General features: G+C 37.8%; 110 protein-coding genes and 1 pseudogene (1 of these 111 running past the window's edge). 49 read left to right on the top strand and 62 right to left on the bottom strand.

Annotated elements, in window-relative coordinates:
* Positions 1-11: 11 nt before the first annotated feature.
* Positions 12-722: an ABC transporter ATP-binding protein gene (locus tag AXA65_RS08215; RefSeq protein ID WP_063969638.1), complete on the bottom strand. Its 711-nt coding sequence runs from the start codon at positions 720-722 to the stop codon at positions 12-14.
* 205 nt (positions 723-927) lie between these two features.
* Positions 928-2391, bottom strand: coding sequence for a DUF5687 family protein (locus AXA65_RS08220; RefSeq protein ID WP_063969639.1), 1464 nt, complete (start codon positions 2389-2391; stop codon positions 928-930).
* Positions 2392-2574: 183 nt separating this feature from the next.
* On the opposite strand from AXA65_RS08220, the gene dnaB reads away from it, so the two are divergent.
* Both dnaB and rnhA read left to right on the top strand, forming a co-directional pair.
* The gene (gene dnaB / locus AXA65_RS08225) at positions 2575-4146 is read left to right on the top strand and encodes a replicative DNA helicase (RefSeq protein ID WP_063969640.1); all 1572 of its coding nucleotides are present in this window, start codon (positions 2575-2577) and stop codon (positions 4144-4146) included.
* Positions 4147-4155: 9 nt separating this feature from the next.
* Positions 4156-4638 (top strand): ribonuclease HI, encoded by a 483-nt coding sequence (gene rnhA / locus AXA65_RS08230; protein ID WP_063969641.1) that lies wholly within the window; start codon positions 4156-4158, stop codon positions 4636-4638.
* Positions 4639-4802: 164 nt separating this feature from the next.
* Here the strand turns inward: rnhA and AXA65_RS08235 are convergent, their stop codons facing one another.
* The 4 genes from AXA65_RS08235 to AXA65_RS08250 form a co-directional block, all read right to left on the bottom strand.
* Entirely contained in the window at positions 4803-5189 is a 387-nt protein-coding gene (locus AXA65_RS08235; RefSeq protein ID WP_063969642.1) for an HU family DNA-binding protein, read from the bottom strand.
* A 36-nt stretch (positions 5190-5225) separates the two neighbouring features.
* The gene (locus tag AXA65_RS08240) at positions 5226-6758 is read right to left on the bottom strand and encodes a YifB family Mg chelatase-like AAA ATPase (RefSeq protein WP_063969643.1); all 1533 of its coding nucleotides are present in this window, start codon (positions 6756-6758) and stop codon (positions 5226-5228) included.
* A gap of 82 nt (positions 6759-6840) precedes the next feature.
* The gene (locus tag AXA65_RS08245) at positions 6841-7920 is read right to left on the bottom strand and encodes a mannose-1-phosphate guanylyltransferase (RefSeq protein WP_228391649.1); all 1080 of its coding nucleotides are present in this window, start codon (positions 7918-7920) and stop codon (positions 6841-6843) included.
* Entirely contained in the window at positions 7910-8512 is a 603-nt protein-coding gene (locus AXA65_RS08250; protein ID WP_063969644.1) for a SprT-like domain-containing protein, read from the bottom strand. The genes AXA65_RS08245 and AXA65_RS08250 overlap by 11 nt, the downstream gene beginning before the upstream one ends.
* A 136-nt stretch (positions 8513-8648) precedes the next feature.
* Here AXA65_RS08250 and AXA65_RS08255 point away from each other — a divergent pair, with 136 nt between their 5' ends.
* Positions 8649-10286: a tetratricopeptide repeat-containing sensor histidine kinase gene (locus tag AXA65_RS08255; protein ID WP_063969645.1), complete on the top strand. Its 1638-nt coding sequence runs from the start codon at positions 8649-8651 to the stop codon at positions 10284-10286.
* 3 nt (positions 10287-10289) lie between these two features.
* Entirely contained in the window at positions 10290-10952 is a 663-nt protein-coding gene (locus AXA65_RS08260; RefSeq protein ID WP_063969646.1) for a response regulator transcription factor, read from the top strand.
* Between the two features lie 146 nt (positions 10953-11098).
* Here the strand turns inward: AXA65_RS08260 and AXA65_RS08265 are convergent, their stop codons facing one another.
* The 5 genes from AXA65_RS08265 to AXA65_RS08285 form a co-directional block, all read right to left on the bottom strand.
* A complete protein-coding gene (locus AXA65_RS08265; RefSeq protein ID WP_063969647.1) occupies positions 11099-11548 on the bottom strand; it encodes a GNAT family N-acetyltransferase in 450 nt (149 codons plus the stop codon).
* The gene (gene yihA / locus AXA65_RS08270; protein ID WP_063969648.1) at positions 11541-12164 is read right to left on the bottom strand and encodes a ribosome biogenesis GTP-binding protein YihA/YsxC; all 624 of its coding nucleotides are present in this window, start codon (positions 12162-12164) and stop codon (positions 11541-11543) included. Before yihA ends, AXA65_RS08265 begins: the two co-directional genes overlap by 8 nt.
* A 93-nt stretch (positions 12165-12257) precedes the next feature.
* Positions 12258-13019, bottom strand: coding sequence for an alpha/beta fold hydrolase (locus AXA65_RS08275; RefSeq protein WP_063969649.1), 762 nt, complete (start codon positions 13017-13019; stop codon positions 12258-12260).
* A gap of 82 nt (positions 13020-13101) precedes the next feature.
* Positions 13102-13494: a hypothetical protein gene (locus AXA65_RS08280; protein ID WP_063969650.1), complete on the bottom strand. Its 393-nt coding sequence runs from the start codon at positions 13492-13494 to the stop codon at positions 13102-13104.
* A 45-nt stretch (positions 13495-13539) separates the two neighbouring features.
* Positions 13540-14940, bottom strand: a complete 1401-nt coding sequence (locus AXA65_RS08285) for a nucleoside recognition domain-containing protein (RefSeq protein WP_063969651.1) — start codon at positions 14938-14940, stop codon at positions 13540-13542.
* Between the two features lie 440 nt (positions 14941-15380).
* Here AXA65_RS08285 and AXA65_RS08290 point away from each other — a divergent pair, with 440 nt between their 5' ends.
* The 4 genes from AXA65_RS08290 (at position 15381) to AXA65_RS08305 (ending at position 19166) form a co-directional block, all read left to right on the top strand.
* Positions 15381-16409, top strand: coding sequence for a methionine ABC transporter ATP-binding protein (locus AXA65_RS08290; protein WP_063969652.1), 1029 nt, complete (start codon positions 15381-15383; stop codon positions 16407-16409).
* Complete coding sequence (gene metI, locus AXA65_RS08295) at positions 16399-17052, top strand: methionine ABC transporter permease MetI (RefSeq protein ID WP_063969653.1); 654 nt, start codon at positions 16399-16401, stop codon at positions 17050-17052. The genes AXA65_RS08290 and metI overlap by 11 nt, the downstream gene beginning before the upstream one ends.
* A gap of 10 nt (positions 17053-17062) precedes the next feature.
* Complete coding sequence (metQ, locus tag AXA65_RS08300) at positions 17063-17866, top strand: methionine ABC transporter substrate-binding lipoprotein MetQ (RefSeq protein WP_063969654.1); 804 nt, start codon at positions 17063-17065, stop codon at positions 17864-17866.
* 235 nt (positions 17867-18101) lie between these two features.
* On the top strand, positions 18102-19166 hold the full coding sequence (locus AXA65_RS08305) for a T9SS type A sorting domain-containing protein (RefSeq protein ID WP_063969655.1): 1065 nt from the start codon (positions 18102-18104) through the stop codon (positions 19164-19166).
* 51 nt (positions 19167-19217) lie between these two features.
* Here AXA65_RS08305 and AXA65_RS08310 read toward each other — a convergent pair whose 3' ends face one another.
* The 7 genes from AXA65_RS08310 to AXA65_RS08340 form a co-directional block, all read right to left on the bottom strand.
* Complete coding sequence (locus AXA65_RS08310) at positions 19218-19727, bottom strand: DUF6973 domain-containing protein (RefSeq protein WP_063969656.1); 510 nt, start codon at positions 19725-19727, stop codon at positions 19218-19220.
* Positions 19728-19781: 54 nt separating this feature from the next.
* Positions 19782-20639, bottom strand: a complete 858-nt coding sequence (gene accD / locus AXA65_RS08315) for an acetyl-CoA carboxylase, carboxyltransferase subunit beta (protein WP_063969657.1) — start codon at positions 20637-20639, stop codon at positions 19782-19784.
* Between the two features lie 93 nt (positions 20640-20732).
* Positions 20733-21800: a class II fructose-bisphosphate aldolase gene (fbaA, locus tag AXA65_RS08320; protein WP_063969658.1), complete on the bottom strand. Its 1068-nt coding sequence runs from the start codon at positions 21798-21800 to the stop codon at positions 20733-20735.
* Between the two features lie 103 nt (positions 21801-21903).
* Positions 21904-22776, bottom strand: coding sequence for an NAD kinase (locus AXA65_RS08325; protein ID WP_063969659.1), 873 nt, complete (start codon positions 22774-22776; stop codon positions 21904-21906).
* 3 nt (positions 22777-22779) lie between these two features.
* Entirely contained in the window at positions 22780-23433 is a 654-nt protein-coding gene (locus AXA65_RS08330; protein ID WP_063969660.1) for a CBS domain-containing protein, read from the bottom strand.
* 171 nt (positions 23434-23604) lie between these two features.
* A complete protein-coding gene (locus AXA65_RS08335) occupies positions 23605-24144 on the bottom strand; it encodes an RNA methyltransferase (protein ID WP_063969661.1) in 540 nt (179 codons plus the stop codon).
* A 4-nt stretch (positions 24145-24148) separates the two neighbouring features.
* Positions 24149-25030 carry a bestrophin family protein gene (locus AXA65_RS08340; RefSeq protein ID WP_063969662.1) on the bottom strand — a complete coding sequence of 294 codons (882 nt, stop codon included), beginning with the start codon at positions 25028-25030 and terminating at the stop codon, positions 24149-24151.
* Between the two features lie 127 nt (positions 25031-25157).
* On the opposite strand from AXA65_RS08340, the gene AXA65_RS08345 reads away from it, so the two are divergent.
* From AXA65_RS08345 to AXA65_RS08370, 6 genes are all read left to right on the top strand, one after another.
* On the top strand, positions 25158-26690 hold the full coding sequence (locus tag AXA65_RS08345) for a helicase HerA-like domain-containing protein (RefSeq protein ID WP_063969663.1): 1533 nt from the start codon (positions 25158-25160) through the stop codon (positions 26688-26690).
* 10 nt (positions 26691-26700) lie between these two features.
* Positions 26701-27321 (top strand): hypothetical protein, encoded by a 621-nt coding sequence (locus AXA65_RS08350; protein ID WP_063969664.1) that lies wholly within the window; start codon positions 26701-26703, stop codon positions 27319-27321.
* Between the two features lie 49 nt (positions 27322-27370).
* Positions 27371-28600 (top strand): PolC-type DNA polymerase III, encoded by a 1230-nt coding sequence (locus AXA65_RS08355; protein WP_063969665.1) that lies wholly within the window; start codon positions 27371-27373, stop codon positions 28598-28600.
* Between the two features lie 17 nt (positions 28601-28617).
* Positions 28618-29088, top strand: coding sequence for a hypothetical protein (locus tag AXA65_RS08360; protein ID WP_131797792.1), 471 nt, complete (start codon positions 28618-28620; stop codon positions 29086-29088).
* 363 nt (positions 29089-29451) lie between these two features.
* Positions 29452-30651, top strand: a complete 1200-nt coding sequence (gene lysA / locus AXA65_RS08365; protein ID WP_185114319.1) for a diaminopimelate decarboxylase — start codon at positions 29452-29454, stop codon at positions 30649-30651.
* A 63-nt stretch (positions 30652-30714) separates the two neighbouring features.
* Positions 30715-31221: a hypothetical protein gene (locus AXA65_RS08370; RefSeq protein ID WP_063969668.1), complete on the top strand. Its 507-nt coding sequence runs from the start codon at positions 30715-30717 to the stop codon at positions 31219-31221.
* A gap of 75 nt (positions 31222-31296) precedes the next feature.
* Here the strand turns inward: AXA65_RS08370 and AXA65_RS08375 are convergent, their stop codons facing one another.
* The 3 genes from AXA65_RS08375 to surE all read right to left on the bottom strand — a co-directional run bounded on the left by AXA65_RS08375 (position 31297) and on the right by surE (position 33476).
* A complete protein-coding gene (locus tag AXA65_RS08375) occupies positions 31297-31986 on the bottom strand; it encodes a class I SAM-dependent methyltransferase (protein WP_063969669.1) in 690 nt (229 codons plus the stop codon).
* 143 nt (positions 31987-32129) lie between these two features.
* A complete protein-coding gene (locus AXA65_RS08380; RefSeq protein WP_063969670.1) occupies positions 32130-32699 on the bottom strand; it encodes a Crp/Fnr family transcriptional regulator in 570 nt (189 codons plus the stop codon).
* A 12-nt stretch (positions 32700-32711) separates the two neighbouring features.
* Positions 32712-33476, bottom strand: coding sequence for a 5'/3'-nucleotidase SurE (surE, locus tag AXA65_RS08385; RefSeq protein WP_063969671.1), 765 nt, complete (start codon positions 33474-33476; stop codon positions 32712-32714).
* 170 nt (positions 33477-33646) lie between these two features.
* Here surE and AXA65_RS08390 point away from each other — a divergent pair, with 170 nt between their 5' ends.
* Positions 33647-35767, top strand: a complete 2121-nt coding sequence (locus AXA65_RS08390) for a carboxy terminal-processing peptidase (protein ID WP_063969672.1) — start codon at positions 33647-33649, stop codon at positions 35765-35767.
* A gap of 57 nt (positions 35768-35824) precedes the next feature.
* On the opposite strand, the gene htpG is transcribed toward AXA65_RS08390, so the two are convergent.
* Positions 35825-37714: a molecular chaperone HtpG gene (gene htpG, locus AXA65_RS08395; RefSeq protein WP_063969673.1), complete on the bottom strand. Its 1890-nt coding sequence runs from the start codon at positions 37712-37714 to the stop codon at positions 35825-35827.
* Positions 37715-38227: 513 nt separating this feature from the next.
* Between htpG and scpA the strand changes: the two genes are divergently transcribed.
* The 3 genes from scpA to AXA65_RS08415 all read left to right on the top strand — a co-directional run bounded on the left by scpA (position 38228) and on the right by AXA65_RS08415 (position 41791).
* Positions 38228-40351 (top strand): methylmalonyl-CoA mutase, encoded by a 2124-nt coding sequence (scpA, locus tag AXA65_RS08405; RefSeq protein ID WP_063969762.1) that lies wholly within the window; start codon positions 38228-38230, stop codon positions 40349-40351.
* Between the two features lie 52 nt (positions 40352-40403).
* Entirely contained in the window at positions 40404-40970 is a 567-nt protein-coding gene (locus AXA65_RS08410; protein ID WP_063969675.1) for a Crp/Fnr family transcriptional regulator, read from the top strand.
* An 83-nt stretch (positions 40971-41053) separates the two neighbouring features.
* A complete protein-coding gene (locus tag AXA65_RS08415; RefSeq protein WP_063969763.1) occupies positions 41054-41791 on the top strand; it encodes an SDR family oxidoreductase in 738 nt (245 codons plus the stop codon).
* 57 nt (positions 41792-41848) lie between these two features.
* Here AXA65_RS08415 and AXA65_RS08420 read toward each other — a convergent pair whose 3' ends face one another.
* Positions 41849-42163: a hypothetical protein gene (locus AXA65_RS08420; RefSeq protein ID WP_063969676.1), complete on the bottom strand. Its 315-nt coding sequence runs from the start codon at positions 42161-42163 to the stop codon at positions 41849-41851.
* Between the two features lie 84 nt (positions 42164-42247).
* On the opposite strand from AXA65_RS08420, the gene meaB reads away from it, so the two are divergent.
* Positions 42248-43234, top strand: a complete 987-nt coding sequence (meaB, locus tag AXA65_RS08425) for a methylmalonyl Co-A mutase-associated GTPase MeaB (RefSeq protein ID WP_063969677.1) — start codon at positions 42248-42250, stop codon at positions 43232-43234.
* Here the strand turns inward: meaB and AXA65_RS08430 are convergent.
* The 3 genes from AXA65_RS08430 to AXA65_RS08440 form a co-directional block, all read right to left on the bottom strand.
* Positions 43231-43749: a DUF4251 domain-containing protein gene (locus AXA65_RS08430; RefSeq protein ID WP_165596583.1), complete on the bottom strand. Its 519-nt coding sequence runs from the start codon at positions 43747-43749 to the stop codon at positions 43231-43233. The genes meaB and AXA65_RS08430 overlap by 4 nt on opposite strands.
* Before the next feature lie 66 nt (positions 43750-43815).
* Positions 43816-44922, bottom strand: a complete 1107-nt coding sequence (locus AXA65_RS08435; protein ID WP_063969679.1) for a glycosyltransferase — start codon at positions 44920-44922, stop codon at positions 43816-43818.
* Between the two features lies 1 nt (position 44923).
* Positions 44924-45139: a hypothetical protein gene (locus AXA65_RS08440; RefSeq protein ID WP_063969680.1), complete on the bottom strand. Its 216-nt coding sequence runs from the start codon at positions 45137-45139 to the stop codon at positions 44924-44926.
* A 167-nt stretch (positions 45140-45306) separates the two neighbouring features.
* Here AXA65_RS08440 and AXA65_RS08445 point away from each other — a divergent pair, with 167 nt between their 5' ends.
* From AXA65_RS08445 to AXA65_RS08455, 3 genes are all read left to right on the top strand, one after another.
* On the top strand, positions 45307-47829 hold the full coding sequence (locus AXA65_RS08445) for an ATP-dependent Clp protease ATP-binding subunit (RefSeq protein ID WP_063969681.1): 2523 nt from the start codon (positions 45307-45309) through the stop codon (positions 47827-47829).
* Between the two features lie 50 nt (positions 47830-47879).
* Positions 47880-48200 (top strand): Crp/Fnr family transcriptional regulator, encoded by a 321-nt coding sequence (locus AXA65_RS08450; protein WP_063969682.1) that lies wholly within the window; start codon positions 47880-47882, stop codon positions 48198-48200.
* A 74-nt stretch (positions 48201-48274) separates the two neighbouring features.
* Positions 48275-48463: a hypothetical protein gene (locus AXA65_RS08455; protein WP_131797793.1), complete on the top strand. Its 189-nt coding sequence runs from the start codon at positions 48275-48277 to the stop codon at positions 48461-48463.
* Positions 48464-48573: 110 nt separating this feature from the next.
* Here AXA65_RS08455 and AXA65_RS08460 read toward each other — a convergent pair whose 3' ends face one another.
* Positions 48574-49098 (bottom strand): hypothetical protein, encoded by a 525-nt coding sequence (locus AXA65_RS08460; protein ID WP_063969684.1) that lies wholly within the window; start codon positions 49096-49098, stop codon positions 48574-48576.
* Positions 49099-49361: 263 nt separating this feature from the next.
* On the opposite strand from AXA65_RS08460, the gene mnmA reads away from it, so the two are divergent.
* Together mnmA and AXA65_RS08470 are read left to right on the top strand one after the other, a co-directional pair.
* A complete protein-coding gene (gene mnmA / locus AXA65_RS08465; protein WP_063969685.1) occupies positions 49362-50549 on the top strand; it encodes a tRNA 2-thiouridine(34) synthase MnmA in 1188 nt (395 codons plus the stop codon).
* A gap of 190 nt (positions 50550-50739) precedes the next feature.
* Complete coding sequence (locus AXA65_RS08470; protein WP_063969686.1) at positions 50740-51132, top strand: hypothetical protein; 393 nt, start codon at positions 50740-50742, stop codon at positions 51130-51132.
* Positions 51133-51221: 89 nt separating this feature from the next.
* Here the strand turns inward: AXA65_RS08470 and AXA65_RS08475 are convergent, their stop codons facing one another.
* From AXA65_RS08475 to AXA65_RS08495, 5 genes are read right to left on the bottom strand one after another with little or no spacing between them, the layout of a single operon-like run.
* Positions 51222-51968 carry a LytR/AlgR family response regulator transcription factor gene (locus tag AXA65_RS08475; RefSeq protein ID WP_086048132.1) on the bottom strand — a complete coding sequence of 249 codons (747 nt, stop codon included), beginning with the start codon at positions 51966-51968 and terminating at the stop codon, positions 51222-51224.
* Between the two features lie 41 nt (positions 51969-52009).
* Positions 52010-52309 carry a 2TM domain-containing protein gene (locus AXA65_RS08480; protein WP_063969765.1) on the bottom strand — a complete coding sequence of 100 codons (300 nt, stop codon included), beginning with the start codon at positions 52307-52309 and terminating at the stop codon, positions 52010-52012.
* 17 nt (positions 52310-52326) lie between these two features.
* Complete coding sequence (locus AXA65_RS08485; RefSeq protein ID WP_063969687.1) at positions 52327-52629, bottom strand: 2TM domain-containing protein; 303 nt, start codon at positions 52627-52629, stop codon at positions 52327-52329.
* The gene (locus AXA65_RS08490; RefSeq protein WP_063969688.1) at positions 52616-52912 is read right to left on the bottom strand and encodes a 2TM domain-containing protein; all 297 of its coding nucleotides are present in this window, start codon (positions 52910-52912) and stop codon (positions 52616-52618) included. The genes AXA65_RS08485 and AXA65_RS08490 overlap by 14 nt, the downstream gene beginning before the upstream one ends.
* A gap of 5 nt (positions 52913-52917) precedes the next feature.
* Entirely contained in the window at positions 52918-54249 is a 1332-nt protein-coding gene (locus tag AXA65_RS08495) for a 2TM domain-containing protein (protein WP_063969689.1), read from the bottom strand.
* Between the two features lie 189 nt (positions 54250-54438).
* On the opposite strand from AXA65_RS08495, the gene AXA65_RS08500 reads away from it, so the two are divergent.
* From AXA65_RS08500 to menD, 3 genes are all read left to right on the top strand, one after another.
* Positions 54439-54636, top strand: coding sequence for a hypothetical protein (locus AXA65_RS08500; RefSeq protein ID WP_063969690.1), 198 nt, complete (start codon positions 54439-54441; stop codon positions 54634-54636).
* Between the two features lie 247 nt (positions 54637-54883).
* Complete coding sequence (locus AXA65_RS08505) at positions 54884-55924, top strand: PA0069 family radical SAM protein (protein WP_063969691.1); 1041 nt, start codon at positions 54884-54886, stop codon at positions 55922-55924.
* 199 nt (positions 55925-56123) lie between these two features.
* On the top strand, positions 56124-57788 hold the full coding sequence (gene menD, locus AXA65_RS08510; protein WP_063969692.1) for a 2-succinyl-5-enolpyruvyl-6-hydroxy-3-cyclohexene-1-carboxylic-acid synthase: 1665 nt from the start codon (positions 56124-56126) through the stop codon (positions 57786-57788).
* 105 nt (positions 57789-57893) lie between these two features.
* On the opposite strand, the gene AXA65_RS08515 is transcribed toward menD, so the two are convergent.
* Both AXA65_RS08515 and AXA65_RS08520 read right to left on the bottom strand, forming a co-directional pair.
* Positions 57894-58520, bottom strand: coding sequence for an aminotransferase class IV (locus AXA65_RS08515; RefSeq protein ID WP_063969693.1), 627 nt, complete (start codon positions 58518-58520; stop codon positions 57894-57896).
* Positions 58504-59475: an aminodeoxychorismate synthase component I gene (locus AXA65_RS08520; RefSeq protein ID WP_063969694.1), complete on the bottom strand. Its 972-nt coding sequence runs from the start codon at positions 59473-59475 to the stop codon at positions 58504-58506. The genes AXA65_RS08515 and AXA65_RS08520 overlap by 17 nt, the downstream gene beginning before the upstream one ends.
* Positions 59476-59731: 256 nt before the next feature.
* Between AXA65_RS08520 and AXA65_RS08525 the strand changes: the two genes are divergently transcribed.
* The 6 genes from AXA65_RS08525 (at position 59732) to AXA65_RS08550 (ending at position 64613) form a co-directional block, all read left to right on the top strand.
* Positions 59732-60439: a hypothetical protein gene (locus AXA65_RS08525; protein ID WP_063969695.1), complete on the top strand. Its 708-nt coding sequence runs from the start codon at positions 59732-59734 to the stop codon at positions 60437-60439.
* Between the two features lie 70 nt (positions 60440-60509).
* Positions 60510-61259: a hypothetical protein gene (locus AXA65_RS08530; RefSeq protein ID WP_063969696.1), complete on the top strand. Its 750-nt coding sequence runs from the start codon at positions 60510-60512 to the stop codon at positions 61257-61259.
* A gap of 15 nt (positions 61260-61274) precedes the next feature.
* On the top strand, positions 61275-62366 hold the full coding sequence (locus AXA65_RS08535; RefSeq protein WP_063969697.1) for an AI-2E family transporter: 1092 nt from the start codon (positions 61275-61277) through the stop codon (positions 62364-62366).
* Position 62367: 1 nt separating this feature from the next.
* A complete protein-coding gene (locus AXA65_RS08540; RefSeq protein ID WP_063969698.1) occupies positions 62368-62628 on the top strand; it encodes a DUF3820 family protein in 261 nt (86 codons plus the stop codon).
* A gap of 146 nt (positions 62629-62774) precedes the next feature.
* On the top strand, positions 62775-63815 hold the full coding sequence (locus AXA65_RS08545; RefSeq protein ID WP_063969699.1) for a glycosyltransferase family 9 protein: 1041 nt from the start codon (positions 62775-62777) through the stop codon (positions 63813-63815).
* Positions 63816-63848: 33 nt separating this feature from the next.
* On the top strand, positions 63849-64613 hold the full coding sequence (locus AXA65_RS08550) for a lipopolysaccharide kinase InaA family protein (protein WP_063969700.1): 765 nt from the start codon (positions 63849-63851) through the stop codon (positions 64611-64613).
* Here AXA65_RS08550 and uvrB read toward each other — a convergent pair.
* The 4 genes from uvrB to AXA65_RS08570 form a co-directional block, all read right to left on the bottom strand.
* The gene (uvrB, locus tag AXA65_RS08555; RefSeq protein ID WP_063969701.1) at positions 64610-66601 is read right to left on the bottom strand and encodes an excinuclease ABC subunit UvrB; all 1992 of its coding nucleotides are present in this window, start codon (positions 66599-66601) and stop codon (positions 64610-64612) included. The genes AXA65_RS08550 and uvrB overlap by 4 nt on opposite strands.
* Before the next feature lie 65 nt (positions 66602-66666).
* Complete coding sequence (locus tag AXA65_RS08560; RefSeq protein WP_063969702.1) at positions 66667-68076, bottom strand: M56 family metallopeptidase; 1410 nt, start codon at positions 68074-68076, stop codon at positions 66667-66669.
* Positions 68076-68447, bottom strand: a complete 372-nt coding sequence (locus AXA65_RS08565) for a BlaI/MecI/CopY family transcriptional regulator (RefSeq protein WP_063969703.1) — start codon at positions 68445-68447, stop codon at positions 68076-68078. Before AXA65_RS08565 ends, AXA65_RS08560 begins: the two co-directional genes overlap by 1 nt.
* Positions 68448-68565: 118 nt before the next feature.
* Positions 68566-71004: a TonB-dependent receptor plug domain-containing protein gene (locus AXA65_RS08570; protein WP_063969704.1), complete on the bottom strand. Its 2439-nt coding sequence runs from the start codon at positions 71002-71004 to the stop codon at positions 68566-68568.
* A gap of 223 nt (positions 71005-71227) precedes the next feature.
* Between AXA65_RS08570 and AXA65_RS08575 the strand changes: the two genes are divergently transcribed.
* A complete protein-coding gene (locus AXA65_RS08575) occupies positions 71228-72427 on the top strand; it encodes a PQQ-dependent sugar dehydrogenase (RefSeq protein WP_063969705.1) in 1200 nt (399 codons plus the stop codon).
* A 34-nt stretch (positions 72428-72461) separates the two neighbouring features.
* Here AXA65_RS08575 and tsaB read toward each other — a convergent pair whose 3' ends face one another.
* The 6 genes from tsaB to AXA65_RS08605 all read right to left on the bottom strand — a co-directional run bounded on the left by tsaB (position 72462) and on the right by AXA65_RS08605 (position 77668).
* Positions 72462-73148, bottom strand: a complete 687-nt coding sequence (tsaB, locus tag AXA65_RS08580; protein WP_063969706.1) for a tRNA (adenosine(37)-N6)-threonylcarbamoyltransferase complex dimerization subunit type 1 TsaB — start codon at positions 73146-73148, stop codon at positions 72462-72464.
* A 108-nt stretch (positions 73149-73256) separates the two neighbouring features.
* Complete coding sequence (locus AXA65_RS08585; RefSeq protein WP_218281614.1) at positions 73257-74369, bottom strand: Fic family protein; 1113 nt, start codon at positions 74367-74369, stop codon at positions 73257-73259.
* Positions 74370-74398: 29 nt separating this feature from the next.
* On the bottom strand, positions 74399-74830 hold the full coding sequence (locus tag AXA65_RS08590) for a nuclear transport factor 2 family protein (protein WP_063969708.1): 432 nt from the start codon (positions 74828-74830) through the stop codon (positions 74399-74401).
* The gene (locus AXA65_RS08595) at positions 74830-75579 is read right to left on the bottom strand and encodes an SDR family NAD(P)-dependent oxidoreductase (protein WP_063969709.1); all 750 of its coding nucleotides are present in this window, start codon (positions 75577-75579) and stop codon (positions 74830-74832) included. Before AXA65_RS08595 ends, AXA65_RS08590 begins: the two co-directional genes overlap by 1 nt.
* 138 nt (positions 75580-75717) lie before the next feature.
* Positions 75718-76260: a peptide-methionine (R)-S-oxide reductase MsrB gene (gene msrB / locus AXA65_RS08600; RefSeq protein WP_063969766.1), complete on the bottom strand. Its 543-nt coding sequence runs from the start codon at positions 76258-76260 to the stop codon at positions 75718-75720.
* Between the two features lie 49 nt (positions 76261-76309).
* Positions 76310-77668 carry an acyl-CoA dehydrogenase family protein gene (locus AXA65_RS08605; protein ID WP_063969710.1) on the bottom strand — a complete coding sequence of 453 codons (1359 nt, stop codon included), beginning with the start codon at positions 77666-77668 and terminating at the stop codon, positions 76310-76312.
* 417 nt (positions 77669-78085) lie between these two features.
* Here AXA65_RS08605 and AXA65_RS08610 point away from each other — a divergent pair, with 417 nt between their 5' ends.
* The 5 genes from AXA65_RS08610 to AXA65_RS08630 all read left to right on the top strand — a co-directional run bounded on the left by AXA65_RS08610 (position 78086) and on the right by AXA65_RS08630 (position 82872).
* Positions 78086-78955: a DUF4349 domain-containing protein gene (locus AXA65_RS08610; protein WP_063969711.1), complete on the top strand. Its 870-nt coding sequence runs from the start codon at positions 78086-78088 to the stop codon at positions 78953-78955.
* A gap of 143 nt (positions 78956-79098) precedes the next feature.
* On the top strand, positions 79099-79470 hold the full coding sequence (locus tag AXA65_RS08615; RefSeq protein WP_063969712.1) for a hypothetical protein: 372 nt from the start codon (positions 79099-79101) through the stop codon (positions 79468-79470).
* Between the two features lie 72 nt (positions 79471-79542).
* Positions 79543-79935 (top strand): heavy-metal-associated domain-containing protein, encoded by a 393-nt coding sequence (locus tag AXA65_RS08620; protein ID WP_063969713.1) that lies wholly within the window; start codon positions 79543-79545, stop codon positions 79933-79935.
* Positions 79936-79955: 20 nt separating this feature from the next.
* Positions 79956-82280, top strand: coding sequence for a TonB-dependent receptor domain-containing protein (locus AXA65_RS08625; RefSeq protein ID WP_063969714.1), 2325 nt, complete (start codon positions 79956-79958; stop codon positions 82278-82280).
* Between the two features lie 163 nt (positions 82281-82443).
* Entirely contained in the window at positions 82444-82872 is a 429-nt protein-coding gene (locus AXA65_RS08630) for a hypothetical protein (protein ID WP_131797794.1), read from the top strand.
* Between the two features lie 78 nt (positions 82873-82950).
* Here the strand turns inward: AXA65_RS08630 and AXA65_RS08635 are convergent, their stop codons facing one another.
* The 3 genes from AXA65_RS08635 to AXA65_RS08645 form a co-directional block, all read right to left on the bottom strand.
* A complete protein-coding gene (locus AXA65_RS08635; RefSeq protein WP_165596585.1) occupies positions 82951-83175 on the bottom strand; it encodes a putative signal transducing protein in 225 nt (74 codons plus the stop codon).
* Between the two features lie 19 nt (positions 83176-83194).
* Positions 83195-85516 (bottom strand): outer membrane beta-barrel family protein, encoded by a 2322-nt coding sequence (locus AXA65_RS08640; RefSeq protein WP_165596586.1) that lies wholly within the window; start codon positions 85514-85516, stop codon positions 83195-83197.
* 228 nt (positions 85517-85744) lie between these two features.
* Entirely contained in the window at positions 85745-86752 is a 1008-nt protein-coding gene (locus AXA65_RS08645; RefSeq protein WP_063969718.1) for a quinone-dependent dihydroorotate dehydrogenase, read from the bottom strand.
* A gap of 125 nt (positions 86753-86877) precedes the next feature.
* On the opposite strand from AXA65_RS08645, the gene AXA65_RS08650 reads away from it, so the two are divergent.
* The 4 genes from AXA65_RS08650 to AXA65_RS08660 all read left to right on the top strand — a co-directional run bounded on the left by AXA65_RS08650 (position 86878) and on the right by AXA65_RS08660 (position 90933).
* Complete coding sequence (locus AXA65_RS08650; protein ID WP_063969719.1) at positions 86878-87597, top strand: tetratricopeptide repeat protein; 720 nt, start codon at positions 86878-86880, stop codon at positions 87595-87597.
* A 9-nt stretch (positions 87598-87606) separates the two neighbouring features.
* The gene (locus AXA65_RS20395; protein ID WP_256333781.1) at positions 87607-87741 is read left to right on the top strand and encodes a hypothetical protein; all 135 of its coding nucleotides are present in this window, start codon (positions 87607-87609) and stop codon (positions 87739-87741) included.
* Positions 87742-87750: 9 nt separating this feature from the next.
* Positions 87751-88536, top strand: coding sequence for a helix-turn-helix transcriptional regulator (locus tag AXA65_RS08655; RefSeq protein ID WP_063969720.1), 786 nt, complete (start codon positions 87751-87753; stop codon positions 88534-88536).
* Between the two features lie 102 nt (positions 88537-88638).
* The gene (locus AXA65_RS08660; protein ID WP_063969721.1) at positions 88639-90933 is read left to right on the top strand and encodes a T9SS type A sorting domain-containing protein; all 2295 of its coding nucleotides are present in this window, start codon (positions 88639-88641) and stop codon (positions 90931-90933) included.
* Between the two features lie 86 nt (positions 90934-91019).
* Here AXA65_RS08660 and AXA65_RS08665 read toward each other — a convergent pair whose 3' ends face one another.
* The gene (locus tag AXA65_RS08665; RefSeq protein ID WP_063969722.1) at positions 91020-91721 is read right to left on the bottom strand and encodes a pseudouridine synthase; all 702 of its coding nucleotides are present in this window, start codon (positions 91719-91721) and stop codon (positions 91020-91022) included.
* 179 nt (positions 91722-91900) lie between these two features.
* On the opposite strand from AXA65_RS08665, the pseudogene AXA65_RS20030 reads away from it, so the two are divergent.
* The 4 genes and pseudogenes from AXA65_RS20030 (at position 91901) to AXA65_RS08685 (ending at position 95272) form a co-directional block, all read left to right on the top strand.
* Positions 91901-92332: pseudogene (locus AXA65_RS20030) on the top strand (RNA polymerase sigma factor).
* Positions 92319-92918, top strand: a complete 600-nt coding sequence (locus tag AXA65_RS08675; protein WP_063969723.1) for a hypothetical protein — start codon at positions 92319-92321, stop codon at positions 92916-92918. Before AXA65_RS20030 ends, AXA65_RS08675 begins: the two are co-directional and overlap by 14 nt.
* A 44-nt stretch (positions 92919-92962) precedes the next feature.
* Entirely contained in the window at positions 92963-93448 is a 486-nt protein-coding gene (locus AXA65_RS08680) for a hypothetical protein (protein ID WP_063969724.1), read from the top strand.
* 282 nt (positions 93449-93730) lie between these two features.
* Complete coding sequence (locus AXA65_RS08685) at positions 93731-95272, top strand: glycine--tRNA ligase (RefSeq protein ID WP_063969725.1); 1542 nt, start codon at positions 93731-93733, stop codon at positions 95270-95272.
* 71 nt (positions 95273-95343) lie between these two features.
* Here the strand turns inward: AXA65_RS08685 and AXA65_RS08690 are convergent, their stop codons facing one another.
* The 4 genes from AXA65_RS08690 to AXA65_RS08705 form a co-directional block, all read right to left on the bottom strand.
* Positions 95344-95772, bottom strand: coding sequence for a hypothetical protein (locus AXA65_RS08690; RefSeq protein WP_063969726.1), 429 nt, complete (start codon positions 95770-95772; stop codon positions 95344-95346).
* A 105-nt stretch (positions 95773-95877) separates the two neighbouring features.
* Positions 95878-97998 carry a prolyl oligopeptidase family serine peptidase gene (locus tag AXA65_RS08695; protein ID WP_063969767.1) on the bottom strand — a complete coding sequence of 707 codons (2121 nt, stop codon included), beginning with the start codon at positions 97996-97998 and terminating at the stop codon, positions 95878-95880.
* A 418-nt stretch (positions 97999-98416) separates the two neighbouring features.
* Positions 98417-99058, bottom strand: coding sequence for a hypothetical protein (locus tag AXA65_RS08700; RefSeq protein WP_063969727.1), 642 nt, complete (start codon positions 99056-99058; stop codon positions 98417-98419).
* Positions 99059-99166: 108 nt separating this feature from the next.
* On the bottom strand, positions 99167-101398 hold the full coding sequence (locus tag AXA65_RS08705) for a TonB-dependent receptor (RefSeq protein ID WP_063969728.1): 2232 nt from the start codon (positions 101396-101398) through the stop codon (positions 99167-99169).
* A 254-nt stretch (positions 101399-101652) separates the two neighbouring features.
* On the opposite strand from AXA65_RS08705, the gene AXA65_RS08710 reads away from it, so the two are divergent.
* On the top strand, positions 101653-102153 hold the full coding sequence (locus tag AXA65_RS08710) for a superoxide dismutase family protein (protein WP_063969729.1): 501 nt from the start codon (positions 101653-101655) through the stop codon (positions 102151-102153).
* 76 nt (positions 102154-102229) lie between these two features.
* On the opposite strand, the gene AXA65_RS08715 is transcribed toward AXA65_RS08710, so the two are convergent.
* The 6 genes from AXA65_RS08715 to rpiB all read right to left on the bottom strand — a co-directional run bounded on the left by AXA65_RS08715 (position 102230) and on the right by rpiB (position 108800).
* The gene (locus tag AXA65_RS08715) at positions 102230-102598 is read right to left on the bottom strand and encodes a YraN family protein (RefSeq protein ID WP_063969730.1); all 369 of its coding nucleotides are present in this window, start codon (positions 102596-102598) and stop codon (positions 102230-102232) included.
* A gap of 36 nt (positions 102599-102634) precedes the next feature.
* Positions 102635-103564 carry an LD-carboxypeptidase gene (locus AXA65_RS08720; protein WP_063969731.1) on the bottom strand — a complete coding sequence of 310 codons (930 nt, stop codon included), beginning with the start codon at positions 103562-103564 and terminating at the stop codon, positions 102635-102637.
* A 368-nt stretch (positions 103565-103932) separates the two neighbouring features.
* Positions 103933-104610, bottom strand: a complete 678-nt coding sequence (locus AXA65_RS08725; RefSeq protein WP_063969732.1) for a LysE family translocator — start codon at positions 104608-104610, stop codon at positions 103933-103935.
* A gap of 275 nt (positions 104611-104885) precedes the next feature.
* Positions 104886-107036 carry a ribonuclease R gene (gene rnr, locus AXA65_RS08730; protein ID WP_063969733.1) on the bottom strand — a complete coding sequence of 717 codons (2151 nt, stop codon included), beginning with the start codon at positions 107034-107036 and terminating at the stop codon, positions 104886-104888.
* A 36-nt stretch (positions 107037-107072) separates the two neighbouring features.
* A complete protein-coding gene (locus tag AXA65_RS08735) occupies positions 107073-108185 on the bottom strand; it encodes a YhcG family protein (RefSeq protein WP_063969734.1) in 1113 nt (370 codons plus the stop codon).
* Between the two features lie 183 nt (positions 108186-108368).
* A complete protein-coding gene (gene rpiB / locus AXA65_RS08740) occupies positions 108369-108800 on the bottom strand; it encodes a ribose 5-phosphate isomerase B (RefSeq protein ID WP_063969735.1) in 432 nt (143 codons plus the stop codon).
* A gap of 766 nt (positions 108801-109566) precedes the next feature.
* On the opposite strand from rpiB, the gene AXA65_RS08745 reads away from it, so the two are divergent.
* Positions 109567-110757: a phosphoglycerate kinase gene (locus tag AXA65_RS08745; protein ID WP_063969736.1), complete on the top strand. Its 1191-nt coding sequence runs from the start codon at positions 109567-109569 to the stop codon at positions 110755-110757.
* Between the two features lie 221 nt (positions 110758-110978).
* Here AXA65_RS08745 and AXA65_RS08750 read toward each other — a convergent pair whose 3' ends face one another.
* From AXA65_RS08750 to AXA65_RS08765, 4 genes are all read right to left on the bottom strand, one after another.
* The gene (locus tag AXA65_RS08750; RefSeq protein ID WP_063969737.1) at positions 110979-111800 is read right to left on the bottom strand and encodes a class I SAM-dependent methyltransferase; all 822 of its coding nucleotides are present in this window, start codon (positions 111798-111800) and stop codon (positions 110979-110981) included.
* A gap of 79 nt (positions 111801-111879) precedes the next feature.
* Positions 111880-113742 carry a tRNA uridine-5-carboxymethylaminomethyl(34) synthesis enzyme MnmG gene (gene mnmG / locus AXA65_RS08755; RefSeq protein WP_063969738.1) on the bottom strand — a complete coding sequence of 621 codons (1863 nt, stop codon included), beginning with the start codon at positions 113740-113742 and terminating at the stop codon, positions 111880-111882.
* A 208-nt stretch (positions 113743-113950) separates the two neighbouring features.
* Entirely contained in the window at positions 113951-114367 is a 417-nt protein-coding gene (ybeY, locus tag AXA65_RS08760) for an rRNA maturation RNase YbeY (RefSeq protein WP_063969739.1), read from the bottom strand.
* Between the two features lie 3 nt (positions 114368-114370).
* Positions 114371-115343, bottom strand: the 3' portion of a protein-coding gene (locus AXA65_RS08765; RefSeq protein WP_063969768.1) for a patatin-like phospholipase family protein. The gene runs 1181 nt beyond the window's last position; only the last 973 of its 2154 coding nucleotides appear in the window; the start codon falls outside the window, past its right edge; it ends in the stop codon at positions 114371-114373.

The raw sequence follows: 115343 nt of genomic DNA on the forward strand, positions 1-115343 counted from the left end.
CCGAACTCAGGTTAATTAATAGAAACTTGATCGGCAAAATACTGCTCCAGATCTCTCAAAGTCTCCGGAGAAGTCTGGATATCACGTACCAATTCGCCTTTGTTGATGACCACAATTCTTTCGCAAACTTCAGTCGTATGGGCTAAATCATGACTGGAAATTAAGAATGTGGAATCCGAATTCTTTGACCAATCTCTAATTAAGTTTTTGAGTTTGATCTGAGTCGATGGATCCAGGTTGGCAAATGGCTCGTCAAGAATAATTATCGCTGGTGTTCCGATCAACGCGCCGATGATTCCCACTTTTTTCATATTTCCTTTGGAAAGGTCACGGATGTATTTTTTTGCATTCAGGATTTCGCCGTTGAAGAAATCGTTGAAGTTCTTCAGGAACTCGTCAACCTGGATCTTGGTTTGACCTCTGAGTTCGCCGAGGAAATAGAAATACTCTTCAGGCGTGAGATATCCAATTAAAAAAGTTTCATCTATGAAAGCGCCGACTTTGTTTTTCCAGTTTTCGGACTCGTTGACTTTTTCCTGGTCGATGGCAACAAAACCGGAAGTAGGTTCGATTAAGTCAAGAATCAAACTGAACAAGGTTGTTTTTCCAGCACCGTTGTTCCCCACGAGACCAATGGTTTGGCCTTTTTGGAAATCGAGGGATTCTATGCTTAGGACTTTTTTGTTTTCGTAAACTTTGGAGAGGTTATTTATTGTGATCATATTATTTAGAGATTAGAAGTGAGATGTTAGATGTTAGATTTTGATAGACACGGAATGGCTCGCAGCCCGAATTATCTCTGACTTTTTATTTTTTATTTGAATCGATGAACCGCTTCGCTAGGTTTGAGTGGAAATCCTTTTTTGTGGCTGGAAAAGCCAAGGCAAAAAGATTGGGAACGGAAGGCGGATAAAGCTGCCCCAAATTTTAATTTCCTTTGAAGGCTTTGATGGTGGAATATTTTTCCTTTTTGTAAAGTTTGACAATGAAGTCGAAGAATTTTTCTCTGAAAAGAAATCCGATCAAACCGAGAAAACCCAAACTGGCAACCGCCGCTGTAGTTCCGAACAGATATTTGGTTCCCGCAAAAACGGCCATTGGTAAAACCATTTGAGGCAAAATCATTAAAATACTTTTGAAACTGAAATTATTTTTCTTTCCGAAAGATTTCCCTCTGGCATTCAGGTCAATCGGATTTTTATTGTAAGCTCCCGTGAGCAAAACGATCTGTGAATTGACACCGATATTATAAAGTCCACCCGCAAGAAATGTGAAATACAATTCCCAACTCACAAACGCATAAGCAATCGCCAAAACCATACTAACGCCCACTGCGCTCACGATGAGCCACCATTTGGCCTTCAGATATTCTTTGTAAGGCACATTCAAAGTCATCATCAATGGATAATAGGAGCTGTCGAATGATGGCACTCTTTGTCCGAACATAAATAGAAATCCACCAGTTACGAATAATCCCATAAACAATTGCATGTAAGCTGTTTTGTAAGTCGGAGAACTGAATAGGAGCAATCCGTAGAATAAGAACAAGAAGCTTCCTATGGCTATGGATTTTGCAGCTTTGCTCCGTTTGATCATTCTAATGTCATTATTGATGAATGTTCCGAGAACGCCATATTTATTAAGAAATTGAATGCTTTCTGTTTTCCCGACTTCCTGTTTCATTTCCAAACCTTTGTCCAGATAGAAATTGTCTTTGATGAATTTCTTAACGATGAAAAACCCGACCAGCATCAATACAATTGGAACAATGATTGTCCACCAATGAATGTAAAACTTCGTGAAAATCAATTCCGAAAATGAGGATAAGGAAATAATCTTGTAATAGTCCAAGCCTGCAAACGCAACCAAAATGATTCCGATGATCCAGACAACAGCGTCTTTCCCATTCAACAGGATATTAAGGAAATTGCTGCAGAAACTTAGAATGATGATGGCGAATATCCAAGCGAAACTTCCCAAAACCGAATGTCCATTGTAAAGCAAGATCACCAAAAGTGGAATGTAAATAAAAAGTCCACCCCAACTGAAGAATGACGAAAAGGTTTTGCCGATCATATAATTGACCAGCGTACTTTTCTTGATGTTCATCGTCAGAAATGGTTTGATGTTTTGCGTTGGCATCTGCTGGAAAAAGTATCTCAGAAAAAGATCAGCGACCAACCAATAGATCAAAAATCGGCTGATGACCAACACTGGGTCGATGTGCATTTCCTTTTTCGGAAAATAATAAGCGCCGAAAGCAATGAAGACGAACATCGCCAACATGTATAACATTCCCAAAAGCTGGAAAATCTTGACAATGACATTGGCTGCCAAAGAGCTGGACCGAAAAAAACTTTTGAATTCTAATTTGATAAACCGCTGGAGCATGAGAGAATTAATTTGGTTAAATTTAATGAATTTAGAATTTGCTAATGTTTCTACTTATTAAGTTCACTTTTACTTGGAAATGTTACAAAATATTTTGATTTATTAACATTGGATCACGAAAATTGTTAGTTGTTTGCATATAACTAAAATTGATAGAACTTTCAAAAATTATATCTTTGTACAATGGCACAGAAGGATACATTATCGAGTTTGATTCACGGTAATTTTGCAAAGGAACTCTCTATTTCGGATGGCAAAATGCCGCCCAATGCATTGGATTTTGAAAAAATTGTGATCGGAACTTTTCTTATTGACAGAAAGGGACTCGACCATTCTATAGACTTATTGACAGCGGACGTTTTCTACGACCCGAGACACCAGACCATTTTTGCGGCAATCTTGAAATTGTACGAAAGCAACTCACCCATCGATCTGATGACTGTGATCCAGGAACTTAAAAGAACCGAAAAACTAAGTCTTGGCGGTGGCGACCATTACATCATTGATTTGACGATGGGCGTAAGTTCATCTGCCCACATCGAATATCACGTGCGTGTGATCTTGGAAAAATTTATCTTAAGGTCATTGATCAATGTTTCCGCCAATGTGATCGACAGTTCCTACAAAGAAACCACCGATGTTTTCGAATTGCTCGATAAAGCCGAACAATCTTTCTTCGAGATCACCAATGGAACCATCAAAAAAGGGTTCGACACGGCCAATTCATTGGTAAAAGAAGCGATTGAGAAGATCAAATCTTTGAAAGACAAAGAAGGACTATCTGGAGTACCATCAGGATTCACTGCATTGGATAAAGAAACTGGAGGTTGGCAAAACTCCGACCTTATCATCATTGCGGCAAGACCGGCGATGGGAAAAACGGCTTTCATCCTTTCGATGGCAAGAAATATCTGCGTCGATCATAACATTCCGATGGCGCTATTCTCTCTGGAGATGGCATCAGTCCAGTTGATCACAAGGATGATTTCCTCCGAAACCGGGATCTCTTCTGAGAAACTGAGAAAAGGACAAATGGCAGATGAAGAGTGGCAAAGATTGTTCACCAACGTTTCTGCTTTGGAAAATGCACCACTTTATATTGACGAAACACCTTCACTTTCTATATTTGATTTCCGTGCGAAATGCCGACGACTGGTAATGCAACACGGCGTGAAGATCATTATGGTCGATTACCTTCAGCTAATGACGGCGAGTTCCGGAAAAGGCGCTGGAAACCGTGAGCAGGAGATTGCAATGATCTCCCGATCTCTAAAAGCCATCGCAAAAGAATTGAACGTTCCGGTAATTGCACTTTCACAGCTTTCCAGAAGTGTGGAGACACGCCCAGGAAAACGACCGATGCTTTCTGACCTCCGTGAATCTGGAGCGATCGAGCAGGATGCGGATATTGTTTCGTTCATCTTCCGACCGGAATATTATAAGATTGCGGTTTGGGATAATGATGAAGAAGGCGCAGAATCCAGCACGGAAAACCAAGCTGAGATCATCATCGCAAAACACAGAAATGGTGCGACTGCAGATGTCCGATTGGCATTCCACAAGAACATTGGTAAGTTTGCCGATCTTGGGACGAATTATGAATACACGCCTTCCAACTTCGGGCAGAAAGACGAGCCTTCTGGGTTTGATAGAATCACGATTACGAGCGATCCACATTCTGCATTCGGACTTCCGAATAACAATCAGGTCTCTGGCTCTGCGATGAATGATGATGACGATGATTTTGCTTTTTAACTTTCTGGTTTGAGTTTAAGAATCGAAATCTATACAGACGGCGCCTGCAGTGGAAATCCCGGCCCAGGTGGTTACGGCATCTTGATGCGCGTCCCAGAAAAAAAATACCAAAAGACCTATTCCAAAGGCTTCCGAAAAACGACCAACAACCGAATGGAATTGATGGCCGTCCTCGTTGCATTAGGAAAACTAAAAAGCCCAGACAACGATGTCCACGTCTTTACGGACAGTAAATATGTAGCAGATGCCATTAATCAAAAATGGATCTACGGCTGGATCAAACGCGGCTGGAAGAATGTCAAAAACCCGGATCTTTGGAAAGAATTTTACAAGTTGTATCAGCTTCATGAACCCAAATTCCATTGGATCAAAGGCCATGCAGGACATCCGGAGAATGAGATCTGTGACCAATTGGCTGTTGCAGCCGCAAAATCAGGGAAATTGCAAATTGATGCTTATTTTGAGAATCCAACTGAAAGTGGATTGTTTTAAATCGTTCACGCTTCATTATAAGAGCAGCGTTTCCAAATTGTGTCTTGATGAACGGTAAGCCTTCCAATCATTCATGAAAAGCTAGTCAATGACAAACGAGAAGCTTCTCACCACTCATCGAGAAGCTTCTCGTTCATAGATAGCAAAGGTGGTTTTGAGCTGGGTCAGACTTTCTTTTTCAGATCGGCCTGCGCAAGAGCATCTATTATACGTTTCCCCGGACGGTAACTCACCTTTACACTTCTGATATTCGAAGCGGTAAAATCTTCCTCCTTATCCACGCCATCCGTGGACAATGTCGGGTAAAAACTGCCCAGCACATCCAATCTTATGATTTTGCCGTTGACAATCTCTTCCTTGATGACATGCTCCATAGCGAACATGACTCCGCGGATGTCAGCTTCCGTAAATGAAGAAAACTTCTCAATGTTCTTTACGAGATCATCCACCGATAACTCTTGATCTAAAACAGCATTGCCATACCACTTTTTGATACCGCCTCCAGCAACACCCGGCTGAGGTTTTTCATATAACTTATAATAAATCGACACAGAAAAGAGTTTAAAATAAAGTTTAAAGTACCAAGATCATACATTCCAAAAATCCCGATCCAGACTTCTATACTGTATTGCTTCTGAGATATGATCTCCTTGGATATTTTCAGAACCTTCAAGATCAGCGATGGTTCTTGCAACTTTCAGGATACGACTGTATGCTCTTGCCGAAAGATTAAGTTTCAGCATTGCTGCTTTTATGAGCAATTGAGAATATTCATCCAGTTCACAATGCTTTTCAATTTCCTTTGAACCCATTTGTGCATTGTAATTGATGTCGGAATCTTTGTACCGTTCATTTTGAATATCTCTGGCTTTATTGACTCTCGCCCTGATGCTTGCGCTACTTTCGCCTTTCCTTTTTTCGGTCAATTGTTCATATTCCACCTTCGAAACTTCGATATGGATGTCAATTCTGTCCAAGAGTGGTCCGGACAATTTGTTCATATACCGCTGCATTTCGCTGGTTGATGAAGTATTATTTGGGTCATCGGGAAAATAGCCGCTTGGACTTGGATTCATACTGGCGACGAGCATGAAGCTTGCTGGATATTCGATGGTGAATTTGGCTCGTGAAATGGTCACGACTCTATCTTCCAACGGTTGTCGCATCACTTCCAAGACGGTTCGTTTGAATTCCGGCATTTCATCAAGAAATAAAACACCATTGTGAGCTAAGGAAATTTCGCCAGGCTGAGGATAACTTCCGCCGCCGACCAAAGCGACGTCCGAAATTGTATGGTGTGGTGCTCTGAAGGGTCGAATTGTTATCAATGAAGTCTCGGCTCCCATTTTCCCTGCAACGGAATGGATCTTTGTGGTCTCCAGCGATTCTTTGAGACTGAGTGCGGGTAGAATACTTGGCAATCGCTTTGCAAGCATTGTCTTTCCACTTCCCGGGGAACCAATCAAAATGATGTTGTGGCCGCCAGCTGCTGCAACTTCCATCGCCCGTTTGGCCGCCTCCTGTCCTTTCACCTCATCAAAGTCGAAAGGAAAATGGTCGATCTTATCCTGAAACTCTTTTCTGGTATCGATCTCAAACTTCTCCAATTCAATATCATCATTAAAAAAATCAATGATCTCTTTAATATTATCAATCCCATAAACATCCAACTGATTGACGATTGCCGCTTCTCTTGCGTTTTTCTTTGGGAGAATGATACCTTTGAAGCCACCTTCTCTAGCCTTGATCGCAATTGGCAAAACACCACGAATTGGTTGTAAACTACCATCCAAGGACAGCTCGCCCATGATGATATATTCGCTAAGTGTATCGTATTTGATCAAATCCGAAGCCGCTAAAATCCCCAAAGCAATACTCAAGTCATAGGATGAACCTTCTTTCCGAAGATCAGCTGGCGCCATATTAATGGTGATCTTTTTACCTGGAATCTTGAAGCCAGAGTTCTTCAATGCGGCAGAGATCCTATAGCTGCTTTCTTTGATGGCATTATCCGGAAGCCCAACCAAATGGTAACCTACGCCTTGATCGACATTGACTTCTATCGTAATGATCTGTGCAGAAACGCCGTGAATGGCAGCACCGTAAATTTTGACAAGCATTTGTGTTTTGTTTTACCAAAAATAAAAAACTCTCTGATGAAAACCAAAGAGTTAAATATTTTTTTTTGATAAATCAATTGAATTACATGAATCGTTCTCCCTTCTTAAGGTTCTTAAGATCAAGTACGTAATCTTTTATCAACTGATCATTGTCTCTGGGACAAATAAGCAAAGCTTTCTCAGTATCTACGACGATGTAGTTTTTAAGCCCGTCGATCACTGCGGCCTTGTTTTGATTTTTTATTCTGATGACATTACCTTTGGAGTTGTAAGTCAGAACATTTTTGGAACTGATTGCATTATTGTCATCATTCTTGTCGGCGTTTGCATAAACCGAAGTCCAGGTTCCAAGATCGCTCCAGCCAAGGTTTGCGGGAATGACATATACATTGTTAGCTTTTTCCAGGATCCCGTTATCGATAGAAATCTTGCTAACTGTTGGGTAGATCAAACCAATACACTCATTTTCAGACTCACAGTTATATTCGCAACTGTTGAATTGATTTGTCATTTCTGGAAGATGCTTTTTGAATGCTTTCAAGATACTTTTCACGTTCCAAAGAAAAATTCCTGCATTCCAAAGGAAATCACCAGACTCCATAAAGCTTTTCGCAATATCAAGATCCGGTTTTTCTGTAAAAGTTTTCACTTTGGAATAATTTTCATTATTCTCCTGTATGAACTGGATATAACCATAGCCTGTGTCTGGTCTCGTGGGCGTGATTCCCAATGTGATTAAATAATCATTTTCGGCCGTCAACTTGAATCCCAACTCTACTTTTTCAAGAAAAGCTCTTTCTTTTAGGATCAGATGATCAGCAGGCATCACGATGATATTTGCGTTTGGATTAACTGCTTCTATTTTTTTCGCCATGTAGAGGTTACAGGCAGATGTATTTTTCATCGCCGGTTCTCCTACGATATTCTCAACTGGGATATCTGGCAACTGTTGCTGTGTAAGCTCTACATATTCCTGATTTGTAATGACATAGATATTTTCCTTTACGATTAGTTGATTGATCCTGTCAAAAGTTTGCTGGATCATTGTTCTTCCCGTTCCTAAAATATCGTGAAACTGTTTTGGAAATTTCTGGGTACTCATCGGCCAAAATCGGCTTCCAATTCCACCAGCCATTATTACACAGTAATTGTTATTGCTCATGTTTAGTTAATTTTTCGACCTTTGCCAAAGGGCGGAATAAATATTTTTTCTCGTTGTTTAAATTGACGCAAAGATATAACTTTTTCTTTTTTTCCAATAATCTGTAAACATCACCTTTATACTGAAACTCATCATTTATTAATAGATTCTCAACAAAAATAAAATTATCCTCAGGATCTTCTATATGAAAATAACGGACTAATTCCGGACTTGCCATGAAGTTCGCTTTTGGATTTTTTGAAAAAGTAGAGATAATAGGCTTCAAATCATCTGTATAGATATCAATACTTTCCAAAAGCATGTCGCGGAAAGTCTCTTTCCATTCTCTGCCATGCGCACTGATCCTGAAATTAAACCTTTCAAATGCGAGAAGATGAGCCAGCTCGTGCGTCAAAACAAAAAAGAAAAGCTGTTTGTCCAAGGTAGAATTGACGGTGATCTGATGTGACTTATCCGGTAATCTTCTGTAATCGCCAAGCTTACTGTTTCTATTTTTGGTGATCTTGATATGAATATAATAATCCGCAAACCACTTTTTCAGAAAAGGAAAAGTGTTATCTGGCAGATACTGTTCTAAAGTTTTGATTGACATTTATTACATTCAAATAGTCAACAAAAATAAGGATTAACAGCGATTTTAGAATTAATTATTATTCAATTGCAGTTATTTTTCCTTAAATTTCGGATAAATTGAAAAATTGCTCAGATCGGTCTCATTTTTTTTGATATTGTTCTTAATCGGATGTTCTAAAAAAGAAGTTCCGAAAAGTTCGACATCTTCAAAAGAGCAGATCAATCCATATTATGAGAAAGCATTTGTCTTCATGGACAAAGATTCTGACAGTTCTTTTTATTACCTCAACAAGGCAAGAGAGCTTTTCCAAAAAAGGAATGACAGTTTTGGACTCGGAAAAAGCTTTGTGAATATGGCGATCATCCAAGAAAAAGAAGGTGACAATTTTGGAAGTATAGAAACCAGCCTTGTTGCAAGCCAATTTTTCAAGGGAAAAGATACTGCGCATTACGGATTTTTATTCTGTAATTACAACAATCTTGGAATTGCTTCTGCCAATCTCAAGAATTATAAAGATGCCAAAAAATTCTACGATAAAGCCTTTCTATTCACCAAAGACCCGATAGACAAAATGGCTTTGGCAAATAATCTGGCCATTGTTTTTCATAACGAAAGTAATTACAAAAAAGCAGTCGCTATCTATTCCAAACTATTGGATAGCGTAGGTCTGAAAAGCGAATTCTATCCAAAACTATTATTGAATTTCACCAGATCCAAATGGTTTGATGATAGAAACTATGATCCCGTTCACAACTATCTCCTCGCAGAAAAACTAAGTGAAAACCTAGATGACGACTGGACAAAAGATGCTGCATACGCCTACCTGTCAAGTTATTACCTTAATAACAATATCGATTCTGCCCGGATGTATTCGAACAAAATGCTAGATCTGGCTCAAAAGTTAAAATATCCAGCCGATCAGCTCGAGGCCTTACAAAATCTCATCAAAATATCAGACGGCACTAAAGCACAAAAATACTTCGAAGATTACTCCAGGATACAAGATAGTTTGATCAATGCACAGAATAAGGCCAAAAATCAATTTGCGCTGATCCGTTTTGAAAGTGAAAAGGCAAAAGCCGACAATCTCAAATTACAGAAAGAACATGATGCACACGAATATCAAGTAGAACGACAAAAATTGATCATCGGTCTTCTACTCCTGTTTTTCATATTAACTTCAATCATTTCCTACATTTGGATCAAAAAAAGACGTGAAAAACAAGCTTTGGAGGCAAATAATATGTTACAAGAGCAGCGGTTGGATTTCTCCAAAAAAGTCCATGATGTGGTTGCCAACGGAATCTATGAAGTGATGACAACAATTGAAAATCAAAGTAATATCCCAAAAGAGAAAATACTAGACAAGCTGGAATTGATGTACGAAAAATCACGAGATCTTTCCTATGACGATGCATTGCAGCAGGATTTCAATCAAAGGATTCTAGGATTGGTAAGCTCTTTTGATAATGATAGGACAAAGATCATCCTTATAGGTAATGATTGTAGTTTTTGGACAAGCATTGATGGTAGCACCAGAGAAGAACTTTTTCAAATCATTAGAGAATTGCTCGTAAATATGAAAAAACACAGCCAAGCGACGCAGGTCATTCTGAGGTTCATTAATGAAAATAATTTCCGTGAGATCAAGTATATCGACAACGGAGTTGGGCTTTCAGAGAGTTTTGTGGAGAAAAACGGATTCACAAATATGAGATCAAGGCTTGAGGGAAATGCTAAACTTGAAATTGAGGAAAGCATTTCAGGGTTAAAACTATCAATAAAATTTTAAAGCATGTTTAGGAAGATATTAATCGCTGAAGACCATGAGAGCAGTAATTTTTCTGTCCAAAAGGTTTCTGAAGAATTGCAAATCCCAAAGGTAGATCATGTTTATTACTGCGATGATGCGTTTGCCAAACTCAAAATATCTTTGGAGTCCGAACCATATGAATTGCTCATTACCGACTTTTCGTTTGAGGAAGACCACAGAAAGCAACTGATCAAAAACGGCAGTGAGTTGATAAGATCTTGTCGCGAAATCTATCCCGAACTAAAAGTGATCGTTTTTTCCGCAGAACACAGATTGGGTGTGATCGACCTACTTTTCAGCGAATTAAAAATAAATGGCTTTGTAAGAAAAGCACGCCATGATTCTCGGGAACTCAAAAAAGCCATAGAAATGGTTGAAAATAATGTAAACTATATTTCGCACAATCTGAAACTTCCCGTAAAAAGCATGAACACTTTGGAGTTCAGTAATTACGATATTATTTTGCTTCAGCTATTATCGGAAGGGGTCTTGCAGAAAAACGTACCTAAGGTCCTTCAGGAAAGAGATATTTTCCCAAATAGCTTGAGCAGTGTGGAAAAAAGAATGAATGCCATGAAGCTAGCATTGACGGTGAAAAACAACGAACAACTGATCGCTTATTGTAAAGATCTGGGAATAATTTGATTTTTTTTCAATTATTTTCCCATTTTACGGTTTCCCGTAAGGAAATACGAATTTATCTATCTAATTTTGTCCCAGATTAATAACCGTAAAAACACAAAAAACAATAATCATTTCCAAAATAGTCTGAAGATTTTCTTTAGGCTATTTTATTTTCTAAACATCTCCGTGTGCGGAATGTTATCTTCCAAATATTTTTTCCCGGTATCCTGGAATCCAAAATCCGAATAGAACCTTAGCAAATAATCTTGCGCAGAAATCCTGACTTCCGAAGTTCCCAATCGGTTTTCTATGATCTCGAGAGCATATTTTATCAGTTGCTTTCCAAGTCCTGTTCCTCTGCCATTTTCAGTTGTCACTACTCTTCCGATAGAGGTTTCCGGATACTTGATGCCTTTGTCAAAAATCCTGCAATAGGCTAGAACCTCACCATTATTTTCCGCCCAAAGATGGATTGCTTTTTGATCATTGTCATCCAGGTCGGGATAAGGACAATCTTGTTCAACAACAAAAACATTGACTCTGGCCTTGATAATTTCGTAAAGTTCAGGTGTTGTAAGTTCAGAAAATGTTTTGATTTTCCAATCTATATTAGTCATCGAATCGTACTTTATTTTTTATAAGAAATTGATTGGTCTCTGAGATGAATTTCAGGATATTGTCTGTTCCCGTTTTTTTCTCAGCCGAGGTCACATAGATCTCCGGCAGGTCTTCCCAAGTATTCAGCAATTCCTTTTTGTAAGCTTCCACATTTCGGTCCGCGGCGCCAGCTTTCAATTTATCCACTTTTGTAAAAACGATGGAAAACGGAACATTGCTTTCGCCACACCATTGCATAAACTCCAGATCGATCTTCTGAGGTGCCAGACGCGAATCTATCAAAACAAATAGATTCACCAGATTTTGTCTGTTGAGGATGTAATTGGTAATCAGTTTTTCAAAATCCTTTCTAAGACTTTTGGAAACTTTCGCGTAACCGTAACCTGGAAGATCGGTAAGAAACCAATTTTCATTAACCAAAAAATGATTGATGAGCTGTGTTTTACCCGGTGTTTGTGATGTTTTAGCCAAATCTTTGTGATTCATCATCGCGTTGATGAGAGACGATTTGCCTACGTTGGAACGTCCGATGAAAGCATATTCTGCCATTGTTGGCTCGGGACAATCCTGCCATTTCTGACTGCTTTTTACAAATTCTGCGGTTTTGATTACCATATTTTTATATTTAAAAACCACTAAGAATCAATTTATTTAAAATTAAAAAAATCAAATTCTTAATGGTCTGAAAAGTTTTTATTGATTATTGACTTACATCACTCTCTGTAGCCAAGCGTAAAGAATCTCATTGAATTCGTCCGGTTTTTCCATCATCGCAGCGTGACCACATTTGTCGATCCAGTGCAATTCGGAATTTGGGATGAATTTGTGCATATCTTCTGCCACTTCCGGCGGCGTCACATTATCTTGTTTCCCCCAGATGATGCACGTTGGGCAAGTGATCTTCGGAAGGTCGTTCAGCATATTGTGTTTGATGGCACTTCTGGCCAACATCACCGTTTTGATACCTTTCATCCTGTCGTTTACCACCGCGAAAACCTCATCTACCAACTCATCTGTTGCTACAATAGGGTCGTAGAAAACATCCTGCGTTTTTTTCTTGATATAGTCTTTATCACTTTTTCTCGGGAAACTATCGCCAAAAGTTCTTTCGTACAACCCAGAACTTCCTGTTAAAACTAAATTCTTTACCAATTCCGGACGGGAAGTTGTTAAGATCAATCCGATATGTCCGCCCATGGAGTTACCTACGATGGTCACCGGTTTTCCGATAACATCTGTAATGAACTTGGCCACAAACTTTGAGATTGAGGTCAAATTGGTATTCAAGATCGGGAGATCATAGATCGGCAATTGTGGGACGAAGACCTTGTAGCCCTTGTCCGAATAAAAGTTGATCATCTTATCGAAGTTGCTCAAGCCTCCCATCAAACCATGCAAAAGCACCAGAGGATGACCTTCCCCTGCTTCTACATAAGTATATTTCGTGTCTTTTTTAGTTTTAAAAATCATAATGCTCTCTCGATAACGCGCCAAAAATACAAATAAAAGAATAATTTTTTATTTTAATCCTACTAATACGGTCAAATTTAATTTATTTTAACACTGATGTCAATTCATTAATACGGTTTACTATCGGCAGTGCGAAAATTCCGCTGGTTGTGAGATAAAGTTCGTAAAAAGATTTCGCTTTTTCTGAAAAATCCAGCTGACCTTCTGTCCGGAAATGAAACATAAAAACATTGCCGAGCATCTCATAATAATCGGCGTGGTCTTTTGATTCCCGAAGTTTGACCATTTCTATGATCTCCTCTTTTGACTTTAATGACAATTCAGCAAAATCCATTTTGAAAATATCCTTCATCAAGGAATCGAAATCCAATTCTTTCTGCATCAAACTTTCTTCTGGTTTTCCGAGAAGTAATTTTTCTAATGCCTGACTAAGTTGTCTTATTAATCTAAGTGTAAAATCTTTATCTTGAATCATTAATTAGGTTTTAGTTATTAAGATTTATTTCTCAGTTTCAAATTATTATCCAAAAAACAAATACGCCAAAATTACCGAAACCGTAACTCCAACCAAATCTGCCAAAAGCATCGACCCAACTGTATATCTTGTATTCTTGATTCCGACCGAGCCAAAATAAACAGCAATCACATAAAAAGTAGTGTCCGAACTTCCTTGTAAAATGGCAGATAATTTTCCGGCAAAACTGTCCGCGCCAAAGGTTTTCATCGTATCCACCATCATTCCTCTTGCTCCGGAACCAGACAATGGTTTGATAAGAGCGGTTGGCAATCCGTCCACAAATCTTGTATCTAGATGCGAAGCGCTGGCAATCCATTTCATACCATCGATGATGACCTCAAAAACGCCACTAGTTCTCAGGAGAGAGATTGCAATCAACATACCAACCAGGTACGGAATGATCTTCACACAAACCGTAAAACCTTCTTTCGCTCCATCGATGAACGCATCGAAAACGTTGATCTTTTTATAAACTGCACCCAAAACGATGGCTAGGAAAATCAATAATATAATGCCGTTGCTCATCACTTTGCTGAAAGAATCCAACTCGTCCTTACTCAATTGAACCAAGTAGATCACAAGCAAACCGATAATCGCAGATATCCCACCCACGTAAGCTAAAACAATCGGTTGAAACAGATTGATTTTTTGCCTGATAGAAACAATAGTCATCGCTGCCAAAGTTGCGCAGAATGTGGCGATCATACACGGTAGAAAAATATCGGTCGGTGTCACAGAACCCATTGATGAACGAATTGCAATGATGGAAACCGGAATCAAGGTCAAACCGCTGGCGTGCAGGCAGAGGAACATAATCTGGGCATTGCTGGCTTTGTCTTTATCGGGATTCAAGGTTTGGAGACTTTCCATGGCTTTGAGTCCGAACGGTGTGGCAGCGTTGTCCAATCCTAATAAATTGGCACTGAAGTTAAGCATCATATGTCCGAATGACGGATGGTTTTTCGGGATGTCCGGAAATAATTTGGAGAAGAATGGCTGGATCATTCGGCTAAGGAAATTGATACCGCCCGCTTTTTCGGCGATACTCATAAATCCCATAAAAAGTGCCATAATTCCAATCAGTTTCAAGCAGATGTTTACGGCTGTCTCGCTGGTTCCAATGACGCCATCGGTCGCTGCAACCCTGTAAGTATTCACGTTTTGAAGCGAATCCATTTTGTAATGGATGTGATTTTCTTCGAGTTCCGGCGTGGTTTTCAAAGACCTCTGAATATCAGGAGAAAACTGGACCAATGGTTTTTGCGAGATTTTTATCGTGTCGCCGCCCTTCCCGACTACCATGTCGTTGAAGATCTGACTGTAATTCTCTGAACTGAAATATTTTATGGAGGCCACCGCAATTGCAATGATGATGAAGGCTGACCAAATCCTGCTTAGAACCATTCTGGAAATTAATTTCAGTAAATGTAAGAAAAATGATAATAGATTTTGGAAACTGGGATTTAGAAATTAAAATTTTAATAGAAAACCGAATCCCGCAGCCCGGCCTGAGTGGAGCTCATTTTTGTGCATTGGGAAAAGTTGGGCAAAAAATAGCGGGAACGGAGGACGGAAAAAGCTGCCCAAATTTTTAAACTTTTGAAATTAAAGAGACATTTTCAAAACTGATTTATGTCATAAATCCAAATTATACTTGTTTAGTATGAATTGAATTAATACCTTTGCCTCGGCTTTTTTTAAACACTATCCATGTTGAAATTCTGTTTTGTTTGTTGCAGTAATATATTTCAGTGATATAGAATGAAGAAGAGAATAGTGTGTTTATTTCGAAAACCTTTCATACTCTCATTTGAAAGGTTTTTTATTTTAATTAATTCGTAAAAATGATTGAACTTTTAAACGTTACCAAAAGTTTTAAAACCAAAAATAAGACGATCCAAGCTTTGGCAGACGTTTCATTGACGGTGGAAAAAGGCGAGATCTTTGGCGTCATCGGAACTTCCGGCGCCGGGAAAAGTACGCTCATCCGCTGTGTGAACCTTCTCGAAAAACCAAATGCAGGGAAAGTGATAGTCGATAATATTGAACTGACAAAATTGTCTGATGCTCAACTGACCTTGGAAAGACGGAAAATCGCGATGATTTTCCAACATTTCAACTTGTTGTCTTCTCGAACGGTCTTTGACAATATTGCATTTCCGTTGGAATTGGAAGGACAATCGAAATCCGAGATCAAGGAAAAAGTAAATGGCCTTTTAGAACTTGTTGGACTGAATGAAAAGGCAAAGGATTATCCAGCCAATCTATCCGGCGGACAAAAACAAAGAGTGGCGATTGCCAGAGCTTTGGCGAACGACCCGAAAGTTTTGCTTTGCGACGAGGCGACCAGTGCGCTAGATCCAGCAACCACGAAATCGATTCTGAAATTGCTAAAATCCATCAACCAAAAACTGAACTTAACGATTCTTCTAATCACGCACGAAATGGAAGTGATCAAAACGATCTGCGACAAAGTGGCAGTAATCGATCACGGAAAATTGGCGGAACAAGGCAACGTGGAACAAATCTTTACCAACCCGCAACAGGAAATCACGAAAGGATTTATCCAGTCTTCTCTTAATATAGAATTGCCTTTGGTCTATCAAAACTCATTGAGCAATATTGATCATGGAAATAGTAATCCGTTGGTGAAATTTATGCTAACCGGAAATAATGACCAGAGTTTTGTCATCAGTAATTTGTTTGAGAAATTCCAGGTTAAAGCGAAAGTGATCAGTGCGCAACTGGAATACGTTGGCAATCTGAGTTTTGGTGTTTTGCTTGTGGAATTGCAAGGCAAAAATATCAACGAGGCTTTGGCTTATTTGGAAAATGAATATTCTAACACAGAAATTTTAGGTTATGTCGGATAGTATTATCAATTTGTTATTTCAAGGGACGATAGAAACGATTGTGATGACCTTGGTTTCTGGATTTTTCGGATTTCTTTTGGGATTACCGACGGGAATTTTTCTTTTTTTGACAAGAAAAGGACAATTGTTGGAGAACAAAGTTTCCCATCAAGTTGTCTCTGTCATCGTAAATATTTTCCGCTCTATTCCATTCATCATCTTAATTGTTTGGATGATCCCCTTCACAAGAACGATTGTAGGAACATCGATCGGCGTTGCGGCGGCTTTGGTTCCACTAAGTGTTGGTTCGGCTCCATTTATTGCAAGATTAGTAGAGAATAGTTTGTTGGAAATCCCTTCCGGTTTGATAGAAGCGGCAAGATCGATGGGCGCAAAACCATTGCAAATCATCCGAAAAGTACTTTTGCCGGAAGCTTTGCCTTCACTTATCAATAATGTCAGTATCACTTTGGTCACGCTTGTAGGTTATTCCGCAATGGGCGGCGCTGTGGGTGCTGGTGGATTGGGACAAGTTGGTTATCAATATGGCTACATCGGTTATGATTTTGCGGTGATGAATTCAGTATTGATATTACTGATCATTCTGGTGTTCATCATTCAAATAGCGGGAGATTTCCTTTCGAAAAAATTCAATCACAGATAAAAAATTAAAAATGAATAAATTAAAAATAATTGCTTTAGCATTTGCTGTCATCATATTATCAGCTTGCAGTAAAAAAGACTCAAACCCAAATGTTTTAAAAGTTGGCATCGCATCCGGACCTGAACAAGGTTTGGCAGAAGAAGCCAAAAAAGTCGCCAAAGCAAAATATGGTTTGGATGTAGAATTAGTAAGTTTCAACGATTATGTAGTTCCAAATGAAGCTTTGAGCCAAGGCGATGTGGATGTGAATGCGTTTCAACATTTGCCTTATCTGGAAGAACAATCAAGACAACGAGGTTACAAATTGGCTGTTGTGGGGAAAACTTTCGTCTATCCAATTGTTGCTTATTCAAAGAAGATCAAATCAATCTCAGAATTGAAGCCTGGACAAACCATCGTCATCCCAAATGATCCTACAAATGGCGGAAGATCATTATTGTTACTTCAAAAACAAGGTTTGATCAAACTAAAAGAAGGAATCGGACTATTACCAAAAGTAGCTGACATCACAGAAAATCCGAAAAATTTCAGAATCCTGGAATTGGAAGCGCCACAGATACCAAGGGTTTTGGAAGACAAAGAAGTTGTGCTGGCGATCATCAATAACAATTTTGCGGCTCAGGCAGGCTTGGATCCAGAAAAAGAAGGCTTATTCACAGAAGACAAGGATTCGCCTTATGCCAATTTAATCGTTTCAAGAGAAGACAACAAGAATGACGAGAAAATCAAAAATTTCGTCAAAGCCTATCAATCTCCGGAAGTAGAGGCCGTTGCCAAGCAGACCTTCAAAGGAGGCGCTGTGAAAGCGTGGTAAAACTTCTATTTTATATCTAGTTTTTTAAGTTGGCGGTTCAGATTGAATCGCCAATTTTTCTATTAATTAAAGAAATATCGATTATGCTTTCAAAATTATCAAAACTAAAAAACAAGTAAAAGAAACTATAAATCAATCCTATAAAGAAAAACTCTCCAATTGTTCGATTATGATTTAAATCATCTGTCTATTTTTATTTGTTCTAAATAAACACGTTTGCAGAAAATTAAATTATATGCTTAATAAATATCTTTGTTTAGGATTGTTTGCAGCTTTTGTAAACACTAATGCGCAAAACTGTACGCCTCAAGCTGCAGGTAATAATATTGGTGACAATGGTTGCGTAAGCCTCACTTATCAAAACCAAACCGTTTCCTACAAAACTGTAAGAGCTGCCGACTGTTACGAGTGGCTTCAGCAAAACCTTGGAAGTTCAAACGTTGCGACAAGCATTGCCGACGAAGGTGCAAGAGGAGACTATTTCCAATACGGCCGTTGGGATGACGGACACCAATTGAAAACTTCCCAAACAACGGATGTTTATCCAACTCCTAACAATCCTGTTGGCCTTGGAAATGGAACACCTCAATTCTACATTGGCGGAGGAACACCTTGGAATTCCGATTATAAAGGCTGGTTTGCAAATCCTGATCAAAATGACACTTGGTCTGCAAAGAACCTTTCCGAAGTGACAGAACACAACGGCATCGACCCTTGTAAAGCCATTGGAGACAACTGGGAAATGCCTTCAGAAGCTGATTGGGATGTTGTAATGCAAAAGGAAAATATCTTCCCCAGACCAGTCGGCGCTACAAATGGCGGAATCGTAAGAGGTTTTGAAAGCAACCTTAAAATCGCTGGCGCAGGTTCTCGCAAGGACTTGGGATGGGCTTTCGAAGGGACTCGTGCTTACATCTGGACAAAATCTGCCAGTACCAATCCAAACTTTTATCGTTTCGTTTATCTAGGAGCTGCAGCATCCAGCACAACAGGTTTTGGCGGTGATGCAAAAAGTTTCGGCTACTCAATAAGATGTGTGAACAAGTCTAACAATACTTTGGCTGTGAACGATTTCGGAAAAACTGATTTTTCATTTGGACCAAATCCAGCTGACAAATTCATCAAAATCAACACAGAAGACGCTTTGAAGTCTGTTGAAGTTCTATCCACCACAGGACAGAAGATCTCTGAAACCAAAGAAAATACAGTTGATGTTTCTGGTTTGACAAAAGGCAATTACTTCATCAAGATCACTTTTGAGAACGGAAAAACGACGACTAAGAAATTCATCAAGAAATAAACTTTCCACTAAATTAATAATTGAAAAAGAACGCCTTTTGAGCGTTCTTTTTTATTCTAAATAGATCAGGATATCTCTGTCAATCTCTTCATCAACAGAAGTTATTAGAACCGCATCTTTTGTCTTTTCCTGAAGCTCCTTAATAAAAAAACTACTCTCGAAAAACTGTCGGTGAACGCCTGGCAAAAGGCTCATAAAGTAATCCATTCCCAATTGATTGTTATGCAGATCCATTTTGGTTTCCAAGGGTTTGTTCGGGAACAGGTCTTCGTGCATATCTGTCAGTCTTTTACACCATTTCAAGGACTTCTCAGGCGAGGAGACCTTGCAGAAATACATCATAATGATACAGCACCAATATGCGTGTCGGAAAGCATTCCCAATCCCGCTATTGGAATTGGTCTTGGGATACAATTCCTTTGCTATCTTGAAAGCTTTAAGGCTCGCATAGGTGTATAGAAAAGCGAACAACGGATGCATGATGCCAATGGAAAAAACCTTTAATAGTTTACTAAAGGTCAATGACTTCAATGCTCGAAAAAAAATGCCTATAAATCTCATCAATAAAAAACTCTCCCAGATTTGAGAGAGTATATTTTTAGTTCAATAATTTGATCAATGATATTCGTGGATCAAAAGCTTTACCGCTCTGGAAACCTGTTGTTTGATCTCTGTTCTCCTAACGATGAAGTCCACAAAACCTTTTTCCTGCAAAAACTCAGAGGTTTGGAAACCTTCTGGTAAATCTTTACCAATGGTTTCACGAATAACTCTTGGTCCAGCGAAGCCGATCAAAGCACTTGGTTCTGCGATGATCAAATCAGCCGTCATTGCAAAAGAAGCGGTGATTCCACCAAAAGTTGGATCGGTCAAATAAGCGATGTAAGGCAGACCAGCATCAGAAAGCTGAACCAATTTTGCCTGAACTTTCGCCAACTGCATCAAAGAGTAAGCTGCTTCCTGCATTCTCGCGCCACCAGATTGGCAGATGATCATGTAAGGCAATTTGTGTTTGATACAATAGTCAATTGCTCTACGGATCTTCTCTCCCATCACAGAACCCAAAGATCCACCGATGAAAGCGAAATCCATACAAGAGATCACCATTTCTACACCGTTCACTTTTCCAGTCGCGTTACGGATGGAATCAGTCAATTTGGTTTTAGCCTTTACTTCTTTCAGACGGTCTGTGTAAGATTTTGTATCCTTGAATTTAAGAATATCGACACTTTCCACATCAGCATCCAATTCTTTGAATTTCTGATCATCAAAAAGCATATCAAAGTATTCTCTACTTCCGATCCTTACGTGGAAACCATCTTCCGGAGACACAAAATTGTTAGCTCTGAGTTCTTCAGCCTCTATTATTTTGCCAGTTGGCGTCTTGTGCCAAAGTCCTTTCGGAACGTCCTTTTTGTCTTCTGTAGAAGTGGTAATATTTTGCCCTTTCCTTTTAAACCAATCAAATGCCATTATACCTGTATTTATGTATCAACGTAAAATGTATTAATGTAAAAGTTCAGCATCGTGAATACTTTTTACATTAATACATTTAGAGTTTATATTTTAAAGTGTATTAATATTGTTCAGATCTTCGAAAGCCTGAGTCAATCTTTTAATATAAGTTTCTTCTCCTTTTCTTACCCAAACTCTTGGATCGTAGAATTTCTTGTTCGGTGCTTCTGCTCCATCTGGATTTCCGATTTGATGACGTAGATATTCGATTTTCTCAGTCATATAATCTCTGATTCCTTCTGTGTAACCGAATTGAAGATCTGTATCGATGTTCATTTTCACAACACCATAACCGATAGCTTCTCTTATCTCTTCCAAAGTAGAACCTGATCCACCGTGGAATACGAAATTCACTGGTTTATCTCCTGTTCCAAATTTTTGCTGAACATATTTCTGAGAATTGTCAAGAATTTTCGGAGTCAATTTTACGTTTCCTGGTTTGTAAACACCATGTACGTTTCCAAATGCTGCTGCAATGGTGAAGTTATCAGAAACTGCTTTTAGAACTTCGTAAGCGTGCGCTACTTCTTCTGGTTGTGTGTACAGTTTTGAGCTATCAACGTCAGAGTTATCAACGCCGTCTTCTTCTCCTCCAGTTACACCCAATTCGATTTCAAGGGTCATTCCCATTTTGTTCATTCTCTCAAAATATTTTGCTGAAACTTCTAGATTTTCTTCAATTGGTTCCTCAGAGAAATCCAACATATGAGAAGAGTAAAGAGATTTTCCGTTTTGTTTGTAGAACTCTTCACTTGCGTCCAAAAGACCGTCTACCCAAGGTAACAATTTTTTAGCACAGTGATCGGTGTGAAGAATTACAGTTGCACCATAAGCTTCTGCCAAAGTGTGGATATGTTTAGCTCCAGCAACAGCTCCAAGAACTGCAGCTCTTTGATTTTCATTACTCAATCCTTTTCCAGCGTTGAAGATCGATCCACCATTTGAGAACTGGATGATCACTGGCGCGTTAAGTTTCGCAGCAGTTTCCAAAGTTGCATTGATATTACTAGACCCAATTACGTTAGCTGCCGGAAGTGCAAATTGCTTCTCTTTGGCATAATCGAATATTTCTGTTACTAAAGAACCAGTGGCAACTCCTGCCGGAAATTTTCTGCTCATTTTGAATATATTTTTAAGATTTTTTTTGAACGGTAAAGTTACGAAATTATTAATAATTTAAAATTTCATTTTTACGGTCTTATGTTGCGACCAATATTTTTTATTAATTCCTTTTATCATTCCCCCAAAGCAATTTTTGGCGAATGGTCTCATAGAAACTGAATTTTTTCGGTTTGATTAGAAATAGAGAGAAATCAGCTTTTTCAATGGTTATCTCACTCCCTATCTCCATATGATAAAGACGTGAATCCAATGCCAGCGTATATTCTTCAACACGGCTTTCTACGATGAGCCTGATCTTGGCATCATCTTTTACAATGAGTGGACGAACATTCAAATTATGTGGTGCAATGGGCGTGATGACAAAATTGTCATTCGCAGGAGAAATGATAGGCCCGCCACAACTTAAAGAATAAGCCGTAGAACCCGTTGGTGTAGAAACGATCAATCCATCGCCCCAGAAAACATTGAGGAAATCGTCATTGATGTAAGATTCCACCGTGATCATCGATGTTGTTTCTTTTCGTGAAAGACTCACGTCATTCAGCGCAAACGGGAAATCAATATTATTTTCTCTGTTTGTACTGATCTTGATGACCGACCTTTCACTGATGTTGTAATTTTTTTCGAGAATGATAGAATCCAACTCGTCAAAGATCTGGTCCTTTCTGAAATTTGCCAAGAATCCTAATCGACCCGTATTGACACCGATAATTGGAATCTCCAAATCCTGGATGAAGGTCAAAGCGTTGAGTATCGTCCCATCGCCCCCAAAACTGAAAACGATATTGACGTTTTTGTCTTTAAGTTCCTCTTTGCAAGAAAACGTTTCAAATTCCTTAGAGAAATTAAGTCTTTCCGCCATTTCCGCGTGAAGCACCACAGACACATCCCTAAGTGCCAATTCGGAAATGAACTTGTTGAGATACAAAAATGTATCGAGGTCTTTTTTTTGAGAGTAGATCGCTGCCTTCATAAATTATATCTCCAAAAATTTCTGAAAAAACCCAAAACGGTCTTTCAACAGTTCTTCTTTCTCGTCGTCGTAATGTTTGGTAACCACCGTATAACCATATCTTTCGAAGGTTTCATCTATAGAGCTTAGATTTTCATTACTTATTTTAAGTGTAATTTCTATGCTGTCTTCTTTGATCGCACTGATGAACGTGCCGTAAATCTTCGCATTGTTGCTTTCAACGATCTGAGTGATCTCTGTCATCGAATAATGCAAACCTGTGGTCTGGATCGTCAGAATTGCGCCATTCTCAGAAAACAATGGATATTTTGAAAACTCGTTGAAGATGTCATCACAGGAAATGTAACCCAAATATTTCTCCTCTTTGGAAATCACTGGGATCACATTCGCATTGAAAGTATGGAAAAGCTTGATGCTGTCGAGGATACTGCTGTCCTCTATGATGGCAAAACGCTCGTAGTGAATATTGAGACTATCCAAATTCCCTTCCGGACTATCTTCCAAAAATGGCTGACTGAGTCCACCAAGGAAAACACCTTTGCTCACAATGAAAACGTGGGAATAGCCAAAGTCTTTAGCAACCTCAGAAGCTTCTTCGATAGAATCCTTTCTGCTGAATGCGGGGTAATCTTTGGAAATGTAGTCTTTTATAAACATTATGCTAATTTACAAAAAATCCTTAGCCACAAAAGATTTTAAAAATTTTTATGAAATTTTATACAAAGTATTGCTTTGTATTGAACAAAAAATATATCTTTGTCGCCTTTCATTTTTACTTTTTATTAGATTTATTTCAAACTGCAACACTTCATTGTGTCTGCAGTTTTTTTATTTTCTAATTCCAAGATGCTTTGCAAACTCCCAGATCACGATGCCTCCACAGACACTTACGTTCAAAGAATGTTTGGTTCCCAACTGCGGAATTTCCAAGAAAACATCAACATTTGGCAAAGCTTCATCACTGATCCCATCGACTTCATTTCCTAAGATCAAAGCGTACTTTTCATTAGATTTAATTTCAAAATCAGTGATCATTTGGCTGTCGGAAGTTTGTTCGATCCCAATAATATTGAAGTTTTCTTTCTTAAGATTTTCAATAGCAATATTAATATCCTGTTCATAGATCCAATCCACGCTTTCGGTCGCACCAAGCGCCGCTTTGTGAATTTCCCTGTGAGGCGGTTGAGGCGTGATCCCGCAAAGCACCACTTTCTCGATCAAGAAAGCGTCGCCAGTCCGGAAGATCGCTCCAACGTTGTGCATACTTCTCACACTATCCAGAATAATCACTAAAGGAATCTTCTGTGTGTTTTTGAAGGTTTCTACATCAATTCTTCCAAGTTCTTCGAGTTTCAGTTTCTTCGTCACAGTTTTAGGCTTTATTTATAATTAAATCAATATTTCTTTCAATATTTTGCGCAATGGATTCCATTGGAATATCATTTTCATCGTTGTTGAACGGGTCTTCTATTTCTTCCGCGATCAGCTCCAAACTCATCAGCACATAATAGACAAACATCGTGATCGGAATCATAAAGACACCCAGATTCACCACATTGGCAACCGGCAATGCCAGGACAAAGAAAACAATGAATTTTTTGATAAATGAGGAGTATGAATAAGGGATCGGCGTATTCTTGATCCTTTCGCATCCGCCACAAACATCCAAAAAACCTGATAATTGAGAATCAAGGAAAAGCATTTCTGTTTCCGAGATCTTACCTTCCTTTTTCAAATGAAATAGTTTCTTCATCAATAGGTAGATCAGTTCTGCGGGCGGATGGTGTTTTAGCTCTTTTTTCAGATCGGTAAAATCTTCATCCAAAACCAATCTTGTAGATTCCTTTGAAAGGTGAGTGGCCAAAAGATGTGGAAAGAACTTGAGATATCTTGCGATCTGGCTTTTCGTTTTTACATCTTTCTCATCGAGGATACCAGTCATCTTAATCATGAAGTTGCGGCTGTCGTTCATGAGTTTACCCCAAAGTTTCCGGCCTTCCCACCAGCGGTCGTAAGCTGTATTTGTGCGGAAAACCAAAAGCAGAGATAAGACAAAACCAAGCAGAGAATGCAACATTCCAATATGGCTAACGGTAGATTTGGAAGTGAGGTGAAGATATTCTATTTCCAGATAATACATGCCGTAAGAATAAAGACCCACCAGAAGCATTGTCGGGAAAAGAATACTCAGCGTATCAGTTTTATGCAGACTGACGAGGATCTTCAGAAAGTTTTTTGTGTTGTAAGCGCGCATACAATTGCATTTGAGCACAAAGATAATTGATATGGAATAAAAACTTGTGATCGCCCAACTATTTAGTTCAAGTTTTGAAACCGTTTCTGAAAATTATTTTTAAATTTAAGGATTGAAAAACCAAAAGATGGCTAATAAAGAACAATTCATAACCGATCTCAACTCAAAATACACTCCAAAAGGCGACCACATCATCCTGGGAAAAGGAATGCTGGACGGCGAAATCGTCACAGAAGTGAATGTTTCGATTCCTCTGAAAACCGTTAACCGACACGGCTTGATCGCGGGTGCAACAGGAACCGGAAAAACCAAAACGCTTCAGGTTTTCGTAGAGCAATTGTCTCACGCAGGAATCCCAACCTTGGTAATGGACATCAAGGGTGACCTTTCCGGAATTGCTGAATCTGGCGTTGAAAATGATAATATTAAAGAAAGATATTCAAAAACAGGTTTGCCTTATTCTCCACAGAATTTCCCGGTAGAATTGATGACCATTTCCGGCGCAAAAGGTGTAAAATTGAGAGCAACGGTTTTGGAATTCGGACCAATTTTATTGAGCAAAATTCTTGGTCTGAATGATACTCAGCAAAGCATCATGTCCATCGTTTTCAAATATTCTGATGACAAAGCCTTGCCTTTGGTTGATTTGAGTGACTTGAAAAAAGTCCTTCAATATGTGACAGATAATCCAATTGGTAAAAAGGAATTGGCTGACAATTACGGCTCAATTGCACCGGCATCTTTGGGCGCGATTCTACGTTCAATAGTTGCGATGGAACAACAAGGAGCTGCCACTTTTTTTGGCGAACCAAGTTTCGATGTTGAAGACCTTTTGCAGACGAGAGATGGAAAAGGTGTGGTGAATATCTTCCGTGTGGATGACATACAAAGCAAGCCGAATCTTTTTTCGACCTTCATTTTATCATTGTTTGCGGAAATCTACATGACTTTTCCTGAGGAAGGTGACAGCGGAAAACCAAAGTTAGTTTTGTTCATCGATGAAGCACATTTGCTTTTCAATGAAGCATCAAAAACTTTGCTTTCGCAGATTGAAACGATGGTAAAATTGATCAGATCAAAAGGGATTGGAATTTATTTCATCACGCAAATCCCTGGTGATGTTCCGGAAAATATTTTGAGTCAATTAGGCTTGAAAATCCAGCACGCCTTGAGAGGTTTCACTGGAAAGGACAAAAAGGAAATCGATAAAGCGGTTGAAAATTATCCAACGACCGAATATTATAATGCCAGCGAACTCATCCAAAATCTTGGAATTGGGGAAGCCTTCGTGACTGCTCTTAATGAGAAAGGAATTCCTACACCGTTGGTCCACACCTATTTGATCTCTCCCGAAAGTAGAATGGATATTTTGACCTCATCAGAAATTGATGATTTGACCAGAAGTTCTGACCTCGTTAGGAAATATGAGGAAAACATCGACAAAGAAAGTGCTTACGAAATCCTCAACAAAAGAATCGAAGAACATACGCAAATCGTGATTCCAACGCCAACGCGAGGCAGAACAGCCCAACCAAAAGAAGAAGTTGGAATGTTTGAACAAGTGATACAAAGTCGCGCTGGAAAAACCTTTATGACGACCCTTGCAAGAGAAGGCGCGAAGTTTATTTTGGGAATGTTTAGTATGAAGAAGAGAAGATAATACACTGCCGATGGATTATAAACTGATAGAAAAATTACAGACACTTTTGCCGCTAGGCTATTTATATCTTATCATTTTAGGAATATTGAGAGACGGCGTATTTTTCTATATGCTGGGAATTAATTTCATCAAATTTTCTTCGATTACAGATGTTTTGATGAGTCCTATTGCGGATTTAACACGTTACCCAATTTTATTAATTGCTGTTGTGGCAATCAATTATGCGCTATTTCTTTATAATAGATTTCACGTGAGGAGCAGTCACAAAAATTGGGTTCGCAGTTCTATTGTGTACAAGAAATTTTGGATTAAGAATGGAAATGCAACAGAGCAAGATTTCAAAAATCATATTAAAAATCAATTTCTAAATTCTCTTTTAGTGATGATTGCAAGTTTTTTCTTAGGCGGAGGAATTGGATTTGGAATCACCGCAAGAGACAGAATTGAAAATAATAACATGACATTCAATCATAAAATCACTTACGATCCCGGGAAATCTGCTGAAGCTTATATGATTGATTCTAACAGCGTCTATTACTTCTTTGTCGAAAAAGGACAGAAAAATATATCTATTTCTTCAACTGGTTCTATAGAGAAAGTAGAATTGATAAATAATCGTATGCTAAGATGAAATGTTGGATTACAAGAATAAAATTAACTTTGTAGAACGAAAAATGTAGATGTACTCAGTAATAGATATAGAAAGTAACGGCGCACCATTTCGGAAGGAAAGCATCATAGAGATCGCAATCTACCGATATGACGGTCACGAGATCACAGACCAATTTATCTCGCTCGTGAATCCCGAAGATGAGATCTCTTCTTTTGTTCAAAAGTTGACAGGAATCTCGTCCAAAATGGTTTTGACTGCTCCGAAATTTCACGAGATTGCAAAACGTGTGGTAGAGATCACGCAGGATTCCACCTTGGTTGGACATAACATCGATTTTGATTATCGGATGCTTCGCCAATCGTTCAAACGGCTTGGTTATGATTTCAATATCAATACTTTAGACACAATCCCATTAGCTAAAAAACTAATTCCGGAAGAGAAAAGTTATTCACTCAGTAAGCTTTGCAAATCAATCGGAATTCCTTTGACAGAAGCGCACCGAGCAAGTGGTGATGCTAGAGCGACTTTGGACCTTTTCAAATTGTTGATGATAAAGGATAAATCCAATGAAATCATCCAATCTCAACAGGAAGAAAACCACGCTAAAGGTTATCTCAACAAAATCCAACTGCTGACAGAAGACCTTCCAAACGAACGAGGAATCTTGTATTTCCAAAATTCTGACGGGAAAATCATCTATTCTGATGTTGTAGAAGATTTATATAAGTCAGCTAAAAAAATCCTTGAATCAGATTCCAGAAAATACAAGAACATTCAGGAAGATGCAGTTCTGACTTCTTATGAATTGACCGGAACCGACCTGATTGCCAAACTGATGATGAAGAATAAAGGCATCAGCAAAACGCAACCTTTACCTTTCGGATTATTTCACAGGAATAATAAATTTATTCTTGAGAAGATCAAAAAGGAGCAGGAAGAGAAACCTTATTTACGATTCAAAAGTTTTACGCAAGGTTTGAAAGCCATCAATTACATCAAATCCAAACCTGAGCTGAAAGACAATTTTGAGGAATTCACGCAGAAAATCAATCTTAAAAAAAGAAACGAAATCTGGACTTCATCCGGAAGAACTTTGGGCGAAAAGTCTTTCCTTATTTTAGAAAACGGAAAACTGACAGGTTTTGGATTTTACGATTTGTATCATCAGATCCAGTCTTTGGAGAAAATTAAAAAGCTGATGTTGCCTGTTTCAAGATTCTCTCAGGATTTGCAGAATGATTTGCAATTGTCGCTTTTGAGGAATGAGTTTGAGGTTTTGGAGTTGCCGAAAGCTTGATTTCTAAAGGATATATTATGCGTACAGTTTTCCACTTAATGTTTCTTCTAAGTTTAGCTATTAGCTGCTCAAAAGTTGAAGAAAACAAATTTAAAAAGAAGACTAGTTTTTTGCGTGATTGGAAAGTTTTAAGATATCCTTATTCAAATGCGGTTTTAACTTTATTTGAAAACAATGAATTTAAATATTCTGAAACTGGTCATACTTCTGAATTATATTCTGAAGGTTTATGGTCAATGAAAAACGATACGCTTATATTAAATTCTCTCAGACCTAATGAATGCTTATATATTGACGATTTTTCTTTAAATGAAAAAGAGACTTTCGAATCAATGAAAACCACTTTGAAAAATTGTAATCCAAAACCTAATTCTAAATTTTTCACAGAATTTAATAATTCGAAATTCATAGTAAAAACTGATTCTTTGATTTATTTGAACTTGAATAGTGAGTATAAAAAAGAATACGGGAACTATAAAATTTATTGACAACATTTTATATTGTCACGAATCCCGCAGCCCGACTTGAGTGGAAATCCTTTTTTGTGGCTGGAAAAGCGAAGGCAAAAAGATTGGGAACCCTTCGACGCCGCTCAGGATAAACTATAGGCGGATAAAGCTGCCCAAAATAAAAATCAACCCAAAAATTGCGAGATTTATAGATAAACTCTAATTTTGCGGAAAATTTTAACAACAAGCAATGCAATATTTTAAACAAAGCAAAATCGGAAAAAAGGGAGCTGTAAGGTTCTCTAAGGTTTGGAATGTATAATGAGTTGCGTGCATAAGATATCTATTGCGGCAGACTCTTTATATAAGAATCTGCCTTTTTATTTTTAAAAATCTACGATTATGACCAATCAGGACTTGCTAAGTATAGCAAAAGAATTCGGGACGCCCGTGTATGTTTATGACGTTAATTCCATCAGCGAGCAGTATAAAAAGCTGACGTCTTCTTTCTCGAAGACCACGCGTTTTTTCTATGCTGCAAAGGCTTTGACCAACATCAATATCCTGAAGTACGTAGAAAAACTGGGCGCATCTTTGGATTGCGTTTCTATCAACGAGGTAAAATTGGGTCTGAAAGCTGGTTTCTCCAACGACAGAATTCTATTCACGCCAAACTGTGTGGATTTGGCTGAGATTGAGGAAGCAATGTCTCATAAAGTTCATATCAACATCGATAACATTTCGATTCTTGAACAATTTGGGAATAAATTCGGTGGTTCTTATCCGATTTTTGTGAGAATCAATCCACACATTTATGCTGGTGGAAATCATAAAATTTCGACTGGACATATCGATTCTAAATTCGGGATTTCGATTCACCAAATGCGTCACATCGAACGTGTTATGAAGTCAACAAACCTAAATGTTGAAGGTCTTCATATGCATACAGGAAGTGAAATCAAAGACCCAGATGTTTTCCTTCAAGGCCTGGAAATTATGTTTGAATTGGCAGAGCATTTCCCAAATCTGAAATATCTGGATATGGGAAGCGGTTTCAAAGTGCCTTACCAGGACGGCGAAATCGAAACCGACGTTAAAGCGCTTGGAAAAAAAGTAGGAAACGCAATCAAAAAATACGAGGAAGAATCTGGGAAAAAATTCCAGCTTTGGTTTGAGCCAGGGAAATTCCTTGTGAGTGACAGTGGACATTTCTTAGTAAAATCGAATGTCATCAAACAAACAACTGCAACGGTTTTTGTAGGCGTAAATTCTGGTTTCAATCATTTGATCCGTCCGATGTTCTACGATTCCTATCACATTATTGAAAACTTATCCAATCCAAAAGGACCTGAAAGAATTTACACGGTTGTCGGAAACATTTGTGAAACAGACACTTTTGCTTGGGACAGAAAAATAAATGAGGTGAGAGAAGGCGATATCATCGTGTTCAGAAATGCGGGCGCTTATGGTTTTGAGATGAGTTCCAATTTCAATTCGAGACTCAAACCTGCAGAAGTGATGTTCCTGGACGGAAAAGCGCACCTCATCAGAAAAAGAGATGAGTTTGAAGATCTTTTGAAAAATCAGATCGAAGTTTTGTAATTTGTTGCTAATCAGAAACATTTTGGCATAAATTTTCTTTCATCCATTTCAAAATCAAATTCTATGAAAACATTATTACTTTCATTAAGCATATTGGTAAGTTCATTCGCTTTGGCTCAGAATAATGATGTCGAAGAATCACTGAACATCGATATCCCGATGATGGATGCGACTGTAAGTTCTGTTGGATACAGCGTGAGAGGAATTTATCAGATCAAGGATAATACTTGTGACCCTGCGAAATTCCAAAGTCTCCGGTATCCTGGCGGCTCTGATACTTACATCAAAGAGCTGAAAGAAAAGTTGCAACAGAATGTCAATTGGAATAGCTACGTTGTAAATGGCCTATTCTTCGTAAAACTGGATATTACGAAAGATGGTATGCTATCAAAACTGGAGGCTGGTCCTAAAGTTGATAAAAGCGAACCATTCCTGAATGACCTGAAAGAAGTGGCAAAAAAGGTGAATAAAACCTGGACACCAGCGAAATGCAACGGAACGCCGATTGATTCCAAAGCCATCCTGAAAATCGATTTTTCATCGATGACCTATGATAATGCATTTAACTAGATGTTAGAAATTGGACTTTAGATATTAGATTTAATTCTATATCAATACTAAAACCGCCTTTGGTTGGCGGTTTTTTTATTTCTTGGATAATTTGACGAGATATTGGTCATTCTCATCTTCATAGATCAATTCTGATTTCCAGCCTTCTTCGGAAGTGATTTTTTCTAAAGTTTTAAAATCCAGATAAAGCCAGTTGAACCAATCTGTGACTTCTTTTTGGTATTCGTACCTACAAGTTACTTCGCCGTAATATCTATCGGTTGGAAATATTTCATCTTCATACATATAATCAATATCCGAAGAATCGAAAATCAAAATCCCATTTTCATTTAGCAAAGTCTCCGCTTTTCTAAGGAATTTTCTGAATCCATCCAAATCACCACACAATCCGATCCCGTTCATCAACAGCAAAAGCGTATCGAATTTTTCATCTTTAAATTTAAAGATATCTTCACATACTACTTTTTTCAAACCTCGGTTTTTCATCACCTCACAAGCGGCGGGAGAAATTTCTAATCCAACGACATCGAAATTCTTTTTTTGAAGGATCAAAGCGTGACTTCCTGCGCCGGCACCAACATCCAAGACCTTTCCTTGACAAAGCTTCAAAGCCTTTTTCTCAAGTTTTGGCAATTGTTTTTCGGTTCGGAAATAGAGGGAAATTGGCATTTCTACCTTCGGACCAAACGTATCGTGGACATAGAGTTTTGCCCTGCTTGTTTTTTCGTGAAAATTCTTGATAGCAATTCCGGGAAGATCAATCATATTAACAGTAATTGATGCAAAGATAAAATTAATAAAAAAAAGCATCCAGATCTCTCTGAACACTTTTCTTCCTCATTCGGATCGCTAGATCTGAATCAATCACAAATATAAATTTTATTTGTTACAAATAAAATGAACCTCGGTTAAGAAATTCGCCTTCTTATTCGACTCAATGCTTGTGGTGTGATGCCCAAATACGTTGCAATGTGCTTCAGCGGCACCAGCTGGAAAAGTTCGGGATGGTCTTTCATCAATTTCAGGTACCGTTCTTCCGCAGACTCGCTCAGATAGGAGAATTCCTTATTTGATTTAGCCAAATAGATCTGCTCTACAGTCACTCGGCCAATTAGATTGCCTACTGGAGAGCTATTGTAAACCTCCTGCAGATCATTGTAATGGATCTGCCACACGACCATATCTGTGAGCGCTTCCACAGTACATCGGGAAGGCGACCTTTGCAAAAAAGAATCATAAGAAGTCAGGTATTGATGCCTAAAAACAAATCTTGTCGTAAGTTCCCTACCATCTTTTATAAAAAACAATCTCGCTGTACCTTCTTCTACAAAAGACAGATAATTATCTACTTCTCCCTTTTCTAGGATCACATCTTTTTTCTTGTATTCTTTTCGAACGTTCTTACCACTGTAGATCTTCCAGTTATCGTCTGAGATAGGAATATTATTCGCGATAAGGAATTGTTTCATAAACTCCATCCACCATTGTTTTTATTGATAGATAGAATTCAGTTCGTTCATATATTCGTAAGCCGTCAAATCGAATTTCACAGGAACGATGCTAATGAAGCCATTTGCTAAAGCCGTTTCGTCTGCATCTTCTGACTCGTCCATATTATTGAAATAGCCTGTTAACCAGTAATATTTTTTACCGTGTGGATTGGTTCTCTCGTCAAAGCTTTCTTCCCATTTTGCATTGGCCTGTTTGCAAACTTTAACGCCTTTGATCTCCTCTTTTTTAAGGTTCGGAATATTGACATTCAGCACAACACCTTTTGGCATTGGGTTTTCCAAAGTTTTCAGAATGATGTCTTTAATAAAATCCTCAGCCTGGTCAAAATCCGCTTCCCATTTCAAATCTGAAAGAGAAAATCCAATGGCAGGCAAGCCTTCTACTCCAGCTTCCACAGCGGCAGACATGGTTCCAGAATAAATGACATTAATGGAAGAATTAGAACCGTGGTTGATGCCTGAAACTACGATATCCGGTCTTCTTGGAAGGATCTTGTCCAAAGCCATTTTCACGCAATCAACAGGTGTTCCAGAGCAGGAAAAATCTTTCTGTGGACCGTCCAGATTCAATTCTTCAAAACTTAAAGTCGAGTTGATCGTGATCGCGTGCCCTTTTCCACTTTGAGGAGAATTGGGAGCGACTACTATAACGTCCCCGATCTGATTTACTATACTTATTAATTTTCTTATTCCCGGTGCTGTGATCCCATCATCATTGGTTACCAGTATCAATGGTTTATTCATAAAATTTTCTTAATATTATTTCGCTTATTGCGAGTTTCTCAAAATTATCTCAAAAATAACCAATTTATAATGAGTAAAATAAAATAAGGTGTTAAATTTGGTTTCGTTTTTGAATACCAACGTAACATTCAAAAGAAAATTTTGACTAATATAAGTACAGATTAAAATTTATGTTCAAAAAAATCAAGTTCAAGAAACTGCTGATGTTTGCGCCGCTAATGACGCTGATGTTCTGTTTCAACTCTCCACAAAATGACGATGAAAAAATGCAGACCATCATGGTAAGCGTTAAAAACACACTATCATATCTTCATTATAGCCCGAAACCAATTAACGATGCTTATTCACAAGATGTTTATGACAAATATCTTGAAGACATTGATGCTTCGAAGAGATATTTTCTTCAAGCCGACATTGATGAGTTCAAAAAGCACAATACAAAGCTGGATGATTATCTCAACAATGGTAATCTTGTTTTCTACAAGTTAACTATTGACCGCCTTTATCAGCGTGTGGATGAGATCGATAAAATGACTCAGGACATTCTTTCCAAACCGATCAGTCTGGATGAAGACGAAGAGTTGATCCTAGAGCCTAAAAAAAGAGTGAATCCTGCTGATGCCAAACAACAGCGTGAGGAATGGAAGAAGTACATCAAGTACAACATCCTTCAGGAAATGGAAACACTGACCAGCAAAGAAGAAGCTCAGAAAAAGAAGAAAGATTCTGTTGTCAACAACAAACTTCCGGATACGATCAAATATGCGCCACTTTCTATGGAAAAGAAGCGTGAAAAAGCGACCACAGAAGTTAAGGATTTGATTACCGATTCTTTCAGACGATTCAAGAAAAGAAAGAAGATGGATTGGTTCTCGGTTTACATGAATGCTTACACCGAAGTTTTTGATCCACACACCAACTATTTCTCTCCGAAAAGCAAAGAGGAATTCGATATGAATTTCACTGGAAAAGTGATTGGAATTGGTGCAATCATTCAGGAAAAAAGAGGTTATCTTTATTTGGGAGCGCTTACAATTGGTGCACCAGCCTGGAAATCTAAACAATTATCCGAAGGTGATAAGATCCTGAAAGTGAAATCAAAACCAGGTGAAGAACCCGTAAACGTTGTCGGAATGTTGTCTGACGAAGCGGTGAGACTGATCCGTGGTGAAAAAGGTACTCCTGTCACTTTGACGGTTGAGAAAAAAGACAAAACCATCAAAGAAGTGACCATGATCCGCGAAGAAGTGGCGATAGAAGATACTTTCGCAAGAAGTATTTCGGTGACTGCAAAAAATGGAAAAAAATACGGTTTCATCTACCTTCCAAGTTTCAATGTTGACTTTGAAGATCCAAAAGGCAGAAATGCTTCCGACGATATCAAAGCAGAATTGATCAAACTTAAAAAAGAAAATGTAGAAGGAATCATCTTAGACCTTAGAAGCAACGGCGGAGGTTCTTTGACTGAAGTTGGAGATATCATGGGCTTGTTTATGAATGCCGGTCCTTATGTTCAGGTAAAAGACAGCCGTGGAAAAGTTCAAGTTCTAAGCAACAAATCCAATGAACCGATCTGGACAGGTCCGCTTGTCGTAATGCAAAACGAATTGTCAGCTTCGGCTTCTGAGATTCTTGCAGGGGCTTTCCAGGATTATGGAAGAGCTGCTATTATCGGCTCACCAAGTTCTTTCGGAAAAGGAACAGTTCAGACTTTTGTAGAGCTAAACAGATTCTTGAATACGAACGACGACTTCGGATCTTTGAAACTGACCATCCAGAAATTCTATAGGATCAGCGGAGAGTCAACGCAAAGAAAAGGGGTTGAGTCTGACCTTAAAATGAAAGATTTCTTCTCATACGCAGAAGTAGGAGAACGCTTTGACCAGTTTGCATTGCCTTGGGACAAAATAGAAACCACTTCTTTCAAGAAATTGACTGGACTCAATACACCACAATTGCAGGCAGAGCTAGACAAACAGTTGGCCAACAACAGCAATTATAAGATGTTGCAGGAATCAGCAGAATGGAAAGAAGCCTTGGATAAAGAAGAGACGATCACACTGAATCAAGCGAAATTCAACGAACTGATGAAAACGCGAAAAGCACAGATCGACAAGTTCAAAGGTTTGGACAAATTCAATAACGGCTTGAAATTCATCATTCATCCGGACGAAGCGGAAAGGATTAAAAAAGATGAAGCATTTGCCAAGAAAACAGAAAACTGGAGAAAAAATCTCGAAAGAGATTTCTATCTGGAAGAAACGGTAGATGTTCTTTCGAAGATCAAATAACAAAAAAGCGTCCCGAAGTTTTCGGGACGCTTTTTTTATGTTTAATGAAATGCTTTATTATTTCAAACTCTCAAAACTACGCTTGATAAAATCTGTCAGCTCTTTTCCTTTCAAAAGGTTTTGAGACAATTTTGCAAGGTCCAAAGCTTGATTGATCATCGCACTTTTCTCTTCCGCATTATCTTTTTTCAATAATTCTCCCGCAAAGTCTGAGTTAGAATTCACCACAAGATTATACATTTCCGGGAAACCGCCCATTCCGAACATTCCGCCACCGCCAGTTGCCTGCATATCCTTCATTCTTCTGATAAATTCCGGCTGAGTCAATGTGAACGGCGCATCTGTAGAATCCAGGTCTTCCAACTGAACGGTGAATTTCTGATCATTGATAGATTCCTCGATGTTTTTCTTCAAAGATTCCTTGTCAGAATCATTCAATTTAGAAATAACAGGTTCATCTTTTTTGATCAGATTATTGATGTGGTCCGCATCTACTCTCGCAAAAGAAACATTTTCCTTAGAACCTTCCAATTTCTGGATCAAGTGTGGAACGATTGGAGAATCAAATAACAAAACTTCATAACCTTTATCTTTTGCAGACTCAATGTAGCTGTGTTGTTCATCAGCATTTGTTGCGTAAAGAATGACCGTTTTTCCATCTTTATCGGTTTGAGTCGGTTTGATCTTCTCAACCAATTCATTCCAAAGATAATATTGACCTTCCGTTGTCGGGTAAAGTGCAAATTTGTCAGATTTTTCGTAGAATTTATCTTCAGAGATCATTCCGTATTCGATCACGATCTTGATGTCATTCCATTTCTTTTCGTAGTCTTCACGATTTTCATTAAATAACGAAACCATTTTATCCGCCACTTTTTTCGTGATATAAGAAGAAATTTTCTTCACCGCGCCGTCAGCCTGCAAATAAGAACGGGAAACGTTCAGCGGAATATCCGGAGAATCGATCACACCTCTTAGCAACATCAAGAAGTCAGGAACAATTCCTTTCACCTCATCCGTCACATAAACCTGATTTTGATACAACTGAATCTTATCTTTCTCGATATTAAGGTTATTCGCCAATTTCGGGAAGAACAAAACGCCCGTCAAATTGAACGGATAATCCACGTTCAAATGGATATGGAACAACGGATCCTCAAACTGCATCGGATACAATTCTCTGTAGAAATTATTGTAATCCTCAGCTTTCAGCTCACTCGGCGCTTTTGTCCACGCCGGAGTTGGATTATTGATAATGTTATCAACCTCAATAGTTTCCGCTTTTGCATCTTCAGCAGCACCTTCCGGCAAAGGCAAAGTTTCAGTTTTCGTTCCAAATTTAATTGGAATTTGATTGAATTTATTATACTTCGTCAAAAGCTCACGGATTTTGGATTCTTCCAAAAACTCCAAAGAATCTTCCGCAATGTGAAGCACGATTTCCGTTCCTCTGTCAGATTTTTCAGTTTCCTCCAAAGTATATTCCGGACTACCATCACAGATCCAACGAACCGCTTTGCTATCTTCTTTGTAAGATTTTGTGAAGATTTCCACTTTCTCCGCCACCATAAATGCCGAGTAAAATCCAAGACCAAAATGTCCGATAATTCCCGCATCTTTAGCAGAATCCTTATATTTTTCAAGGAATTCCTCCGCGCCGGAAAACGCAACCTGGTTGATGTATTTCTCAACTTCCTCGCCTGTCATCCCAAGACCTTGATCCTTGATGGTCAGCGTTTTCGCCTCTTTATCAATTTTAACCTCGATGATCGGATTTCCATAATCCACTTTCGCTTCACCAATGACTGTCAGATGTTTCAACTTCGTCGTTGCATCCGTCGCATTGGAGATCAATTCACGAAGAAAAATCTCGTGATCACTGTAAAGAAACTTCTTGATCAGTGGAAAAATATTCTCCACCGACACATTAATACTTCCTGTTGACATATTTATATTATTTTTTGTTTTATTTAAAATTTCAATTCCCGAATCATAATCATTTATCAGTCATAATTTGGGCGACTGCCAAAAGCCAAAACTTTCCCCGCGCTATTTTGTCACCGGGCTATCCGCTACAATCTTTTGCTTTTCACGATTTGTCATCAGTTGACGCATTTCCAGGCAAAAGGATTTCCACTTCTATCCCTGTCGCAGGTTTCCACAACCAATCAACATTTCACAAAAAAAAGACCATCTACCAATTAATGACAAATTGTCGCTTGGTAAAAACCACAAAGACACAAAGATTTCACAAAGCACACAATTCTTATTTCTAATCTAACACTTTGTGCTCATTGATGAGTTTTAAGTTTATGCATAGCTCGTCGAAGTACCATTGCGAACCTTAGCAGGCTTTGCGTTAAAAAACCTAAGTAACCCTCGTGAACCTTGTGCAAAAACTTTGAGCTCTTTGTGGTTAAAAAAAATCCTTACATTTACTTTCATCAAGACAAATCCAAAATGCGCCACAAAATCCAAAACCAAAACCCTGATTTCAAGAACATTACCCTCGATTCCAATTCAGAAAATTACACTTTTGAAAAAGACGGCCTGCAACTGAAATCAAAATACACCAGCGAAGACGTTAAAAACAAAGACATCAAAGCCGGCTCCGCAGGAATTGCGCCTTTTCTCCGTGGCCCCTATTCGACAATGTATGTCCAAAAACCTTGGACAATCCGCCAATACGCAGGGTTTTCCACCGCCGAAGAATCCAATGCTTTTTACAGAAGGAATCTCCAAGCCGGACAAAAAGGTCTTTCCGTAGCTTTCGATTTGGCAACACATCGCGGTTACGATTCCGACCACGCAAGAGTTGTGGGAGATGTTGGAAAAGCAGGTGTTGCAATAGATTCCGTTGAGGATATGAAGATTCTTTTTGACCAAATTCCTTTGGATGAAATCTCAGTTTCGATGACAATGAATGGTGCGGTTTTGCCGATTTTGTCTTTTTATATTATCGCTGCAGAAGAACAAGGAATCTCGATGGACAAACTTTCCGGAACGATTCAAAATGATATTCTGAAGGAATTTATGGTGCGAAACACCTACATCTATCCGCCAACACCATCAATGAAAATCATCGCCGATATTTTCGAATATACTTCCAAAAATATCCCGAAATTCAACTCCATTTCAATCTCAGGTTATCACATGCAGGAAGCTGGCGCAACACCGGTTTTGGAAATGGCATACACTTTAGCCGACGGTTTGGAATACGTAAGAACCGGAATCAAAGCCGGAATGAACGTCGATGATTTTGCCCCAAGATTATCTTTTTTCTGGGCCATCGGAATGAACCATTTTATGGAAATCGCCAAGATGCGTGCCGCTCGTTATATTTGGGCAAAGCTTCTGCAACAATTCAATCCGCAGAATCAAAAATCTTTAGCTTTAAGAACGCATTCCCAGACTTCTGGCTGGAGCTTGACAGAGCAAGAACCATTTAATAATATTACTAGAACAGCAATTGAAGCTTTGTCTTCAGCTTTAGGCGGAACACAATCTTTACACACCAACGCTTTGGACGAAGCGATTGCCTTACCAACCGATTATTCAGCCAAAATTGCGAGAAATACGCAAATCATTCTTCAACAGGAAAGCGGAATTTGTGACGTGGTTGACCCGATGGGCGGCAGTCATTTGATAGAATCTCTCACTCAGCAAATGATTGATGAAGCCATGAAATTCATAGATGAAGTGGAAAAAGAAGGCGGAATGACAAAAGCCATCGAAGCCGGAATCCCAAAAATGAGAATCGAGGAAGCATCGGCCATCAAGCAGGCAAAAATTGACAGCGGAGAAGAATTTATCATTGGCATCAATTCCTTCAAATCAGATTTAAAACAAACAGAAATCGAAATCCTAGACATCGATAATACAGAAGTTAGAAGAAAACAAATCGAAAGATTAGATTTCATAAAATCAAATAGAAATTCTAAATCTGTCGAAGAAATTTTAAATAAAATCCGAGAAACTGCAAAAACAGGAGCAGGAAATCTCCTTGAACTTTGCATCGAAGCCGCTCGCAGAAGAGTCACGCTTGGCGAAATGAGCGATGCGATGGAAGAAAGCTTCGGACGTTACAAAGCCAATATCAGAACCATATCAGGAGTTTACGCAATGAATGCAGGGAAAAATGAATACTTTGAAAAAGCGGTTGCTTTAAGTCAAAAATTTGAAGATCAGGAAGGACGACGACCAAGAATTATGGTCGCAAAAATGGGACAAGATGGTCACGACCGTGGCGCAAAGGTCGTAGCAACTGCGTTTGCCGATATGGGATTTGATGTTGACGTTGCCCCATTATTTCAAACGCCGGAAGAAGTGGCGAAACAGGCTGTGGAAAATGACATTCATATTTTGGGCGTTTCATCTTTGGCGGCTGGTCACAAAACTTTGGTTCCGCAAGTGGTGGAAGAATTGAAAAAATTGGGTGCAGACGATATTACGATTGTTGTTGGCGGTGTGATTCCGCAACAGGATTATGAATTTTTATATCAAAACGGTGCGCATCATATTTTCGGTCCCGGAACCAATTTGCCAAAATGTGCTGTGGAGATTTTGGAGAAATTTCTGTCTTAATTTTTTACCAAATGACAAATCAAGAAAGAATTTTTGTTCCTAATTTTCCACCATGACAGAATTATTCGATTTTATATTAAGCTTCGGAAATCTCAATCAACAGCAGATCGACTTTATCAAAAGCAAAGGACAAGAAACTGATTTTCAGAAAGACGCGTATTTTTCAGAAGCCGGAAAAGTAGCGAATAAAGTTGGTTTTGTTGTAGATGGAATTTTACGCGTTTGCTATTACAACAACGAAGGTGAAGAAATCACAAAATATTTCATCGAGGAAAATAATTTGGTCGTTGATCTGGAAAGTTTTGACAATCAGATCATTTCCAGTTCTTATGTCCAGGCCATTACAGATTGCAAGATGATCATCTTTTCCAGAAAAGACTGGTTGGAACTTTTTCAGACCATTATTGGTTTCGATGTTATTGTTAACAAAATCATTTCCAGAGCATTGCTTCAAAAAGTAGAAAGAAGAAGTCCGTTGGTAACGGAAGATGCTACAAAACGTTATCTCAAATTTTTGGAGATCTATCCGAATGTCGTCAATAGAATTCCGCTGTCTTATGTTGCCTCTTATCTTGGTGTGACACAATCCTCACTTAGCCGGATCAGAAAAAATATTTAATTATCATTCGCTTTTTGTCATTTGGCAAATGCTAAGATCTTGAATTGATCCAATTTTACAGTATCAATTTAAAACAAGAAAAAATGACAACAGTATTAATAACAGGTGCCAATAGAAGCATTGGTCTCGAAACCGCAAAACAACTTTCACAAAAAGGTTTATTTGTCTATTTGGGAAGTCGTGACCTTGCAAAAGGTGAAACAATTGTAAAGGAACTCAATGAACAAGGATTTAATAACATCAAAGCAATTGAGATAGATGTTACCAATCAAGAATCAGTTTTAGCAGCTAAGAATATCATTGAAGATGAACAAGGAAAACTGGATATCCTGATCAACAATGCAGGAATTCTGGGAACACAACCTCAAACGGCAGCAGAAATTTCTGTTGATAATATCAAAGAAGTTTTTGAAACTAATTTTTTCGGTGTGATCAATGTAACTCAGGCATTTTTGGAATTGCTAAAGAAATCTGACAAACCGAGAATTAGCAACATCACTTCCGGACTTGGTTCATTGACGCTTCACAGTGACCCGAACTGGAAATATTATCAGGTAAAAGGAGCTGCATACGGCCCTTCAAAATCCGCATTGAATGCCTACACGATCGTCTTATCTTATGAATTGAAAGATTCAAATTTCAAAGTGAATGTCATCGACCCTGGTTACACGGCGACAGATTTCAACCATCACAGCGGTCCTGGTTCGGTGGAAAGTGCAGCAAGCTTCATCGTCAAACATACTTTGACTGAAGACAATGCACCAACAGGACAATTTTTCAGCAATGATATCGAAGATGAAACTGGGATCAGCCCGTGGTAATTTTGTAATAAAATAATAAAAAAGAGAAACTTGCGGGTTTCTCTTTTTTTATTTTAATTATTTCTTTGCATTTTCGTTCACATAAGCCAAAACCCAATTGGTTTCGTCCGCATTTAGTTTTGCTTTCGGAGCCATTCTTGCCATGATCGGTTGCCAGTCAGCAACTGTTATTTCCGAAGGAACAGGCAATCCGTGACATCTTCCACATTTCAAAGTAAACAGTTCTTGCCCTTTTTTGAGCATCTCTTCTTTGCTAAGATTGGCTGTTGCTACAGAAGTTTCCGCCTGTGTTGTGGCAGGAGCTGCTTGCTGCGTTTTGCATGAATAAACGATCACGCCCACAAGACACAAGCTGTATATGTATTTTTTCATTATTTTTGAATTTGATTTCCATCAAAAATAATTAATTTGAAAACAGTTTCTAACTCTCTGTTCTAATTTGTAACTATTCCAAATATGGCAAAGCAATTCGGTATCGACGATTACATCACTGGGATCAAAGCGTCTGACAAACGGATCCTTGGCAAAGCCATTACCCTTATCGAAAGTAAGAAACCCGAACACAGGGACCTCGCCGATCAACTTTTGAAGGCTATTTTACCCTTCACTGGAAAGTCGATTCGAATTGGAATTACGGGTGTTCCAGGCGCTGGAAAATCTACTTTTATAGAAACATTTGGAAAGCTGGCGGTTGAAAAAGGGAAAAAAGTGGCAGTTTTAGCGGTTGATCCAAGTTCATCCATCAACAAAGGAAGTATTCTCGGCGACAAAACGCGGATGGAAGAATTGGCGAAAGACCCCAATGCTTTTATCAGACCAAGTCCAAGTTCCGGATTTCTAGGTGGCATTGCGAATACAACTTACGAAAGTCTATTGATCTGCGAAGCGGCGGGTTACGATTACATTTTGATAGAAACCGTTGGTGTAGGGCAAAGCGAAACTTTAGTCAATGACATTACCGATGTTTTTCTTTTTCTAAAAATTATTGGTGGCGGCGACGAACTTCAAGGTATCAAACGCGGGATCATGGAAATGGCTGATCTGATCTTCATTAACAAAGTTAATTCAGAAAATCTTGCAAAAGCCAAACTCACCAGAACCGAATTATCGCGCGCTTTACAATTCATCACAGCGAAAGAAAAAGCTTGGAAAGTACCGATCATCCTAGGTTCAGCGCTTGAAAATGAAGGATTGACCGAAACATATGAAAAGATAGAAAGTTTGATTTCACTCAAAAACAAGAACGGAACTTTCATACAAGACCGAAAAGATCAAGCTGAAAAAAGATTCGAATTCTGGGTCAAAGAATATATTCTTGAAAAAGCTAAACGCGACAATTCATTAGAAACTTCTTACCTCGAACACAAGAAAAAAGCTTCCGAACTCAATTCAAATTCGAGTTCAGAAGCCAGAGAGTTCGTCAAAAAATTATTTGGGTCTTAGTTATCAGCAATCGAAATATTGCCATCATAACTAATTGGCTGCCTGTTGTTTGAACTTACGGACAAAAATCCGCTTCCATTTTTAAAGATTTCCAGAGTGAAAACGTAGCTTTCCTTTTGGTCCACTGTTGTAATCACAAACATTGTATTCCCTTTCTTTGTAACAGATTGTTTTACACGGAAATCCTTCGACTCAAATCTGATTCCGCCGTTACTAGCATCAGCTGGATTTGCATTGAAGGCTCTACCAAAATAAGGTAAAGCAACACTAAACAGATCCTTTTTTAAATTAAAACCATTGCCTGGATCAAGATTCAAAATTCGAGTTCCAGTCGAGCCTGGCATTGAGTTCATTACATTAATGACATCGTAATTGGTTGGAAATGCCTTGGTTGCGTTGAAATTAAATTCCTTGTTTTGAACCACAGAGCTCAAAGTCGTTGCGTCTAAGTAGGTTTGACTTCCACAGCTTATCGTCATCAAAGCTAAACCGAATATTAGTATTAAAGATTTCATTTTCATTATTTTAGAAAGTTAACATCAAGAATGATGCAACTTTTAGATGCAATAAAAACCGAAAAGTTAATGGCTATGTTCCAATTCTTTTCTGGAATCACTGAAAAGTTTCAGGATCTTATCTTCTTCATTCTCCCAACAAAGTTCTTCTGAAGCCACATTCAGGTTATGAAGATAGAAGGCTTTGCCATTTTTCAAAACGAGATTTATCTTCTCTGCAAGATGTTCGGGCGTATGGTTTTCTATGACCTCTCCTACTCCAAAAGTATTGACAATGTTCGTCATTTCCGGAAAATTGGAAACCACAACAGGAACTCGGGATTGGATGTAATCCGAAATTTTGTTTGGTAAAGAATAATAATAACTAAGACCTTTATTTTCTTCGATGCTTAAACCGACATCAGCTTTTGGTGTGATGGCCCTCAAATCAGAAGGACAGAGTTTTCCAAGGAATTTGATTTTATCTTCAACGCCGGATTGTTTGGCCAAATTCCAAAATTCTGCTTCTAACGGTCCACCGCCTGCAATCCATAGTTCGGCATTGTCAATCGATTGCATTGCGAGAATTGCTTTGTCGATTCCTCGGGAATAATTCAACCAGCCTTGATAAAGAATTACTTTTTTCGAGTTTTCTTTGGTACCTGTAAACTCGATCTTTCTTGGTAAATTATTGACAACAATTGGTTTATTGATTTCGTATTCCTTTACAAACCAATTGGCGTAGGAATTACTCGCGGTCATCATTCGTTTGATCTTCGGGACAAACGTCTTTTCGATTTTCTTCCAGACGTGTTTTACCCAACGACCTTGGATTGTTGGCATTTCTGTAAAAATCTCATGGCTGTCGAAGATAATTGGGAGGTTGAGTTTTTTGGAAATCAGATAATTTGGCATAAGCGTTTCCAGATCATTGGCCATTAAAATGGTCTTATTGTCAGCATTTTTTAAAATTTCCTTGTACAATTTCCTTTGAAATTCGATGTACGCAAAACGCAGCTTTTTGGACTTCAAATCAATCCTAAAAAAGGGATAAGGCCGTTCCATGTCCGGTGCCCCCAACCAATCACAGCCTATCAAAATAGGTTCGTAGCCATTATCATAAAGTGTTTTACATACCTTTTCCACCCGCTGGTCGGTATATAAATTATTGAAAACACTAATGATAACTTTCATTCTAATTCTTTTTTAAAATGTTATAGATCTGGATCACTGCAAGAATACCATTGGGAATGATGATCGGCCAAAGCATGCCGCTATAAATTCCGTAGATCACAAAACAAATACAACCCAATAAATTGATGGTTCTGATCGTTTTAATATCCTTGAGCAAGAAGCTTGCAACTACAAAAGCAGAAGCCAGGTAACCAACATATTCTGACCAATTATTCATCTGGTGTTTTTTGAGGTTTACAAACCTAAACAATTTTATAAAAAAATCAAGTCATAAAGTCCGTTTTTTTCTGATGGCAATCTATTTGCAAACAAATATTTAAATTTTACAATAATTAATTGTAGGATTTATCATAAAAAACATAACTTAGTGTATAATTTTTAATTATGGATTATAAATTTTCAGACGGTTTGAACCGCGTGTTCAAGCAAAGCAAAAATGAAGCAAGGCGTTTGCAGAGTGAATTTCTGAATACTGAACATTTCCTTTTAGGAATCATCAAAACTGAAAACTCTGCAAAGGAGATCCTCGAAAGTCTAAGCGCGGACCTTACCCAGATAAAGAGAAAAATAGAAACCCTGAGCTCTGTAAACTCAAATCCGTTTACAGCGAATATGGGAAGTATTTCTTTTACAAAAATGGCCGATCAGGCTGTAAAAAGATCTGAACTGGAATGTCGCCAATACCAATCTTCCGATATCAATACAGTACACCTATTGTTAGGTATTCTTTATAAACAAGAAGATCCAACGGCCAATATTCTTCAAGCTTATGATATCGATTATGACGCTGTTCAAAAAGCATACAGAACGATGTTGAAAAACACCGACCAGTTGCCACAAAACAGCGCTTACGATGATGACGAGGAGAAAGAAGAACCGTACAGCCAAATGAAAAAGCCATCGGGAAATCTTGGCGCTCAAAAGAGTAAGACCCCAACTTTGGACAACTTCGGTCGTGATTTGACTTCTCTTGCAAGAGATGGAAAATTGGATCCTGTTATAGGTCGTGAAAAAGAGATCGAAAGGGTATCTCAGATCTTATCAAGAAGAAAGAAAAACAATCCGCTTTTGATCGGTGAGCCAGGTGTTGGTAAATCCGCGATTGCAGAAGGTTTGGCTTTGAGAATTCAGCAGAAAAAAGTTTCTCGCGTTCTTTATGGTAAAAGAGTCATTACGCTTGACCTCGCAAGTTTAGTTGCCGGAACAAAATACCGAGGACAATTCGAAGAAAGAATGAAAGCGATCATGACAGAATTGGAGAAAAACCGTGATGTCATCCTTTTCATTGATGAGTTGCATACGATTGTTGGCGCTGGAAGTTCTACTGGAAGTTTGGATGCTTCCAACATGTTCAAACCAGCTTTGGCAAGAGGTGAGATCCAATGTATTGGTGCTACTACTCTGGACGAATATAGACAATATATCGAGAAAGATGGAGCCTTGGAACGTCGTTTCCAAAAAGTAATGGTGGAGCCAACTACAGTGGACGAAACCATTCAAATCCTTCATCAGATCAAAGATAAGTATGAAGACCACCACAATGTTCATTACACGGATGAAGCCATCCAGGCTTGTGTGAATTTGACAGCGAGATATATTACAGACAGATTCCTTCCGGACAAAGCGATTGATGCGATGGACGAAGCTGGATCAAGAGTCTATATCAAAAATATGAAAGTTCCTTCCGAGATCATCGAGCACGAAACACGCATCGAAGAAGTGAAGGAATTGAAACAACAAGCGGTGAAAGCTCAGGATTACCTTGAAGCGAGAAAGCTGAAAGACGAGGAAGAAAGACTTCAAATCGAATTGAATCTTGCCCAGGAACAATGGGACAAAGACGTCAAAGAGAAAAAAGAAGAAGTGACCGAAGAAAGTGTTGCGGAAGTGGTTTCTATGATGAGTGGCGTTCCAGTAACCAAAGTTGGTAAAAATGAGCTAGATAAACTGGCTCAGATGGATGATAAACTAAACGGAAAAGTAATCGGTCAAGAAGATGCTGTGAAAAAAGTGGTGAAAGCCATCCAGAGAAACAGAGCTGGATTGAAAGACCCGAACAGACCGATTGGAACATTCATTTTCCTTGGAACAACTGGTGTTGGTAAAACCGAATTGGCCAAAGTAATGGCTCGTGAATTATTCGACTCAGACGAAGCTTTGATCAGAATCGATATGAGTGAGTATATGGAGAAATTCGCGGTTTCCAGATTGGTTGGAGCGCCTCCAGGATATGTTGGCTACGAAGAAGGCGGACAATTGACAGAAGCGGTAAGAAGAAAACCTTACGCAGTCGTTCTTCTAGATGAGATAGAAAAAGCACATCCAGATGTTTTCAACATTTTGTTACAGATTTTGGACGAAGGTTTCGTAACAGATTCACTCGGAAGAAAAATTGATTTCAGAAATACGATCATCATTCTGACTTCGAATATCGGAACCAGAGACCTGAAAGATTTCGGAGACGGTGTAGGATTCGGAACCAATGCAAAGAAAACGAATACCGATGCAAGAGCAAGGTCTACAATTGAAAACGCTTTGAAGAAAGCATTCGCGCCGGAATTCTTGAATAGAATTGATGACATTATTATCTTCAACTCTCTTGAGCAGAAAGATATCAAAAGGATCATCGATTTGGAATTGTCCAAGTTGTATGGCAGATTGGAAAAATTAGGATACAGAATCGAGTTGACGGAAGAAGCGAAAGATTTCATCTCAGAAAAAGGATGGGACAAAGATTTTGGAGCAAGACCTCTGAAACGTGCAATCCAGAAATACATAGAAGATCTCTTAGCCGAAATGCTAGTCAACAAACAATTTGGCGAAGGCGAAACTGTTGTTCTGAAAGTGAATGAAGCCAAAGATGGTTTGGAAGGAGAAACTGTAAAAGAAGAACAGATAGTAAAATAATCATATTCAAATTATAAAGGCCACCACTTAGGGTGGCCTTTTTACATATTATGGAAGAATCTGCAAAAGAGTTTTTACTACAAAACATTCCAGGAATTACGCGAGAGGACATTGAGATCCTTTCGCCTTACACCACGTTAAGGACATTCAAATCTGGGGAAATCTACATCAGGCCAGGTGAGAATAACCGGAAGGTTTACTTCATAAAAAGCGGTATTGTTCGGGTATACCATTTGGAAGCGAACGGGACGGAGAAGACCATCCTTTTTCATAACAAGAAGAGTTTTTCGGAAATTATGATGGGATCATTTACAACCAGCCATCGAGATACTTTTATCAATCCATTGGTGAAACCGAACTTTTTGAACTGACTTATGACGCCATTCACCTTGGCTCACAGAAAAGTTTGACCATCAATAATCTGCGCGCCAATATGTTCTTGCAAATGATTGGAATTCTACTACAAAACATCGAGGATTTTGTCCTGCTGAATCCAGAAGAAAGATATCAGAAACACTTGGAAGCCAATACAAAAGTTCTACAGAAAGTGCCTTCAAAATATATTGCTTCACTGCTGGGAATCACACCAGTATCTCTCAGCAGAATAAAAAAGAGAATACTTAACGGAAATTAACAAACGTTAATTTTTGTGCCGAAAATTCAATCTACCTTTGTAATACCTAATAAGGTCCTCTAAAAAATCTATCCAAACACGAATGATGATAAATAGGAGGACTTTGTTTTTTATAAACCTACTACAAATCCCACACTTGGGATAAATCCTGTACTGAAAATACTGCTTCTTTCTTTCCAAAGTACATTATACATCAATCCAAATTGTGCAAATGCATTATTTCCCAACGGCTGCATATAGCCGCCACCGAGATAAAGTGCGGTCTCGTCTGTATTGAATTTATAATCTGTGAATTTTTCCTGGGAATTGATGAAATATTGCTGAAGATTAGCACCAACAAAGAAAGAACGCGCAAAATAATAATTCGCAAACGGACCAACGCCGAACATTGTCGATTTATAATAATCTGAAGTCTGCCAGGAAATATTTCCTATCACACCGCCTTCCAATTGGTCTGTAATTTTGTAACCAACTCTCGGCGAAACCTGCAGATTGAAATAGCTGTTGCTTCCAAAACCAACGCCTAATCCACCACCGAAAGTCCATCGGTTGGTTTGAGTTCCGGAACTCATTGCAATTTGCGAAAAGCTTAGAACGCTAATTAGAATTAAGGAAAGACTGAATAATTTTTTCATAATTAATGTGATTTTTATGTTGACATTTTAATCAAGGTTTGAATCTCGCAGCCCGACTTGAACGGAAATCCTTTTTTGCTGTGGTAAAGTATTGGCAAAAAAGATTGGGAGTGGAAGGCGGATAAAGCTGCCCAACTTATTTTTCTTGAGACTATCGTTTTTATCAATCCTTAAAATTATGGTTTTTTTGCCAAAGTTTTAGTTGTATTTTTGCATCCTCAAACTAAGAACTCCCGTCAAGAGTTTCGTAAAATTGAAATCAAATGAAAATAGTAGTTGGCCTCTCCGGAGGCGTAGATTCTAGCGTGACAGCTTATCTTTTGCAACAGCAAGGTCACGAAGTTATCGCACTTTTTATGCGGAACTGGAACGATGCATCGGTGACATTGGAAGATGAATGCCCGTGGATCGAAGATAGTAATGATGCGCTTCTCGTCGCACAAAAATTAGGAATTCCTTATCAGGTCATCGATATGAGCGAGCTCTACAAGGAGCGGATCGTGGATTATATGTTTGACGAATATCAAAAAGGACGAACGCCAAATCCCGATGTGCTTTGCAACCGCGAAGTGAAATTCGATGTGTTTATGAAAACGGCTTTATCGCTTGGTGCTGAGAAAGTTGCGACCGGACATTATGCACGAGTTGAGTCAACAATTGATGAAAACGGTAAAGAAATCTTCCATCTTTTGGCTGGGAAAGATAACAACAAAGACCAAAGTTATTTCCTTTGTCAGTTGAGTCAGGATCAATTGTCGAAAGCCTTGTTCCCCATCGGAGAACTGACGAAACCTGAAGTTCGTGAAATCGCTAAAGAAATTGGATTGGTAACGGCTGATAAGAAAGATTCTCAGGGACTTTGCTTCATTGGGAAAGTGAGTTTACCTACTTTTCTTCAGCAACAGCTTGTTCCGAAAGAAGGTGAAATAGTGGAAATCTTCAATGATTTTGCTGAATTTCATAAAGAAACGCCAACCTTTAATTCAAAATTAGAAGAGCTTGAATATCTGTCAGCGAAAATCAATTATAAAAAAGAGGACGGAAAGGTGATTGGCAAGCATCAAGGTGCGCAGTTTTTCACCATCGGTCAAAGCAAAGGTTTAGGAATTGGCGGACACAAGGAATCTTGTTTCATTATCCAGCGAGAAATGGAAAACAACATCATTTTCGTTGGCGAAGGCAAAAATTTCCCTGGACTTTTCCGTAAAGCTTTGAAAATTGAAAATGCCGAATTGCATTGGATCCGCAAAGATTTGAAATTGAAAAATGGAGAATCTATGGAAGTGATGGCCAGAATCCGTTACCGACAAACTCTGGAGAAAGCAACGATTCATCAATTCGAAAATGGATTCTATATGGAATTTGAAAATCCACAGTCTGCGATTGCTGAAGGGCAATTTGCGGCTTGGTATATCGGTGATGAATTGATTGGAAGTGGCGTGATTGCATAGACATCCTTAGAATTAAATATAAAAACAGGCTTTACGGACATGCGTAAAGCCTGTTTTGTTTGTACAAATCTGTGTTGACCGACAGAAAATCCAAGTTAACCTACAAGTTGGAAATTTGGAAGATTAAGGAATGCTAGTTGTGTATCATTCATACAACAAAGACATTTTTTAAAACGTAAAATTATTTATTATGAAAAAGTTATTAGCAGCCGCAGGTTTATTTTTAGCATTAACGATAAACGCACAGGAAAGACAAGACAGAGCTCAAAGACCAATCACTGAACAGCAAATGAAAGAGTTTGATAATTACAATCTTTCACCTGCACAGAAACAGAAGATTCAGGCACTTTACAAAGACCGGGAAGCCAACTTTGCAAAAAACGCACCTCGAGGCGGAAAAGGTCAAAGACCTAACGATGCTAAAATGAAGGCGAAGTTTGAAAAAGACAGAAAAGATTTTGACGGACGCATCCAGAAGATATTATCTAAAGACCAATACGTCAAGTTTCAGGCAAATCGTAAAGAACATCAGCAAAATGGTTTTAAAAAAGACGGACCAAGATCCGAGCGCAGAAAAGCATAACAGCAAAGATTCCTGATAAAAAAGTATCGAATCTATATTTCAATAGAAAGCCTCCAGAAATTTCTGGAGGTTTTTTGATCTCAATAAGTTTAGCCACCCGCCAGCCAATCTTTAAAATCCTTAACTCTGTCTCTACTTACCGTTATTTCTTCTTCCGGCTGAAACTCCAAATCCACTTTGTAATTCGGCGATGTGTGAATATTTTTGATATAATCTGAACTGATGATAAACTGTCTGTTAACACGGAAAAATTTGGAAGGCTCAAGAACATTTTCAAGTTCGTCTAATGTGAAATCTGTCGGAAAATTACGTTCTTTGGTTTGAAGATAGACGATTTTGTTCTCGCTGTAGAAACAACTCACTTCATTGATGGAAACCACTTTCAAATTATAACCGATTTTGACCAAAATCCTGGAAAGTGTCGCTTGTTCTTTTTTAACGATTTGTCTGATTTCCTGTGAATTAACAGCGCCTTGTTCCGGTAAGAACGATTTGAACTTCTCAATTGCTTTTGCCAAATCTTCTTCCTCGATAGGTTTCAGAAGATAATCGATGCTGTTGAGTTTGAAGGCCTTCAAAGTATATTGGTCAAACGCCGTTGTGTAAATGATAAAAGCTTTTGTAGAGACTTTATCAAAAATATCAAACGATAATCCGTCGCCAAGAACGATGTCTGAAAAAATCAATTGTGGATGTTCATTTTCCTGAAACCATTCGACTGACTCCTCCACAGAATTAAGGCTTGCAACTACTTCTAAATCAGAAAACAAACCCAATAATTTCTCCAGTCTTCTGACTGCCGGTTTTTCGTCTTCGATGATTATCGTTCTTATCATTTTTATAGTTTATTTGATTTGATTCGAAATTAGGTAAATTATTATTTTTCTTTGTCCATTAATTTGCGAATTTTCCGTTCCTCCCAGTCCTTTCCCAAGAAAACAAATCCAGCGTGAATCAAAACAATGATTCCCCAAATTATAACGTTGTAAAATTGATTTACTTTTATCTTCATATATCCAAAATGATGATAGAGAACATTAAATATTATCAATACAATATTTACGGCAACGTAAGAAATTAAATGGCCATAGAAACCTCTAATTTCTTTGACTCTTTTTTGTGCATTCAGATAACGAATTTCTTCATCTGAATTCTCTTCGTGTCTTCGATTTTCCATAGGAATCTGTTTTAAAATCATTTATCCTTTTCCATTAATTCCCTAATTTTTCTCTCTTCCCAGTTTTTTCCAAGAACAAATTGAGGAACAAAAACACCCATTGCATGTGCGAGCAAACCAATTCCCCAGAAAAATAAAGTGATGAAATTCTCTACTTTGAAATAGCTTTCACCTGGTTTCAAATCTTGGATATTGATGAACACAATCAACAGATTGACAAGAATATAAATCGTTAAATGAGAATAAAATCCTTTGAGTTGTTTCACTCTTTTCTTAGCCTCAAGATATTTGATATCGTTTTTATCTTTAATAATTTCCATTGTTTTGTTTTTTGAGTTCTTTGTTGATCATATCATTTTCCCAATCGGAGTTGAAGAAAAACAGCTTAATTCCTTTGATTGCGAGGATCAATCCCCAGATGATGAAAATCCAAGATACTTCAAAGAATGAAATATAATTCAATCCATATTTTGCAAATTTAATCCCATAAACGATTCCAAATACAATTGCGAAAACGAGAAGACTTTTATAGAACTTTTTGATTTTTTGTACTCTTTCCACAGCCATTTCGTAACGTGGATTTTCTTTATTGATGATTTCCATTTTATTTAGTTTTTAAGATTATTTTGATTGTTCATTATCTCCTGAATCTTCTTTTCTTCCCAATTTTTACCGATGGCGAAGACATTCATTCCGTGAGCGATGAGTCCAATTCCCCATCCTAACATTGGCCAGTAGAACCAGATTTCTCTTGGAGAAGTGAGCAGGTTGATAATTGCCAAAAATGGAATGATAATACAATATGATATCAGATTTCCGTAGAAACCTTTCAGCTCTTTTACTCTTTTTACCGCTCTTTCATAAGCGACATTTTCTGTGGTTTGTGATGTGTAAGTTGTCATTGTTTGAGCGTTTTTTTCTATTAATATTGGTATTTTCACTTTGAAGGTCTGTTCAGATTTTTCTATATAAACATTGTCTTTGGTAAGAAGCGCGTATCGCTGAACAATGTTTGCCAATCCAATTCCCGCGCTTTCTGTGAGTTGTTCTCTTACCTGAAGATTATTTTCGATGCAGAGGAATTTTCCTTCTGTGAAGATTCTCACATTCAATGGTTTTGATGAAGTGGCGAAATTATGTTTAATGCAATTCTCCAGTAATAATTGTAATGAAAGAGGAACGACCTGTTTTTGCAAATCGTCAGGATTGACATCAAATGTGAAATTTACACTGTCTTCAAATCTGGTTTTCAGAAGGTTACAATATACTTTAGCAAATTCTATCTCATCCTCCACTTTTACCATTTCCTTATCTTTTTGCTCCAAAACATAGCGGTAGATTTTCGACATCGATGTGGTAAACTTCTGCGCCTGTTGCGGATTTTCATCAATCAAGGCAGTTAAGACGTTCAGAGAATTGAAAAGAAAATGCGGATCCAATTGGTTCTTCAAGGATTCGAATTGGGCGTTGGCAGATTTGGCGATGAGTTTCTGTTCGACAACTTCTTTCTTCGAAGTTTTTTTCAGCTCTTCCATAAAACCTTTCGCGTGAAGGAAGGCCGAAATCATCAACGCAAAATTGATCATAAACCAAATACTAAAAGTGTATTTTTTGGAAAAAATATCTTCTGTCGTAGCCACTTTTTGGATTACCACATAATTCAAATAAGTACACACATAAACCATAATAAAGTTGACAATCAATGTTGCTATGATTCCAATAAGGGTTCTAAGCCTGGTCTGTTCTGTCCAGGAAAGTTTTTTATTAAGAAAATCATTCACAAAACCATTACTCAAGCCTAAGCCGAATGCATACATTGCCGAAATTAGCAAGTTGTAACCAAAGCTTTCCAAAGTCTTTTCATTTGAGAAAAACGTAAAGAAAAAAATGGATGAGCCAAGTGTGATCCACGAGAGTGTTATTAATGATCTCTTATTCATGTTTTTAATTTCTTGGTCCAAAATTAGGACAGAAAGAAAAGTTAAGCAATTATATATGACCGAATTGTTAAAAAATTCTACTGAACTGTAAAAACTGCCATACGGAATCTTAAATTTTTGATAAGATCGAGGTTTGCAATCCAAAAAGGAACATCTTTTGCTGAGGAAAAAATATTAATCTTTAATCATATGAAGAGAAACGTAGAAATCATCTTTGCCGGAATCTTCGGGACAGCAGCTGTTCTGGGCGTTTTGGTGGCGAGAAAATATTTAAGAAACAGAGTTTACAACAGCGATTATTCTGACCATCATCACTTATTCGGGAATTCGAAAAGAAGTCCTTATGCAGCAGCGGATGACGGCGTAGAGTTGGACGCTTTTTTATGACACACACTATTTAATTATACCAATTTCCGGTTCTCACGAGCCGGATTTTTTTGTGGAAAACTTTACGGAATTTTAAGAGAGATTTTATTTTTCTAGTGATAATTTTGAAAATAATATTTCCAATCAGTTTTTACGCAAAGGCGGAAAGTTCTTTTCTCCAAGCTTCTACAAGTCGCAAATGTTTGCGACTTTATAAAAGTTAAAGTACAATTTAATTTGCGCCTTTGCGTTAATTTTTACATCAAAAATGTCAGATTTCATCCCAAAAGGGCAAGGCGCTCAACGAAATATCGTCAACAAATTTGACCGATTCACTCACGAACCGGAAGATTATGAATTGGATAAAATCAAAACACAGGTCACAGAAGTTTTCCCTAAAAGCATCATCAATGTGATTAAAAGTCCCGACCTGATGATGGACTATTCGATGAATCCTTACCAAGGCTGCGAGCACGGCTGTTCCTACTGTTTCGCCAGACCGACGCACGAATTTTGGGGTTACAGCGCAGGCGTAGATTTCGAAAGAAAACTGATGGTCAAGAAAAATGCGCCGGAACTTTTGGAGAAAACCTTTCAGAAAAAATCTTACGTTCCAAAACCAATTATGCTTTCCGGAAATACAGATTGCTATCAGCCGATTGAACGGGAATTTGAAATTACAAGAAAATTGCTTCAGGTTTGTTTGGACTACAGGCATCCGGTTTCCATCATTACCAAAAATGCTTTGGTACTGAGAGACATTGATATTCTCGAAAAAATGGCTGAGAAAAATCTGATTTCAGTTTCGCTGAGTATTCCGACCATCAATGAAGAACTTCGACGCGTGATGGAACCGCGGACTTCAACCGCAAAAAACAAACTGAAAGCCATAGAAGTTCTATCTGAGAAAAACATTCCGGTGAATGTGATGATTGCGCCGGTAATTCCAGGTTTGACGAGCGATGAAAGTCTTGGGATAATGAAAGTCGTTTCCGAAGCTGGCGCCAGAAGTTGCGGTTACACTTTGGTCAGACTGAATGACACCGTAGAACCAGTTTTCATTCAATGGCTGGAAACACATTTCCCCGACAGAAAAGACAAAGTATTGAATCTGATTCGCTCGATGCGTGGCGGAAATCTTGGCGAGAAAAGATACTTCCAGCGTTATAAAGGTGAGGGAAACATTGCGGAAATGATCCATAAAACTTTTGAAATCGGGAAGAAGAAATTTTTCAATAATAAAGAAAGAGCTTTTCTGACAACTGAACATTTTACTGGAAGTCGGACGCAACAATTGCGATTGTTTTAGTAATTTTTATCGCAAAGTCGCAAATTATTTTCAATTCTAACTTCGTAAAAGTCGCAAAATCAAAATCACACTTCAATCTTTGCGACTTCTAACAATCGATTTGTTTATATTTTTTGTGCCTTTGCGATAAAATACAACATCTTGATTAAAGGTTTTGATTAAATTTGCAAACTGATTTATTTCTCAGTAAATTTCTACAATGAAGCAATATTCCGCAAAACGCAGCATCCAGATTCTAGCCCATATTCTTGAACAGTACGGCATCGACAAAATCATTATTTCTCCAGGTTCCAGAAATGCACCTTTGTCGATTCATTTTTCTGAGATTGATGCGTTCCAATGTTACAGTATTGTGGACGAGAGAGCGGCGGCTTTTGTAGGTTTGGGAATTTCGAAATCCATTAAAAAACCTGTCGCCATCACTTGTACGAGCGGCTCCGCAGCAACCAATTATTATCCTGCAGTTGTGGAAGCTTTTTATCAGAATATTCCGCTTTTGATTTTGACGGCGGACAGACCTTCGGATTTTGTGGATTTGTTTGACGGACAGACGATTCGTCAGAAAAACCTTTTCCACCAGCATTCTTACGGCGATTTTGAACTGTTGGAAGATGAAAAAGATGGTGCAGATGACCACAACTTTGAAACCATCAAAAAAGCGGTTGAACTTTGCATCGAAAAAAGCGGTCCGGTTCACATCAATATTCCTTTGAATGAGCCTCTTTATAATTTGGTGGATGAATTACCGGTTTTGCCGATTGTCGAAAAAACGATTCAGAAAAGGACTTATGAAATTCCGTCAAATCTAATTGCAGATTGGCATACTTCCAAACGCATTTTGATTCTTGCTGGCACATTAGCACCAAATCCGGAATTACAAGCACAACTTTCTCAATTGGTTAAAAATCACACGGTTGTCGTTTTGACAGAAATGAATTCGAATCTTCAGCACGAGAAATTCTTCGCACATATCGACCGTTATATTACAGATTTTACTGAGGAAGATTACAGAACTTATGCGCCCGATTTATTAATAACCATCGGACAAAATGTAGTTTCAAAAAGAGTAAAACAATTTCTTAGAAAAGCCAAACCAGCACAACATTGGCACATCGATGAATATTGGCAGCCAGACACTTACTTCGCCTTAACTCAAAAAATTGAAACCAAAGCTGAGATTTTCTTTTCCAAATTATTGAAATCCATCAATCTGGAACCAAGACCTTTTTTCAATCTTTGGGATGTTTTGAAAGACAAAAAAGATGCAAAACACGAGGAATATCTGAACAAAGCGCCGTTCTCGGATTTCTATCTTTTCAATCAGTTATCCAATCAAATTCCTGAGAATTATAAAATTCATTTCTCCAATAGTTCAGCAATCCGATATGCACAATTGTTTGATTATCAAAAGCACGATGTGTATTGCAACCGAGGAACCAGCGGCATCGACGGCTGTACTTCTACGGCAATGGGATTTGCTATGATGGAAGACGAACCAACGATTTTGATTACCGGAGATTTGTCGTTTTTCTATGATATCAACGGACTTTGGAACCAATACATTCCGCCATACACGAGGATTGTGATTTTCAACAATGGCGAAGGCAATATTTTCAAAATCATTCCTGGGCCAAGTGGAACCAATGCTTTGGACGAGTTTATCGCCACCACACATCACAGAAATGCAGAATTATTGGCGAAGAATTTCGGTTTTGATTATACGAAAGTGGAGGACGAAATTACATTGGACAGAGTTTTACCAAACTTTTTCAAGTCCAATCCGAAACCAAAGATTTTGGAAGTAATGACGTCTGAGTGTAATAATGCGGATATTTTGAAGCAGTATTTTGTGGAGTTGAAGTAATATATTGAAGCGCTTCGACTCCGCTCAGCGTGACAATCCTTAAACTATCCGTTTTATTTACCCGATGTCAGTCTGAGCGGAGTCGAAGACCTTTTAAAGTTTTAATCAAAACTCCAAATCAGATTCCTCTTTCGGTAGATTGATTATTTTCTCAATGGGATAAATGAACATTTCATCAAAATCATTGAGTGCATTAATCAATTGAAAATGAGAATATTCTTTAATATTATCAACTGTAATTTCGGTTTCTTTGATTTTTTTCGAGGCTAATAAACTTTGTCGCATTACGCCGTTTAGAAGATAAGTTTTCGGCGTGAACCAAGTTTTGTCTTTCAAAAAAAGGAGATTGGAATAGGAAGTGTCTGTGATTTGGTTTTCTTTGACGATGATAATTTCGTCAGCGCTGCTGTCATTTTTCATTTTTTGAAATTGAGTTCTGTCGGCTGATTTGAAAGTGTAATCAATTTCATTATCAATGACCAATCCGAAATCATCGTGTTCTGAAATGGCGTACGGAACAATCTGAGTTTTGAAATTGTTTTCCAAATCATATTCAATTCGGAATTTGTAAAGGCCATCTTCGTCGTGTTCCAGGTTTAAGAACAAACTTTGAATATCAATTTTACATTCTTTCGCGAAATTGGAAAAAGTCTCATTCATTCTTTTCTGATGAAGTTCTGTCAGGAAGATTTTTTGGTCTTCAACTTTGATGCTTTCAATAAATCGGGACATAGATTTTGTTTTTCATTTCTTCGTATTCGCTGATTAAGTCGCTTTGGTGCGTGATTCCGCCTCCACTTTTGAAAAAGAGTTTTCTGTTTTCTTTTTCAATAAATCTGATCATCACGCAGGAATCAAGATTTTTTCCATCAAAATAACCTGCAATTCCGGTGTAAAAACCTCGATCATATTTCTCAGCTTTTAAAATGATTTCCAAAGTTTTAGGTTTCGGAGCGCCGAGAATGGAACCAGCTGGCAAGAGTTTTTGCAGAATAGAACCGATTTTGTTTTGGAATTCCGGTTTTATTTCGCCTTCGATTTCGGAACTCATGGCGAGGAGATTTTTTTGTTTTGTTTTTAGGTAATCAATTCTTTGGAAATCCTTGACGCGAACATTGTTGGCTACCATACTCAAATCGTTTCTCAACAAATCGACAACAGTGTAATGTTCTGCTTTTTCCTTCGGGTCGTTCTTGAGAATATTTTCAGCATCTTCTATTTCCGCATCGATTGTTCCTTTCATTGGATGCGTAAAAATCTTATTATCAACGATTTCGATAAAGGTTTCTGGTGAGAAGCAGACGAATTCATCAGGAACCAGAATTTTATATTTAGCTTTTGAGAATTTGAAAATATCTTCTAAAGTCAAGTTGGTTTCAATCTCAGTTTTTCTGGTGTAATTCGTAAGATAAGAATTTCCTTTTTTCAAATTTTCTTGGACGATTTCAAATCCTTTTTGATAATCTTCTAATGTTTCGGGGAAAGACTTCCATCCGAAATTTGGAACTTGTGCGTGCTCATCAATAACGTTTTTAACATTCGGAAAATCAATTGATAAACTGTTATTTTTAATTTCGTTTTGAGTGAAAATCCTGACTTCATCCATCAAAAAATTGATCAAGAAAAAAAAGGGTTCTTTTCTTTCTGACAACTCGTCCATTCTTTGAAACTGCGGATTCTGAAACATAAAACAAAAATAGAGAAAAGTCTTCTAATAAAAGCTGAAGCTTCTAAGAACACCGAAACCCGCAGCCCGACTTGAGCGGAAATCCTTTTTTGAGTGGTATCAAATTCTATTGAACAGAAAATCGTCTGCAAAAAAGATTGACTCCGTCGAACCACTTCGTTAGGTTTGGGAGCGGAAGGCGGATAAAGCTGCCCAAAATAAAATCATCAATTTCGATACTCGTTAATTAATGGTTACTTTTGCAAAAATTTTGAGAATGACGACGCCAAAACCTGAGATCGGAAAATTGCTGACAGAAGCCTATGAATACTGGATGAGAACTTTGCCGTTTCAGTTTTTGTTTTGTGTGATCTATTTTTCTGTGACGATGTTTGCGGGTTCTTTTGCGTTCCGATATTACGGGCTTTTTGAAGAGATCCAGAAGTTTCAGAATTTGTTTTATACTGACAGTCAGGCTTTTTTAACAAAGTACACTGCGCTGATGCAAACCGATAACGCAGTCTTGTTTTTGCAAGTGATGATTGTGATCAAGGCGGTCATTTTCCCTTTGAACATTGGTTTTTTGAAGATCTACAGAAAGCTTGACCTGGGAGAGAAGCCGGAAACGGGTGATCTTTTTGCTGGTTTCCAAGGACATTACTTCTTTTTGTTTGTGATCTATTCTCTGGCGTGGAGCATGATCAACAATTTCCTTTCCATTTTCACTTTCATTTGGATTCCGATGATGTTGTTTGTTCCGGCCTTGATGTTCTTCAAAGGGTTTAATTATTTTCAATCTTTTAAGATCAGTGTTCAGACTTTTCAGAAGAATTTTATTCTGATCTTCATTGCTATGATCGTTTCTATTCTGTTTTCTTATTGTGGATTCATCATGTTTTTCTTTGGGATCTTCATCACGTTTCCGTTTTGGAATGCGATGATCTATGTGCTTTATAAACATTTAATTGCTGATTTTGAGGAATAATTGTTTTTGAATTAATTCAATTCAAATATTTTTTGTGTAGATTTGGTAATAAACTTCAAACTTAAACTACATGGAAAATTTTAAAGATCTAGAAACCGGTGGAAATGTGCCTGATAAGAATTCTGGAAGCATCTTGACTCACGCTTTTGAACTGTACAAGGGCATTCTACTCTACCCTATCATTGCAGGCGTTATTGTTTTTATTATTGTTTTCATCTTACTATCCGTTACAGGATTGTCTGGGATCATCATGGAAATGAGTCAAAATCGAGACTCTATGGGCGGTTATAATGCTGAGGCGTACGAAGACCTTTACCGCGGGACACCTTTTCTAAGTTTCATGGGTAGTTTCTCGCTTGTCAACATTTTGGTTTTGGCACCTCTTGCTGTTGGAACTATTTATGTAGCCCACAAAAAAAACCTGAATCAACAGATTGAGATCTCTGACCTGTTTATCGGCTACAAGCAGAATTTCATTAATATCGTTTTGTATGGATTGATATTCTCGATCGCTGTAGTCATTTGTACCAACCTTTGCTACGTGCCAGCGGTTTTTGTAATGCCTTTCTTCTTTTTGGGCTTTCCGTTCCTTTTGTTTCAGAATGTTACTGCGATCGAAGCACTAAAAAGATCATTTGATATTGCGAAAGATAATTATGGTGAGATCCTATTGATCAATCTATTGGCTTACTTGTGTTCTTGTCTGGGATTCATCGCTTGCTGTATTGGCATAATAGTTACTTATATGTTTTATTATTCTACAATGTACTCTGCGTATTGCGCTTACGTTGCATTGCCTAGACAAATAGAACAAAAATAAAACTTAAAAAAAATTATGTCAGATTTCGGTAAACCAATTGATTCCATCGTTATAAAGCAAATTGCTTTAATTCTTCTCATTTCTGTTTTGGTCTTATTGATCTGCTGGAATCTGGCATTATTCATACCTTCGTTATTAGGGGCAGTTACACTATATATCGTCTGCAGAAAGTATAACTTTTATCTGGTCGAAGAAAAAAACTGGAAACCATGGCTTGCAGCAACTGTTTTGATGCTTGCTTCACTGATCATTCTTATTCTTCCTGTCTATTTCATCATCGATATGCTGGTTGCAAAAGCTGGAAATGCCCAGGCATATATGGAGAAATTCAATATATTTCTTGAGAAGATCCATCAGTTCATCTATTCCAAAGTCGGTTTTGACATTCTTAGCAAAGAGAACATCACAAAAGTCACCAATTTTGCAGGAACACTTTCTACAAAGGCTTTGAGTACGACTGTGAACACGTTTACTGTCATTGTTTCGATGTATTTCATTCTCTACTTTATGTTTGTAAAGGCACGATTGTTTGAGAAGATCGTGGCCAAAGCAATGCCTTTTAAGAGAACGAATACTCAAATGCTGGGCGACAAATTCAACAAATTGGTCTTAGCCAATGCCATTGGGATTCCGGTTGTTGCAATCGGACAAGGTGTTGTAGCGCTTATCGGCTATTGGATCTTTGGTGCGCCAAGTGCGATCCTTCTATTCGCGTTGACAGCAGTTGCCTCTATGCTACCTGTTGTAGGTGCTGCGATCATCTATGTTCCAGTCGGGATCTTTATGATCGCTGAAGGACAAACTGGTCCTGGTGTTGGCGTTTTGATCTACGGACTTGTGGTGGTAGGACTGACGGATAATTTACTACGATTCACATTGCTCAAAAAATTAGAAGATATCCATCCATTGGTCACTGTTTTTGGGATTATTTTAGGAATGAACATCTTTGGATTTATGGGATTGATCTTCGGTCCAATACTAATGTCGATTACTGTTCTTCTGATCCAGGTTTACAGAGACGAATTTTCTGAAGAGGAAGCTATACCTTCTCTACAATTGCCCAATGACAAAGATGATATTGATAACAAAATTGATTTAATAATTTAAAATGGAAGGCCTTAATCCAGAAATTCTTGTAGAAATTTGCCAAGTACGAATGCCTTTTGGTAAGCACAAAAACACGATCCTCGCAGATCTTCCCATCAATTACCTGGAATGGTTTCAAAGCCAGGGAATGCCCAAAGGTAAACTGGGAATGCAATTAGCGACCATCTATGAAATTAAAATCAATGGTTTGATGGACCTTCTGATTCCGATCCGTGGGAAAGTCAATACTCAAAAACCTAAGAATACGACTTACAAGTTTTAGCGCAGGCATTAATAATTTATTTCAAAGATTTTTAGTGAAATATACACGCGTTTTTATTTCACGGGTTCTTTCTATTTTCATTATTTTTGTTGGTCTTTTCGGCTTGGTTAATTTTACTTTACAAGCGGATCAGCTAAATCCTTCGTATGACTACAAAAAAAAAGATAAACGTTTTCCGAAAAAAGATCATGCAGGGTCTTACCAAAAACATTGGTAAATCAAAAGCTGGTCTCAAAGCAGATAAAGATGTTAAAATAAACCGAATCCTGATCTCCAGACCTAACCACAGACTGGGAAATCTCTTGCTTTTGACACCGCTAGTCCAAGAAGTGGCAAACACTTTTCCTGACAGCAAGATCGACCTTTTCGTGAAAGGTGGCGTGACACCGATCATTTATAAGAATTACGAAAATATCGACCGGATCATCCAACTTCCCAAGAAACCATTCAGCAGTTTGGGAAAATACATCAAAGGATGGTTCCAATTGAAGTTTAGAAGATACGACCTTGCCATCAATGCAAATCATGGTTCATCATCTGGCAGATTATCCATACTTTTCACCAATTCTAAATTCAAATTTTTCGGTGAATCCGATGAAACACTTGCATCTAAATATTCCGATTACAACCACGATGCAAAGAAGAACATCTACAATCTCAGAAGTTATCTTAAGGAAATCGGTCTTGCGGAGAACACAAGCAAATTGCCTACTTTAAAGTTGCAATTAGATCCGGAAGAGATCAAAAATGGGAAAGCAAACCTGGACAAGATCATCCAAAACGATAAAAAAACAATTTGTCTTTTCACAAATGCAACAGGCGCCAAATGCTACTCCGAAGAATGGTGGAATGCATTTTATGATAAGCTGAAAGCTACATTTCCAGATTACAACATCATAGAACTTTTACCCGTCGAAAACATTTCTAAGCTGAATTTTAAAATCCCAAATTTTTACAGTACAGACATTCGGGAAATGGGCGGTTTTCTTGCCAACACGGCAGTTTTCATAGCTGCAGACAACGGTGTGATGCACCTTTCCAGCGCAGTAAACACGCCAACTGTTGGCCTCTTTTCTGTAACAGACGAGACGGCCTATAAACCTTACAACGATAAAAGTTTCTCTATCAATACCAATGAAACAGATCTGGATCAGATGATGGAATTGATCAAAACCACACTTATATAGATTGAACTTTAAAACTATAACCAAATACTAACCATGAACTTTGTTTTATCTGAGGAATATTCTCAATACAAAAATGACATCCTGAACATTTTAAAGAATTTTAAAAATGAAGGTGTTCTTGTTGGTCACGGAAACAGAAATACCGTTAAGTATTTTGTGGTCAATGATTTAAAATTCAATTTCAAGTCATTTAAGCAACACAACCTGATCAACCGTCATGTGTACAAATATTATCGAAAGTCTAAATCCAGAAGATCATATGAGTATGGCCAGATGCTTTTGGAGAAAGGTTTCCACACGCCAAAACCAATTGCCTACATAGAAAATCATGACCTCATCGGCGTCACCTCAAGCTATTATGTAAGTGAGCAGCTCGAGGATGTTTTTACGCTAAGCGATGCACTTCATAATCCAACTTATCCAGACAGAGAGGCAATATTCAAAGCGTACACCTTGTTGATTTTCCAGTTACATGAGAACGGGATCGAGTTCATTGATAATGCCTCAGGTAATTTTCTGATCAAGAAAAGTGATGAAAACTATACGTTTTATCTCGTGGATCTCAATCGAATGAATTTCCATTCCGAAATGAAAATATCCAAAAGGCTGGAAAACTTCGAAAGATTGACCAACGACCTAGACGTCATCAAGATCATCAGCGCAGAATATGCAAGACTTTCTGGAACAACCTCCGAATATTGTTTCAAAAAGATCCTTGATTTTGCTAACAAAAAAGTATTCAAGCGTAAGGTGAAACGGATTTTGAAGTTTTATAAGTTCTTTCTAAAGAAAAATTAAGCTTTCAAAGCTGCAATTTCATCTCTTAGTTTTGCGGCTTTTATGAAGTCAAGATTTTTGGCAGCAGCTTCCATTTCTTTCTGTTTTGCGACTACGATTTTCTCGATGTCTTCGCTTCCGTAGTTTGCTTTGGTTTCTGCAACTTCCTGCATCAGCACTTTTTGCGTGTATTTTTCGTCTGGGAAATCCTTGCTTCTTCCAACCAGATTTTCACTGATCTTTTTGTTCAAAGCCATTGGAACTTTGCCATGGTCGGTATTATACTGCATTTGTTTTTCTCGACGATAAAGTGTCTCATCAATTGCAGCTTGCATAGATTTCGTCATTTTGTCGGCGTACATGATGGCACGTCCGTTCAGGTTTCTCGCCGCTCTACCAACGGTTTGGATCATGGATCTTCGGGAACGCAGCATTCCTTCTTTATCAGCGTCCAAAATCGCAACCAAGGAAACTTCCGGTAGATCTAAACCTTCTCTCAAAAGGTTCACACCCACCAAAACATCGAACAAACCAAGACGCAGATCCTGCATGATCTGGATCCTTTCCAAAGTTTCCACATCGGAGTGGATGTATCTTGTTCGGATGCCAACTTTAGTAAAATATTTGGTCAATTCTTCCGCCATTTTTTTAGTTAAGGTCGTTACTAAAACCCTTTCGTCAAGCTCTACCCTTTTATGGATCTCTTCAATCAGATCATCAATCTGATTCATTGTTGGACGAACTTCGATGATTGGATCTAAAAGTCCTGTTGGTCGAATAATCTGCTCGATGTAAGTGCCGCCGGATTTTTCCAATTCATAATCTGCAGGCGTTGCGGAAACGTAGATTACCTGATTTTGCATCGTCTCAAATTCATCGAATTTCAAAGGTCTGTTGTCCATCGCAGCAGGTAAACGGAAACCATGTTCTACCAAAACCTCTTTTCGGCTTCTGTCGCCCCCGTACATCGCATGAACCTGCGGAATCGTCACGTGACTTTCATCAATGACCATCAGGAAATCTTTCGGGAAATAATCCAACAAACAGAAAGGTCTTGAACCTGGCAAACGACCATCCATATAGCGGGAATAATTTTCAATTCCTGAACAATAGCCTAATTCGCGTATCATTTCAAGATCTAATTCAGTTCGTTCCTCAAGACGTTTGGCTTCCAAAGGTTTTTCAATTTCTCTGAAGAAATCGACTTGTTTTACCATATCATCCTGAATCTGGCGAATAGCACCTTGCATCGTCTCCGGAGTTGTTACAAAAAGATTGGCTGGATAAATATTGATCGTATCAAAATTCGAAGTCACGTTTCCAGAAACTGGATCGAAACTTTGGATCGTCTCGATCTCATCACCAAAAAACTGAAGTCTGATCGCTGTATCTGCATAAGCCGGATAAACATCGATGACATCGCCTTTTACGCGGAAAGTTCCTCGTTGGAATTCGTTCAAAGCTCTGGAATATAACGCACTTACCAGAGAATTAAGCAATCGCGTTCTGGATATTTTCTCGCTTTTGGTAATTGTGATCAATGACTTTTCAAACTCTTTCGGATTTCCCACACCATAAATACAGGAAACCGACGCGACAATCAACACATCGCGTCTTCCGGAAAGCAAACTTGCCGAGGCAGAAAGTCTTAATTTCTCCACTTCTTCATTGATGCTCAAATCTTTCTCGATGTAAGTATTTGTAGAAGCAATGAAAGCTTCCGGCTGATAATAGTCGTAGTAACTTACAAAATATTCCACCGCATTGTCCGGAAAAAACTCCTTGAACTCCATAAAAAGCTGAGCCGCCAAAGTCTTGTTGTGCGCCAAAACCAAAGTCGGTTTCTGAACCTGATTCACAACATTGGCCACCGTAAACGTTTTTCCGGAACCTGTAACGCCGAGAAGGGTTTGGTACTTTTCACCAATATTGATGCCTTCCACCAATTTCTCGATGGCTTTTGGCTGATCTCCAGTGGGTTGATATTCTGATTGAAGTTTGAATTGCATAACACAAAAATACGAAAAAACGTTCCAAAAAATGGAACGTTTTTGCAAAGTGAAATTCTTTGATTTTATTGGAAATTCATGGTTATAGGAAATTGGAAAACTGTGGCGGCAGCCTTACCTTCTTCTGTTGCAGGTTTCCAAGTGACATTCTCGGTTGCCACTTTCATCGCTCTTACAGCCTCCGTATTAAAATTTGTATTCGGACCTTCTGCTCTTACATCGGTTGTCTTTCCGTTCTCATCGATTCTGATGTAGATGTTAGTTTTAAAAGTCCCTTTATTCTTTGTATCATCTACAAATTTTGAAGAATCAAAAATATTAGAAAAACTCATTCTAAGGCTGTTGATCCCTTCGGGAAATTGAGCCGCTGTACTATTGCTTGCCGGCGGTGGAGGTGGTGGAATTGGTAATTCGTTTTCTTTAAGTTTTCTTGTTTTCGATGTTTTATTGGCAGGAATTGTATCCATTACAACTACTTCTGCAACAGTCTCGGCTCTTGGTATTCTTTCTTTTTTAAGCTCATTCTTATACATCTCCATCATTCTTCTGTTACTTTCAGTGTAATCTTTCTCATCAACAAGAGTTGCAACGGCTGGCTTCTCATTTTCTTTCTGTTCGGTAACTTCCGATGCATAAACTTTTTGGACAAACAGAATACTCAGTCCTGCAAAGGCAGAAACGGCAAACAGTTTTTTGAACTTTTCTAATTTTGATCTTTTGGTGGTCATCATAATAAATCGTTTTTTGGTGTTATTAAAATTGAATTGGTTTACTAATGAAAGATTCTGGGCATTCAAAACCTCAGCAAGAATCAGGTTCTGGTAATCTTTGATGTTGAATTCTTTACGAACAATCACCTCATCTGCCAGGAATTCGTGGTTGTCTTTGATAGCTTTTTTATAAAAGTAAATTGCAGGATTGAACCACGAAATTGCCTGAAGAATCTCAACTAAAATCAAATCCAAAGAATGTTTTTGAATCAAATGTGTTTTCTCGTGAAGAAATATTCTATGATCAATTTGGTCTTCAAAGTGTTTTTTGCTGAGATAGATCTTGTTCCAAAAGCTGAACGGCGGCAGATCTTTCTCAATTAATTTTACGTTTTGATTTTGATAATTAATATCAGTTCCTTTTAATTTTAAAATTTTTCTGATTGACACCAAAGATTTGATAATCAATATAATTGAAACCAAAATATAAATCATTAAGATCAAATTCATCCAATTGAAATCCGACGCTTGATCTGTTTTCTGAATCAATTGCTGGGTCGTAATTTCTTCAAAAATTAATTGGTTCTTCTTTTCTGAAATCGCTGGCAAATTGATTTTAACAAAAGGAATCGTGTACGAAAAAATCAAAGCAAACAAAAGATAAAACCGATTGAAGCGGAACATTTTCTCTTTCTGCAAAAACAGATAGTAAATCGCAATCAATAACGATGAACAAAGGCTAATCTTTAAAATAACAGTTTCCATTACGGTTCTATTTCTTTGTCAATAATTTCTCTTAGTTCTTTCAGCTGTTTCTGAGAAAGCTTGGAATTGGAAGTGAAAAACGACGCAAACTGGCTCACGGAACTGTTGAAAAAGCGGTCAATCATAGAAGTCATTTCGCCTTGGAAATAATCTTCCTTCTTCACTTTTGGGAAATATTCTCTCGAGTTTCCGTAAAGTTTGTAGCCAACCAGATCTTTGTTCTGCATTCTTTTCAACAAGGTTGCGATGGTTGTTGAGGCAGGTTTTGGATCGGCATAATCTTCCAAAATATCTTTCATGAAGACCTTTTCTCTTTGCCAAAGTATTTCCATTAAAGTCATTTCGGTTTCGGTCAATTTTTGCTCGTTCATTTCTACAACATTATATTTTGTTCTACAAATGTAGAATTAAAATTTGAACTGCCAAATCTTTTTACAAAAAAAAGGACTCAATAAAAATTGAATCCTTTCAAAAAGTAGTTAGTTATGGTTAAAATTTAAAGTTCACTCTTGTAAAGATCTGTCTGCCAGAGAATCCCATTTGAACAGGATCAAAGATGCCGCCGGATTCTGTATTTCCGTCTGATACTGCACCATACTGCAATGTAGCATATCTGTTGAAGACGTTTTTCCCACCAATGGTCCATGAAAAATTCTTGGTGAAATCATAACCCACAGAAAAATCCGTCGTCACTCTCGGTGTGTAAGTTTGATAGTGATCTGGTCCATTGTAGCCGACCAAAGTCACTTTATCAAATCTTACCAATTGCAAATTTGCATTGAACTTTTGGATCTTGTAATTCAGATTCAGATTGATCTTGGTTTTAGGAGCGGAAGCCAAGATAAAAGCTCGTTCTCGTGCGCTTAGAAATACATCTTCTTTTCCTGCCAATTGCGCTGGCGTATGCACATCGGTAATTTCCATTTTGTTATAATTTCCTGCCAATGTTGTGGATAATCTTCCTGGACCTAGATCCGTAGTATAAGTTAAGATCACATCTACACCTTGGGATTTTGTGTCCACAGCGTTACTGAAAAACTGAGCCTGATCGACTTTCAAATTGGCGAGCGTTCCGCCGATCACATCATCTGTTTGGTCAAAAGTTCCTGTCAAAACAATTCTGTCTTTTACCTTGATATAATAACCATCAACCGTTGCAGTGAATTTTCCTGAATTAAAAGTAAATCCCGCACTTCCATTAAGTGAAGTCTCCTGTTTCAATTGCGGAATAAAGGCTTGTTTCGCCAACTCACTGTCATTGGAAGCCAGTTGGACAGTTACCAGATTTCCGCCCTGAAAGTTGGTGAACTGCAGACTGTAATATTTCTGAACCAAAGACGGCGCACGGAATCCTGTAGAAACCGAACCTCTGAAAGCAAATTGCGGTGTAATGGCATATCTTGTTGCAAATTTTCCATTCAGCGTACTTCCAAAGTCACTGTAATTCTCGAATCTTCCAGCTAGACTCACCATCCAGTTTTTTGTGATATCAAGCTCTGTATCTACATAAGCAGCAAAGTTATTTCTGCTTTTTCCGACTTCTTGAGAATATCCCGGAAAACCTTGTGACCCTCCTGGTCTAATATCGCCCGATAATGGATTGGTTACGAGTAATTCTATCGGCGTATCAGCTGTGGCAACATTTCCATTGACGTCATAAGTAGCGTAAGAACTCTCCTGCCCTTTTATAAGATTAAATTTTTCATAACGGAATTCTGTTCCCAAAGCTAGATTAAAACCTTCCAAGAAATCAAATGCTTTGCTCGTGCTAAGGCCAGTAACATTTTGAGAAAGTGAATGTCCGCCAGCATCAAAGCTTGTAGGAGAACTCACTCCCAGAGTTGCATTGATGGTATTATCAATTTGATAAATGAATCTGTTGTTGCCAAAAGCATTATAGAAATCAAAGTCCCAATCGCCCAGTTTGAACTTCAAACCGTTATCAAACGTAAAATCTGAGATCTTTGTATTCTGAATCGGGTTGAAGCCATCTGGATAAATTTCAGGAATATTCCCGTCTGCGTCAGCCGATCTTGTCCATGCATAAGCTTTTGTGTTCCGGTAAGAGAAACCAGGCTGAGAATAGAAAGTCAGTCCATCAGTCAAAGGCACTTCTATATTCCCGAAGAAATAGATATTATTAGATTTTGCATCTCCGAAACGCTGTCTCGGTGCGCTGTATTTCTCCGGATTCGCATTTCGGATTGCATAATCTTTATTTATTAATTCTAATGTAAAGTTACCGAAACCACCTTTGGTCCCGATCTTTGTCCCAAGGTTTCCACTGAAATCGAATGTATTGCCGTCTAATTTTTTATCAGAGATAACATCATTATTTCCCGGACTTTCAAAAAGATTGGCGCCATAGAAAGCACTTCCTTCAAAACCGTGATCTCGGTCATTTAGCACCACATTGATAACACCTGCAATTGCATCAGAACCATATTGGGCAGATGCGCCGTCTCTCAAGATCTCAACTCTTTTGATAGCTCCTACTGGAATGGTGTTCAGATCCGAACCAGAATTGCCACGACCTCTTGTTCCAAAAATATTGACCAGTGAGGATTGGTGGTATCTTTTTCCATTGAGCAACAGCAGTGTCTGATCGGGACCTAAACCTCGCAAAGTTGCAGGATCTACGGCATCTGCACCGTCGGATCCCGATTGTTTGTTCGAATTAAAAGATGGTGCTGCGAATTGCAAAAGTTGATTGACATCTACTTGCCCTGTAGATTGGCTGATCTGCTTTACGTCTATCACATCCACAGGAACAGCAGTGTTGGTGGCCGTCCTTTTTTTATTTCGAGTTCCGATGATATTCACCTCATCCACGGAAGTTTCCCCGGACATGCTGTCTTTAGTTGTTTGTGCAAAATAAAGCGTACTTGCTCCTAAGAAAAAAACAACACTGATTTTTTTGATTCCCATATACATTTGTCAAATTTTAATCAAAAATATAATAATTTTAAATAAATAATAAATAAACGACATCTTTATTGCAAATTTATATTAAATATCAATAATAGACCCCAAATAAAACAAGGTGTTGCATAATAAAATGCTAATATTTATAACACCTACCCTTCAAAATAAAGAATTAACAATAATTTTTGCTGGCATTATTTTTTCATTGACCTAAAAAATAAAAGTTATGCTAAAATCCACATTACCAACTATTTTCTGTTCATTCTTTCTTTTATATTCGTGCCAATGGAAAGGACAGCCTAGCAAGCCTACTGCGCAAGAAGAAAAACCAAACACTGACTACAATCCCGCATTTGCTGGACAAACCAGAATTACACCCGTAAAAACAAAAACACCTTATAATATTGAAATTCTGAACACTTCTCTAGGAAAGCCTTGGGGAGTCATCAATTTACCAGACGGTCGATTTCTAATCACAGAAAAATCTGGTTTTATGAACGTGGTTTCTACAGACGGAAAACAGGTCTCTAAAATATCAGGATTTCCAAAAGTGGACGACAAAGGCCAAGGTGGAATGCTGGATGTGGCTTTGGACCCGGATTTCAAAACAAACAAAATCATTTATTTTAGTTTTTCAGAACCTTATGAAGATGGAAATCATACCGCTGTAGCAAAAGGAAAATTGTCTTCAGATCTGAAAACTATTTCTGAGGTCAAAGTTATTTTTCGCGCCACACCAACTTATGACGGTGATAAACATTACGGAAGTCGTTTGGTCTTTGATAAGGACGGAAATCTTTTTGTAAGTACAGGCGAAAGGTCCGATAAACAGACAAGAGTTTATGCTCAGAAAACGGATAATTATCTTGGTAAAATCCTGAAAATCACAAAAGATGGAAAACCGGCTCCAGGAAATCCATTCATTGGGAAATCCAATTACAAACCGGAAATCTTTGCTTACGGAATCAGAAATCCACAAGGTTTGGCTCTTGATGAGAAAGGACAACTTTGGGATATTGAAATGGGACCAAGAGGCGGCGACGAAATCAACCTTATCCAACCTGGAAAAAACTATGGTTGGGGCGATGTAAGTTATGGAATTGAATATACAGGCGGAAAAATCAACAATGGAACCACGCAGAAAGCTGGAACAGAACAGCCCGTTTATTATTGGGATCCAGTGGTTTCGCCCAGCGGTGTGACTTTCTACACAGGAAATATAGAGGAATGGAAAAACAACCTATTCATCGGTTGCCTTAGTGGTGAACATATCAATAGAATCGTCATCAAAGACGATAAAGTCGTGGGTGAGGAACGTTTGTTGCTCGACCAAAAAGAAAGATTCAGAGATGTGTTGAATGGAATGGATGGCAATCTTTACGGCATAACCGATAGCGGAAAGCTTTACAAAGTATCGAACAAATAACCCTTCGACAGGCTCAGCATGACAAAAATGGCGGTCACGATTTTTTTATTCGGTCCGCCTTTTTAATACCTTGGAAATCTTTCAAATAAAACGGTTCGAAATAAGCCGTATCTTCAAATTCTTTTTTGTTGAATTTCTCAACTGACTTCTTAATCAAACCTTTTGCCGAAGGATAAATATCGGATTTGAATTCAGCATGTGGAAGATTCATGATTTCCTGTGCTTTTTTTGCGCCGTCGCCAATGAACAAAACCTTCTTATCCACTAATTCTGAAAAGGAATTTTCATCCAGGATTTTAGCTTCAGTTTCCTTTATCATTTCGCCGGAAGTTCCATCGAAAAAAGCGGTGTAAACTTCCATTCTTCTGGCGTCAATCAAAGGAATAATCAATTCAAAACCTTGATTTACAAATTGTTCTACCATAGAATCCAAAGAATTGATAGCAATCAAAGGAAGTTTCAAACCATAACAAAAACCTTTTGCTGAAGCAGCGCCAATTCTGAGTCCAGTGTAAGAACCTGGACCTTTTCCTAATGAAATTGCATCCAAATCTTTCAAAGAAATATCTGCGCCTTCCAAAGCCCACTCTACAAAGGAATGCAGACTTTCGGATTGTTTGTAATTATCGGAAACTTCTTCGCAAAGACAAAGGATTTCTTCGCCATCAGAAATGGCAACTGAGCAGTTTTTGGACGAGGTTTCTATGTGGAGGATTTTCATTGGAGTAGATAATTTAAATGTTTACAAAATCGACAGATAACAAAAACGTGTCGAAAAATTTGACAAAAATCGACATATTCTTATAATATGTTTATTCAATCAACATATTTATTTTGATAAGACATTAATTAATTTATGATTGCTGTAATATATTTCTCGTCCAATTTTAATTGGAGTTAACCAGCCTAAATCTGCAATTTTCTTTAGATATTCTGATGCTGTCTGTCGTTTTGCAATATCGTGCTCTTCCAAAATACTGATTTTGATGTATGGATAACTGAAGAGCAAATCCACCAATTCTTTGGAAAAACCTTTTTTCAGTTCATCTTTAATAGAAATATAAGCTTGGTGTTTTAATTCTAGTATTTCTTTGATTTTCATTAATGTCAATTCTGAGGTAGTAGCAACTCCGTTTACAACAAATAAAATCCATTCTTCCCAATTGCCTTTCTCAGTCACTTCTCTCAAAAGTCTATAATAATCAGATTTATTTTCTATAATATAACGACTCAAATATAGAACAGGCAAACCAAGTAGGTTTTGCTGAATGAGATAGAGGACATTTAAGATTCGACCTGTTCTTCCATTCCCATCGCTGAAAGGATGTATGGCTTCAAACTGATAATGCACCAATGCCATTTTTATCAGAGCGTCCAAATCGGAAATATTATCATCATTAATAAATTGCTCCAAGTGGGCCAGCTTTTCTCTGATAATATTTTCACCTTCTGGAGGTGTATAAATTATAGTGTCATTCACAGGATTTGCTAATTTTGTTCCCGTATTCTTTCTGATATTTTCATTGGAATTTCTTAATCTTTGCATCACTCCGATTAATAGATTCGTGGTGATAAGATTATTTTTCAGCAACTGTTCTTTCCCCCAATACATCGCTTGGCGATATTGCAAAACCTCTTTTGACGATTGATTTTTTATGTCATTTCCCATTAGAGTCGCTTTGTATAATTCGTCTTGGGTGGTAACTATATTTTCTATTGCATTGGATTCTTTACTTTCTTGGAGAATAATTGTGTTTAAAAGTAATTCTGGGTGTGGTAAAGTTTGGCAAAATCCTTTTAATTCTGCCAGCAACTTATTTGCTTTGATAGCAGCTTTAAAAATCGCCGATGTTTCCAGATTATAATCAGGAGGTAAATTTGGCAAATCGTTAAAAGGCTTATTTTTATCGTAAACTGACATTATTAAAAATGGTTTATACAAAAATAGAAAAAGAAACTGTATTTTGACATTTAGTTAATTTTCACACTTTGCCGGCTCCACAACTTCCAAATCCCTTTTTGTTTAATCCACAATTCCAAGACGGAAAGTTTCATTTCGAAGATTTCGTTTTTGTAAAGTCCTTTTACAGCGATGATTCTTCTGATGTTTGCGAATTTATTCTTGATTTTAAGTTCTCTCAATTCCAATTGATTGACGGAATGATATTTCACTTTTCCAGACTCAAAATCTGTTTTGAAATCCTGGAAATTCTGAACCCAGCCATTAGAGTGTCCAAAAGAAACGTCAGCGGAAAACAGTTCCAAAATTTTGGAATCATTATTTTGCATCAGCGAATCAAGCTTTGAAACCTGACTTAATAATACTTTTTCTTTTTTAGAATAGTTTTGAGTAAATCCGAGGATGAAACAAACGAGACATATAAAACTGAAAAGTGATTTCATTATTTCCTGTAGATCGTTCTTGGTTCAGACTGAGCTTTCGGATAAATCGTAAATTCCGAAATCGAAACACGTTCCGGAACATTGATACAATAAGCAATCGCATCCGCAATATCTTCCGCAATTAATGGTTCGTAACCCGCGTAAACCGTCGCTGCTCTGTCATCATCTCCTTTGAATCTCACTTTGGAAAAATCAGTTTCAACCGCTCCAGGCTGAATGTTTGTCACACGGATTCCGAATTCTGTCAGCTCAATTCTCATTCCTTCCGAAATGACATCAACAGCTCTTTTGGACGCACAGTAAACCACGCCGTTTGCATAAGTCTGTCTCGCTGCAACAGAACTGATGTTGATGATTTGTCCGTTCTGTTTTTCTTTCATTAATTTGATGATTGGCTGAGAAACGTATAGTAAACCTTTCACATTTCCGTCCATCATGGCGTTCCAGTCGTCTGGATTTCCGTCTGCAATAGAATCTAATCCGTGCGCATTTCCAGCATTATTAATTAAAACATCAATATTTTTCCAATTTTCTGGAAGCGAATTGATAGCTTCAAAAACCTCATCTGAATTTCTGACGTCAAAACTTAAAGTGTAAACTTCGGTTTCTTTTGATAATTCTGATTTCAATTCTTCGAGAACGGTTTTATTTCTTCCGCAGAGAATAATTCTGTTTTTTTGTTGTGCTAATAGGATGGCGGTTGCTTTTCCTATTCCGGAAGTGGCTCCGGTGATGAATATTGTTTTCAATTTACTTTAGATTTAGATGTACAAAATTAACGCAAAGTCGCAAGTGTTTTTGAATCTAAACCTAAAAAAAATCGCAAATAATACTTTGCGACTTTTAACAGTATTTTTTAAAGACTTTTTGTGCCTTTGCGATAAATCCTATTTTTTGCTGTCAGCCTGAAAATCCAAACTTACAGAATTCATACAGAATCGCGTTCCAGTCGGTGGCGGGCCATCATTGAAAACGTGTCCCAAATGCGAATCGCAACGTTTGCAAAGCACTTCGATACGTTCCATTCCGTGGGTAGAATCTCGTTTGTAGCTCACGCCCTCTTTGTCGGCTTCGAAGAAACTTGGCCAGCCACAAGTGCTTGCAAACTTGGAACTTGAACGGAATAAGTGATTGCCACAAACAGCGCAATAATATTCGCCAAGTTCGTCAAATTCATTATATTTTCCAGTGAATGGATATTCTGTGTTGGCTTCTCTTGAGATGGCGTAAACTTCTGCCGGAAGGATTTTTTTCCATTCTTCGTTTGAGACAGTTAGTTTGGTTTTATCGGTTCTTGAGTAGTAAGGATTGTTTTTGTGTGTGTTATCTTCCATTGTTTTCTGTTCTGGTTGTTTGGTTAAGTCCACTTTTTTCTGCGAACATTGTTGCAAAAATAAGGTCATTAATATTAAAAAAACTATTTTTTTCATCTGCATAAATTTACGAAATCTAATCTTAGATTCCATTATCATAAGTTAGTTAAACAAACGCACTCATTCCCGTAATGGAACGTCCGACTATCAATGAGTTGATCTCTTTGGTTCCTTCATAAGAATAAATCGCTTCTGCATCGGCGACAAATCTTGCGACATCGTGCTCAAAAAGAATACCGTTTCCACCCATTACTTCTCTTGCCTGTGCGACAACATCACGCGTTCTAAGACTACAAAAAACTTTCGCCAATGAGGCGTGTTCGTCTTTCAAAATATCTTGGTCCTGCATTTCCGACAGTCTGAAAACCAAAGTTTGCATCGCAGTAAGATTGGACAACATTTCTACCAAATGTCCCTGAATCAACTGGAACGAAGCAATCGGTCTTCCAAATTGTTCACGTTTTCTGGTGTAGTCCAAAGCGCTTTCATAAGCACCTCTTGCGCAACCGGTCGCCATCCACGCAACACCAGCTCTTGTCATTTGAAGGACTTTCGCGGTGTCTTTGAAGCTGTTGGCGTGTTCCATTTTTTGAGAATCGGCGACGAAGCAATCTTTAATCGTAATCAATCCGTTCTGGACAATTCTGAGTGCCATTTTCCCCCTTATTTTTTCAACTGAGAATCCAGCGGTGTCTTTTTCAACAATGAAACCTTTGACCTGATTGTCTTCTACATCTCTTGCCCAAATGACGGTCACGTCTGCAAACGTTGCATTTCCAATCCATTTTTTTTGTCCATTCAGAATCCAGCCACCTTCTACTTTCTTACAAGTTGTGGTCAATCCACCAGCTGCGCCAGAACCAACTTCTGGCTCCGTCAATCCAAATGCACCAATCAAATCGAATTGTTGCATTCCGGGAAGGTATTTTTGTTTCTGTTCTTCGGAACCGCACATATAAATCGAACCCATCGACAATCCGGACTGAACACCAAAAAATGTTGCCAATGACGCATCAACTCTCGCGATTTCCATTGCGATGACGCCTTCCATCAGGAAAGGTAAATTCGGGCAACCGTAACCTTCGTAAGTGACACCGCAGAGATTTAGCTTTTTGAATTTTGGGATGAGTTCGTGTGGGAAATCGTCTGTCAGCCAATATCTGTTGACCAACGGTTTAGCTTCTTTTTCCATAAATTCTATGACTTTCAGTTGGATGGCTCGCTGTTCGTCCGTCAGTTTCAAATGCAGTTCGTAAAAGTCGCCGTTGATGGGTGGTAATTCTCTTTTTTTTCCTGAAGAATCCAGCATTTTGGTCAGACTATTCAGTTGATTTTTATCGAGTTTTGAAAACTGATGCATCAATTTTGGAAGGTCGACTTTTTGTGAGATTTGGGATAGTTGGTCTATATCGATATTTTTTAAAAGGCTGAAAACACCTTTAATTTTGGAGATTGTGCTGTTCATAGATTCTGTTTTTCTAATTAATGCAATTAATATTCCTAAAAAGAACTTACAATTCTATTTTCATCAATTCTTCTTTGAAAATCTATTTTACAAAATACTCATTATCAATGCATTAAAATCCTGAATGATTTACAGTTAGTTTCGGATTGATTTGCAGAATTACTTTCATATTAATTATCAATTTTGAGAAAGAAGGTTTCAAATCATTGACAAAACTTGATTCGGAACCGAATGCCGCAGCCCGACTTGAGCGGAAATCCTTTTTTGTGGTTGGAAAATCTTAGGCAAAAAAGATTGGGAGCGGAAGGCGGAAATAGCTGCCCAAATCAATATCAATAATTAATCTATAAAATAATCTATAATGAAATCGTTCTCGATTCCATTTTACCATTAAAAAACAAATAAAATATATTCAAAATGAAAACGAAAATCTTATCAATCAGCTTAATAGCTTTACTTTTAATCGGATGTAAAAAAGGAGAAAATACAGGCGCAGATTATGAAGTCGCTGCTACTGCCGACAGTGTTTCTGTAGCTGCAACGCAGACCGTAGAAGGTAAACAGTTTGTGAAAACCGCGGAAGTGGATATGGAAGTGAAGGATGTTTATGGCGCGACAATTTCGATTGAAAAACACTTGATTTCGCTCGGTGGATTTGTGACACAGAGCCGAATGGAAGCGCAAACTATGTCGGAAAACACTTACAATATTTCAGATGAATCATCGATGTTGATTAGGAAATTTCAGAATCATAATAGAATGCAAGTTCGCGTTCCGACGGAGACATTGGGGGAATTTTTGGATTTCATTAATGATAAAAAAGTGTTTTTGAATTCCAGAATTATTTCTGCTGAAGATGTGACTGCGAACATCAAATTATCCAAAATGGAGGCGGAAAGACAAGCGAAAACCAGCACGAACATTTCTCAATTGAAAACCGGAAAAGACAAAGTGAAACTGGATGACGAAAATATGTCTCAAGCCAATTCTCAAAAATATTCTGACGAAATCCTTGCCGACCAACTGAAATATTCTACAGTTGATATTTACATCAAAGAACCAAGCACAAGCGTTGCGAAAATCCCGATTGTAAACACCAAAAACATTGATAACGATTACAAATACAATTTCTTTTTCGATGTGAAAAATGCTTTTGTGGAAGGCTTCTATTTGATTCAGCAGATTTTTGTTTTCCTGATTTCGATTTGGCCGATTGTTTTGCTTGGCGGATTGGTGTTTTATTTCTGGAGAAGGAGAAAAACTTTTCAAACTAATGTTGAGAAGTAATTTTTGAACCACAAACACACGAGGTTTTTCACAAAGTTCACGATGTTTTAAATTTGAATTCTTTCATTTACAAAGACCTGTGTTCCTTGTGAGAATCTTTGTGCCTTTTGTGGTTAATTTAAATTTCCTAATTTTGCAAAACGATGTTGAGAAAACTGCAACTTTTGATGGTGATTTTCTGTTTGGGGATTTTTGTATTTCCGAAGCAGAATTTCAATGCGCAGGTTGCTCAGAGTTCTTGTTGTGAATCTCAATCCAATAATTCTGACTGTTGCGAGAAGGAAGATGCATCATCTAAGTCTTGCAGTCACGACTCCAAGAAAGAAAAAGACTGCAAAGACAATTGCACGACTTGCAAAACCTGCAGTTCCGGATTCGTGTTTTCTGTTGTTTTGAATCACTTCGACAATAAACTGAGAACACCGATTTTCGAAAACAACAATCAGTACTCTTATTATTCTCAAGCGCCTTTAGCAAGGACTTTCAACATTTGGCAGCCGCCTAAGCTTGGTTAATTTTATTATTATCGATTCTGAATTTAATATTTTAAATTCAGATAATCAGAACATTAATTAAAATTAATCAAAATGAATTCTATTATAAAATCAGGAATTTTATTCCTTTCTATATTTCTATTTTCAAATTTTTCTGCGCAGACAAAAACCTTCAAAGCCAAAGTAGAAGGCAACTGTGGAATGTGCAAGGACCGCATCGAAACTGCTGTAAAAGCGGACAAAAATGTAAAATCTGCCGACTGGAGTATGACCAAAAAAGTCCTGACCGTTAGTTATGACGCTTCCAAAACGGACAAAAAAGCCGTCCTGAAAAGTGTAGCCGAAGTAGGTCACGACAACGAAATGTTTCGCGCGTCCAGTAAAGTCTATGACGATTTGGAAGTTTGTTGCCAGTACGACCGTCCAGACAACAGCAAAAAGATGGTGAAAAACTGCGACCCAAAACAAATTTGCGAACTTAAATAATCCATTCAAAATTTTTGACGATGAACAATTTAAGTAAAAAACTGATGTTTTTTGTGCTTTTGCTGACGTCTGTTTTTTCTTTTGCACAAGCTGTTACAGAACAGTTTTTGGTCAAAGGAAACTGCAACATGTGCAAAGCCAGAATAGAAACTGCGGCGACAAAAGCCGGTGCTATATCTGCCAACTGGAGCGCAGAAAACCAAACCTTGACAATGGTCTTGGACGAATCCAAAGTCACTTGCGATACAATCCTGAAACAGGTTGCAGAAGCCGGACACGACAACGAGAAATTTAAAGCACCAGATGGTGTTTACAAAGCTTTGCCAGCTTGTTGCCTGTACACGAGAGGTTCTGATAAAAATGAAAATATCCACACAGACTCTGACGCAAAAGAAATCGAAGGTGTGAAAATTACTCGAGAAAAAGAAGCAACTGCACTCAGCAAAAAGGAAGCAGGATTGATTTTCAATATCAGCTCCAAAGAATTGCTGAAAGCCGCTTGCTGTAATCTTTCCGAAAGTTTTGAAACCAATGCCACTGTAGATGTTTCTTTCAGCAATGCGGTGACCGGGACTAAGCAGTTGAAAATGCTTGGACTTGACCAGAAATATACCCTTCTGACTAAAGAACAATTGCCTGAAATCCGTGGCTTGGCTTCGCCTTACGGCCTGAATTTCATTCCCGGAAAATGGATTGGCGGAATCCAGCTCACGAAAGGTGGAAGTACGGTTGTGAACGGTTATGAAAGCATCACGGGACAGATCAACACAGAGCTTTTGAAAACCAAAGACGACGCAAAAAAAACGGAAACAGAAATCAATTTGTTTTCCGATAATAATGGCCGTGTGGAAGCCAATGTGACCAACACTTCGCCACTTTCTGACAAATGGAATCAAAGTGTTCTGTTGCACGGAAACGGAACTTTTGGTGACACGGATATGAACGATGACGGCTTTCTAGACAGACCAAAAGGAAGTCAGTTAAATATAGCTTATTTATTGAATTACAACGACTTGGAAAGCTCTGGATTCGCTTCACATTTTGGAATTAATTTCTTGAAAGATGAGCGAACTGCCGGACAAATTGGATTCAATAAAAGAATTCCGCAGAAAGACCAATCGCTTTATGGCGTTGGGATTGACATTTCGAGATTCCAATTGTGGAACAAAACGGGTTATGTTTTCAAAGGGAAACCTTATCAGAGTTTGGGCTGGATGAATCAACTGACCTATCATCAGCAGGATAGCTTTTTTGGATTGAGAAATTATTTTGGAAAAGAAACCTCTTACTACTCTAATCTAATTTTCGAAAGCATCATCGGAAATACGAACAACAAATATAAAGTTGGCGCGAGTTTCCTTTATGATAAGTACGATGAAGATTATCTTTTGGACAATTACAAAAGAACCGAAACCGTTCCGGGATTGTTTGCAGAATATACTTTGACAGGTGAAAAATTCACTTTGGTAACGGGTGCTCGTGTGGATTTTCACAATCTTGCAGGAACTCAGTTTACACCGAGAATGAATTTCAAATATGATTTGACGCCAAAAACAATTTTCAGAATTTCGGCAGGACGAGGTTTCCGAACTGCAAATATCTTTGCGGAAAGTCAGTCTTATTTCGCTTCGAATCGTCAAATTCAAGTCATTAATAACGGTGGAGAAATTTATGGTCTGAAACCAGAAATCGCTTGGAATTATGGCGTCAGTCTTCAGCAGGAATTCAAATTGTTTGGAAGAAAATCTACTGTTTTAGCAGACTTTTTCAGAACAGATTTCCAGAATCAAGTCGTAACCGATTTGGATGAATCCGCACAGAAAATATTATTCTACAATCTTGAAGGCAAGTCATTTGCGAATAGTTTCCAGACACAGTGGGATTTTCAACCTTTAAAAAATCTTGAATTCCGGGTGGCTTACAAATATTATGATGTGGCTTTGGATTATTTGAGTGGATTGAAAAAAGTGCCGTTTATGGCGAAACATCGTGGATTTGCAAACCTGGCTTATTCAACCAATAAAACTGAGAAAGGCAGATTTTGGAGTTTTGATACAACCTTAAATTTAGTCGGAAAACAACGACTTCCAAATACAAAATCGAATCCTGTGGAATTCCAAATTGGAGATTATTCGCCAAGTTATTCTACTCTGAATGCTCAGATTTCCAGAAACTTTTCTGAGAAAATCAGAGTTTATGTGGGTGGCGAAAATTTAACTGGATATCAGCAAAAAGTTGCAATTTTGGATGCAGGTAATCCGTTTGGAAATTATTTTGATGGCGGAATGGTTTATGCACCAATTATGAAACAGAATTTCTATGTTGGTGTAGATTTTAAGTTTTAATATTTCAAACCACAAAAGTCACTAAGTTTTGGATTAAGATTAAAAAAGCAAAATTCTTATTTAATCTTTAAATAATTAATATTCAATTTCTTTTGTGTCTTTTGTGGTTATAAAACAAATATTTTCTGAATAAAAAATCTTAATTTTAATAAAAATTAAAGTATTGAAAACATTAACAATCCTAATAGCAAGTGTCACATTGTTATATTCCTGTGACAAAGCGAAAACGACAGTCGCAGAAACGGAAACTCAGAAAAGCGATTCTGTTGTAAATAATATAACAGAAAATTCTACAGTTCCTGCTCCGGCAGAAGTTGCATCATCTGTCACCAATGTTCCTGTTTCCGGGAAACCAGCTTTGAATCCGGAACACGGGCAACCGTATCACCGTTGCGAAATTGCAGTGGGTGCGCCAATTGACAGTGCTCCAACTCAGCAAAATGCACCACAAACGCAAACGCCATCGATTTTGAGCCCAACTGTTGCGCCTGCCCCACAAGCTCAATCACTGGGACCAAAACCGGCTTTGAATCCAGCACACGGCGAACCTCATCACCGTTGCGAATTGGCTGTTGGTGCGCCTTTGACTTAGAATTTCAAAATTTAGATAAATGAAATGCAACTTATATAAGTTGCATTTTTGTTTGTTTTAAAATATTTGGAATAAAATTTAAGCTTCTTGACTATAGAAACCTTCCATCAATTCGCTCGCTTTTTCGAAGTCATTTTCCGAAATTTTCAGCTGAACGCCGCCACTTGTTGCATTGAATAAATTATAAGTATTTGCTAAAATATTTCCGAAGACAAAGGCTTCAACACCATTGGTTTCCAAGAAAATCTTGAGCATTTCCGCTTCTATTTCTGTGTTGAATATTTTGAGTGTAATTAGTTCCATGTCGTTTTTATTAATTAAATTATAGCCTGTTGGCATTCTCGTTGACTGCTTTTTCTTTGTAATTTGATTTCTTCAATTTTCCAAAGTTATATTTCGCGGCAATCGATATCGTTGGTGTATTGCCAAAAAAGGTGCCAGTTGACGCAATTTTGTCGTAAGACATTTTTTGGATGTAATTCATTTGATTGAAAACATCGTTGTATCGGACAGTAAAATCAAAATCGGAAACGGAAGATGTCAAACCAAGATTTACCAAGCACATTGCATTATTTTCGTACAAACCTTCCACCCGTTTTGTGATGTAAGAACCATCCAGCAACACTGACAAATATTTCCAAACATTCACTGTATTATTGGTGGAAAAATAAACATAAGGCGTCGACTTTTTCAAGACCGCTAATGAATCTTCCACTTTGTCATAATTAACGGAAAGGCTGTTTTGCGAAGTCCATTTTTTCCCTTGCAAAGGAACATCTACACCCAAAGAAACGCCAGATTCCTTATCAAAATTAACGGCTGTGAATTTCGAAATATTTCTGTCATCATCATACACCAAAGTGTAACCCAAAGGATTTTTACTCGAATAAGCAGAGGCGTTAACCGATATTTTATTGAGATTGGTCGTAAAAGTGAGCGTGTTGGTGTAAGTCGGAATCAAATCCGGATTGCCCTGATATTCCACATACGGACTGCCATACAAACCGCCGGAAGCCAGATTGCCATAATTGGGACGTGAAATGCTTTTTCTGAAATTCAAAGCATAATCATAGTTGTCATTTTGCTTAAAACTGATTTCCGCATTGGGAAACCAATCCAAATATTCTCTTTTGATTTTGGTCTCATTTTCAAGTTGATCAAAGCCTTCCGCATTGGTCGTTTCAGTTCGTAAACCTCCGCTGATATTCCATTTAGAAGCCGTTACAGCGAGGTTCATATAACCTGCAACATTGGATTCTTTGAAGAGATATTGATAATATTCCGGACTTGGATTGTTTAGATAATTCGTTGTGTTATTGGTATTGGTTTCTGCCTTTGTATAACTCGCTCCCAATTCAAAAAGATAATTTTCACTCCACTTTTTCTCGATGTCAATTCTCCCGGAATAGACGTTTCCGGAGTACGATTGCTTACGGGATTGGTTGAATTCATAGCCTTCATTATTGGTGTTGTTGAAAAAACTGTAATCAACATTATCGCTCTCTCTTTTGTACTGAAACCCAGTTAAAATATCAGCGTCCCAATCCGTTAATTTCTTTTTATAATTAAAGATAGAATTGATGGTCGCCCGTTTTCTATTTTGCTGATTCAGCGTTTTGACATCCGTTGAATTTCCATTTTCCGAGTAGAAAGTGTCCGTATTGTTATCGCCTTTGTCCGGTCGGAAATTACTATTTAAAGTCACTGTAATGTAGTCGCCACCGTCATTCAGTTCCTGGTACAAGCTCGCTCCAAAAATAGTTTGTGGCCGTTTCGTAATAGATTTGATCACATAATCGGAACTGATATTTCTACTCGGAACCGAATAATCAAAACCGTTGCTTTCCCAATGGTTGATTTGGTTGTAGGCCGTATTCAGTTTCCATTCGGTTTTATTTTTCTTTTGCTGAAAATTGACTGCAAAGTAATTGCTGAAGCGTTTCTGGAAAGTCGCTGTTTCCGAAATACTCAATTGCGAACCGTCTTTTCTGCTTTTCTTAAGATTGACCTTGATCACCGCTTTTCCTTCGGATTCATATTTGACAGACGGATTTCTGATGATTTCCACCGATTTGATATCATCCACGGCGATTGATGACAATATTGCAAAATCAACTCTCTGGTTATCAACATAAAGCAAAGGCGTTCCCTTTCCAACAAAAGATAATCCTTCGCCGTTGGCGTCCATCATTACAAAAGGTAATTTTGATAATAATTCGGTGGACGTTGGCAATGTATTCAGTGGAGAATTGGCAACATCGAGCGTAATGTTCCCATTTTCTACCTTGAAAATCTTTTTCTTAGCATTAATAGTTACTTCCTCAATCTGTGAACTTTTGGGCTCAAAAATGATTTTTAACGCCAGATTTTTTTCCAGATTAAATGGTTTTTCATTTTGAATAATATCATCTGACGACAACTGGATATGATAATTCCCCGATTTCAATTGGTCAAATTCAAACTTTGAATCCTGTGCGATTGTTGTTTTTAACAACTGATTATCAGCATCAAGCAGATAGACTGCAATTGGTAATGCGATTTTTTCTTGGTTTGAATTAATGATAATTCCATCAATCTTAAGATTTTGCTGAGCCGAGAAAACGGTTGCGATGAAAAGAAAAAACAGTAAAATGCTTTTTGTCATTGGTAATGAGTTTTGAATGGTTGTTTTGGTTAAAACAATCATCAGCTTTGCTTTATTACATCTTTCCTGGAAAAAATTTGTTTTGGAAACCACAAAAGTCACAAAAGTTATTCTTCTTATCAAGTTTATCAAAAGCCCAAAAAAGGAATCTGTTTAAAGTTAGCTTTTTTAAACTTTTGACCGTTTTATTTTTAGATTTTCCTTTTGTGACTTTTGTGGTTCAAACTCTTACATTCTCTTCAAAAGCTCCTGATTGATTTCATTGATCAACTCCGGACCTTCGTAGATGAATCCTGTATAAAGCTGAACAAGACTCGCACCAGCATCCAGTTTTTCAATTGCATCTTGCGCCGTGTGAATTCCGCCGACGCCAATGATTGGAAATGCTTTTCCACTTTTTTCTGATAAAAATCTGATGACTTCTGTAGAGCGTTTTGTCAATGGTTTTCCGGAAAGTCCACCGGTTTCGGATTTGTTTTCTGACACTAAATTTTCCCTTGACAAAGTTGTATTCGTCGCAATAACGCCAGCGATTTGAGTTTCCTTAATGATATCAATAATATCCAAAAGTTGTTCATCCGTCAAGTCAGGAGCGATTTTCAGAAGGATTGGTTTTTGTTTTGGCTTTGCAAGATTGAGATTTTGAAGTGTTGACAACAATTCTGTCAAAGGTTTTTTGTCCTGAAGTTCTCGTAGATTGGGCGTGTTTGGCGAACTGACATTGACTACGAAATAATCGACGTAAGGGAATAATTTCTCGAAACAGATTTTGTAATCGCTGACGGCTTCTTCGTTTGGCGTCACTTTATTCTTTCCGATGTTTCCGCCGATGAGAACGTTTTTATTTTTCTTTAGTCGCTCAATAGCTTCATCCACACCGCCATTATTGAAACCCATTCTGTTGATGATTGCAGAATCTTCTTTTAATCTGAACAATCGTTTTTTATCATTTCCAGCCTGAGCTTTCGGTGTCAAAGTACCAATTTCTATGAACCCAAATCCGAGGTCAGACAATTCATTGAATAGTTTGGCGTCCTTATCAAAACCTGCGGCCAAACCAACCGGATTTTTGAATTTCAATCCGAAAACTTCACGCTCCAGACGTTTGTCAACAATTGGTTTTGGTAAAAATAATTTGGCTAGAAAACCGAAATTCTTGAGAGCAGAAAAGGTAAAGTGGTGAACTTCTTCTGGGTCGAATTTGAAAAGAAGCGGGCGAATAATGCGTTTGTACATCGGAGAAAAGTTTTACAAATTTAAGTTTTTGTAACGATAATTCAATATTATTCGGGAATATATCGTTTCGAAAATCATTAATGAAAATCTTTATTATCTCTACTTTTTTTTAGCCAAAAAATTAAATGATTCCAAAGCGTTTTCGCAGAAACTTAGTTTTTATATTTTTTCTGCTTTTGTTGCCTTTTCAGACTTTTGCAATCACGCCAAAAGATTGCGAAAAGATGATCATTGAAGGCGTGGAAGCGATGGACAAAAAGGATTACGCCAAATCTCTCGAAATCCTCACCAAGACCCGGAAAATCGCGCAGGAAAATAAATGGTACCGCGAGGAATTCCTGGCTACGAACAACATTGGCGCCAATTATTATATGCGTTTGGACTACGGCGAAGCACTTAATAATTATCTGGATGCTTATAAAATTGCTGTAGCCCATTTGGATGAAAAGTCAGAAATGACCGTTCTGAACAATATCGCCATTCTCTATTCCCGAGACAAAAAAACCGAGAAAGCCGAAGAATATTTTACCAAAGCCTACGAACTGGCCGGAAAGGTTAACAACAACACTTCCAAAGGCTTATATGCCATTAATCTAACCATCGTTTCCAACGAAAAGAAGGATTACAAAAAAGCCAAACAGTTCATCGACGAAGCTTTGAAGCTGACAGAAAACTCGCCTTACGCTTTATTGGCAAAAGCAACTTTGGTGGAAACCTTGGTCAATCTCAAACAATACGATGAAGCTGAGAAAATCTCTGCGGAACTGCTGCCGAAATTAAATAGTATTGAACATTCGGAATATAAAACACAGATTCTGTACAACTTATCAACCATTGCAGAGTAGAAAAATGATTTGCCGAAGTCTTTCCATTATTTGGGATTGGCAGAGAAAAGCAATTTGAATTATGATTTTAAGGAAAATATTTTTGATAGATTCAGTCTTTTGTACAAGAAAGCGAACAATATCGAGCGCGCTGTTGCTTATTAAGATTCGGTGATGATAATTAAAGATTCGGTGAATCAAATTAAAAATGGGCAGCTATTCGAGAACAGTAAAATCAAATTTGAACTTCAAAAATCTCAGAAGAATCTGGCGGAAAGTCAGGAAAAACTGACAACCGAACGTTCTTTTTTCATCAAAGGAATTTTGCTTGCTATTTTCATTGTTATCATTATTTTTTGGGCTTTGAGAAACAGCAATGTTAAAAATAAACAGCAGAAAATCATCGAACAAAGCAATGCGGAAATCGCAAAACTGGAACTCGAAAAGGAGAAAAAGAACAAGGAAATCCTTGAAAATCAATTAAAAGAAAAAGAAGTCTTGGCTCTGTTAGAAGAAGAAAAATATAAAAACGAAATCGAAGCCAAGAACCGGAAACTGACGACCAAAGCTTTGCAGCTTACCACAAAAATAGAATTGATAGACGACCTTGTAAGAACACTTTCGCGACAAACGGATAACGATTTCGAAAATCAAGACGTCAGCAATATCATCAAACAACTCAAAATCTTCCAGAGACAAAGCCGCGAGGAGGAAAGTTTTTTCATCCATTTTGAAGAGGTGAATCAAGGTTTCATCAATAAACTCAAAACGCTTCATCCGGACCTTAACGCGAATGACCTTCGTTTTCTTTCTTACGTTTATATGAATCTGTCGATGAAGGAGATTTCTTCCCTTCTGAGCATCACAACCGAGGCTTGCAGGAAGCGAAAAGAACGTATCATCAAGAAAATGGAACAGGATGACAACATAGACCTATATAACTACATTACAAGTATTTAGCGAATTTGTCACACTATTTCTGAAGCTTCGTCCAACTATTTCCGCCGTAATTTTTTGCATTGCTGATTTTTATCACAACATTTGGTTTATAAAATTAGATATATGAAGAAAATTACTTTTTTAGCTGGCTTTTTGTTTGTGCTTTTCACAGGCAATGCCAACGCCCAAACAGAAGTTTTGAGCAAAAATGAGTTCGGTAGAATCTTCGACCTGACCTATAGCGTACAAGAACAAAACACGATTTATGCAATCACGATCACGAGCCACATCGTGGTTTCAAAAGACAACGGAAATACGTGGAATGTCTTTTATTCTCTGCCATCTGCTGGTGGTGGAATCAGTATTTCAAAATTAAATATCAGTAAGGATGGTTCTTTCCTATCGTTTACCACACTTCAAGGTGGCATTGGAGAACTTCATATACTGGATATTGCTACAAAGACCATTTCCAAAACTTATTCTTTACCAAATCTAGAAGAGATTCCTTATGTAAATGCTTACAGCTTTTTCGGAAGTGATAAGGATAACCTCATCGTAAGTTCTCAATTTCCATTTGGTTTTGGAACAGCGAACAGAGTTTACACAACTGCTGATGGCGGCCAGAACTGGAAAGAAGTCTATTATTCTCCTGATCACAACAACATTATTACAAGTTATGTAGCTTTTGGTCCGACTGATAAAAATAAACTTTATATAGCCAACGGAAACGGAAGCGAAGGTGTCTACGGTGGTCTGAGAATCTCTAATGACGGAGGTGATAATTTTACAGAAAAACTCTCAGGAAGTGTGCTCAGTACTTTGGAATTCAATCCGAATAATCCGGACGACATCTATGCTGGTACCGGAATCAGTTTTGGAGCAGCGCCTGAGAAACTTCACCATTCAGCTGATGGCGGCGAAACTTGGGAAGATGAGAATATCACTTTTGGAACCAACGGAATTTTGAATGACATTATTGATATTCAATTCGATCCGAATGACAACAACCACGTGATCGTTTTGGAAGAAGATGAGATCATCTCAACAAAAGATGGTGGAAACACTTGGCAGAATGTAGAATATCCTTACGACAATCTGGACAGCTATTATTACGGGATCAAAGCGAGTTTCAACCCATTCAAAGCGGGAGAATTGGTCATTACTTCCAACTACAAACCATTGTTCTCTTCAGATAATGCAGCAACTCTGACTCAGCTTCAGACGCCGTTTTACAGCTCTACAGGTGGTGTTAATCTATTTGAAAACTCAAGTTCAAGACATCTTTTCTATGGTGTTCAGGGTGGTTTTGTCCATAGAGATCTTGCGGACAATTCTGAAACGGCGCACAATATCGTACCACTTAATATCTTTAGTAATAACAATGCGACCGCATATATTCCTGATTCTAAAAAAGAAGGCCGTATGTATTCTTTCTCAGGCGGATTTACAGGATCAAAATTATCATTGAGTGACGATTTTGGAGCAACTTTCAATCCGATCTTCGAGACTTTCTCTGCTGGCCTTACGAGTGTGATTCCTGATCCGCAGGTTACCAATCAGATCATGACCACTTTCAACAATTGGGGTCAAGGCGAATTGAATAAGATCAATTTCAATGATCAGAATAACATCATCGTTACCAATATTCCTTTGCCAACAGCAAGCCCAGTTTTTAAATTATTACATCCGAACAATATCTCGAATGAGTTTTTCATCCTCATCGGGTCAGAAGTTTACAAAACGATTGATGGTGGCGATACTTGGACCGCGGTTACAATTGGCGATGATATTACTTCGGATACGGCAATCTTTGATATCACGCAGGATCCAAACAATACCGATCGCTTGGCTTTAGGAACATCTATCGGCGTATTTACTTCCAATGACAAAGGTTTGACCTGGAATCTAATTTCGCAATTTGTTGCGAACAAGGTGTTTTATTCCGATGCCAATTCCGGCGTTCTTGTGGCAACCACTTACACCAGTCAGTATACTATTTTTGATATTCATTATTCTGTGGATAATGGCACAAACTGGAAGACAGTGGACAGAGCCGATCTTTTGGAGACCGAGTCTAATTCTATAACCGTGGATTTCTCAGACAAAAAAGCATACATCTATATTGCTTCTACCGATCTAGGACTTTTGGGATACAACTTGAATCTTGACGTGTTAGCAAACAATGAAGTTCCTGCACAGAAAGCAAAAGTTCTGGTTTATCCAAATCCAGCTGTAGATATTATTCACATTGACAGCAAGAATCTGAAATCTGTCGCTTTATACGACATGAATGGTAAAAAACTATTGGAAAGCAGTACGAACGAGATCAATGTTTCGAAGCTTCCAAAAGGTGTTTACGTTCTCAAGATCGTGACCGCTGACAATAGCATTGTGAGCAGCAAGATCATCAAAAAGTAATAGTTAGTAAAAATGAATTGATGAAAATGAATTGGAAAAGCTTCTCGAATTGAGAAGCTTTTTTTGTTTTTATAGTCTTCAAAAAACTAAATATACTCTTTAAAGTCAAAGCCTAAAATTTTTCCTATCTGTAAAAAATCAGGATTCACATTCAGACTCGCATTGATGGAAATGTTTTGATCCGTAATGGGATGTTTAAAATTAAGTTGGTGAGAATGCAAAGGCATTGCAGTAATATTAAAACTATTCAGCCACAACTTATTCTGCTTATTGCAACCATGTTTTCGGCAACCTAAAATGGGATGTAAAATATGTTTGAAATGCTTTCTCAACTGGTGAAATCTCCCTGTTTCGGGAATCGCTTCTACTAAAGAATAACGAGAGGTTGGATGTTTTAGAAATGGCAGATCAATTTCGGAAGTCAACAGTCGTTTATAGTACGTAATGGCGTTTTGAACGATCTCATTTTCATTGGTCAAATCGTAATCAATCGTTTCTTCCTCTTTTGTCCAACCTCGGAGAATTGCCAGATATTTTTTTTCAACTTCACGATTCATAAACTGGTCACTCAATAATTTCAGTGTTTCTTTATCGAAAGCAAACAATAAAACACCAGAAGTTTTTCGGTCCAATCGATGAACAAGATGAACCTTTTTTCCAATTTGATTTGTCAGTTTCTCAACGGCGTATTCGTCTGCTGGACCGGCATATTTTGACTTATGAACCAAAAGTCCACTCGGTTTGTTGATGGCGATAAGGTAGTCGTCTTGATAAAGAATTTCTAACATCGGACAAAAGTAGAAATTCTCACCATAATTAATTCTTTAAGACTAATAAAAAGATTTTATCTTCACTAAGATTGTAACATTTTTGGTTGAATGTTCTCTAAACTCTAAACAAGACAATGCAGGTTTTAAACTTCGAAGACATATACCACGACTACTGGAAGAAGATCTTTCGGCTTTGTATGGGTTATGTGAATGACGATGATGCGGCGAAGGATCTCTGTCAGGAAACATTTGTAGCCGTTTTTCAATAGTTACCAAAGTTTCGGCAGGAAGCTGCGGTTGGAACCTGGATCTACAGGATCGCAACCAATATTTGTCTAAGGCAAATTAATATCGAAAAACGAATGCCTAAAAGCGAATTGCCTTATCAAATTAAAGATAACTCCGAGAAAGACAACAAGATCGAGCAGGATCAAATGACGGATTTCCTTTACCAATGCATCTCGGAATTGGCGGAACTGGAAAGGATCATCATCTCTCTGGAACTCGAAGACATGAAACAAGCGGAAATTGCTGAAGTCGTAGGAATCTCGCCGGCGAATGTAAGAGTCAAGATCCACAGGATCAAAGAAAAATTAACCGAAAAATTTAAGAATTATGCAAACAGATAACATCAATTTCCAGGACATCTGGAATAAGAAAAATGCGGAAATTCCTAATATAAAAGAGATAAAATCTGCTGCTGATCAATACAAAAAGAAACAATTGCGGTTTACAATTTGGCATATCTTCAGTCTATCATTTACGGCGGTTATGATCATCTTTATTTGGAATGTGATTGATTTTAAAATGTTTACCACCAGTTTAGGAATCGTTTTGATTCTAATTGCTTTGGCTATGTATATTTATTTGGTTTCAGAAAATATCAATGTGATTCGGAAGATCAATCCTTCTATCAGCAATCAGGAATATCTTGCTTCTTTGAAAAAGTTACAAAAGCAGCAGCTTTATATGCAGACGAAAGGCATTAGCATTTATTATGTTTTGCTGACTGCCGGTTTTGCTTTTTACTTTTATGAATTTGCGCTCAGAATGTCAACTTTAGGTGCATCATTGGCGTATGGATTAACATTTTTGTGGTTGGCAATTGCATGGTTTTTCCTAAGACCCCGACAGATCAAAAAACAGAACGAAAAGATATCAAAGGTGATTGATTCTTTGGAATTGATCGAGAAAGATCTGGATGAAAAGATTTAAAAATGAATGGTTTAATTTTCTATTTTTGCGGAAATTTTTAACCAATGAAAAAATCGATTTTAATTTTAGCTGTTATTCTAGGTCAGATGAGTTTTGCCCAAGTTAGTCTTGAGAAAAACAGACTGATGAAAGATGGTGTGAAGTACAAATTCTCAGATTACAAAACTGTATTCTCCAATCCGGAAGCACAAAAAGCTTTTGCAAAAACACGGACCAATAAAACTGTAGGGGAAGTGTTTGCTTACACTGGTGGGTTTTCACTTGGGTTTGGAATCGGAAGATTACTGGCTGGTGGCAACAAAACTGTCTACGTCAATGGTACCAAGCAGACCTTCAAAGCTAAATCCGAAGGCTGGGGATTTGTGGCGGCTGGAGCTGGACTTATTGGAATTGGAATTCCTTTTGCGTTGGCAGCAGATAAAAACGCAAAAAAAGCTGTCGCTATAGAAAATGGAGAAGCAGTTGCTTTTCAACCCTACTTCAAAGTAGAAAGTGCAGGAAATGGAATTGCCCTGAGCTATAATTTCTAAATTTTTTCCTTTTAAAATAAATAAGCTTTGTCAAATTCTATTTTTTGACAAAGCTTTCTTTTTGATGCAAAACGTAACTAGCCCTGATGAAAGTGGAAATCCCACAGCTAGCCAGGGGAAAGCAAGGCGCGAGGAATTGCAACGGACAGCAGGTTCCCGGCTCCAAAATATTTGATATAATTCAAAATAAATGTAAAATTTTCCGTGGTTTTTAAAAAGTTAAGGGTTCTCGCTTCCAACTTCCTGTATTTTCCTTATTTTTGCACTTCAATTAAACTAAATATGGCAAAGCAAGAAGATGTTTTCAAGAAAGTGATTTCTCACGCAAAGGAATATGGTTTTATTTTCCCAAGTTCTGAGATCTATGACGGACTTTCTGCGATCTACGATTACGGACAAAACGGTGCGGAACTAAAAAACAACATCAAACAATACTGGTGGAAAGCGATGGTTCAGCTGAACGAAAACATCGTGGGCATCGACTCTGCCATCTTTATGCACCCAACGATATGGAAAGCTTCCGGACACGTGGATGCGTTCAACGATCCGTTGATCGACAACAAGGATTCTAAGAAAAGATTCCGTGCCGATGTTTTGATCGAGGATTATTGCGCGAAAATTGAGGACAAAGAAAATAAAGAAATAGAAAAAGCGGCCAAGAGATTTGGTGACGCTTTTGATAAAGCTGAGTTTGAGGCTACGAATCCAAGAGTTTTGGAATATCGTGCGAAAAGAGCAGCAATCCTTACGAGAATGGCGAAATCTTTGGAAAACGAAGATCTTGCTGATGTAAAATCTCTCATCGAGGAATTGGAGATTGCTGATCCGGATACAGGTTCTAAAAACTGGACGGAAGTGCGACAATTCAACCTGATGTTTGGGACCAAATTGGGTGCTTCTGCTGATACCGCGACAGATCTATATCTGAGACCAGAAACGGCTCAGGGGATTTTTGTGAATTATCTGAATGTTCAAAAAACTTCTAGACATAAATTACCTTTCGGAATTGCACAGATTGGAAAAGCATTTAGAAATGAGATTGTTGCGAGACAGTTTATCTTCCGAATGAGAGAATTTGAGCAGATGGAAATGCAATATTTTGTAGCGCCTGGAACGGAGTTGGAATTCTACGAACAATGGAAAACAAAGCGTCTTAATTGGCATTTGGCTTTAGGACTTGGTTCAGAAAATTACCGTTTCCACGACCACGAGAAATTGGCGCATTATGCGAATGCAGCGGCTGATATTGAGTTTAATTTCCCATTTGGTTTCAAAGAATTGGAAGGAATTCACTCAAGAACTGACTTTGATTTGAAAGCTCACGAAGCACATTCCGGAAGAAAATTACAGTATTTTGATCCGGAAAGAAATGAGAATTATGTGCCTTACGTTGTGGAAACTTCGGTTGGTTTAGATAGATTGTTCTTGGCTTTGTTCTCTACTTGTCTTAAGGATGAAGTTTTGGAAGATGGCTCTGAGAGAACCGTTCTAAGTTTGCCACCAGCTTTGGCGCCGGTAAAAGCAGCGATCCTTCCATTGATGAAAAAAGATGGCTTGGCAGAATATGCTGAGACGATCTTCAACGACCTGAAGTACGATTTCAACTTATTCTACGAAGAGAAAGATGCCATCGGGAAACGTTACAGAAGACAAGACGCGATCGGAACGCCACTTTGTATCACCATCGATCACGACAGTTTGGTAGACAATACTGTAACCATCAGAGATAGAGACACAATGAAACAAGAAAGAGTTCCTGTGGCTGATCTTAGAAGAATTATTGATGAGAAAACAAGTTTTAGGAATTTGCTTTCTAAGATTTAAGAAAAAATCAATTTATATAAATGAAAATCCCGACAATTAATTGCCGGGATTTTTTATGATTTCAAAGTAAGTTATTTTACTTTCTCCAAATGGATCACGTTATTACCCTGAGTGATCAAAAGCGAATCCTCTGTAGCTTCTGCAATAATGCTGTTTCTCTCGTAATATTGTCCTTGCTTTGCTGTCACGCCTTTGTAATCCAAAACATATTTCATCTTGTTCGCTTCTATGGTGATTGTCTTTGATTTTCCATCATTGATGAACGTTGCTTTTGCACGGCTTCCGTCGCTGGCTTTGTAAGGATAGGATACTGTGGTCATTTTTTTACCGTTGATGTCCTTTTCCATGCTTGTCGTAGTAGCGCTGTCAATTTTTCCATTGTTATCAACCAGTTCTGTATCTGAGGAATAGGTTTGCTGCATTATTTTGCTTTCCTCATTTTTCTTGCAGGAAATTAATCCCAAGGCAATGGTACTGACAATTAAAATATTTGTTTTCATTGGTAAGAAGAGTTTTGAATTAAGACCATTGTTCTATCAAATTGTTTTCCAAAAATGAAAAATCCCGAAACTAATTTCAGGATTTTACATATAAATTGTATTGAATTATTTCTTCAAAGCTTTGATTCCCATCTCGAACAAGGCAAAACTTAGCAGATCAGCATTTTCGCCGATCACCTGTTCTGTAGAACGTCCTGCGCCGTGGCCAGCGTTCTTTTCAATTCTTAACAGAATCGGATTGCTACAAGCTTGTTTCTCCTGCAACTCTGCCCCGAATTTGAAGGAATGCGCGGGAACTACTCTATCATCGTGATCACTCGTGATGATCATTGTCGATGGATAACAAGTTCTTGCTTTCACTTGATGAACTGGTGAATAGGACTTCAAATATTCGAACATTTCTTTGCTGTCTTCAGCCGTACCGTAATCATAAGACCAACCTGCACCAGCCGTAAATTTGTTGTACCTCAACATATCCAAAACACCAACGCCTGGGAAAGCCACTTTAGCCAGATCTGGTCTCATCGTCATCGTGGCGCCAACCAGAAGCCCACCGTTGGAACGGCCAGAAAGTGCCATAAATTCCTTCGAAGTATAACCTTTCAACTGCAGATATTCTCCAGCGGCAATGAAGTCTTCAAACACGTTTTTCTTCTGCTGTTTCGTTCCCGCATCGTGCCATTTCTTTCCATATTCGCCACCGCCACGGATGTTGGGAACTGCGTAGATGCCACCGTTTTCCATCCAGATGGCATTTACTACAGAAAATGCAGGTTGCAAGCTGATGTTGAAACCACCATAAGAATAAAGGATCGTTGGATTTTTCCCGTCCAGCTTGGTTCCTTTTTTATAATTGATCATCATCGGAACTTTGGTCCCGTCTTTTGAGGTGTAGAAAACCTGCTCAGAAACGTAATCTTCCGGATTGAATTTCACATTCGGTTTTTGATAAACTTCTGACTTTCCGGAATCTACATTGTATTTGTAAATCGTTCCTGGTGTAATATAGTTGGTGAAAGAATAATAAATGTCCTTCTCTTTTTCCTTACCTCCAAATCCAGAGATATTCCCTTTTCCTGGCAAAGAAATTTCTCTTACCAATTTCCCCGTTTTATCGAATTGTTTTACGATATCAATCGCATCTTTCATATAAGTGGCGAAGAAAAAACCGCCACCTTCTGAGATTCCCAGCACGTTTTCAGTTTCCGGGATCACATCTTTCCAGTTTTCCGGACTTGGATTTTTGATGCTCACTTTTACCAATCTCATATTCGGCGCATCTTTGTCTGTGAAGATGAAAAGATCGTCGCCTTGCGTATCCACAATATTGGCATTGATGTCAAAACCTTTGTTGATCTGAACAAAATCACCTCCGTTCTTCAGATCTTTGATGTACAATTCGTTTCCGTTGGTTGCATTCGCGCCGGAAATGATCAGGAATCTTTGGTCTTCCGAAACGCCTGCAGAAAGATATCTTCTCGGTGTTTTTTCTCCTCCGAAAATCAATTTGTCCTCAGATTGTTTTGTGCCTAACTTGTGGTAATAAACCTTGTGCTTGTCCGTCATTCCAGACAAAACTGTTCCTTCCTTCGGCTTGTCGTAACTTGAGTAGTAGAAACCTTCGTCACCTTGCCACGAGATGCCACTGAATTTCACATCCACAATCGTTTCATCAATTTGTTTCTTGGTGATGGCATCGATAATGATGATCTTGTTCCAGTCACTTCCGCCTTCTGAGATCGAATAGGCAGCAAGTGTTCCTTTTTTGTTGAATGAAAGATTGGAAAGTGAGGTGGTTCCTTTTTCAGAAAACAAATTGGGATCCAGGAAAACCTCGATGTTTTTGGTTTTAAGACCTGTTCTGTAGATTACAGATTGCGCCTGTAATCCGTTGTTTTTGGAGAAATAAGTATAATCGCCTTCTTTGAACGGCGCAGAGATCTTCTCGTAGTTCCAGATTGTTCTCAGCTGATCTTTGATTTGATCACGGAAAGGGATTTTGGAAAGATAATTTTGGCTGTAAGCTACTTCCTCGTCCACCCATTTTTTGGTCGCTTCGGAATCGTTTTCCAAATCGCGATAAGGATCGGCCACCGACGTTCCGAAATATGGATCAATTTGTGTTCCTTTGATTGCTTTGGGATAATTTGACTTTGACATAGACTGAGCATTGGCACCAACATAGAAAACAACAGCAGCTGTTGCAAAAATTGATTTTACTTTCATTTCTAATTTTTTGAATGTTCCCAAAATTAATAAAATCTCTTGGAGAATAGGTCATCAATGGAAATACATATTCATAAAAAGCCTTATCGCACTATTATATTTTCCAAAAAGTATTTCAAAAGCTAAAAAATCTACTTCGATGAACCATTGATTCATTATGTAAAGGCATTGAACCATTCTGTTGAGCCGCTGATTCACTTAGTTGAGCCTTTGATTTACTACGTTACTCCAGTGAGCCATTACGTTGAGCCATTGATTCACTTCGTTAGGTCTTTGATTCATTACTTTGAGCCCTTGATTCATTACGTTGAGGCAGATGCATCGATTTTATTATAAATCAATTAGTTACAAAACGGATTAAAAACAAAAATTCCCTCGCCAAAGACGAAGGAATTTTAATTTATATGAATTTCTGTGTTTATTTCTGACTCAAGAAAAACTCTGCTTCCGCTTTCCCCCAATTGGGGTCCAAAACAGTCTTCGGTTTGTATACAGCGTATTGCTCCAAAGATTTCTTGAACAACTCGACACCTTTTGGTTTACTTCCACCGTATTGTTCCGGTGTGAAATAAGCATCCTCTGCCAAAAGTACCGTGATCCTAGGATTTTCCGGGTCCAATTCTTTTGCTTTTGATAATGCATTTTGAGCGATAGGCGCTTCCTGCATATAGCGTGACATTGGATCAACCATCATTCTGAATCCACTTGTGATTTTTTTGAGGATGTAGATTTCGGCGTTGTTTGGACTAAGCGCTTCCGCTTTGGCGATGTACTTTTCTGCCTGTTCTGCCACAGGATCCAACTCTGCTGTTTTCCCTGATCTCACCAAAACTCTTCCTTTTTGAATGGTGGAATAAGCGGCGTAATAATACGGCAACCATTGTGTATTTTCTTTGGCTCCGATTCTTTCAAAATCGTTGGTCAGGGCTGTTAATTCATCTGCCGTTTTTGCAGTTTCTACTTTGCTGATTTTCTCTGTCATTGCTTTCTCATAAGCTGTTTGTGCAAACGCTGTGAATCCGAGTAAAGAAAGGCTGAAGGTTAAGATCAATTTTTTCATTGTTGATATTTTTAATTATTTGTTTTAATTTTCTGATTCAAAGATAGAATGAGTTTCTGTTGAATGAAATTATATTCCACCGAACCGTAATTTTTGGTTTCCGAAAGGTTATAAATTGTTATTAATGGCATCATCCGTCTTATCAACACCAAAACTTACGAAGACACCAACAAAAACAAAAGTATTGACTGGCGGTCTTACTGCGCTTCTGGTATTTCCGTCCGCAGAATAATTGTAGCCGTAAACATTTTTGTTCCCCAAAATATTATTGATGCTCAAAACAAAAACAGTGAATGATTTGGAATCTTTTTTACCAACACTCGGCACATAATTCACGCTGAAATTGAGTCCGCTGAAGTCTTTCAATTTCCCTTGATTACGGAGAATGTTTTTGCCATCGTCAGAAATAATATCATAGTAAGGACGGCCTTTCGCATAAGTGTAAGACAAATTGAAACCTGTTTTCCAATCCATCACGAATTTCTTGGCCACCGCATTCAAAGTGTGTTTTGAAGCGAAATTGGGCACTAAACTAAAAGGATAGTTTAAGAAGTCTCTTTTGGAATCCAAATAGGAATAGGTCAACCAATAATCGATGTTTTTGAACGTCTTCTTGTCTCTCCAAAACAACTCGATTCCTTTCGCAAAACCACCGCCGCCATTGTTATCTGCAAACTGTGTGTACTGATTGCTTGGTGAGGTAGAACTTTCATTGGCAATGGAAGAGGTTTTGATCAATCGATCATAATTCTTATAAAAAGCTTCAAATCTCAAATTTCTTCCCTCAGAATTTTTCTGAATCTGGAAAATATAATGATCCGCTCTTTGAAAATCGAAATTGTTTGAGATGAGATATTTGCTTTCCGGATTTTGGTAGAACATGCCGTATGCAATAGATGTCGTCCATTCCTTAGAAATCCGATAAGCTAAAGCCGCTCTGGGTGAAAAATTCCATTTGTCTAGATAAGATGAATTTTCCGTTCTCGCACCTATTTTTGCAGATAGATCATTAGTGAAGATCAAATCGGTTTCAGCAAACGCAGACGAGATCAGATCTTTATAATTCTTTTCGAAAGAACCATAATTCATATTCTCATCGGCATTGTTAACTTCAAAACCAGCTCGCAAAGTATTTCTCCCCACTTTTCTTTCTACCACCGATTTTCCGTTGATGTAATTGTATCGATTATTGATTTTGATGTTATTCATTTCAACATCATTCTGAAAATTCGTAAAATCCAGATCACTGGAATTAAAAGAATAGGACGCTCCGATATTCACCAGATATTTCCCGAACTTTTCTTTGTAAGATAGATTGTGATAGGTGTTATTTCCTTTCAAACTTACTTTATTTCTATCGTAATCTGCTTCAAGACTTTCAGATCCGACAGACATTTGATTTGCATCTATGCTTCCGTAATATTTAATGAAGCCACCTTTTGTGGTTTTGATTCTGAAGTTCCCATCAAACCCATAACCATGCGGATATTTTCCAAAATCGGTATTGAAATTGAACAGTTTTCCCATCAGTCCAAGATTGGAATAACTTCCGGCAACTCCCCAAGAAGCTGTTTTTTCTTGATTTAGTTTTTGATAATTGGCACTCAGGAAAATCGGGGAAACACCGAAATCGAATGACGTCGTTTCCGGCAGATCCACACTTTCCAAAATCAAAACCGATGACAAAGCCTGACCATAAACTACTGAATAACCACCACTTGAAAAAATATTTCCTTTAAACAATGACGTATTGAATCTATCTCGCCCCGCAATCCCCGGAACCGAATTCGTGAAATAATTATTGATGAGATTGCCATCCATGAAGATCTTGGTTTCTGCCCCAGTTCCGCCTCGCACAAACAGACCTTCACTCTCTCCCACTTTCTGAACGCCCGGCAAATAACCTAAAGCCGAAGTGATCTGTCCATTTGCACCAGCAGTTGTATAGATATCTAAAGGCGTAAGCAAAGCCGCAGCGCGTTTTTTATCACTTGCTTCTATGCTTCCTGCTGTGATTACGACCGCATTGATCTCGTTGATCTGGGCTTTCAGGTTGGCAGGAACAATAATATCTTTTCCTTCTAATTTGACTAGAATTTCTACTTCATCATAATTCAATCCAGAAAAAACCAATATTTTATCGCCTGATTCTGAGGTGATAAAAGAATAGTTTCCGTTTTCATCAGAAGTTGCACCGTCGTAACTATCTTTCAATGTGACATTGATGTCTTTCAATGGTTTGTTTTTGAAAGTGACTTTTCCCGAGATAGTTGTCTGTGACCAAATACAAATACCCATCAAAAATGATAATAGGATTAAGTTCTTGCGCTGAGTTTTCATATAGTTTAATTATGAACCAAAGATATTTTAACGTCATTCAAAATTAAATTTATTCTCACCGACTTGTCAGTTTTGGTGACCGAATCGTAAGATGTTTCACGTAAAACATTATTTTATTATATTGGCTTTAAAATTGTTATAGGTCATTTACAATAATTTAATTTAAAACTATGAAATCGCAGAGTTACATCTAATTAGAAAACCAAACAACAAGCGATTGCATATGACATTTAAAAACAATAAATAAACTACTTATGAAAAATTTACTACTTGTTGGTATTGCAGGACTTATACTAGCTTCTTGCAAAACTGTTTCTAAACAATACACCGTTCGTCCAAAATCACATACACTCACGCAGGGAACGGCTAATTTCGTTCAGAAAAAAGGTAAAGTGGAAATGGACCTTAGCGTTTTCAAATTGACGCCTGGTCTGCACGCTGTTCACATTCACGAATTTGGAAACTGCAGTGCGACAGATGCATCATCAGCAGGCGGACATTGGAATCCTTCCAAAGATGACCACGGAAAATGGGACACAGACCACTTCCATATGGGAGATATTGGAAATCTTGAAGCGGATAAAAACGGACAAGCTCTGTTAATTTTTTCAACAGATAAATGGTGTCTCGGATGCGACGACCCATCAAAAAACATCATTGGAAAAGCAATCGTCATCCACGCTGGTGTTGATGACTTTCATACACAACCAACTGGCAATGCGGGTGGACGTGTAGGATGTGTGGAGATAAAATAAAGAAGACTTGTGAGAGAATAGACCTATAGATAATAGATTTTTCAAGCAACGTCTATTATCATTTTGTCTATAAAAATCATATTTCAAAACTTTGGAAAGCATCAATAATATGGGTGATTTCCAAAGTTTTTTGTTTGTTGGGGAGGACTGAGATGATGTCGAATCTAACTTCTTTATCAATATTATTTTCTTCGACAAAATAATTCGCGGCTGATATCAACAGTTTGATTTTCTTTTTGTTAACAGCTTCTTGAGGTTCCAGAAACGCATCTGTATGTCTGGCTTTGACTTCTACAATTATGATTTGGTCTCCAAATTCTGCAATAATGTCTACCTCAGCTTTAAGGTAACGGAAATTGCGGGCAAGGATTTTATATTTTGCTTTAACCAGAAAATCTACAGCGAGGTCTTCTGCTATTTTTCCAAAGTCGTTGTGATCTGCCATCGGAGTTATAATTGATGAGTGATAGTTTATAAATGATCAGAACTTAATTTTAACATCCTTTCCTACTTTCATTGTAATTTCTGAACCGATAATCAATGGTCTGTTGTCAAAAATATGACCGTTTGGAAAGTTGAAAGCTATCGGGAAATCATATTTGGAAATTCTCTTTGCAATCTGTTGGTTGACGAATGGATCGAAGGATTCTTCGTAGCTTTTGTTCTCGCCTTCTTTTCCCATATTGGTCATTCCACCAACGATGAGTCCTTTTATTTTTTTGAAAACGCCGGCCAATTCCAAGCTCATAATCATTCGGTCCATCGCGTAGAAATTTTCACCAATGTCTTCTATGAATAAAATCTTATCCGTGAAATCGAAAGAATATTTGGTTCCCAAAAGTGCGTAGATCAACGCGAGATTTCCGCCAACCAAAGTTCCCGAAGCCTCTCCTACTCTATTGTTTTCTGTGGATTCGATTTTGTATTTTGGATATTTTCCTTTTAGAATGTCGAAGGTTAAGTCATAACTTTCTTCGGTCACGCCAAAGCTTGACGTTTTGATGGTTTGTCCGTGGATGGATGCAAAACCTTTTTTCAACAGATAACTTTGAATTACCGTGTTGTCAGAATATCCGATATACCATTTTGGATTTTTCTTGAATTCTTTCAAATCCACATGCTCAATTAAATGCTGACAGCCGTAACCACCTCTCGAAGCCCATATTGCAGATATCTCTGAGTCGTTTAAGGCCCAATTGATATCCTTAATCCGTTGTTCTTCTGTTCCGGCGTACGAATAGCCGTTTTGAAACTTTGTGTAGAGATTTTCGCCTAGAATTGGTTCGTAACCTTTGCTTTTGATCAAGGCCAAAGTTTTCTCTAATTGATTTTCTTCAACAGAACCAGCTGGGGAAATGATGGCGATTTTGTCTCCTTTTTTTAAGGATTTTGGGAAAGTGTTGTTTTGCATTTGTGTTGGTTTAATTTTAACGCAAAGGTCGCAAAGATTTCTTTTATTTTATTAAAAATATTTTAAGATTCGCAAAGGCGCTTCACTCATCAAAGACATAATTAAAAAGTTAGTTTGTCATTCCGGAGGAATCTCAACAGTCTAGATTGATTTCGTCGAAACATTGCGTTAGCTTTCCTTTGGAATAACAAAATTGGATTTTTATACTGAACATCGATTTACGTTGAAATCCGCAACCCGACTTGAGCGGAAATCCTTTTTTGCTTGGACTAAAAGTTCAATTAAATCTTAAAGCTTCTGCAAAAAAGATTGGGAGCCCTTCGACAAGCTCAGGATAAACTACAGGCGGAAAAGTTGCTCAAAAAATATTACTTGATTTTTGGTTTCTGTTTCTCTGCTTTTTCTAATTTTTCTTCGAACTTGTTGAACTTTTTGAAGCTTTGCATAAATATAAATATACTGAAAATCACTAAGATAAAACCGACACCTTTTCTGATTTTGTTCGCCACACGTTGATTGAGTCTGTCGTGGAATTGTTTTGCTAAGATGATTTTGGATAAATCTATCAACAAATAAGTTCCGATAACAATCCCAATGTAAAGAACGAAATCTTCCACTTTTGGATAGGCATTTCGGACGGAAACGACCGTTACAAGCCAGAAAAGAACGACGCCAATGTTCAGCAAATTGAGTAAAAATCCGTTGAGAAAGGTCTTGATATAGTTTTGGTCGATGAGTTTTTCTTCACCTTCGATGTGCATTTTGGTCCTCGAAAGGAGCATATAAATAGCATAAATGAGAATCAAAAAGGCGGAAATCCGGTAAAAACCGGGATGTTTGTCGATAAGGCTAACTAAGTCAGCACTAGCATAATAACTGACGATAATGCAGAGCAGGTCGGCAGAAACTACGCCAATATCCAAAGCAATCGCGTGTCTGGGACCTCTGGAAAAACTGGTTTCTATGAGCAGGAAAAAGATGGGTCCGATGAACACCAAACTCAGCATAATTCCCAGGCCGACTGCGTATAAAATGAGTTCTAACATTCTTAGTTTTTTGTAAAAAGCAAAATGTATCTTGTAAGTAGCTTATTGCAGTTAGCTTTTGGCTATTTGCTTTATTATCAATCAAATAACATCAAATCAATGTTTTTAATTATAAATTTCTACTTAAAAGACGAAGACAAAAATACATTTTACTTTTTAATTAATGTTATCTGACTATATAAACTTAAAATCTTCAACCATATAGGACACATTTTAAAATGAAAAAGCTAAAATAGAGAGTCTACTTTAGCTTTTAATTTTATGTTTCTATATAGTTATTCCACAATTTTGAAATCGAGTTGTTTTGCAATCAGATTGGCTTTCACCACTTTGATTTTGACCTCGTCTCCAAGTCGGAAAGTATTGCCAGTTCTGGAACCAATAATGGCGTAATTCTTAGCATCCAAAGAGTAAGAATCATCTACCAAATCACGGAGTTTTATCATTCCTTCTGCGCCGTTTTCAGGGATTTCTACCCAAAAACCATATTCTGCAACGCCGGAAATAACACCTGTGAAAACTTCGCCCACGTGGTCTTCCATAAATTTGACCTGCATAAATTTGATGCTTTCTCTTTCCGCCTCAGAAGCCAATCTTTCCATTGCCGAACAATGTTTGGACTGCGTTTCCACTTCTTCTTTATTTGGCGATTTTCCACCATCTAAATAATGCTGAAGCAATCTGTGCGCGATCAAATCGGGATAACGGCGAATTGGCGATGTAAAATGTGAATAATACTCGAAGCCAAGTCCGTAATGGCCAATCGGGCTCGTAGAATAAACAGCTTTGCTCATACTTCTCATTGCCAGCGTTTCAATCATATTTTCTTCGCCCTTTCCTTTGACATCAGTCAATAGTCTATTAAGTGATTGGGCAACAGTTTGGGTATTGGCCAAGTCCATTTTGTAACCGAAAGTGCCTACGAAATCTCGTAAAGCAGTCAATTTCGCCGGGTCTGGGTCATCGTGGATTCTGTAGATGAAAGTGTTTCCAGTTGGTTCGTTTCTTTTATTTAATGAAATAAATTCGGATACTTTTTTGTTCGCCAAAAGCATAAATTCCTCAATCAAATGGTTAGAATCTTTGCTGACTTTGAAATAAACACCAATGGGTTTGCTGTTCTCGTCAAGGTTGAATCTTACTTCGCTTCTGTCGAACGTAATCGCGCCATTTCTGATTCTTTCGGCTCTTAGGATTTTCGCTAATTTATCAAGCTGAAGAATTTCTGTAGTCAAATCGCCTTCCTGAGTTTCAATTCTTTCCTGAGCTTCCTCGTAAGAGAATCTTCTGTCGGAATGGATGACGGTTCTGCCAAACCATTGTTTATGGATTTTCGCATCTTCATCCAGTTCGAACACCGCTGAGAATGTGAATTTATCTTCATTCGGTCGCAGTGAACAAACGTCATTACTCAAAACCTCCGGAAGCATCGGCACTACTCTATCGACAAGATAAACTGAGGTTGCTCTTTTGTAAGCTTCATCGTCCAAAATAGTTCCTGGTTTTACGTAATGAGAAACGTCCGCAATGTGAACGCCGATTTGCCACAATCCGTTTTCTAATTTCTGAATGGATAACGCGTCATCGAAATCTTTCGCATCTTTCGGGTCAATTGTGAAGGTGCAAATGTCACGCATATCCCAACGTTTTGCGACTTCTTCATCGTTGATGCTTCTGTCGATTTGGTCAGCGTCGTGCTCCACTTCTGGTTCGAAATTGTAAGGCAAACCATATTCGGCAAGAATCGCGTGGATTTCTGTTTCGTGGTCGCCTGGTGTTCCAAGAACGGTTACGATTTCCCCTTCCGGATTTTTACTTCCAGGTCGCCATTCACGCATTTTGACGATGACTTTGTCTCCGTCTTGTGCGCCATTGAAATGGTTTTTTGAAATGAACATATCCGTATTCATCGTTCTCTTTTCGAAAACTACAAATCCGAAATCTTTATCTGCAATCTGCTGGAAAATCCCAACAAACGTATCTTTTGCACGCTCCAGAACTTCTGCAACAGAGCCTTCTACTTTTTTACCTTTGAAATTGTAGGTTACCAAAAGCACTTTGTCGCCTTGCAAAGCGTCTTTTACATTTTTTTGATGCACGAAGATATCATCCGCCATTCCTTCTACTTTTACATAAGCATTTCCGGATTGGTTGAAGTCTATGACACCCGTCAAAGTCCCTTCAATATTGAGATTGACGATGTATTTTCCTTTCTCCGTTTCTTTGATTTTCTGTAGCGCCTGCAATCTGTGAAGCGCCTGGATCACAAGTTCTCTCTGTCTTGGATTCTTGTAATCTATCCCATCCGCAATCTGTTTGTAATTGTAGATTTTGGATGTTTTCTGATTCATAAAACGAAGGATTGTTCTTCCTAAATCCAGAAGTTTCTGTTCGTTTTTATGAGATGTATTTTTTTTGTTTTTCATTTAATTTTAATTAATTGTTAAGATGTTTAAACTCATCTAAAATTTATCTTGTTCCTCATCAATAATCCTTTTCAAATCCTCTTCTTTTGGAAGGCTTACCAAATATTTGTTCACAAAAATTTGTTGAGAAAGTCCTGTGGTAGCGTATTTTACCAGAGATTCGTTTTTGTTGGCGCAAAGAATAATTCCTATCGGTGGATTATCGCCTTCGTTTTTTTCGTTTTCGTTGTAATAATTGAGATAAACATTCATCTGACCTGCATCGGCGTGAGAAAACTCTCCCAACTTTAAGTCTATTAAAATATTACAGCGTAAAATCCGATGATAAAAAACCAAATCTATGTAATAATGCGTATTATCAAAAGTGATTCTTTTCTGTCGTGATTCAAAACAAAAACCTTTGCCCATTTCTAAAAGAAAAGTTTGCAAATGATTGATAATACTGAGTTCTAATTGATTTTCAGAGTAAGAGGTTTCTTCTTTCAGACCCAAAAATTCCAAAATATAAGGATTTCTGAAAAAATTTTCCGCCAGAGGTTTCTCAGATTTTTGATGTTCCTCCAGGACTTTTTGCTTGTCTTTACTTATTCCTGTTCTTTCAAAAAGCATAGAATTGATGGCTCTTTGCAATTCCCGAACCGACCAATTATTTTTTATAGCTTCTGTCTCGTAGAAAGTTCTTTTGGTTGAATCATCTAGCTTTAGAAATTCTACAATATGTGAGAAGCTTAATTGGTTAATTAGTGTATTAGATTCTACCTTCCAAATATCATTTGCAACATTAGAGTTTGAAAATTCTACTGATTTTGTAGACAGTGTCTGCAAAATTTCATCGTACTGATTTTCAGGTAAATATAATTTTGCAGTCGGTGTCTGCAAAATGTTTTGGTATGTTTTATAAAACGTAGAAAACCAATAAAGATTTCTTTCGGACAATCCTGCTATATTTTCACATTTTTTAGCAATTTCTTTATAAAGATTCTTACCATATTCCGCTCTGTCATTTCCATTCAGTTCATACTCAGAAATATAAAAACCAATCAGCCAATTTCTCAAAGTCAGCGCCACATTGACTTGTCTTTGAGCTTGGTTATTGAAGAAAATTTGAGTTTCTCCGATTTTGGAAATTAGTAAAGATATTTCTTGCATTGTTCTAAATTAATCCAAAAAGCAGATTTAATTTTTAATAAAGATAAAATAAAATAGGGGAGTTTGGGAAACCTTTGTATTAATTTATGGTTTCGTGAGAAAGAACTTTCTCCGTGAAATGCGTTGCAAAGATATGACTTTAAAAATAAAGCCTGCAATTTTAGCAATTACAGGCTTTTATGTTTAGCAAAATGCGATTTTATCAACTCTGTTCTGATGTCTTCCACCTTCAAAATCCATGGTTAGAAACTTATCTACAATCTCGAATGCCAATTCTTTTGAAATGAATCTCGCAGGAATCGAAATCATATTCGCATCGTTGTGTTGTCTTGCCAATGCCGCAATTTCTGGCATCCAGCAAAGGGCACATCTGATTTTCTGATGCTTGTTGGCCGTGATTTGAACGCCGTTTCCGCTTCCACAAATCAAAATTCCCAATTCATTTTCTCCATTTTCTACAGAGGTCGCAGCTGGATGCACAAAGTCAGGATAATCAACAGAATCAGCAGAGTAGGTGCCAAAATCCTGGACTTCATACTTGCCATCAAGGTATTTTTTTATTAGCTCTTTATATTCAAAACCCGCGTGGTCACAGGCTATTGCAATCTTTTTCATTTAGTTTGATTTATAGATTTATTTCAAGTATAAAATTAATACATATTTTATTAATGTTGGCATAGTATTTTAATATAATTATCAATAATAGCTTGAATTAATTATTTAAATATCAACGATATAAAATTAATAATGATAATTAAATAATCAATATTTATAATCATTAATAAAAAGATAATAGAATGTTAGAAATTGTTAGAAAACCTGTGGATAACTTCTGTCAAGTATTTCTTTTTATAATTGATTATTTTTAGTAATGGACTATTTTCCGACTAGTCCAATTCATTATTTCAAATTAGTTTTGGTTCACTTCACCGAACTTTATCCCCACAAAGGTTTTGAATATTGATTCTTCAAAAAAATTACAAACATTTGTTAATAACCTTCTTAATGACTTGATTATCAAAATTAAATTAATGTTAAGAACCTATTCATTAATCCACATTTCGTGTGATGAAATAATTAAGTTTTATTTCTCCGCATACTACCGCACTACAACAATACACTACAATATTATTTTTTTATAAAAAGAAAAAGAGATGTATAATAATGTAATGAAGGTTTGTGGATTCTTTTTGCAAATTAAATTTTTGAAAGGGAAGAATTAGTTTTAAATTTGTGAAACAAAGAGGGCATTATTTATGATTGTCTTTTTAATAAAAACTTTAAAAATTTTATTTAATGAAATTGCCATACTGTGGAAACGCAAGCTTGATCTAAAAAGAGCAATTGCATATGGCAATTAAAAAACAATTTAAATCTAGATATGAAAACAATAAAAGATTTCGATTTTAAAAACAAAAAAGCTTTAGTACGTGTTGACTTCAATGTTCCACAGGACGAAAATCTAAAAGTGACGGACAATACCAGAATTGTTTCTGTAAAACCTACCGTTGATAAAATCCTTGCTGATGGAGGTTCTGTAATCTTAATGACGCATCTTGGAAGACCAAAAGGCGAAGTAAACGACAAATATTCTCTCAAAAATATTCTGGATGAAGTTTCTTCAGTTCTTGGTAAAGAAGTAAAATTTGTGGACGAATCAATAGGAGAGAAGGCAGAACAAGCTTCTGCTGAACTTCAACCTGGCGAAATTCTTTTGTTGGAGAATCTTCGTTTTCATAATGAAGAAGAAAAAGGTGATGAAGCTTTTGCAGAAAAGTTATCCAAATTAGGCGATGCTTATGTAAATGACGCCTTTGGAACTGCTCATAGAGCGCACGCTTCTACAGCTGTAATTGCTGAGTTTTTCCCTTCTACTAAATTTTTCGGTTTACTGATGGAAAACGAGTTGATTGCCATCGATAAAGTTCTTAAATCTGGTGAAAAGCCTGTAACTGCGATACTTGGAGGTTCTAAAGTTTCTACAAAAATTACAATTATTGAAAATATTCTTCCTGCAATTGATAACTTGATCATCGGGGGTGGAATGTCTTTTACCTTTATAAAAGCATTGGGTGGAAAAATTGGACAATCTATTGTGGAAGATGATAAGTTGAGTTTGGCTCTTGAAATTCTTGAAAAAGCAAAGCAACACAATGTCGAGGTTTATCTTCCGACAGATGTTATCATTGCTGATGATTTCAATAATGAAGCGGATAGAAAAGAATGTGATATCAGAGAAATCCCAGAAGATTGGCAAGGTTTGGATGCAGGTCCAAAATCAAGAGAGATCTTTAACGATGTTTTATTAAACTCCAGAACAATTCTTTGGAATGGTCCAATCGGTGTTTTCGAAATGTCAAATTTTGCAGCTGGAACTATAGCTTTAGGAGAAAGTATTGCTGAGGCAACAAAACTTGGCGCATTTTCATTAGTTGGAGGAGGCGATAGTGTTGCATTTGTGAAACAATTCGGATATTCTGACAAAGTAAGTTATGTTTCCACTGGAGGAGGAGCAATGTTGGAAAGTTTGGAAGGCTTGGAACTTCCAGGTGTTGCTGCTATCAACAAATAAGAATTAGATTTCTAAAATATAATAAAACCGATAAAGTAATTTGTCGGTTTTATTTTTGTCTGTACTTGAATAATCATCACGAAAAATATTTTAAGCGATTCTCAGAGATTTTATTTGAAATTGAGAAATCTGTCTGATTTTGAACTTTTTTGCATTTATTAACAAATTTTGAACAAATTAGCTGAAAATTAACCTTCATAAACTACTCAAAAATCAATTTTCTATCTTTTTTCGATAATGTATATCAAACTGGAAAATTCGGTGTTAAAAAGTGCTTTTACGTTAGAAATCGTTCCGTGAACGACTGCTTTTAACCAAAAAAGAGGTGATTTCTTATATTTTTCACTCAACATCGAGATGTAAAATGAGTCGAGTAGGAGAGGTTTGATTTTTCTTAATTTCCAATCTGGATTTTTAGAGATTAGATTTTCCATTCCGTTTTTTGAAAAATGATAGATGTGTCTTGGTACATCATAAGCCGCCCAAAATTCTTTATAATGATTCGCATCGTAAGAAGTTGGATTTGGAACTGCAATAATCAGTATACCTTTATCTTTTAATTTTGAATGAAACATATCCAGCATTTCGCTTTGATTTTCGACGTGTTCAAAAACATGCCAAAGCGTAATTGCGTCTAGACTTTTATTTGCTATTGAATTTAAATCATCAATAATTTTAGCCTTCGAAGTTTTATTTATCGCTGAATTTCTCGCATCTGAATTCGGTTCAAATCCAAAAGTTTCGAAATCATTTTCAATAAATTTTACAAATTCGCCGGCGCCACAACCATAGTCTAAAACTTTAGAATCTTTTTTTATTCTGTCCAGAAGAATTGTTTTCTTGTATTGGAGATTAAAAGATTGTAAGAATTTATAAACTTTTTCCTTCAAACTTCCTGTATCCTGATGGTGTGAAATATAATCTTCGCTCTCGTAATATTTAGAAATATTCGATGGAATAGGAGAGGTTTTAAAAACGCCTTTTGTTTCAGTTTCTATCAATTCGAATTCTTCCTGAGAAAGAAAATGGTCTTTAATTTTCATTTTAAAATTTGTTATTTAAACAAAAAGAACAATGAAAATTGCATTGTTCTTTGATATGTTTCACGTGGAACATTATTAATTATCTTCCTAAGTAAATCAATAAAACATTGATATCAGAAGGAGAAACACCACTAATTCTGCCTGCTTGAGCAATCGTAACTGGTCTCACTTTGGTCATTTTTTGCTTAGCTTCTGTAGATAAAGAAGATAATTTGGAATAGTCGAAATTTTCGGGAATTTTGATGGTTTCCAAGCGGTTCAATTTAGCCACATTTTCCTTTTCTTTCTCGATGTAACCTTTGTATTTGATATTGATTTCGGCTTGTTCTCGCACTTCTTCTTTGTAAGCTGAAGTAATGTCTTTGATAGTTTGAATCTCTTCTAATTTATCCAAAGTCATATTCGGCCGAGTTAGATAGTGAGAAGCTCTGTATGCTTGGTCAACTATGGAAGATTCTATGGATTCTAATATTGGATTGATAATGCCAGGTTTGATAGAAGTTTCTCTCAAATAAGCTTCCAGTTCATTACTTTTTGTAATTTTATCCTGAACATTTCTAAGTCTTTCTTCTTTTGCTAAACCAAGATTGTAAGCTTTCTCAGTCAGTCTAATGTCTGCATTATCTTGTCTTAAAAGCAATCTGTATTCTGCACGGGAAGTGAACATTCGATAAGGTTCCTCGGTTCCTTTCGTGATTAAATCATCGATTAGAACACCGATATAAGCCTCATCTCTGTTAAGAATGAATTCACCCTTGTCGTGAACTTTATTGTGGGCATTAATGCCTGCCATTAAGCCTTGTCCAGCTGCTTCTTCATAACCAGTTGTTCCGTTGATCTGTCCAGCGAAATAAAGGTTTTGAATCAACTTAGTTTCGAGTGTATGGTAAAGTTGGGTAGGAGGGAAGTAATCATATTCTATTGCATAACCAGGACGGAAAACCTTGACATTTTCGAAGCCTGGAATATGTCTCATCGCTTTGATTTGAACATCTTCCGGAAGAGATGAACTGAATCCATTCACATAAATTTCCACAGTTTTCCAACCTTCTGGTTCGACAAATAATTGATGTCTGTTTCTTTCTGCAAAACGGTTGATTTTATCTTCGATACTTGGACAATATCTTGGACCTGTACTTTGGATCGTACCATTGAACATTGGGCTTCTGTCAAAACCTTCACGTAAGATATCGTGAACTGTTTCGTTGGTATAAACGATGTGACAGCTTAATTGTTTGGTTAATTTAGGTGTATCTAAATAACTGAATTTCTGAGGATTTTCATCGCCTTTTTGTTCTTCCATTTTGGAGTAGTCGAGGCTTCTTCCGTCCACACGTGGAGGCGTTCCTGTTTTCATTCTTCCAGATTCGAAGCCTAGAGAAACTAATTGTTCTGTGATTCCGAAAGCTCTGGGTTCGCCCATTCTTCCGCCACCGATTTGCTTGTCTCCAACGTGGATTAATCCGTTTAGGAATGTTCCGTTTGTAAGAACTACAGATTTGGAACGTATTTCAATTCCTAGTCCTGTTACAACACCTACAGCTTTACCATTTTCTATGATCAAGCTTTTTACCATATCCTGAAAGAAGTCGAGGTTTGGTGTATTTTCCAGTGCTAATCGCCATTCTTCTGCGAAGAGCATTCTGTCGTTTTGGGTTCTTGGCGACCACATTGCTGGACCTTTGGAAAGGTTCAGCATTTTGAATTGAATGGCTGATTTGTCTGAAATGATTCCGGAATATCCGCCCATTGCATCAATCTCGCGGACGATTTGTCCTTTTGCAATTCCGCCCATTGCCGGGTTGCAACTCATCTGTCCGATGGTTTGCATATTCATTGTGACCAAAAGGGTTTTTGAACCTAAATTGGCTGCTGCAGCTGCGGCTTCACAACCTGCGTGACCTGCACCAACGACGATAACATCGTATGTATCTGTAATCATTTTATTTACTTTTGGCTAATAGCAAACGGCTAATAGCAATAAAATTTTATTTTTTTTGATTGAATGTTCCACGTGAAACATTGTCTAAATTTAATTCAAAAAGAAAAATGTAACTAGCCCCGATTGCAACGGAAATCCTTTTTGTAAGAAGCGATGGGAAAAGCCAAGGACTTGCAAAAAGATTGCAGTGGAAAGCGGGAAATAGCTCCTAAAAATTCAAATACCGGTTGATATAGAAATCTTCTTTTTGTCGCATTGTGGATTCTTCTTCCACGGTTTTGTCCTTATATCCGCAAAGATGAAGTAAACCGTGAGCCAAAACTCTTCTGAATTCTGATTCGAAATCCTGCGATAGGGTAGAAGCGTTGTCCAAAATGCGCGGCAAAGATACGAAAATATCTCCTGAGATGGTTTTTCCCTTCACGTAGTCAAAAGTGATGATGTCTGTGTAATAGTCGTGAGCAAGATAATCCTGATTGACCTTGAGCAGATACTCGTCATCGCAAAAGATATAATTGATGTCGCCGGGTTTTTTGTTCTCGGAAAGAATTAAATCTTCCAGCCAAATGGAAATGTTGGAATCGATGTTTTTTTTGTCGATGTTTTCGAAAAAGTAATTTATCATATTTTAAAACCAATGTCCTAAGATGACACTGAAAATGGCTTTGTGATTGTTAAGAGATTTGCTCACGTTAAGTTTGATTTGACCGAATGGTGATTTGTATCCTGCCGTTAAACCAATAGAGCTGTAGTTAAGTTTGACTGCATCTTCGAATTTTATAGAATCGAAAAGGTTGGCAAAACTGAAGTTTCCTACCAAAAAGTAGTTTTTACCAAATCTCAGTTGGAAATCGTTGGAGGCCATAAATATATTATTGTCATTAAGGAGTCCAAATTGGAAGCCTGCAAATCTTTTGAAATTGACGATATTCTGTTCGAAAATGCCACCGATTCGGTATTGGTAAAATGAAGGTAGATTTTCCCCGATCGTGATACCTCCATACAAATTGAGTCGGTAAGTGAACATCTTTGAAATGTAAAAATTCATCTTAATGTCTGCTTTCACGAGTAATGGCTTTTTATCAATTTCGTCGCTAAACAAGTCGATGATCTTTCCTTCAGCGTTGAAATAAAATCCTTTTGTCGGAAAATCTTTGTCATTTTGAGTATCACTTTTCAGGAAGATATAGGGATTCATAAATTTAGCGTTCTGTTTATCGGCGCCATTTTTATCGCTTTCGAAGTAATCGTAACTGAGTCCCCCACCCATTGCGAATTTGTCTTTCCAAACGGATTGTATATAAAGCTCGTTTCGGAACCATTTCCAAGACTCTAAGGTGTTGTTGTCAGCATTCTTCAAGTCAAAGCTCATAGCTGAGGAATATATCCCGACACCAGGAATATAGCCGTTGTCTACGAAATAATTAAAATAATATCTAGGACTATCACCCACGACAACATCCAGCGATAAATTTGAGTTTTGGAATAACAGCCTTTTCGCCGAATAATTCAATAGCAATCCAGTCTTGAAAATCTCGTCGTAATGCAATCCTATTTTAAAGAAATGCCTAGTGTCATCTTCGGTTACATACAATTTGAGA

Origin of the sequence: Chryseobacterium sp. FP211-J200 (genome assembly GCF_001643375.1) — a bacterium.
Lineage (GTDB): Bacteria > Bacteroidota > Bacteroidia > Flavobacteriales > Weeksellaceae > Epilithonimonas > Epilithonimonas ginsengisoli.

Bases quoted from the DNA above. Each gene is read 5' to 3' on its own strand.
- ybeY (WP_063969739.1), bottom strand. From the start codon at position 114,367: ATGATAAATTACTTTTTCGAAAACATCGACAAAAAAAACATCGATTCC.
- accD (WP_063969657.1), bottom strand. From the start codon at position 20,639: ATGGCATTTGATTGGTTTAAAAGGAAAGGGCAAAATATTACCACTTCT.
- AXA65_RS08710 (WP_063969729.1), top strand. From the start codon at position 101,653: ATGAAAAATTTACTACTTGTTGGTATTGCAGGACTTATACTAGCTTCT.
- AXA65_RS08275 (WP_063969649.1), bottom strand. From the start codon at position 13,019: ATGATTTTTAAAACTAAAAAAGACACGAAATATACTTATGTAGAAGCA.
- AXA65_RS08550 (WP_063969700.1), top strand. From the start codon at position 63,849: ATGAACTTTGTTTTATCTGAGGAATATTCTCAATACAAAAATGACATC.
- AXA65_RS08690 (WP_063969726.1), bottom strand. From the start codon at position 95,772: ATGAAAACAAATATTTTAATTGTCAGTACCATTGCCTTGGGATTAATT.
- AXA65_RS08540 (WP_063969698.1), top strand. From the start codon at position 62,368: ATGGAAGGCCTTAATCCAGAAATTCTTGTAGAAATTTGCCAAGTACGA.
- AXA65_RS08615 (WP_063969712.1), top strand. From the start codon at position 79,099: ATGTTGAGAAAACTGCAACTTTTGATGGTGATTTTCTGTTTGGGGATT.
- AXA65_RS08310 (WP_063969656.1), bottom strand. From the start codon at position 19,727: ATGAGATTTATAGGCATTTTTTTTCGAGCATTGAAGTCATTGACCTTT.
- dnaB (WP_063969640.1), top strand. From the start codon at position 2,575: ATGGCACAGAAGGATACATTATCGAGTTTGATTCACGGTAATTTTGCA.
- uvrB (WP_063969701.1), bottom strand. From the start codon at position 66,601: ATGCAATTCAAACTTCAATCAGAATATCAACCCACTGGAGATCAGCCA.
- AXA65_RS08220 (WP_063969639.1), bottom strand. From the start codon at position 2,391: ATGCTCCAGCGGTTTATCAAATTAGAATTCAAAAGTTTTTTTCGGTCC.
- AXA65_RS08440 (WP_063969680.1), bottom strand. From the start codon at position 45,139: ATGAATAATTGGTCAGAATATGTTGGTTACCTGGCTTCTGCTTTTGTA.
- AXA65_RS08570 (WP_063969704.1), bottom strand. From the start codon at position 71,004: ATGGGAATCAAAAAAATCAGTGTTGTTTTTTTCTTAGGAGCAAGTACG.
- AXA65_RS08420 (WP_063969676.1), bottom strand. From the start codon at position 42,163: ATGAAAAAATACATATACAGCTTGTGTCTTGTGGGCGTGATCGTTTAT.
- AXA65_RS08695 (WP_063969767.1), bottom strand. From the start codon at position 97,998: ATGAAAGTAAAATCAATTTTTGCAACAGCTGCTGTTGTTTTCTATGTT.
- AXA65_RS08345 (WP_063969663.1), top strand. From the start codon at position 25,158: ATGGCTAATAAAGAACAATTCATAACCGATCTCAACTCAAAATACACT.
- AXA65_RS08340 (WP_063969662.1), bottom strand. From the start codon at position 25,030: ATGCGCGCTTACAACACAAAAAACTTTCTGAAGATCCTCGTCAGTCTG.
- AXA65_RS08625 (WP_063969714.1), top strand. From the start codon at position 79,956: ATGAACAATTTAAGTAAAAAACTGATGTTTTTTGTGCTTTTGCTGACG.
- AXA65_RS08725 (WP_063969732.1), bottom strand. From the start codon at position 104,610: ATGTTAGAACTCATTTTATACGCAGTCGGCCTGGGAATTATGCTGAGT.
- yihA (WP_063969648.1), bottom strand. From the start codon at position 12,164: ATGGTAATCAAAACCGCAGAATTTGTAAAAAGCAGTCAGAAATGGCAG.
- AXA65_RS08240 (WP_063969643.1), bottom strand. From the start codon at position 6,758: ATGCTTGTCAAAATTTACGGTGCTGCCATTCACGGCGTTTCTGCACAG.
- AXA65_RS08215 (WP_063969638.1), bottom strand. From the start codon at position 722: ATGATCACAATAAATAACCTCTCCAAAGTTTACGAAAACAAAAAAGTC.
- metI (WP_063969653.1), top strand. From the start codon at position 16,399: ATGTCGGATAGTATTATCAATTTGTTATTTCAAGGGACGATAGAAACG.
- AXA65_RS08685 (WP_063969725.1), top strand. From the start codon at position 93,731: ATGGCAAAGCAAGAAGATGTTTTCAAGAAAGTGATTTCTCACGCAAAG.
- scpA (WP_063969762.1), top strand. From the start codon at position 38,228: ATGCGCCACAAAATCCAAAACCAAAACCCTGATTTCAAGAACATTACC.
- AXA65_RS08260 (WP_063969646.1), top strand. From the start codon at position 10,290: ATGTTTAGGAAGATATTAATCGCTGAAGACCATGAGAGCAGTAATTTT.
- AXA65_RS08700 (WP_063969727.1), bottom strand. From the start codon at position 99,058: ATGAAAAAATTGATCTTAACCTTCAGCCTTTCTTTACTCGGATTCACA.
- AXA65_RS08265 (WP_063969647.1), bottom strand. From the start codon at position 11,548: ATGACTAATATAGATTGGAAAATCAAAACATTTTCTGAACTTACAACA.
- AXA65_RS08475 (WP_086048132.1), bottom strand. From the start codon at position 51,968: ATGATAAGAACGATAATCATCGAAGACGAAAAACCGGCAGTCAGAAGA.
- lysA (WP_185114319.1), top strand. From the start codon at position 29,452: ATGACCAATCAGGACTTGCTAAGTATAGCAAAAGAATTCGGGACGCCC.
- AXA65_RS08305 (WP_063969655.1), top strand. From the start codon at position 18,102: ATGCTTAATAAATATCTTTGTTTAGGATTGTTTGCAGCTTTTGTAAAC.
- AXA65_RS08655 (WP_063969720.1), top strand. From the start codon at position 87,751: ATGATAATTAAAGATTCGGTGAATCAAATTAAAAATGGGCAGCTATTC.
- AXA65_RS08715 (WP_063969730.1), bottom strand. From the start codon at position 102,598: ATGGCAGATCACAACGACTTTGGAAAAATAGCAGAAGACCTCGCTGTA.
- AXA65_RS08610 (WP_063969711.1), top strand. From the start codon at position 78,086: ATGAAAACGAAAATCTTATCAATCAGCTTAATAGCTTTACTTTTAATC.
- AXA65_RS08485 (WP_063969687.1), bottom strand. From the start codon at position 52,629: ATGGAAATTATTAAAGATAAAAACGATATCAAATATCTTGAGGCTAAG.
- AXA65_RS08280 (WP_063969650.1), bottom strand. From the start codon at position 13,494: ATGATTCAAGATAAAGATTTTACACTTAGATTAATAAGACAACTTAGT.
- AXA65_RS08245 (WP_228391649.1), bottom strand. From the start codon at position 7,920: ATGAGCAATAACAATTACTGTGTAATAATGGCTGGTGGAATTGGAAGC.
- AXA65_RS08450 (WP_063969682.1), top strand. From the start codon at position 47,880: ATGGAAGAATCTGCAAAAGAGTTTTTACTACAAAACATTCCAGGAATT.
- AXA65_RS08490 (WP_063969688.1), bottom strand. From the start codon at position 52,912: ATGGAAATCATCAATAAAGAAAATCCACGTTACGAAATGGCTGTGGAA.
- meaB (WP_063969677.1), top strand. From the start codon at position 42,248: ATGGCAAAGCAATTCGGTATCGACGATTACATCACTGGGATCAAAGCG.
- AXA65_RS08350 (WP_063969664.1), top strand. From the start codon at position 26,701: ATGGATTATAAACTGATAGAAAAATTACAGACACTTTTGCCGCTAGGC.
- AXA65_RS08675 (WP_063969723.1), top strand. From the start codon at position 92,319: ATGCAAACAGATAACATCAATTTCCAGGACATCTGGAATAAGAAAAAT.
- AXA65_RS08250 (WP_063969644.1), bottom strand. From the start codon at position 8,512: ATGTCAATCAAAACTTTAGAACAGTATCTGCCAGATAACACTTTTCCT.
- fbaA (WP_063969658.1), bottom strand. From the start codon at position 21,800: ATGAGCAGAAAATTTCCGGCAGGAGTTGCCACTGGTTCTTTAGTAACA.
- AXA65_RS08285 (WP_063969651.1), bottom strand. From the start codon at position 14,940: ATGGTTCTAAGCAGGATTTGGTCAGCCTTCATCATCATTGCAATTGCG.
- menD (WP_063969692.1), top strand. From the start codon at position 56,124: ATGAAGCAATATTCCGCAAAACGCAGCATCCAGATTCTAGCCCATATT.
- surE (WP_063969671.1), bottom strand. From the start codon at position 33,476: ATGAATAAACCATTGATACTGGTAACCAATGATGATGGGATCACAGCA.
- AXA65_RS08370 (WP_063969668.1), top strand. From the start codon at position 30,715: ATGAAAACATTATTACTTTCATTAAGCATATTGGTAAGTTCATTCGCT.
- AXA65_RS08650 (WP_063969719.1), top strand. From the start codon at position 86,878: ATGATTCCAAAGCGTTTTCGCAGAAACTTAGTTTTTATATTTTTTCTG.
- AXA65_RS08645 (WP_063969718.1), bottom strand. From the start codon at position 86,752: ATGTACAAACGCATTATTCGCCCGCTTCTTTTCAAATTCGACCCAGAA.
- AXA65_RS08455 (WP_131797793.1), top strand. From the start codon at position 48,275: ATGATTGGAATTCTACTACAAAACATCGAGGATTTTGTCCTGCTGAAT.
- msrB (WP_063969766.1), bottom strand. From the start codon at position 76,260: ATGAAAAAAATAGTTTTTTTAATATTAATGACCTTATTTTTGCAACAA.
- mnmA (WP_063969685.1), top strand. From the start codon at position 49,362: ATGAAAATAGTAGTTGGCCTCTCCGGAGGCGTAGATTCTAGCGTGACA.
- AXA65_RS08750 (WP_063969737.1), bottom strand. From the start codon at position 111,800: ATGAAAATTAAAGACCATTTTCTTTCTCAGGAAGAATTCGAATTGATA.
- AXA65_RS08430 (WP_165596583.1), bottom strand. From the start codon at position 43,749: ATGAAATCTTTAATACTAATATTCGGTTTAGCTTTGATGACGATAAGC.
- AXA65_RS08545 (WP_063969699.1), top strand. From the start codon at position 62,775: ATGACTACAAAAAAAAAGATAAACGTTTTCCGAAAAAAGATCATGCAG.
- metQ (WP_063969654.1), top strand. From the start codon at position 17,063: ATGAATAAATTAAAAATAATTGCTTTAGCATTTGCTGTCATCATATTA.
- AXA65_RS08705 (WP_063969728.1), bottom strand. From the start codon at position 101,398: ATGAAAACTCAGCGCAAGAACTTAATCCTATTATCATTTTTGATGGGT.
- AXA65_RS08330 (WP_063969660.1), bottom strand. From the start codon at position 23,433: ATGTTTATAAAAGACTACATTTCCAAAGATTACCCCGCATTCAGCAGA.
- mnmG (WP_063969738.1), bottom strand. From the start codon at position 113,742: ATGATTACAGATACATACGATGTTATCGTCGTTGGTGCAGGTCACGCA.
- AXA65_RS08360 (WP_131797792.1), top strand. From the start codon at position 28,618: ATGCGTACAGTTTTCCACTTAATGTTTCTTCTAAGTTTAGCTATTAGC.
- AXA65_RS08355 (WP_063969665.1), top strand. From the start codon at position 27,371: ATGTACTCAGTAATAGATATAGAAAGTAACGGCGCACCATTTCGGAAG.
- AXA65_RS08470 (WP_063969686.1), top strand. From the start codon at position 50,740: ATGAAAAAGTTATTAGCAGCCGCAGGTTTATTTTTAGCATTAACGATA.
- AXA65_RS08635 (WP_165596585.1), bottom strand. From the start codon at position 83,175: ATGGAACTAATTACACTCAAAATATTCAACACAGAAATAGAAGCGGAA.
- AXA65_RS08435 (WP_063969679.1), bottom strand. From the start codon at position 44,922: ATGAAAGTTATCATTAGTGTTTTCAATAATTTATATACCGACCAGCGG.
- AXA65_RS08500 (WP_063969690.1), top strand. From the start codon at position 54,439: ATGAAGAGAAACGTAGAAATCATCTTTGCCGGAATCTTCGGGACAGCA.
- AXA65_RS08445 (WP_063969681.1), top strand. From the start codon at position 45,307: ATGGATTATAAATTTTCAGACGGTTTGAACCGCGTGTTCAAGCAAAGC.
- tsaB (WP_063969706.1), bottom strand. From the start codon at position 73,148: ATGAAAATCCTCCACATAGAAACCTCGTCCAAAAACTGCTCAGTTGCC.
- rnr (WP_063969733.1), bottom strand. From the start codon at position 107,036: ATGAAAAACAAAAAAAATACATCTCATAAAAACGAACAGAAACTTCTG.
- AXA65_RS08735 (WP_063969734.1), bottom strand. From the start codon at position 108,185: ATGCAAGAAATATCTTTACTAATTTCCAAAATCGGAGAAACTCAAATT.
- AXA65_RS08290 (WP_063969652.1), top strand. From the start codon at position 15,381: ATGATTGAACTTTTAAACGTTACCAAAAGTTTTAAAACCAAAAATAAG.
- AXA65_RS08565 (WP_063969703.1), bottom strand. From the start codon at position 68,447: ATGAACGAGCAAAAATTGACCGAAACCGAAATGACTTTAATGGAAATA.
- AXA65_RS08620 (WP_063969713.1), top strand. From the start codon at position 79,543: ATGAATTCTATTATAAAATCAGGAATTTTATTCCTTTCTATATTTCTA.
- AXA65_RS08640 (WP_165596586.1), bottom strand. From the start codon at position 85,516: ATGACAAAAAGCATTTTACTGTTTTTTCTTTTCATCGCAACCGTTTTC.
- AXA65_RS08575 (WP_063969705.1), top strand. From the start codon at position 71,228: ATGCTAAAATCCACATTACCAACTATTTTCTGTTCATTCTTTCTTTTA.
- AXA65_RS08660 (WP_063969721.1), top strand. From the start codon at position 88,639: ATGAAGAAAATTACTTTTTTAGCTGGCTTTTTGTTTGTGCTTTTCACA.
- AXA65_RS08525 (WP_063969695.1), top strand. From the start codon at position 59,732: ATGACGACGCCAAAACCTGAGATCGGAAAATTGCTGACAGAAGCCTAT.
- AXA65_RS08605 (WP_063969710.1), bottom strand. From the start codon at position 77,668: ATGAACAGCACAATCTCCAAAATTAAAGGTGTTTTCAGCCTTTTAAAA.
- AXA65_RS08390 (WP_063969672.1), top strand. From the start codon at position 33,647: ATGTTCAAAAAAATCAAGTTCAAGAAACTGCTGATGTTTGCGCCGCTA.
- AXA65_RS08410 (WP_063969675.1), top strand. From the start codon at position 40,404: ATGACAGAATTATTCGATTTTATATTAAGCTTCGGAAATCTCAATCAA.
- AXA65_RS08560 (WP_063969702.1), bottom strand. From the start codon at position 68,076: ATGGAAACTGTTATTTTAAAGATTAGCCTTTGTTCATCGTTATTGATT.
- AXA65_RS08380 (WP_063969670.1), bottom strand. From the start codon at position 32,699: ATGGAGTTTATGAAACAATTCCTTATCGCGAATAATATTCCTATCTCA.
- AXA65_RS08415 (WP_063969763.1), top strand. From the start codon at position 41,054: ATGACAACAGTATTAATAACAGGTGCCAATAGAAGCATTGGTCTCGAA.
- AXA65_RS08745 (WP_063969736.1), top strand. From the start codon at position 109,567: ATGAAAACAATAAAAGATTTCGATTTTAAAAACAAAAAAGCTTTAGTA.
- htpG (WP_063969673.1), bottom strand. From the start codon at position 37,714: ATGTCAACAGGAAGTATTAATGTGTCGGTGGAGAATATTTTTCCACTG.
- AXA65_RS08375 (WP_063969669.1), bottom strand. From the start codon at position 31,986: ATGATTGATCTTCCCGGAATTGCTATCAAGAATTTTCACGAAAAAACA.
- AXA65_RS08480 (WP_063969765.1), bottom strand. From the start codon at position 52,309: ATGGAAAATCGAAGACACGAAGAGAATTCAGATGAAGAAATTCGTTAT.
- AXA65_RS08495 (WP_063969689.1), bottom strand. From the start codon at position 54,249: ATGAATAAGAGATCATTAATAACACTCTCGTGGATCACACTTGGCTCA.
- AXA65_RS08530 (WP_063969696.1), top strand. From the start codon at position 60,510: ATGGAAAATTTTAAAGATCTAGAAACCGGTGGAAATGTGCCTGATAAG.
- AXA65_RS08520 (WP_063969694.1), bottom strand. From the start codon at position 59,475: ATGTTTCAGAATCCGCAGTTTCAAAGAATGGACGAGTTGTCAGAAAGA.
- AXA65_RS08680 (WP_063969724.1), top strand. From the start codon at position 92,963: ATGAAAAAATCGATTTTAATTTTAGCTGTTATTCTAGGTCAGATGAGT.
- AXA65_RS08505 (WP_063969691.1), top strand. From the start codon at position 54,884: ATGTCAGATTTCATCCCAAAAGGGCAAGGCGCTCAACGAAATATCGTC.
- rpiB (WP_063969735.1), bottom strand. From the start codon at position 108,800: ATGAAAAAGATTGCAATAGCCTGTGACCACGCGGGTTTTGAATATAAA.
- AXA65_RS08460 (WP_063969684.1), bottom strand. From the start codon at position 49,098: ATGAAAAAATTATTCAGTCTTTCCTTAATTCTAATTAGCGTTCTAAGC.
- AXA65_RS08515 (WP_063969693.1), bottom strand. From the start codon at position 58,520: ATGTCCCGATTTATTGAAAGCATCAAAGTTGAAGACCAAAAAATCTTC.
- AXA65_RS08325 (WP_063969659.1), bottom strand. From the start codon at position 22,776: ATGAAGGCAGCGATCTACTCTCAAAAAAAAGACCTCGATACATTTTTG.
- AXA65_RS08590 (WP_063969708.1), bottom strand. From the start codon at position 74,830: ATGAAATCACTTTTCAGTTTTATATGTCTCGTTTGTTTCATCCTCGGA.
- AXA65_RS08665 (WP_063969722.1), bottom strand. From the start codon at position 91,721: ATGTTAGAAATTCTTTATCAAGACGACTACCTTATCGCCATCAACAAA.
- AXA65_RS08720 (WP_063969731.1), bottom strand. From the start codon at position 103,564: ATGCAAAACAACACTTTCCCAAAATCCTTAAAAAAAGGAGACAAAATC.
- AXA65_RS08535 (WP_063969697.1), top strand. From the start codon at position 61,275: ATGTCAGATTTCGGTAAACCAATTGATTCCATCGTTATAAAGCAAATT.